The sequence below is a fragment of the Streptomyces sp. NBC_00029 genome, assembly GCF_045160505.1.
Taxonomy (GTDB): Bacteria; Actinomycetota; Actinomycetes; order Streptomycetales; family Streptomycetaceae; genus Streptomyces.
In genome coordinates, this window is record NZ_CP108292.1 from 7174219 (window position 1) to 7289561 (window position 115343).

Annotated in this window: 103 protein-coding genes, 1 tRNA gene and 1 pseudogene (2 of these 105 only partly in view); 60 read left to right on the forward strand and 45 right to left on the reverse strand. The window is 71.8% G+C overall.

Features of this window, described 5'->3' with window-relative positions; all coding sequences use genetic code 11:
- The 3 genes from OG753_RS33205 to OG753_RS33215 all read right to left on the reverse strand — a co-directional run.
- On the reverse strand, window positions 1–632 hold the 5' portion of the coding sequence (locus OG753_RS33205) for an ABC transporter substrate-binding protein (protein WP_327265295.1). 637 nt of this gene lie to the left of the window's left edge; 632 of the gene's 1269 nt are visible here — the first part of the coding sequence; its start codon is at window positions 630–632; the stop codon falls past the left edge of the window.
- A gap of 158 nt (window positions 633–790) precedes the next feature.
- Window positions 791–2614 (reverse strand): AMP-dependent synthetase/ligase, encoded by a 1824-nt coding sequence (locus OG753_RS33210; RefSeq protein WP_327265296.1) that lies wholly within the window; start codon window positions 2612–2614, stop codon window positions 791–793.
- A gap of 103 nt (window positions 2615–2717) precedes the next feature.
- On the reverse strand, window positions 2718–3575 hold the full coding sequence (locus OG753_RS33215) for a LysR substrate-binding domain-containing protein (protein ID WP_405791201.1): 858 nt from the start codon (window positions 3573–3575) through the stop codon (window positions 2718–2720).
- 129 nt (window positions 3576–3704) lie between these two features.
- Here OG753_RS33215 and OG753_RS33220 point away from each other — a divergent pair, with 129 nt between their 5' ends.
- Window positions 3705–4745 (forward strand): bile acid:sodium symporter family protein, encoded by a 1041-nt coding sequence (locus tag OG753_RS33220; protein WP_405792902.1) that lies wholly within the window; start codon window positions 3705–3707, stop codon window positions 4743–4745.
- A 9-nt stretch (window positions 4746–4754) separates the two neighbouring features.
- Window positions 4755–5186, forward strand: a complete 432-nt coding sequence (locus OG753_RS33225; protein WP_327265299.1) for a (2Fe-2S) ferredoxin domain-containing protein — start codon at window positions 4755–4757, stop codon at window positions 5184–5186.
- Between the two features lie 201 nt (window positions 5187–5387).
- Here the strand turns inward: OG753_RS33225 and fdhD are convergent, their stop codons facing one another.
- Entirely contained in the window at window positions 5388–6215 is an 828-nt protein-coding gene (gene fdhD / locus OG753_RS33230) for a formate dehydrogenase accessory sulfurtransferase FdhD (RefSeq protein ID WP_327265300.1), read from the reverse strand.
- 204 nt (window positions 6216–6419) lie between these two features.
- Here fdhD and OG753_RS33235 point away from each other — a divergent pair, with 204 nt between their 5' ends.
- On the forward strand, window positions 6420–7361 hold the full coding sequence (locus OG753_RS33235) for a beta-ketoacyl-ACP synthase III (protein WP_405791202.1): 942 nt from the start codon (window positions 6420–6422) through the stop codon (window positions 7359–7361).
- 247 nt (window positions 7362–7608) lie between these two features.
- Window positions 7609–7693 (forward strand) — tRNA-Leu (locus tag OG753_RS33240).
- 410 nt (window positions 7694–8103) lie between these two features.
- On the opposite strand, the pseudogene OG753_RS33245 reads toward OG753_RS33240, so the two are convergent.
- A pseudogene (locus tag OG753_RS33245) lies at window positions 8104–8823 on the reverse strand (IclR family transcriptional regulator C-terminal domain-containing protein); the annotation flags it as partial.
- An 833-nt stretch (window positions 8824–9656) separates the two neighbouring features.
- Window positions 9657–10205, reverse strand: a complete 549-nt coding sequence (locus tag OG753_RS33250; protein ID WP_327265302.1) for an RNA polymerase sigma factor — start codon at window positions 10203–10205, stop codon at window positions 9657–9659.
- Window positions 10206–10779: 574 nt separating this feature from the next.
- Between OG753_RS33250 and metG the strand changes: the two genes are divergently transcribed.
- Window positions 10780–12495 carry a methionine--tRNA ligase gene (gene metG, locus OG753_RS33255; protein ID WP_401276395.1) on the forward strand — a complete coding sequence of 572 codons (1716 nt, stop codon included), beginning with the start codon at window positions 10780–10782 and terminating at the stop codon, window positions 12493–12495.
- 171 nt (window positions 12496–12666) lie between these two features.
- The gene (locus OG753_RS33260) at window positions 12667–13872 is read left to right on the forward strand and encodes a glycosyltransferase 87 family protein (RefSeq protein ID WP_405791203.1); all 1206 of its coding nucleotides are present in this window, start codon (window positions 12667–12669) and stop codon (window positions 13870–13872) included.
- 18 nt (window positions 13873–13890) lie between these two features.
- On the opposite strand, the gene OG753_RS33265 is transcribed toward OG753_RS33260, so the two are convergent.
- The 4 genes from OG753_RS33265 to OG753_RS33280 all read right to left on the reverse strand — a co-directional run bounded on the left by OG753_RS33265 (window position 13891) and on the right by OG753_RS33280 (window position 19283).
- The gene (locus OG753_RS33265) at window positions 13891–14550 is read right to left on the reverse strand and encodes a response regulator (RefSeq protein WP_405791204.1); all 660 of its coding nucleotides are present in this window, start codon (window positions 14548–14550) and stop codon (window positions 13891–13893) included.
- A complete protein-coding gene (locus OG753_RS33270) occupies window positions 14538–15848 on the reverse strand; it encodes a sensor histidine kinase (protein WP_405791205.1) in 1311 nt (436 codons plus the stop codon). The genes OG753_RS33265 and OG753_RS33270 overlap by 13 nt, the downstream gene beginning before the upstream one ends.
- A gap of 59 nt (window positions 15849–15907) precedes the next feature.
- The gene (locus OG753_RS33275) at window positions 15908–17494 is read right to left on the reverse strand and encodes a YfcC family protein (protein WP_405791206.1); all 1587 of its coding nucleotides are present in this window, start codon (window positions 17492–17494) and stop codon (window positions 15908–15910) included.
- A gap of 118 nt (window positions 17495–17612) precedes the next feature.
- A complete protein-coding gene (locus tag OG753_RS33280) occupies window positions 17613–19283 on the reverse strand; it encodes a serine/threonine-protein kinase (protein ID WP_405791207.1) in 1671 nt (556 codons plus the stop codon).
- A gap of 115 nt (window positions 19284–19398) precedes the next feature.
- Here OG753_RS33280 and OG753_RS33285 point away from each other — a divergent pair, with 115 nt between their 5' ends.
- Together OG753_RS33285 and OG753_RS33290 are read left to right on the forward strand one after the other, a co-directional pair.
- A complete protein-coding gene (locus tag OG753_RS33285; RefSeq protein ID WP_327265309.1) occupies window positions 19399–19986 on the forward strand; it encodes a hypothetical protein in 588 nt (195 codons plus the stop codon).
- Between the two features lie 52 nt (window positions 19987–20038).
- On the forward strand, window positions 20039–20821 hold the full coding sequence (locus OG753_RS33290) for a hypothetical protein (protein WP_327265310.1): 783 nt from the start codon (window positions 20039–20041) through the stop codon (window positions 20819–20821).
- Between the two features lie 83 nt (window positions 20822–20904).
- On the opposite strand, the gene OG753_RS33295 is transcribed toward OG753_RS33290, so the two are convergent.
- The 3 genes from OG753_RS33295 to OG753_RS33305 form a co-directional block, all read right to left on the reverse strand.
- Complete coding sequence (locus OG753_RS33295) at window positions 20905–22074, reverse strand: MAB_1171c family putative transporter (RefSeq protein ID WP_327265311.1); 1170 nt, start codon at window positions 22072–22074, stop codon at window positions 20905–20907.
- On the reverse strand, window positions 22071–22628 hold the full coding sequence (locus tag OG753_RS33300) for a toxin-antitoxin system, toxin component (RefSeq protein ID WP_327265312.1): 558 nt from the start codon (window positions 22626–22628) through the stop codon (window positions 22071–22073). The genes OG753_RS33295 and OG753_RS33300 overlap by 4 nt, the downstream gene beginning before the upstream one ends.
- A gap of 65 nt (window positions 22629–22693) precedes the next feature.
- Window positions 22694–23362, reverse strand: a complete 669-nt coding sequence (locus OG753_RS33305) for a helix-turn-helix transcriptional regulator (RefSeq protein WP_327265313.1) — start codon at window positions 23360–23362, stop codon at window positions 22694–22696.
- Window positions 23363–23696: 334 nt separating this feature from the next.
- Here OG753_RS33305 and OG753_RS33310 point away from each other — a divergent pair, with 334 nt between their 5' ends.
- From OG753_RS33310 to OG753_RS33325, 4 genes are all read left to right on the forward strand, one after another.
- On the forward strand, window positions 23697–24569 hold the full coding sequence (locus OG753_RS33310; protein WP_327265314.1) for a helix-turn-helix domain-containing protein: 873 nt from the start codon (window positions 23697–23699) through the stop codon (window positions 24567–24569).
- 167 nt (window positions 24570–24736) lie between these two features.
- Window positions 24737–26101, forward strand: coding sequence for a 6-phospho-beta-glucosidase (locus OG753_RS33315; RefSeq protein ID WP_327265315.1), 1365 nt, complete (start codon window positions 24737–24739; stop codon window positions 26099–26101).
- 72 nt (window positions 26102–26173) lie between these two features.
- Window positions 26174–28234 (forward strand): MDR family MFS transporter, encoded by a 2061-nt coding sequence (locus tag OG753_RS33320; protein ID WP_405791208.1) that lies wholly within the window; start codon window positions 26174–26176, stop codon window positions 28232–28234.
- Between the two features lie 111 nt (window positions 28235–28345).
- Entirely contained in the window at window positions 28346–29008 is a 663-nt protein-coding gene (locus tag OG753_RS33325) for a GPP34 family phosphoprotein (protein ID WP_405791209.1), read from the forward strand.
- A gap of 45 nt (window positions 29009–29053) precedes the next feature.
- Here the strand turns inward: OG753_RS33325 and OG753_RS33330 are convergent, their stop codons facing one another.
- Window positions 29054–29545 carry an NUDIX domain-containing protein gene (locus tag OG753_RS33330; protein ID WP_405791210.1) on the reverse strand — a complete coding sequence of 164 codons (492 nt, stop codon included), beginning with the start codon at window positions 29543–29545 and terminating at the stop codon, window positions 29054–29056.
- Window positions 29542–30159 carry an XRE family transcriptional regulator gene (locus OG753_RS33335; RefSeq protein WP_327265318.1) on the reverse strand — a complete coding sequence of 206 codons (618 nt, stop codon included), beginning with the start codon at window positions 30157–30159 and terminating at the stop codon, window positions 29542–29544. The genes OG753_RS33330 and OG753_RS33335 overlap by 4 nt, the downstream gene beginning before the upstream one ends.
- Before the next feature lie 66 nt (window positions 30160–30225).
- Between OG753_RS33335 and OG753_RS33340 the strand changes: the two genes are divergently transcribed.
- Together OG753_RS33340 and OG753_RS33345 are read left to right on the forward strand one after the other, a co-directional pair.
- Window positions 30226–31197: an NAD(P)/FAD-dependent oxidoreductase gene (locus tag OG753_RS33340; RefSeq protein ID WP_405791211.1), complete on the forward strand. Its 972-nt coding sequence runs from the start codon at window positions 30226–30228 to the stop codon at window positions 31195–31197.
- Window positions 31198–31297: 100 nt separating this feature from the next.
- Window positions 31298–32752 carry an NAD(P)/FAD-dependent oxidoreductase gene (locus OG753_RS33345; protein WP_405791212.1) on the forward strand — a complete coding sequence of 485 codons (1455 nt, stop codon included), beginning with the start codon at window positions 31298–31300 and terminating at the stop codon, window positions 32750–32752.
- Between the two features lie 76 nt (window positions 32753–32828).
- On the opposite strand, the gene OG753_RS33350 is transcribed toward OG753_RS33345, so the two are convergent.
- Window positions 32829–33929 carry an ATP-dependent DNA ligase gene (locus tag OG753_RS33350; protein WP_405791213.1) on the reverse strand — a complete coding sequence of 367 codons (1101 nt, stop codon included), beginning with the start codon at window positions 33927–33929 and terminating at the stop codon, window positions 32829–32831.
- 75 nt (window positions 33930–34004) lie between these two features.
- Here OG753_RS33350 and ligD point away from each other — a divergent pair, with 75 nt between their 5' ends.
- A complete protein-coding gene (ligD, locus tag OG753_RS33355) occupies window positions 34005–35024 on the forward strand; it encodes a non-homologous end-joining DNA ligase (protein WP_405791214.1) in 1020 nt (339 codons plus the stop codon).
- A 63-nt stretch (window positions 35025–35087) separates the two neighbouring features.
- On the opposite strand, the gene OG753_RS33360 is transcribed toward ligD, so the two are convergent.
- Complete coding sequence (locus OG753_RS33360; protein WP_405791215.1) at window positions 35088–35582, reverse strand: NUDIX hydrolase; 495 nt, start codon at window positions 35580–35582, stop codon at window positions 35088–35090.
- Window positions 35583–35623: 41 nt separating this feature from the next.
- A complete protein-coding gene (locus OG753_RS33365) occupies window positions 35624–36184 on the reverse strand; it encodes a DUF3291 domain-containing protein (RefSeq protein WP_405791216.1) in 561 nt (186 codons plus the stop codon).
- 434 nt (window positions 36185–36618) lie between these two features.
- Here OG753_RS33365 and OG753_RS33370 point away from each other — a divergent pair, with 434 nt between their 5' ends.
- On the forward strand, window positions 36619–37026 hold the full coding sequence (locus tag OG753_RS33370; protein WP_405791217.1) for a hypothetical protein: 408 nt from the start codon (window positions 36619–36621) through the stop codon (window positions 37024–37026).
- 201 nt (window positions 37027–37227) lie between these two features.
- Window positions 37228–38124: an alpha/beta fold hydrolase gene (locus OG753_RS33375; RefSeq protein ID WP_405791218.1), complete on the forward strand. Its 897-nt coding sequence runs from the start codon at window positions 37228–37230 to the stop codon at window positions 38122–38124.
- Window positions 38125–38133: 9 nt separating this feature from the next.
- Here OG753_RS33375 and OG753_RS33380 read toward each other — a convergent pair whose 3' ends face one another.
- Window positions 38134–38796, reverse strand: coding sequence for a TetR/AcrR family transcriptional regulator (locus OG753_RS33380; RefSeq protein ID WP_405791219.1), 663 nt, complete (start codon window positions 38794–38796; stop codon window positions 38134–38136).
- A 214-nt stretch (window positions 38797–39010) separates the two neighbouring features.
- Between OG753_RS33380 and OG753_RS33385 the strand changes: the two genes are divergently transcribed.
- Window positions 39011–39259, forward strand: a complete 249-nt coding sequence (locus tag OG753_RS33385) for a WhiB family transcriptional regulator (protein ID WP_327265328.1) — start codon at window positions 39011–39013, stop codon at window positions 39257–39259.
- On the opposite strand, the gene OG753_RS33390 is transcribed toward OG753_RS33385, so the two are convergent.
- The 8 genes from OG753_RS33390 to OG753_RS33425 all read right to left on the reverse strand — a co-directional run bounded on the left by OG753_RS33390 (window position 39260) and on the right by OG753_RS33425 (window position 47247).
- Window positions 39260–39796 carry a hypothetical protein gene (locus OG753_RS33390; protein ID WP_405791220.1) on the reverse strand — a complete coding sequence of 179 codons (537 nt, stop codon included), beginning with the start codon at window positions 39794–39796 and terminating at the stop codon, window positions 39260–39262.
- Between the two features lie 41 nt (window positions 39797–39837).
- Window positions 39838–40458 (reverse strand): hypothetical protein, encoded by a 621-nt coding sequence (locus tag OG753_RS33395; RefSeq protein ID WP_405791221.1) that lies wholly within the window; start codon window positions 40456–40458, stop codon window positions 39838–39840.
- Window positions 40455–41588 carry a hypothetical protein gene (locus tag OG753_RS33400; protein WP_405791222.1) on the reverse strand — a complete coding sequence of 378 codons (1134 nt, stop codon included), beginning with the start codon at window positions 41586–41588 and terminating at the stop codon, window positions 40455–40457. Before OG753_RS33400 ends, OG753_RS33395 begins: the two co-directional genes overlap by 4 nt.
- Window positions 41581–41883: a hypothetical protein gene (locus tag OG753_RS33405; protein ID WP_327265332.1), complete on the reverse strand. Its 303-nt coding sequence runs from the start codon at window positions 41881–41883 to the stop codon at window positions 41581–41583. Before OG753_RS33405 ends, OG753_RS33400 begins: the two co-directional genes overlap by 8 nt.
- A 72-nt stretch (window positions 41884–41955) precedes the next feature.
- Window positions 41956–42927, reverse strand: coding sequence for an acyl-ACP desaturase (locus tag OG753_RS33410; RefSeq protein WP_327265333.1), 972 nt, complete (start codon window positions 42925–42927; stop codon window positions 41956–41958).
- Between the two features lie 377 nt (window positions 42928–43304).
- Complete coding sequence (locus OG753_RS33415; RefSeq protein ID WP_327265334.1) at window positions 43305–44948, reverse strand: ABC-F family ATP-binding cassette domain-containing protein; 1644 nt, start codon at window positions 44946–44948, stop codon at window positions 43305–43307.
- A 203-nt stretch (window positions 44949–45151) separates the two neighbouring features.
- Complete coding sequence (locus OG753_RS33420) at window positions 45152–45568, reverse strand: SsgA family sporulation/cell division regulator (RefSeq protein WP_327265335.1); 417 nt, start codon at window positions 45566–45568, stop codon at window positions 45152–45154.
- Window positions 45569–45798: 230 nt separating this feature from the next.
- Window positions 45799–47247 carry a purine-cytosine permease family protein gene (locus tag OG753_RS33425; protein ID WP_405791223.1) on the reverse strand — a complete coding sequence of 483 codons (1449 nt, stop codon included), beginning with the start codon at window positions 47245–47247 and terminating at the stop codon, window positions 45799–45801.
- A 71-nt stretch (window positions 47248–47318) separates the two neighbouring features.
- On the opposite strand from OG753_RS33425, the gene OG753_RS33430 reads away from it, so the two are divergent.
- The 3 genes from OG753_RS33430 to OG753_RS33440 all read left to right on the forward strand — a co-directional run bounded on the left by OG753_RS33430 (window position 47319) and on the right by OG753_RS33440 (window position 51000).
- Window positions 47319–48026 (forward strand): TetR/AcrR family transcriptional regulator, encoded by a 708-nt coding sequence (locus OG753_RS33430; protein WP_405791224.1) that lies wholly within the window; start codon window positions 47319–47321, stop codon window positions 48024–48026.
- Between the two features lie 69 nt (window positions 48027–48095).
- Window positions 48096–49781 carry an amidohydrolase gene (locus OG753_RS33435; protein ID WP_327265338.1) on the forward strand — a complete coding sequence of 562 codons (1686 nt, stop codon included), beginning with the start codon at window positions 48096–48098 and terminating at the stop codon, window positions 49779–49781.
- 109 nt (window positions 49782–49890) lie between these two features.
- Window positions 49891–51000 (forward strand): WD40/YVTN/BNR-like repeat-containing protein, encoded by a 1110-nt coding sequence (locus tag OG753_RS33440; RefSeq protein ID WP_405791225.1) that lies wholly within the window; start codon window positions 49891–49893, stop codon window positions 50998–51000.
- On the opposite strand, the gene OG753_RS33445 is transcribed toward OG753_RS33440, so the two are convergent.
- Both OG753_RS33445 and OG753_RS33450 read right to left on the reverse strand, forming a co-directional pair.
- Window positions 51001–51561 (reverse strand): GNAT family N-acetyltransferase, encoded by a 561-nt coding sequence (locus OG753_RS33445; protein WP_405791226.1) that lies wholly within the window; start codon window positions 51559–51561, stop codon window positions 51001–51003. It lies immediately after the preceding gene.
- A 104-nt stretch (window positions 51562–51665) separates the two neighbouring features.
- Entirely contained in the window at window positions 51666–51965 is a 300-nt protein-coding gene (locus OG753_RS33450; protein WP_327265340.1) for a YciI family protein, read from the reverse strand.
- Between the two features lie 26 nt (window positions 51966–51991).
- Here OG753_RS33450 and OG753_RS33455 point away from each other — a divergent pair, with 26 nt between their 5' ends.
- A complete protein-coding gene (locus OG753_RS33455; protein WP_405791227.1) occupies window positions 51992–52669 on the forward strand; it encodes an endonuclease V in 678 nt (225 codons plus the stop codon).
- A 49-nt stretch (window positions 52670–52718) separates the two neighbouring features.
- Here OG753_RS33455 and OG753_RS33460 read toward each other — a convergent pair whose 3' ends face one another.
- The gene (locus OG753_RS33460; protein WP_327265342.1) at window positions 52719–53918 is read right to left on the reverse strand and encodes a saccharopine dehydrogenase NADP-binding domain-containing protein; all 1200 of its coding nucleotides are present in this window, start codon (window positions 53916–53918) and stop codon (window positions 52719–52721) included.
- 211 nt (window positions 53919–54129) lie between these two features.
- Complete coding sequence (locus OG753_RS33465) at window positions 54130–55743, reverse strand: hypothetical protein (protein ID WP_327265343.1); 1614 nt, start codon at window positions 55741–55743, stop codon at window positions 54130–54132.
- 334 nt (window positions 55744–56077) lie between these two features.
- Here OG753_RS33465 and OG753_RS33470 point away from each other — a divergent pair, with 334 nt between their 5' ends.
- The 5 genes from OG753_RS33470 to OG753_RS33490 are packed head-to-tail and all read left to right on the forward strand — an operon-like array spanning window position 56078 to window position 62902.
- Window positions 56078–57235, forward strand: coding sequence for a CaiB/BaiF CoA transferase family protein (locus OG753_RS33470; RefSeq protein ID WP_405791228.1), 1158 nt, complete (start codon window positions 56078–56080; stop codon window positions 57233–57235).
- Window positions 57235–58260, forward strand: coding sequence for an LLM class F420-dependent oxidoreductase (locus tag OG753_RS33475; RefSeq protein ID WP_327265345.1), 1026 nt, complete (start codon window positions 57235–57237; stop codon window positions 58258–58260). The genes OG753_RS33470 and OG753_RS33475 overlap by 1 nt, the downstream gene beginning before the upstream one ends.
- 8 nt (window positions 58261–58268) lie before the next feature.
- Window positions 58269–59411, forward strand: coding sequence for an acyl-CoA dehydrogenase family protein (locus tag OG753_RS33480; RefSeq protein WP_327265346.1), 1143 nt, complete (start codon window positions 58269–58271; stop codon window positions 59409–59411).
- Between the two features lie 53 nt (window positions 59412–59464).
- Window positions 59465–60679: an acetyl-CoA C-acetyltransferase gene (locus tag OG753_RS33485; RefSeq protein ID WP_401276481.1), complete on the forward strand. Its 1215-nt coding sequence runs from the start codon at window positions 59465–59467 to the stop codon at window positions 60677–60679.
- Window positions 60680–60730: 51 nt separating this feature from the next.
- Entirely contained in the window at window positions 60731–62902 is a 2172-nt protein-coding gene (locus OG753_RS33490; protein ID WP_405791229.1) for a 3-hydroxyacyl-CoA dehydrogenase NAD-binding domain-containing protein, read from the forward strand.
- A 133-nt stretch (window positions 62903–63035) separates the two neighbouring features.
- On the opposite strand, the gene OG753_RS33495 is transcribed toward OG753_RS33490, so the two are convergent.
- A complete protein-coding gene (locus OG753_RS33495; protein WP_405791230.1) occupies window positions 63036–65948 on the reverse strand; it encodes a tetratricopeptide repeat protein in 2913 nt (970 codons plus the stop codon).
- An 8-nt stretch (window positions 65949–65956) separates the two neighbouring features.
- Window positions 65957–66406 (reverse strand): hypothetical protein, encoded by a 450-nt coding sequence (locus OG753_RS33500; protein ID WP_405791231.1) that lies wholly within the window; start codon window positions 66404–66406, stop codon window positions 65957–65959.
- Between the two features lie 125 nt (window positions 66407–66531).
- Here OG753_RS33500 and OG753_RS33505 point away from each other — a divergent pair, with 125 nt between their 5' ends.
- Complete coding sequence (locus OG753_RS33505; RefSeq protein WP_405791232.1) at window positions 66532–66924, forward strand: hypothetical protein; 393 nt, start codon at window positions 66532–66534, stop codon at window positions 66922–66924.
- Here OG753_RS33505 and OG753_RS33510 read toward each other — a convergent pair.
- Window positions 66921–67589 (reverse strand): maltokinase N-terminal cap-like domain-containing protein, encoded by a 669-nt coding sequence (locus OG753_RS33510; protein ID WP_405791233.1) that lies wholly within the window; start codon window positions 67587–67589, stop codon window positions 66921–66923. The genes OG753_RS33505 and OG753_RS33510 overlap by 4 nt on opposite strands.
- 143 nt (window positions 67590–67732) lie before the next feature.
- A complete protein-coding gene (locus OG753_RS33515) occupies window positions 67733–68743 on the reverse strand; it encodes a helix-turn-helix transcriptional regulator (RefSeq protein WP_405791234.1) in 1011 nt (336 codons plus the stop codon).
- 93 nt (window positions 68744–68836) lie between these two features.
- Here OG753_RS33515 and OG753_RS33520 point away from each other — a divergent pair, with 93 nt between their 5' ends.
- Complete coding sequence (locus OG753_RS33520; RefSeq protein WP_327265354.1) at window positions 68837–69235, forward strand: VOC family protein; 399 nt, start codon at window positions 68837–68839, stop codon at window positions 69233–69235.
- 49 nt (window positions 69236–69284) lie between these two features.
- Window positions 69285–70388, forward strand: coding sequence for an IS481 family transposase (locus OG753_RS33525; RefSeq protein ID WP_327265355.1), 1104 nt, complete (start codon window positions 69285–69287; stop codon window positions 70386–70388).
- Between the two features lie 21 nt (window positions 70389–70409).
- On the opposite strand, the gene OG753_RS33530 is transcribed toward OG753_RS33525, so the two are convergent.
- Window positions 70410–71141, reverse strand: coding sequence for a MerR family transcriptional regulator (locus OG753_RS33530; protein ID WP_327265356.1), 732 nt, complete (start codon window positions 71139–71141; stop codon window positions 70410–70412).
- 85 nt (window positions 71142–71226) lie between these two features.
- On the opposite strand from OG753_RS33530, the gene OG753_RS33535 reads away from it, so the two are divergent.
- Both OG753_RS33535 and OG753_RS33540 read left to right on the forward strand, forming a co-directional pair.
- Window positions 71227–73080 carry an AMP-dependent synthetase/ligase gene (locus tag OG753_RS33535; protein ID WP_327265357.1) on the forward strand — a complete coding sequence of 618 codons (1854 nt, stop codon included), beginning with the start codon at window positions 71227–71229 and terminating at the stop codon, window positions 73078–73080.
- Between the two features lie 212 nt (window positions 73081–73292).
- On the forward strand, window positions 73293–74972 hold the full coding sequence (locus OG753_RS33540; protein ID WP_327265358.1) for a BCCT family transporter: 1680 nt from the start codon (window positions 73293–73295) through the stop codon (window positions 74970–74972).
- A gap of 60 nt (window positions 74973–75032) precedes the next feature.
- Here OG753_RS33540 and sph read toward each other — a convergent pair whose 3' ends face one another.
- On the reverse strand, window positions 75033–76022 hold the full coding sequence (gene sph / locus OG753_RS33545; RefSeq protein WP_327265359.1) for a sphingomyelin phosphodiesterase: 990 nt from the start codon (window positions 76020–76022) through the stop codon (window positions 75033–75035).
- A gap of 130 nt (window positions 76023–76152) precedes the next feature.
- Here sph and OG753_RS33550 point away from each other — a divergent pair, with 130 nt between their 5' ends.
- On the forward strand, window positions 76153–77049 hold the full coding sequence (locus tag OG753_RS33550) for an oxygenase MpaB family protein (RefSeq protein WP_405791235.1): 897 nt from the start codon (window positions 76153–76155) through the stop codon (window positions 77047–77049).
- 62 nt (window positions 77050–77111) lie between these two features.
- Here the strand turns inward: OG753_RS33550 and OG753_RS33555 are convergent, their stop codons facing one another.
- On the reverse strand, window positions 77112–78659 hold the full coding sequence (locus tag OG753_RS33555) for a M1 family metallopeptidase (RefSeq protein WP_405791236.1): 1548 nt from the start codon (window positions 78657–78659) through the stop codon (window positions 77112–77114).
- 133 nt (window positions 78660–78792) lie between these two features.
- Complete coding sequence (locus OG753_RS33560) at window positions 78793–78960, reverse strand: hypothetical protein (protein WP_405791237.1); 168 nt, start codon at window positions 78958–78960, stop codon at window positions 78793–78795.
- A 147-nt stretch (window positions 78961–79107) separates the two neighbouring features.
- On the opposite strand from OG753_RS33560, the gene OG753_RS33565 reads away from it, so the two are divergent.
- The 5 genes from OG753_RS33565 (at window position 79108) to OG753_RS33585 (ending at window position 85318) form a co-directional block, all read left to right on the forward strand.
- On the forward strand, window positions 79108–79971 hold the full coding sequence (locus OG753_RS33565; RefSeq protein ID WP_405791238.1) for an SCO6745 family protein: 864 nt from the start codon (window positions 79108–79110) through the stop codon (window positions 79969–79971).
- A 106-nt stretch (window positions 79972–80077) separates the two neighbouring features.
- Window positions 80078–82549, forward strand: a complete 2472-nt coding sequence (locus OG753_RS33570; protein WP_405791239.1) for a Tex family protein — start codon at window positions 80078–80080, stop codon at window positions 82547–82549.
- Between the two features lie 313 nt (window positions 82550–82862).
- A complete protein-coding gene (locus OG753_RS33575; protein WP_327265365.1) occupies window positions 82863–83363 on the forward strand; it encodes a hypothetical protein in 501 nt (166 codons plus the stop codon).
- Window positions 83353–84528 (forward strand): MAB_1171c family putative transporter, encoded by a 1176-nt coding sequence (locus tag OG753_RS33580; protein WP_383196350.1) that lies wholly within the window; start codon window positions 83353–83355, stop codon window positions 84526–84528. Before OG753_RS33575 ends, OG753_RS33580 begins: the two co-directional genes overlap by 11 nt.
- Window positions 84529–84535: 7 nt before the next feature.
- Window positions 84536–85318 carry an SDR family NAD(P)-dependent oxidoreductase gene (locus tag OG753_RS33585; protein WP_405791240.1) on the forward strand — a complete coding sequence of 261 codons (783 nt, stop codon included), beginning with the start codon at window positions 84536–84538 and terminating at the stop codon, window positions 85316–85318.
- 169 nt (window positions 85319–85487) lie between these two features.
- Here OG753_RS33585 and OG753_RS33590 read toward each other — a convergent pair whose 3' ends face one another.
- Window positions 85488–86327 (reverse strand): LysR family transcriptional regulator, encoded by an 840-nt coding sequence (locus tag OG753_RS33590; RefSeq protein WP_405791241.1) that lies wholly within the window; start codon window positions 86325–86327, stop codon window positions 85488–85490.
- A 104-nt stretch (window positions 86328–86431) separates the two neighbouring features.
- Between OG753_RS33590 and OG753_RS33595 the strand changes: the two genes are divergently transcribed.
- The 6 genes from OG753_RS33595 to OG753_RS33620 all read left to right on the forward strand — a co-directional run bounded on the left by OG753_RS33595 (window position 86432) and on the right by OG753_RS33620 (window position 93263).
- On the forward strand, window positions 86432–87157 hold the full coding sequence (locus OG753_RS33595) for an SDR family NAD(P)-dependent oxidoreductase (protein WP_405791242.1): 726 nt from the start codon (window positions 86432–86434) through the stop codon (window positions 87155–87157).
- An 898-nt stretch (window positions 87158–88055) separates the two neighbouring features.
- Window positions 88056–88403 (forward strand): hypothetical protein, encoded by a 348-nt coding sequence (locus OG753_RS33600; protein WP_327265370.1) that lies wholly within the window; start codon window positions 88056–88058, stop codon window positions 88401–88403.
- 12 nt (window positions 88404–88415) lie between these two features.
- Complete coding sequence (locus tag OG753_RS33605) at window positions 88416–89216, forward strand: DUF5819 family protein (RefSeq protein WP_405791243.1); 801 nt, start codon at window positions 88416–88418, stop codon at window positions 89214–89216.
- The gene (locus tag OG753_RS33610; protein ID WP_327265372.1) at window positions 89213–90229 is read left to right on the forward strand and encodes an HTTM domain-containing protein; all 1017 of its coding nucleotides are present in this window, start codon (window positions 89213–89215) and stop codon (window positions 90227–90229) included. Before OG753_RS33605 ends, OG753_RS33610 begins: the two co-directional genes overlap by 4 nt.
- Window positions 90230–90359: 130 nt before the next feature.
- Window positions 90360–91787 (forward strand): serine hydrolase domain-containing protein, encoded by a 1428-nt coding sequence (locus tag OG753_RS33615; RefSeq protein ID WP_405791244.1) that lies wholly within the window; start codon window positions 90360–90362, stop codon window positions 91785–91787.
- An 18-nt stretch (window positions 91788–91805) separates the two neighbouring features.
- Entirely contained in the window at window positions 91806–93263 is a 1458-nt protein-coding gene (locus OG753_RS33620) for a phytoene desaturase family protein (protein ID WP_405791245.1), read from the forward strand.
- Between the two features lie 34 nt (window positions 93264–93297).
- Here OG753_RS33620 and OG753_RS33625 read toward each other — a convergent pair whose 3' ends face one another.
- The gene (locus OG753_RS33625) at window positions 93298–94935 is read right to left on the reverse strand and encodes an ABC-F family ATP-binding cassette domain-containing protein (RefSeq protein ID WP_405791246.1); all 1638 of its coding nucleotides are present in this window, start codon (window positions 94933–94935) and stop codon (window positions 93298–93300) included.
- A gap of 100 nt (window positions 94936–95035) precedes the next feature.
- Between OG753_RS33625 and OG753_RS33630 the strand changes: the two genes are divergently transcribed.
- Both OG753_RS33630 and OG753_RS33635 read left to right on the forward strand, forming a co-directional pair.
- Window positions 95036–96007, forward strand: coding sequence for a GlxA family transcriptional regulator (locus OG753_RS33630; protein WP_405791247.1), 972 nt, complete (start codon window positions 95036–95038; stop codon window positions 96005–96007).
- Between the two features lie 83 nt (window positions 96008–96090).
- Entirely contained in the window at window positions 96091–96720 is a 630-nt protein-coding gene (locus OG753_RS33635) for a DJ-1/PfpI family protein (protein ID WP_405791248.1), read from the forward strand.
- 10 nt (window positions 96721–96730) lie between these two features.
- Here OG753_RS33635 and OG753_RS33640 read toward each other — a convergent pair whose 3' ends face one another.
- Window positions 96731–97501 carry an enoyl-CoA hydratase-related protein gene (locus tag OG753_RS33640; protein WP_327265378.1) on the reverse strand — a complete coding sequence of 257 codons (771 nt, stop codon included), beginning with the start codon at window positions 97499–97501 and terminating at the stop codon, window positions 96731–96733.
- Window positions 97502–97576: 75 nt separating this feature from the next.
- Here OG753_RS33640 and OG753_RS33645 point away from each other — a divergent pair, with 75 nt between their 5' ends.
- Together OG753_RS33645 and OG753_RS33650 are read left to right on the forward strand one after the other, a co-directional pair.
- Window positions 97577–98269: an HdeD family acid-resistance protein gene (locus OG753_RS33645; RefSeq protein ID WP_327265379.1), complete on the forward strand. Its 693-nt coding sequence runs from the start codon at window positions 97577–97579 to the stop codon at window positions 98267–98269.
- A gap of 130 nt (window positions 98270–98399) precedes the next feature.
- Window positions 98400–98909, forward strand: a complete 510-nt coding sequence (locus OG753_RS33650; RefSeq protein WP_327266986.1) for an ATP-binding protein — start codon at window positions 98400–98402, stop codon at window positions 98907–98909.
- 110 nt (window positions 98910–99019) lie between these two features.
- Here the strand turns inward: OG753_RS33650 and idi are convergent, their stop codons facing one another.
- From idi to OG753_RS33665, 3 genes are all read right to left on the reverse strand, one after another.
- Window positions 99020–99619 carry an isopentenyl-diphosphate Delta-isomerase gene (gene idi, locus OG753_RS33655; protein ID WP_030649398.1) on the reverse strand — a complete coding sequence of 200 codons (600 nt, stop codon included), beginning with the start codon at window positions 99617–99619 and terminating at the stop codon, window positions 99020–99022.
- Between the two features lie 210 nt (window positions 99620–99829).
- Entirely contained in the window at window positions 99830–101191 is a 1362-nt protein-coding gene (locus OG753_RS33660; protein ID WP_405792904.1) for a GNAT family N-acetyltransferase, read from the reverse strand.
- A gap of 465 nt (window positions 101192–101656) precedes the next feature.
- Window positions 101657–101800 (reverse strand): hypothetical protein, encoded by a 144-nt coding sequence (locus tag OG753_RS33665; protein WP_405791249.1) that lies wholly within the window; start codon window positions 101798–101800, stop codon window positions 101657–101659.
- Between OG753_RS33665 and OG753_RS33670 the strand changes: the two genes are divergently transcribed.
- From OG753_RS33670 to shc, 12 genes are all read left to right on the forward strand, one after another.
- The gene (locus OG753_RS33670) at window positions 101786–103414 is read left to right on the forward strand and encodes a DUF5941 domain-containing protein (RefSeq protein ID WP_327265382.1); all 1629 of its coding nucleotides are present in this window, start codon (window positions 101786–101788) and stop codon (window positions 103412–103414) included. The genes OG753_RS33665 and OG753_RS33670 overlap by 15 nt on opposite strands.
- A complete protein-coding gene (locus tag OG753_RS33675) occupies window positions 103411–104175 on the forward strand; it encodes a phosphocholine cytidylyltransferase family protein (protein ID WP_327265383.1) in 765 nt (254 codons plus the stop codon). The genes OG753_RS33670 and OG753_RS33675 overlap by 4 nt, the downstream gene beginning before the upstream one ends.
- Complete coding sequence (locus tag OG753_RS33680) at window positions 104163–105224, forward strand: iron-containing alcohol dehydrogenase family protein (protein ID WP_405791250.1); 1062 nt, start codon at window positions 104163–104165, stop codon at window positions 105222–105224. The genes OG753_RS33675 and OG753_RS33680 overlap by 13 nt, the downstream gene beginning before the upstream one ends.
- The gene (locus tag OG753_RS33685; protein ID WP_327265385.1) at window positions 105202–105981 is read left to right on the forward strand and encodes a CDP-alcohol phosphatidyltransferase family protein; all 780 of its coding nucleotides are present in this window, start codon (window positions 105202–105204) and stop codon (window positions 105979–105981) included. The genes OG753_RS33680 and OG753_RS33685 overlap by 23 nt, the downstream gene beginning before the upstream one ends.
- A gap of 35 nt (window positions 105982–106016) precedes the next feature.
- Complete coding sequence (locus OG753_RS33690; RefSeq protein ID WP_383205177.1) at window positions 106017–106862, forward strand: glycosyltransferase family 2 protein; 846 nt, start codon at window positions 106017–106019, stop codon at window positions 106860–106862.
- Between the two features lie 94 nt (window positions 106863–106956).
- Window positions 106957–107886 (forward strand): ABC transporter permease, encoded by a 930-nt coding sequence (locus OG753_RS33695; protein WP_327265387.1) that lies wholly within the window; start codon window positions 106957–106959, stop codon window positions 107884–107886.
- Entirely contained in the window at window positions 107879–108661 is a 783-nt protein-coding gene (locus tag OG753_RS33700; protein WP_327265388.1) for an ABC transporter ATP-binding protein, read from the forward strand. The genes OG753_RS33695 and OG753_RS33700 overlap by 8 nt, the downstream gene beginning before the upstream one ends.
- Before the next feature lie 420 nt (window positions 108662–109081).
- Complete coding sequence (hpnC, locus tag OG753_RS33705; protein ID WP_327265389.1) at window positions 109082–109975, forward strand: squalene synthase HpnC; 894 nt, start codon at window positions 109082–109084, stop codon at window positions 109973–109975.
- Between the two features lie 44 nt (window positions 109976–110019).
- Window positions 110020–110952 carry a presqualene diphosphate synthase HpnD gene (gene hpnD, locus OG753_RS33710; RefSeq protein WP_383201890.1) on the forward strand — a complete coding sequence of 311 codons (933 nt, stop codon included), beginning with the start codon at window positions 110020–110022 and terminating at the stop codon, window positions 110950–110952.
- Between the two features lie 292 nt (window positions 110953–111244).
- Window positions 111245–112624 (forward strand): hydroxysqualene dehydroxylase HpnE, encoded by a 1380-nt coding sequence (gene hpnE, locus OG753_RS33715; RefSeq protein WP_327265390.1) that lies wholly within the window; start codon window positions 111245–111247, stop codon window positions 112622–112624.
- Window positions 112621–113796 carry a polyprenyl synthetase family protein gene (locus OG753_RS33720; protein WP_327265391.1) on the forward strand — a complete coding sequence of 392 codons (1176 nt, stop codon included), beginning with the start codon at window positions 112621–112623 and terminating at the stop codon, window positions 113794–113796. The genes hpnE and OG753_RS33720 overlap by 4 nt, the downstream gene beginning before the upstream one ends.
- Before the next feature lie 306 nt (window positions 113797–114102).
- Window positions 114103–115343, forward strand: partial view of a squalene--hopene cyclase gene (gene shc / locus OG753_RS33725; RefSeq protein ID WP_405792907.1) — the 5' portion only. Its footprint extends 790 nt past the window's final position; 1241 of the gene's 2031 nt are visible here — the first part of the coding sequence; its start codon is at window positions 114103–114105; its stop codon lies beyond the right edge, outside the window.

Consider the following 115343-nt stretch of genomic DNA (forward strand, 5'->3'; position numbering starts at 1 on the left):
TGCTGGAAGGTGCGGATGCCGAACTTGCCGGCGTCGCTGTCGTTGGCGATGATCGCGACCGACTTGCCCCGGGCTCCGCCCAGGATCTGGCCGATGCCCTCGGGCCAGGTCTGGTTGATGGTGCCGCCGGGGGTGGGGACCAGGCAGCCGTTGAAGCCGTAGATGTGCTGGGGTCCGCAGAAGGAGGGCAGGGTGCCCCATCCGAAGGTGGGGACCTTCTCCTGCTCCAGGAAGTCGGCGCCGGAGAAGGTCACCGAGCTCATGGGGGAGACGGCGAAGACCTTGTCCTGCTGGACGAGTTTGCGGGCGGCCGCCAGGTTCTTGGCGGGGTCCTGGCCGTCGTCCTCGGCGCCGAGGTAGTCGATCCTGCGTCCGTTGATCCCGCCCTCGGCGTTGGCCCGGAGGTAGCGGGCCCTGGCCCCGAGGTCCGTGTCCTTCTTGCTGTAGCCGCTGGCGCTGGTCATCGACACGATCCCGCCGACCTTGACCGATTCGGCGGTCACCCCGCGGGAAGTGCCGGGCGCGTCCCCGGGTTTGCCCGGGGAGGTGCCGTTGGTGGAGGCGGAGTTGCAGGCGGATACGAGCGCGAGGGCCGCCGCCGCGGCGGCCAGGGTGCGGATCGGTCGCAACATGTCGGGGATCCCCTCCGGTTGGAATCCCCGCATTCTGTGCGTGACCTGACGGATCGTCAATATTGCTGACGGGTGGAATTGACGATCCGTCAGTTATGTTGCCGCCCGGCCGGAGAACCGACCGGACCTGCCGCGATGGCCCGCGGTCTGCCCCCCGCTCAGGAGGAGTAGAGGGCGGCGACCTCCTTCTCGTACGCCTTTTCGATCGCCCGGCGCTTGAGCTTCAGCGAGGGGGTCAGCAGACCGCGCTCCTCGGTGAACTGCTCACCCAGCACCCGGAAGGTACGGATCGCCTCCGCCTGCGAGACCAGGGTGTTCGCCGCCACCACCGCCCGGCGGACCTCCGCCGTCAGCTCGGGATCGCCCACCAGCTGCGCCGCCGGCATCTGCGGCCGGCCGCGCATCGACAGCCAGTGCGCTATCCCGTCCATGTCCAGGGTGAGCAGCGCCGCGATGTACGGCCGGTCGTTGCCCACCAGTACGCACTGCGACACCAGTGGATGCGAACGCACCCGCTCCTCCAGCGCGGCGGGCGCGACGCTCTTGCCGTTGGAGGTCACCAGGATGTCCTTCTTGCGCCCGGTGATCGTGAGGTAGCCGTCCTCGTCCAGCCGGCCCAGGTCCCCGGTCGCCAGCCAGCCGCCGCGCAGCACCGCCTCCGTCGCGCGGGGGTCGTTCAGGTAACCGGAGAAGATGTGGCTGCCGTGCAGCCAGACCTCCCCGTCGTCCGCGATGTGCACCGCACTGCCCGGGATCGGCCGTCCCACCGTGCCGTACTTGGTCGCCCCGGGCGGGTTCGCGGTGGCCGCCGCGCACGACTCCGTCAGCCCGTACCCCTCGAAGACCGTGATCCCGGCCCCGTCGAGGAACAGCCCCAGACGGCGCGACATCGCCGACCCGCCCGACATGGCGTGCCGCACCCGGCCGCCCATCGCCTCGCGGACCTTCCCGTAGACCAGCCTGTCGAAGAGCTGGTGCTCCATCCGCAGCGCGGCCGAGGGTCCCGGCCCGGTGCCGAAGGCCTTGCGCTCGCGCGCCTCGGCGTACCGCACGGCCGTCTCCACCGCCCGGTCGAAGGGCCCCGTGCGGCCCTCCGCCTCCGCCTTGCGGCGGGCGGCGGCGTACACCTTCTCGAAGACGTACGGCACGCCCAGTACGAACGTCGGCCGGAAGGCGGTGAGATCCGGCAGCAGCTCGGCGGCCGCCAGTACCGGCTGGTGTCCCAGCTTGACCCGGGCCCGGACGGCGGCCACCTCCACCATCCGCCCGAAGACGTGCGCCAGCGGCAGGAAGAGCAGGGTGGACGGCTGCTCGCCCTGCCGGGCCTGGAACACCGACTCCCAACTGCTGACCAGGGTGTCGGTCTCGTACATGAAGTTCGCGTGGGTGAGCACGCACCCCTTGGGCCGGCCGGTGGTCCCGGAGGTGTAGATGACGGTGGCGGTCGCATCGGGCGTCACGGCGCCGCGATGGCGGTGCACGACGTCCTCGGAGACCCCGCGCCCGTCGGCGACGAGCGCCTCCACGGCCCCGGTGTCGAGCTGCCAGAGCCGTTTCAGATGGGGGAGCCGGTCGATGACCGATCCCACCGTCATGGCCTGGTTCTCGTCCTCGACGACGCAGGCCGTGCAGTCGGTATCGAAGAGGATCCAGTGCACCTGATCGGCGGAGGACGTCGGGTAGACCGGGACGGGCTGGGCGCCGATCGCCCACAGGGCGAAGTCGAAGAGGGTCCACTCGTACCGGGTACGGGACATGACGGCGACCCGGTCCCCGAAGCGCACGCCCTGCGCCAGCAGTCCCCGGGCGAGCGCGAGCACCTCGGCGGCCAGCTCCCGGGAGGTGACGTCCCGCCAGACCCCGTCCGTTTTCCGGCCGAGAACCACCCGGTCCGGTTCCTCGCGAGCGTGCTGGAAGACGATGTCGGCCAGGCCGCCGACGGGCGCGCCCGTGACGACGGGTGGGACGGTGATCTCGCGCAAGGCCCCGCTCCTCTCCGCGCGCCGCGGTGAACGTACCTCATGGTCAACAGGGGGCGATCGGCCTTTGGATACCTCCACAAGACCTCCCCAGTGATCACGGTGTTCACGCTGTTGACGTGCGGCTGAGCCGGTCGGCGCCGGAGAGTACGGCCGTGGCCAACGCTTCTGCGGCGGCCGACGGACGCGCCCCCCGCAGCAGCGCGAACTCCACCGGCCCCAGCTCCGGCAGCCCGCCGATCCGCACCAGGCCCGGCGGGATCAGCCCCCGGGTGTGCGCCATCACGCCGAGCCCCGCCCGGGCCGCCGCGATCAGGCCGCTCAGGCTGCCGCTCGTGCACGCGATCCGCCAGGACCGCCCCTCCCGCTCCAGCACCTCCAGCGCCCGCGCCCGGGTGATGCCCGGCGGCGGGAAGACGATCAGCGGAACAGGGCGCTCCGGGTCCGCCCGCAGCCCCTCCGCCCCGATCCACACCATCCGGTCCCGCCAGACGAGCCGGCCCCGCTCGTCCCCCGGCCCCCGCCGCTTGGCGAGCACCAGGTCCAGCCGCCCGGCGTCCAGCCGCTCGTGCAGCGTCCCCGAGAGCTCCACCGACAGCTCGAGGTCCACCTCGGGATGCTCGTGCCGGAACCCCTCCAGGATCTCCGGAAGCCGTGTCAGCACGAAGTCCTCCGACGCCCCGAACCGCAGCCGCCCGCGCAGCCGCGTCCCCGCGAAGAAGGCCGCCGCGCGCTCGTTGGCCTCCAGGATCGTCCGCGCGAAGCCGAGCAGCGCCTCGCCGTCCTCCGTCAGGTCCACGCTGTGCGTGTCCCGGACGAACAGCGGCCGCCCCGTCGCTTCCTCCAGCCGCCGCACGTGCTGGCTGACCGTGGACTGGCCCACCCCGAGCCGCCCCGCGGCCTGCGTGAAACTGAGCGTCTGGGCCACCGTGAGGAACGTCCGCAGCTGGACAGGGTCGTACATACCGCCCACGTTAGCCCGCTCATCACGGAATGCGATGGCAGTGAGTGCGGTATGCGGGTTTCCCGATGACCGCCCGCCATCGACCATGAAGGGGAGCCCCCGCCCCGACAGCAAGTGAGCACCTCCGACATGCGCCGCCCGCACCTCCCCGCCCGGCTGCCCCTGGACCCGTACGTCCTGGCCCTGCTCGCCACCGTCGGCATCGCCGCCCTCCTCCCCGCCCGCGGCCCGGCCGCCACCCTCGCCGACGGGGCCTCCACCGCGGCCGTGGCCCTGCTCTTCTTCCTCTACGGCGCCCGGCTCTCCACCCGCGAGGCCCTCGACGGCCTGCGCCACTGGCGCCTCCACCTCACCGTGCTCGCCTGCACCTTCATGCTCTTCCCGCTCCTCGGCCTGGCCGCCCGCGTCCTCGTTCCCGGCGTCCTGACCCAGTCGCTCTACGGCGGCCTGCTGTTCCTCTGCCTGGTCCCCTCGACCGTCCAGTCCTCCATCGCCTTCACCTCGATCGCCCGCGGCAACGTGCCCGCCGCGATCTGCGCCGGCTCCTTCTCCAGCCTGGCCGGCATCGTCCTCACCCCCCTCCTCGCCGCGGGCCTGCTCGGCGGCGACGCCGGCGGTTCCTCACCCGACTCCCTCCTGAAGATCACCCTCCAGCTCCTGCTGCCCTTCCTCCTCGGACAGCTCCTGCGCCGTTGGGTCGGCGGCTTCCTCGTCCGCCACAAGCAGGTCCTCGGCCGCGTCGACCGCGGCTCGATCCTGCTCGTCGTCTACGCCGCCTTCAGCGCGGGCGTGGTCGCGGGCATCTGGCACCGGGTGAGCCTCCCGCAACTCGCCGCCCTGATGCTGGTGGAGGCCGTACTGCTCGCCGTCATGCTGCTCGCCACCTGGTACGGAGCGGCCCGCCTCGGCTTCGGCCGCGCGGACCGCATCGCCATCCAGTTCGCCGGGTCGAAGAAGAGCCTGGCCGCCGGACTCCCCATGGCCAGCGTGCTGTTCGGGGCCCACGCCGCCCTCGCCGTGCTCCCGCTGATGCTCTTCCACCAGATGCAGTTGATGGTCTGCGCGGTCATCGCCCGGCGCCGCGCCGGGAATCCGGCGCCCGAACTCGCCGCCGACCGTGTGGCGGACGTCTCGCCCGCGGCCGGGCGGCCCGCGCCCCGGTCCCGGTAACGTTCGGTGGTGACCTGGATACGCCCGCTCGCCGCCCATGCCGAACGCCCCTGCACCCTGGTCGTCTGCCGCGGCTGCTGCTGCGGCGACCCCCGCAAGAACCCGGGCTCCGACCACGCCGGCCAACTCGCCCGGCTGCGCGAGGCCGCGGCCGCCTCCGGGGGCCGCCTGGCCGTCCGTACGAGCGACTGCCTCGGCCCCTGCGCCCAGGCCAACGTCATCGTGGTCCAGCCCACCACCGAGGCCCGCCGCCGCGGCGCCCGCGCGGCGTGGTTCGGCTGGGCGCTCGACGACACCGCGACCGACGAGATCATCGCCTGGGCCGAATCCGGCGGCCCGGGCACCACCCCGGTCCCGCCCACCCTGGACCTCCACCGCATCGACCCCCCGGCACCGAAGCCGGCCGCGAACTCCGCGCGCCGCTCCCGCCGGGGGCGATGACGTGCAGAACCTCGCCCGCGCGGTGCTCGTGCTGTTCGGCCTGCTGGTCGCCGCGGTCGCCGCCCCCGCCGAGGGAAGCTGGGTGCTCCGACTGGTTCGCCGTCCACGGCTCCGGCAAGGGGAACGCCACCGGCGACGGCGCGCACGTCTGGGCCCGGTTCCTGGCCCACGGCACCCACGGGGAGCGGTACAGGCGCACCGCTACAGGGTGATCCGCTCCTCGCCCGCGTAGATGTTCATGTCCGGGCCCCGCAGGAAGCCGACCAGCGTCATCCCCGACTCCAGGGCCAGGTCCACCGCCAGCGAGGACGGCGCCGAGACGGCCGCCAGTACCGGGATGCCCGCCATCACGGCCTTCTGCACCAGCTCGAAGGAGGCCCGGCCCGACACCAGCAGGACCGAGCCCGCCAGCGGAAGCCGCCCGGCCTGGTACGCCCGGCCCACGATCTTGTCCACCGCGTTGTGCCGGCCCACGTCCTCCCGCAGGTCCAGCAGCTCGCCCTGCGCCGTGAACAGCCCGGCCGCGTGCAGTCCGCCCGTCCGGTCGAAGACCTTCTGGGCCTCGCGCAGCCGGTCCGGCATCGCGCACAGGACCTCCGCGGGGACCCGTACCGGATCGGTGGCGAGCCCCGGGAAGCGGGTCGCCGTACGGACCGCGTCCAGGCTGGCCTTGCCGCACAGGCCGCAGGAGGAGGTCGTGTAGACGTTCCGCTCCAGCGTGATGTCCGGCACCGGGATCCCGGCGGCCAGTTGCACGTTCACCACGTTGTAGGTGTTCGACCCGTCCTCCGTGGCCCCCTCGCAGTAAGTGACGGCCTGCACGTCCGACGCGGCCGCGAGCACCCCCTCACTGACCAGGAAACCCACCGCCAGCGCGAAGTCGTCGCCCGGCGTACGCATCGTGATGGCCAGCGGTTTTCCGTTCAGGCGTATCTCCAGCGGCTCCTCGGCCACCAGTGTGTCCGGCCGTACGCCCGCTCCGCCGTTACGGATCCGGACGACGCGGCGGCGCTCGGTGACCCGTCCCATGGTGATCAGTCCATCCTTCTGTTCTCGCCGGCATCCGACGCGCTCATTGTCCCGGTTCCGCTTCCCCCGGTGCTCCCGGCAGGTGGATCCTCGGGAAGCTACAGAATCCTGGGCCGGAATCCTGTCGGGTCACACGCACACGTACCCATCAGTAGCAGGCAAAGCTGGGTGATCCTGACTTCCGTACAAGGGGGGACCCCGCCCATGACCGGTTCACGCGTGGTGGCGCTAGGGCACTACCAGCCCGCGAAAGTGCTCACCAACGAGGACCTCGCGGCCATGGTGGACACCACCGACGAGTGGATCCGGTCCCGCGTCGGCATCCGCACGCGCCACATGGCGGGCCCTGACGAACCCGTGGACGAGCTGGCCTACCAGGCGGCGGGCAAGGCGCTGGCCGGTGCCGGCCTGACCCCGGACGACATCGACCTGGTGCTGGTCGCCACCTCGACCGCGATCGACCGTTCGCCCAACATGGCCGCGCGCGTCGCCGCCAAGCTGGGCATGGGCGGCGGCCCCGCCGTGATGGACATCAACGTCGTCTGCTCGGGCTTCACGCACGCCCTGGCCACCGCCGACCACGCCATCCGGGCCGGCTCCGCCACCCGCGCGCTGGTCATCGGCGCCGACAAGATGACCGAGATCACCGACTGGAGCGACCGCACGACCTGCGTGCTCACCGGCGACGGTGCGGGCGCGGCCGTGGTCGAGGCCTGCGAGGAGCCGGGCATCGGCCCGGTGCTGTGGGGCTCGGTCCCGGAGATGGGCAACGCGGTCCGGATCGAGGGCTCGCCGCCGGTCTTCGCCCAGGAGGGCCAGTCCGTCTACCGCTGGACCACCAGCCAGCTCCCGCCGCTCGCCCGCAAGGTGTGCGAGAAGGCCGGGATTACCCCGGAGGACCTGGCCGCGGTCGTCCTCCACCAGGCCAACCTGCGGATCATCGAGCCGCTCGCAGCCAAGATCGGCGCCGTCAACGCCGTCGTCGCCCGCGATGTCATCGAGTCCGGCAACACCTCGGCCGCCAGCATCCCGATGGCCCTGTCGAAGCTGGTCCAGCGCGGCGAGATCCCCTCCGGCGCCTCGGTCCTCCTCTTCGGTTTCGGCGGCAACCTCTCCTACGCCGGCCAGGTCATCCACTGCCCGTGACGGCTTCCGCCGCCGTTCCCCGCGCCGTTCCGGCGGGGGAGCGGCGGCTTTCTGCTTTCATCGCGCCGCCCGGGAAGGCCGGGGCGGCGGGTGGCGAGACGGTACGTCCCGCCGACGGGCGTCGGTGTATGCATGCAGGTCAGCCCGGCGTGGCGGACGATCCCCGGCGCGGATATGTGGTCGGAACCCCGCCGATCCTTTGCTATTGTTGTCCATGTCGCCGCGGGAAACCGGGGCCGACCACCTGGTCCGGGTGGCGGAATGGCAGACGCGCTAGCTTGAGGTGCTAGTGCCCTTTATCGGGCGTGGGGGTTCAAGTCCCCCCTCGGACACAACAAGCAGGAGCCCCACACATCGTGTGGGGCTCCTGCTGTTTTTCCGGACCGGACCGGAGCGCCCGGAGCGGCCCGTCCAGGCGCCGGAGCGGTCACGGGCCCAGGACCACCAGGCCCGTCGGGGTGGTCAGGCTTCCCGGGGGGAGTGACGTGAAGGTGTGGGGCAGTGACAGGCGGGGCTGGTCGGTGTCCTCGGCCGCGTCGAAGAGGTACGCCGCGGCGGCCGTGGTGTCGCTGACCAGGTGCGGGCCGCCCGCCGTGGCAGTGCCTCCGGTGAGCGGGGTGCGGAAGAGCCGCCGCAGGTGGCGCAGGGTCTCCGGGGTGACCGGGGCCCGCATCGGCCGGGGCTGGGCCGCCGGGGGCGGGGCGTCCGGGGAACCCGGGGCGTCCGGCGGGATCGCGCCCGTGAGGAGCAGTGCCAGGAGTACCGGGACCGCCTTGCGGCGCAGGGCCTCGGTGGCCGCGCCCAGCCGGTGGGCGTGGGACGAGGGCAGCGACAGCGCGAGGCTCCCGGCGGCGTCCCCGGTGGCGATCGGGACGGCCGCGCAGACGACCCCGGGGGAGTATTCGCGCAGGTCGAACACGGGCGCCCCCGGAGCGACCGCGTCCAGGGCACTGAACAGCACCCGGCTGTCGGTGATGGTCCTCGGGGTGAGCCGCGCGGGCCGGTGCCGGGCCACGTGGTCGGCCCGGCGGTCGTGGTCGAGCTGGGTCAGCAGGCACTTGCCGACCGCGCTGGCGTGCGCGGCGGCCCGGAAGTCGACCCACTCCCGCACCGGCGGGGTCGCGGGCCCGTCCGCCATCTGCGTGATCCGGACCTCGCCCTCGGCGTACCGGCTGAGGTAGACCGCGGCGCGCGCACTGTCCCGGGCCAGTGCCAGCGTGCGCTGGAGCTGCCCGGCCAGGCCGTGCCCGCCGGGGGCGGCGAGCCGTTCCAGGGCGGGGCCGCGCCCGTACACCCCGAGGGCCGGGCGCACCGCGTACTCCTCCTCGCACAACATCGCCACCAGGGGCCGCAGTTCCGCTTCGCCGAGGCCGGACTCCCGGGCGAGCCGGTCGGCCCGCACCCCCAGCGGGTGCCGCTCCAGGACGCGTACGACGGCCAGGGCGCGGCGGGCCTCCGCCATGGCCTGCCCGGTCCCGGCCCGGCCGGGGGTCCCGCGGGCCGCCGCCGTCAGCGCGGGGTGGCGCAGCGGCCCCGCGGCCGGCCGCAGCGCGGCCACCGTCGGCGCCGGGACCGAGGCCGACACGGTGACGGGCGGCGGCAGGAAAGAGGCCAGCACCCCGGACAGCCCGGGCCTGGGCAGCGGCACCGGTCCCAGGTCGGGATCCTCGAATTGGTCGACGTGGCGCAGCACGGCCGCCTGCGCGCACAGCCGGACCTCCCGCAGATCCCGCCGCCCGCCCGGCCGGAAGCCGCGCCGGCCCAGCTCGCGCGCCCAGTGCCGGGCGTCGTGGTGCTCGCCGCGGCGGGAGTGGTCGAGGAAGAGGCAGTACGCCGCGGCCGAGGTCCGCGGGCTGCCGGACCCGGCGGCGAACTGCCACCAGAAGCGCGCCCCTTCGCGCAGCCCGGCCAGGTACAGCAGACAGCCGAAGACGACGGCCCCGGCCAGGTCGGTGCGGCCGTCGGAGAGGAAGGAGTCGAGGTGCGCCCCTGCCTTCGGTGCGCACGCGGAGGCCAGGCAGACGGCCTTGAGGTCGCGCCGGGCCCGTTCGGCGTCGAGCGGGCAGTCCCGGGCGGGGTCGCTCCAGCCGTGCACCGACCGCCGCCGGGTGCGGTGTCCGGGGGCGGAAGCCGAGACGGAGGCGGGGGCGTGCGGTGTGGCCCGCAGCAGCCGGGCCTCGGCCGCGCCGAGGTCGTAGTGCGGGTAGCGGTCGCGGACGCCCGCCCGGGCGAGGAGCTCGGCCAGGGAGCGGGGGATCGGGTCGCCCTCCTGCCGCTCCTGCCGTTCGTGGCGCCTCATGATCCGGCTGATTCGGGTGAAGCGGCGGACGTGTCGAGCAGGCGGGCGAGCCGCCGGTGGGCCTGCCCGAGGTAGGAGCGGACCGTGGCCTCGTCGACGCCCATCACGGCGGCGGCCTCACCGGGGGTGCACTGGAGCCCGTACCGCAGGAGGACGGCGTCCCGCTGGCGCTCGGCGAGCCGGGAGACGGCGGAGTAGAAGCGGATGGTGTCGGTCAGCACCTCGTACTGATCGGCGTGGGCCTCTGTGAGGGCGGCTTCGAAGGCGCTGATGTCCGTCGGCTCGGGCCGCTGCTGCCAGGGGTGGCGCCGGCGCTGCCGGTCGATCAGGCACTGCTTGAGGACGGCCCAGGCATAGGCGTCCAGGCGGTCCATGTGGAGCATCCGCAGCCACTCGCCCATGATCGAGTCGAAGGTGGCGTCCACCGCCTCCTCCGCCGCCGCGTCGGAGCCCAGCTGCAGATACGCGAAGCGCATGTACGCGGGCCGCCGGTTCGCGTGGAAGGCCCAGTACGACAGGCGCGCCGTCGGGTCCCACTGGCTCATGGGAGTCGGCCGCCGACGCCGGCTCGGTAGTCCCACGGCCCCACCGGACTCCTCCGGTCCGCCATCGTTCACCGCTCCACCTCATCCCCTGTGCGCTGAACAGGAAAGCAGCGAGGGCGCACTCGGAGGGCGCAGAGAAGAAACCTGGAAGCAATGCGTCGCGGATGATCGACCCGTGATCGATCTCGATCGCGCACGGCTCCAGCCAGCACGTATGCATATGCCCGCTGCCGGTGCCATCGCGGCGGCGCTGCCGATCGGACACCGGTCGGACGTCGGCCGGACGCCGCTCGGACGCCGCTCGGACGCCGGTCGGACGTCGGCCGGACGCCGCTCGGACGCCGGTCGGACGTCGGCCGGACGCCGCTCGGACGCCGGTCGGGTGCGCCGCCTTCCGGCTGTAACATGGCCCTGATTGCGAGGGCCGTGACGGAGAGGTCACTGCCCTCGCTTTTGCGTTACGTCCACCCATAACAAATGCGGCGCGTGGCCTTTCGGCGGTTCGATACGATGAACCGCGTTCACAATCCGTGACGTCACGTTGTACCGCACATAGGAAATGGAGCATCCGAGGATGGCTCGACACCTGATCACCAGCGCGCTTCCCTACATCAACGGGATCAAGCACCTGGGCAACATGGTCGGGTCGATGCTTCCGGCGGATGTGTACTCCCGGTACCTCCGCCAGCGCGGCCACGACGTCCTGTACATCTGCGCCACCGACGAGCACGGCACCCCCGCCGAACTCGCCGCCAAGGAGGCCGGCATCTCGGTCGCCGAGTTCTGTGCGCAGGCCCACGACGCCCAGAAGGCGGTCTACGACGGCTTCGAGCTGTCCTTCGACTACTTCGGCCGCAGCTCCTCCGCGCAGAACCGCGAGATCACCCAGCACTTCGCGCGCCGGCTCCAGGAGAACGGCTTCATCGAGGAGCGTGCGATCCGGCAGGTGTACTCGCCGGTCGACGGCCGCTTCCTCCCGGACCGCTACGTCGAGGGCACCTGCCCGCACTGCGGCTACGACAAGGCCCGCGGCGACCAGTGCGAGAACTGCACCCGCGTCCTGGACCCCACGGACCTGATCGAGCCCCGCTCGGCCATCTCCGGCTCCACCGAGCTGGAGGTCCGCGAGACCAAGCACCTCTTCCTCCTGCAGTCCAAGCTCCAGCACGAGGTCGAGGCCTGGGTCGCCGAGCACGAGGAGGAGTGGCCGCAGCTCGCCTCCTCCATCGCCCGCAAGTGGCTGACCGAGGGCCTGCACGACCGTGCCATCACGCGTGACCTCGAGTGGGGTGTCCCGGTCCCGGCCGACACCTGGCCCGAGCTGGCCGCCGAGGGCAAGGTCTTCTACGTCTGGTTCGACGCCCCGATCGAGTACATCGGCGCCACCAAGGAGTGGTCGGACCTGGACCCGGCGAACCGCGACTACAAGTCGTGGTGGTACGAGGCCGAGGACGTCCGCTACACCCAGTTCATGGCCAAGGACAACGTCCCGTTCCACACGGTGATGTTCCCCGCCACCGAGCTGGCCACCCGCGAGCCGTGGAAGAAGGTCGACTACGTCAAGGCCTTCAACTGGCTGACGTACTACGGCGGCAAGTTCTCCACCTCGCAGAAGCGCGGCGTCTTCACCGACCAGGCGCTGGAGACCCTCCCGGCCGACTTCTGGCGCTACTTCCTCATCGCCAACGCGCCCGAGTCCGACGACTCGTCCTTCACGTGGGAGCACTTCACCACCACGGTCAACAAGGACCTCGGCGGCACACTCGGCAACTTCGTCAACCGCGTACTGACCTTCTCCCGCAAGAAGTTCGGTGACGAGGTCCCCGCCGGCAGCCCCGCGGGCGAGGCCGAGGCCAAGCTCGGCGAGCAGATCGCCGTCCTGCTGGCCGAGTACGAGGGCCACATGGACTCCCTCCAGTACCGCAAGGCCGCAGCCGCGCTGCGCGCCCTGTGGTCGGCCGGAAACGCGTACCTGGACGAGAAGGCCCCCTGGCTGGAGGTCAAGACCGACCTGGACGGCGCGGCGCTCACCCTGCGCACCGCGATGAACCTCATCCACCTCTACTCGGTGGTCTCCGAGCCGTTCATCCCGGCCTCGGCGCGTGCCATGCGCTCGTCGTTCGCGCTCGCCGACGACACGGCCACGTGGATCACCCCGGAGCAGGCCCGGTCCCTGGACGCCGTTGCCGCGGGCACCCCGTTCACCGTGCCGCCGGTCCTGTTCGCCCGGGTCACCGAGGAGGACCTGGAGTCCTACCGCGAGCGCTTCGGCGGATCCCCGGAGGCCTGAGCCTTCGCGTGACCGCTCCGCGAGGGGCGCGGCCTTCCGGGGCCGCGCCCCTTTCGCATACCCGCAGGGTGGGGGTGGTGCGGGCAGGGCGGGGACGGTAGGGAAAACCCCACCGCGAAGTGTCCACCTGGGCGTGCAGACCCGGTGCGGCCGCGCGGCTGGAATGGGGCCATGACCCTTTCCCGTACCGCCCGGTGGACCACCGGCTGGCTGCTCGCCGCCGCGTGGGCGCTGTCCTTCCCGCTGTTCTCCTCGCTGGAACCCCACCGGCTCTGGGGCTGGTGCGCCGCCGCCGGATACCTCGTGGCCGCCGGGGCCACCCTGTCCGGCCACCGCCGCGCCGGGCTCGCCGCCGCGCTGCTGGGCGCCCTGGCCCTACCGCTCCTGTGGCTGGTGCTGACCGGACAGGGGCAGTCGGAGGTGACGGTCATCGAACGGTCCGGGCGGCTGCTGCTGGAGTCCGGACGGCTCTACGTCGACCGGCCCGCGGCCGTCCAGGAGTACACGCCGTACCTGCCGGGCATGGCCCTGCTCGGCGTCCCGCGGGCCCTGCTCGGCAGCGGCGACGGCTGGGTGGTGCGGCTGCTGGGGGACGCCCGCATCTGGTGCGCGGCCGCCCTGTTCGGCTGCCTGTGGGCGGCCCGGCGGCTGCTCGGCGGCGCACCGGGCCGGCTGCTCGGTAGCGGACCCGGCCGGCTGCTGCCCGTGCTGGTGGCCTCGCCGGTGGTGGCCCTCCCGCTCGCGGTGAGCGGGGTGGACCTGCCGCTGGCCGGGCTCTGCTGCCTGGCACTGGCCGCCGCGGCGGCCGGGCGGCCCGCCCTGGCCGGGGCGGCCCTCGCCGGGGCGTGCGCCCTGAAGTGGACGGCGCTGCCCGCGGTGGCGGTGGCCGTCGCTCTGCTCGCGGCCTGCCGGGGCGGGCGGCCGGCGGTGCGCTGCGGGCTGGTGGCGGCCGGGGGCACGGCCCTGCTGGTGCTGCCCGGCGCGCTGCTCCAGCCGGCGGAGCTGTGGCATCAGGTGTTCGCCTTCCCCACCGGGCGGGCCCGGGTGCCGACCCCGGCGAGCAGCCCGCTGCCCGGACATCTGCTGGCCGAACTGGTCCCCTGGGGGTGGTACCTGACGGTGGGCCTGCTGCTGGCGGGAGGCCTCGCGGTGGCCCTCTCCCTGTTCGCCCGGCCGCCGCGCACGGTGGTGGCCGCCGCGGACCGGCTGGCCCTCGGCCTCACCCTGGCCTTCCTGCTGGCCCCGGCCGGGCGATTCGGCTACCTGGCACTGCCGCTCCTGCTGGTGGTCTGGGCCCGCTCGGTGAGGCCCCCGGGCGTCTCCCGCGTCGTGGCCGGCTCCGGTGTGCCCCGCCCGAGGGCGGCCGCCCGGCGCTGACCGGGACGCCGGGAGCGGTCACGCCGGCTCCGCGCCCCGCAGGTGGGCGAGGACCGCCAGGACCCGGCGGTTGCCCTCGGTGGCGTCGAGGTCGAGCTTCATGAAGATGCTGGAGGCGTGTTTGACGACGGCGGCCTCGCTGATGAACAGCCGTGCCGCCAAGGCCTGGTTGTTGAGGCCCGAGGCCATCAGCGTGAGCACCTCCCGCTCCCGCGGCGTCAGCCGGGCCAGCGGCCGCTCCTCGGTCTGCCGGCTGAGCAGGACCCGTACCACCTCCGGGTCGATGACCGTCCGGCCGTCGGCGACCTGCTGCAGGGCGTCGAGGAATTCGGCCACCTCGCCCACACGGTCCTTGAGGAGGTAGCCCAGCCCGGCCGTGGAGGCGCCGGTGAGCAGCTGGGCGGCGTAGGCCGTGGCCACGTACTGCGAGAGCACGAGCACGGGCAACGAGGCGTCCCGGGATCGGAGTTCGAGTGCCGCCCGCAGGCCTTCGTCGCGAAAGCCGGGCGGCATCCGCACATCGGTGACGACGACGTCCGGCCGCTGCGCCTCCACCGCCCGAACGAGCTCCTCGGAGCTGCCGACGGCAGCGAGGACCTGATGGCCGCCGCGGGTGAGCAGTTCCGTCAGCCCCGCACGCAGCAGCACCGAGTCCTCGGCGAGGATCAGCCGGAGCACGGCACCTCCACCCGGAGCCGGGTGGGTCCGCCCACCGGACTGGACACCACGAGCCTGCCCTTCAGCATCGCGACCCTGTCCGCGAGTCCTGCAAGACCCGCCCCCGCGCCGGGGTCGGCGCCGCCGCGGCCGTCGTCGGTGACGGTGAGGGTGAGCCGGTCACCCTCGACCCTGCCGACGACGGCGACGCGCGAGGCACCACTGTGCTTGGCCGCGTTGGCCAGCGCCTCGGTGACGGTGAAGTACGCCGTGACCTCCACCGACTCGTCCAGCCGGGGCACGTCGAGGTCCACGGTCACCGGTACGGGATGGCGCAGCGCCACCTCGGCCACGGCTGCCGCGAGCCCGTGGTCGGTCAGGACCTGCGGGTGGATCCCCCTGACGAGATCGCGCAGTTGCTCCAGGGCGACCTTGGCCTCGCCGCGGCCCCGGGACACCAGCGCGGTGGCCGCGGCCGCCTGCGGGATCCCGCGCAGTTCCATCTCGGCGAGGCCCAGGGTCATGCTGAGCGCGACCAGCTGCTGCTGCGCGCCGTCGTGCAGATCCCGTTCGATGCGCCGCCGTTCGGCCTCGAAGGCGTCGACGAGACGGACCCGGGAGCGGGTCAGCTCCAGGATCCGGTCGGATTCCACACGTGGTCCGAGCAGCACGCGGGCGGTCCTCACCTGGGCCCCGGCCAGCAGGGCGCCCGCGTACGCCGCCACCAGCAGCCCGGCCAGGCCGACGGCCGTGCCGCCGAGGGCCTCCAGTGGTCCGGAGACCGGCCTGCCGGGGATCAGCATCACGTGTTCCGGGGCAAGGGCCAGGACGATGCCCGGGGCCGCGACCAGGATCAGGGAGAAGGCGAGCAGCGTGAGCACCGCGAACCCGGCCGCCCCGAAGGCAGGTCCGAGCAGGGCGGCGTACGCGAACTCCCGCCAGGTGGCCCGTTCCCGGAGCCGGGTACGCAGCCAGGCCGCGGGCCCGGCACCGGCCAGGGAAGTGTGCGGATCCGGTACGGGCACGGGCTCCACCCACCGCAGCCGCCACCGCTCCAGCGCCCCCAGCGGCACGCCTGCGACGACGGCGCCGACCAGGAGCAGCAGGCCGATCCCGACGACCGCCAGTGCCACCCCGAAGCCGACGAGCAGTACGAGGACGACGCATACGGGATAGCCGACGAGGAGCCCGCTGCCCAGGTACGCCCAGCACCGCCAGGGCCACCACGAGCCGATGAACCGCAGCGGCCGGCGTATCGCCGCGAGGACGGCCACCGGCGGTGCGGCGGGCGGATCGGCGAGGGGCAGGTCGTCGGACATGTCCGCCCAGCCTAGGCGAGGCGTCCGTTCGTGACCCCGGTGGGGTCGGTGACAGGTCCTCACATGGCTGCGCCCAGAGCCAGGAAGCCGCAGATCAGCACGAGCAGGACGGCCAGCAGGGGCCAGACGAAGCGCAGGTACTTGTCGTAGCCGACCTTGGCCAGGGCGACGCCGCCGATGGTCACGGCCGAGGTGGGCACCCACAGGTTCATCCAGCCGCTGGCCGACTGCCAGGCCGTGACCGCCAGCGCCCGGGAGACGCCCGCGAAGTCGGCGAGCGGGGCCAGGATGGGCATGACGAGGGTGGCGTGGCCCGAGGTGGAGGGGATCAGGAAGGCCAGTGGGAGGTTGACCAGGAAGACGATCACTGCGAAGAGCGAGGACGAGGTCCCCTTCACCACGTCCTCGATCGAATGCAGGACGGTGTCGGTGATCCTGGAGTTGTTCATGATGACCGTGACCCCGCGCGCCAGCATGATGACCAGCGCCGGCGCCATGAAATCGGCGGCGCCCCGGATGATCGTGGAGCTGATCTCCGCCTCTCCCATCCGTGCCACCAGACCCACGAGCACCGCCGCGCACAGGAACAGCGCGGAGAGTTCCGGGAAGGACCAGCCCAGCTCCCAGGAGTACGGAACCGCCTCCGCCTCGCCGGTGAGCGCGCCCGCCCAGGGGACCACCGAGAAGATCATGAAGCCGAAGACCAGGGCGAGCAGGACCAGCACCGTCCGGTGCAGGCGCGTCAGTTCCGGTGCGACCTCGTCGGATCCCGTCGCCCGGTGTTCCCGGTCGCCCGGGAGGAAGCCGCACAGGGACTTGGCCGGGTCCTTCTCGACGCGCTTCGCGTACCGGACGACGTAGAGGATGGTGACGGTCGTCAGGACCACCCACATCACGAAGCGCAGGGCGATGCCGTCGCCCAGCGAGATGTCGGCGGCCGCCGAGGCCACACCGGTCGCGAAGGGGTTCACGGTGGAGCACAGGACGCCGATCCCCGCGCCGAGGATGGCCGCTCCGACGGCGACCATCCGGTCGTAGCCGAGGGCCAGCATCATCGGCACCAGCAGGCCGTAGAAGCCGAGGGTCTCCTCCGCGAAGCCCTCGACGGTGCCGAGGACGGAGAACACCAGCATCACGGCGGCGATCAGCAGGGCGCCGCGCCGGCGCAGCCGGTGGGCGAGGCGGGCGATACCGCGGTCGAGGGCGCCGGTGGCGAAGACGACGGTGATGAAGGCGCCGATGGCGAGGACGAAGAGGAAGACGCCCGCGCTGCCGTACAGGTCGCCGCTGAAGGCGGGGCCGACCTCGCCGGTCTTCTCGTCCCGGATGCCGTAGAGCCCGTTGACGGGGGCGAGGAAGAGGTCGTTCAGGCGGTCGGTGAAGCTGCGGCCGTCCTCGACCTGGCGGTAGGTGCCGGAGACGGGGGCCCCGCGCTCGTCGCGCTCGTACTGGCCGGCCGGGACGAGGAAGGCCAGCAGCCAGACGGCCACCGTGACGATGGCCAGGACGGTCAGCGCGCTCGGAAAGGCGAACCCCTTGCCGACGGGCTCCTGCGGGGCCGCGGGCGGGGGCGGGGCCGGAGCGGCGGGAGGCGGCGGAGCGGTGCTCAACGCGTGCCCCGGCTGTCCGGTTCCATCCGCCACCATCCCTGTGAGGGTCCGCCCCTCCGATCATGGAGCGCGGGAGGGGCGGGCGCCGCCGTGGAATGCGCCCTACGGGTGAACCGGGCGCGCAGACGCGCGCCGTGGCGAGCGGTGACGTCGTTCAGCCGTCGGTGCGTACGAAGGTCCGCACCGCGGTGTCGAAGTGGCCGCGGGCCTCTTCGCTCCGGCGCACCGGCGAGGACACCCACACGTCGTACAGCCGGCCGCCCTCCTCCCAGCACAGGTCGCGGGTGTGGCGGGGGCCCTCGGCCGTGGAGAAGCCGTCCCAGGTGAACAGCCACAGGGCGGCCGGCCGGCCGCCCTGGGAGGTGGGCACGACCTCGGCGTCACGGTAACCGGGGTTGTTCGACGGGCCGTCGGCGTGGGCGCGCCGGTGGACGGCGACCGGCCCACCGGACTCGGGCTCCGCGACCTTGATGCCGATGCGGAAGGTCTCACCGGGCGACATGTAGAAGATCCGGGACCCCTCCACCTTGCGCGTGAAGCCGAGGGGGACGGCGAGCGAGAATCCCTCCGGGTCCTTGACGAGGCGGTAACCGGCGGGGGCGGCGCCCTTGCCGTCGGCCGAGGAGGAGGGGGAGGAGGCCGTACCGGCGGCCGGAGCGGGTGCGGGCGTGGACGCGGGGCCGGCCGCGTCGGCGGGGGTGGTCGGGCCGGCGGCCGCTCCGCTCGTGGACGTCTGCCCGCCGTGCTTGTCGTCGTTCATGAGCAGTGCGGCGGACACGCCCGCCCCGGCGAACGCGGCCACCAGGACGGCGGCGAACAGCGCCGCCCACGGCCGCCGCTTCCCGGGTGCGGGCACGGGCGGGGACGCGGGCGCCGATACGGGGGTCGGCGCGGACAGGGACGCCGGTGCGGGCCCGGGCCCGGGCCCGGTCGCGCCGCGCCGCGTCGGGGTGTGCTCGGCGGGGGTGTGCTGCGTCGGCGCGTCCGGGGCCGCCGCCTGAGCGGCGGCCCGCAGCAGCTGCTCCGCCCGCTCGGCGCCGAGCCGCTCGGCGGGATCGCGCTCCAGCAGTCCCCGCACCACCGGCAGAAGCGGGCCGCACGCCTCGGGCGGCCGGATCTCGTCGAAGACCACCGCGTGCAGGATCCCGCCGAGCGAGTCCCGCCGGAACGGCGAGGTGCCGCTGAGGGCCGCGCACAGCAGGGCACCCAGGGACCACAGATCGGCCTCGGGGCCCGACTTCGTCTGCCCCGACATCCTTTCGGGCGCGGTGTATTCGGGGGATCCGACGAAGGACCCGGTGGTGGTCAGCGTCGTCGCGCCCGACACCTGCGCGATGCCGAAGTCGGTCAGCACGGGCCGCCCGCCCGGCGCCTCCAGCAGGACGTTCGCCGGCTTGATGTCCCGGTGCAGCACCCCGGCCGCGTGCGCCGTGCGCAGGGCGCCGATCAGTGCGATCCCGATCCGGGCCGCCTCGGCGAGGTCCACCGGGCCGGTGCGGGAGAGCCGGTCGGCGAGGGAGCCGCCCTCGACCAGTTCCATGACGATGTACGGGAGTTCGCCGTCCTCCACGATGTCGTGCACCACGATGATGTGGGGGTGCTTGAGCTGCGCGGCCGCCCGTGCCTCGCGGAGCGTGCGCTCACGCTGCTGCCGGGCCTCGTCCGCGGACAGCGCGGGGTCGAGCGCGACCTCCTTGACGGCGACGCTGCGGCCGAGCAGCTGGTCCGTGGCGCGCCACACGATGCCCATGCCACCGCGGCCGAGCCGGGCGTCCAGGCGGTAACGCCCTGCGATCAGACGGGCGTCCGTCCCCTCGGTCCCCATGGCGACATCATGCCGCATCCGCGAGGGGCACCCGTTCGCGGCGTGTCGAACCCGCTCCTTGATCGTTTCTTCAGCGGTAGCCCTTACATCTGCTGCGGAATTCGGGAGGCGCGCGGTGACCGCTTGGCAGTACTTCGCCGGGGCGGGCCTGGTGGCGGCGCTCTGTCCGCTGCACGGCCACGTGGCGGTCGCGGGTGACGGCAACGGCCGCGGAGCCCGTGTCGAGCTGTGCGTGCCGGCCGGGCGGCCGGGCAGGCCGGTCTTCCGGCCGCCGGCCGGGCAGCCCTCGGTACGGGCGGCCGTGCCCGGCGCCGACCGGCCGACCGTGCGTCACCCGGGGCGGCCCGCGGCATCGGCCACGCCGCCCGCACGGCCCGCGCCGCCCGCGGAGCCGGAGCGGCCGCAGCAGCGGGCGGCGGTGGGGCCTTCCGCGGAGGCAGGGGCCGGGGAGCCGGAGCCGCCGGGGCCCGCGCCGGGTCCCGGGGGCGACAGCGTCCCGGCGTCGGCCGAAGCGCCCGCCCCGCCCGTGGCCGGGGCCGCCGTCGCACGGGTGAGCGCCTTCCACGTGCGTCCGTACCGCTCGGTGGCCCTGGAGCGGCGCGGCCCGGGCGGGATGTCCACCGTGATGCTCATGGTCGTCGTCACCACCCCGGCCGTACTCGCCGCCGCCGCCCTGCGCCCACGCTCCAAGAGCCGCGGCTGACCGCCGCCGCCCCCTCGTACCCCATCCACCGATCCACACCGGGAGAATCCACGTGTCCGAATGGCTGGTCCTGGCCGTCGCCATGGCGCTCGTCTGCGCCGTCGTCCTCGCCATCACCGCGATCCGGCACCGCCGGGCCGCCGACGACGAGGACACCAGCGAAACCCCCGATGTCATCGAGTACATGACGATGATGGTGGGTGTGGTCTACGCGATCGTCCTGGGTCTGGCCATCGCGGGCGTCTGGGAGGCGCGCGGCGCCGCCGAGGACAGCGTGCGCCGCGAGGCCCAGGCCCTGTACGAGGTCACCCAGCGCGCCGACGTCTACCCCGCGGCGGTCCGCGACCGGATCCGGGGCGAGGTGGACGCGTACGTCTCGCACACCGTCGCCGTGGACTGGCCGCTGCTGACCTCCGGCGACGGCGCCTCGGCCGAGGGCGGCGCCCTGCTCGGCAAGCTGCGCAGCGACGTCACGCACCAGAGCCCGGCCACCGAGCTGCAGGCGCAGGCCTATCAGCCGCTGCTGGACCACATCGCCGCCGCCGACGACGCGCGTCACTCGCGGATGCAGAGCTCCGAGTCCACGCTGCCGGGCGTGGTGTGGTTCGGTCTGCTGGTCGGCGGGGTGGTCACGGTCGGGCTGATCTTCACCCTGCAGATCCGGCGCTCCGGGCGGGAGTTGCTGCTCGCCGGACTGTTCAGCGCGTTGATCGTGTTCCTGCTCTTCATGGTGTGGAGCTTCGACGCGCCGTACGGGCGGGACGGGATCGACTCGGCCGCACCGTTCCAGGACCTGTTCCCGGCGTCCGCAACGGTGGCGGCCGGCCTCCGCTGAACCAAGCCCGGCCCGCACGCCGGGCCGCACGCCTTTCGCCGGTACACGCCGGCCGGTACACGCCGGCCGGTACGGGCTCGCCGCTACACCGTGACCTGTCGCCGGAGCGCCTGCACCACCGGTGAATGCCGCAGCGCGTGGGAGATCCGCAGGAGGTCGCGCGGACCGTCGGCTGTGTCGAGGAGGGTCTCCTCGTCCTCCCCGATGATCTTTCCGTCGGGGTCTGCGGACCGGGCCCGCACGGCGGCCGCGACCATGGCGGCGTCGGCGACCGCGCGGGCCGCGTCCTCGTCGGCGCCACCGGCGACGGCGCTCTCGTAGGCGTCGTCGCGCAGGCCCTTGTCGAAGTACGGGCCGAGGTGCAGGAAGCCGTCGTGGATGTCCGACTCGCGCTGGATCACCCGCAGCTCCGCCGCGGACCACCAGGCCATCTGCACGGAGGGCGTGCCGCTGGGCGCGGAGATCTGCACCTCCTGCCAGAGCGGGCCGAGCTGGCGGTACGTCGCCCAGGTCTGCCAGTGGTCCGACAGGCGCTGGCAGACGAGCGGGACCACGAAGCCCATCGCGCTGATCAGCGCCCCGAGGGCGGCGAGCGGCGGAGCGACGAAGGTGCTGAGGTCGTCGAGGTTGTGGTCGAACCAGCGGGCGACGACCGCGGAGATCTTGGTGGCGTCGTAGGCGAGGTTGAAGATGTATCCGGAGACGATGATCATGAGGCCGACCCGGAGCCAGCCGCGCACCTGCAGCGACCAGCGCCAGCACAGGACCACCATCACCACCGCGGCCACGTGGTGCGCCAGCAGGTAGAGGGCGATCATCTGGCCGATGTAGGGCGTGTTCGCGTAGTAGGTGTCGAAGTCGCGCAGCCGCTCCACCGGGGTCTCGCCGAGGATGAAGAGCACGACCAGGGCCACGATCACCACGCTGTAGCCCAGGATCCAGCGGCGCGATACGCGCCGGGTCTGCTCGGGCGGTCCGCCCCGCCAGTTGACCATCAGCACGAGGCAGGAGGCGCTGAACGCGGTGATCAGGCAGTACACCAGGGGGGCCGAGACGTTCACGATCCCGGTCCAGCGGTTGACCGCCGCGATGGTGGGCGGGGCGGCGAAGGCGAACACCGCTCCGGCCAGGGTCAGCAGGGCGACGACGGACCGCAGGAGCGGGTCGCGCCAGTTGTGCCGCAGGGCGGGCAGTTTGAAGGCGAGTGAGATCGCCATCGCGGCCGCCGGTATGTAGTAGTCCTCGCCGTTCAACGGTCTTTCCTGTGCCCCCGGTAGCCCAGCGAGGCCTCGATCCGGCCTGCCAATTGATCGCGCTGGACCGGAGCCCGGTGGCTCGCCGATCCGGCGAGCCAGTTCCGACAACGACTGCCCAGCAGTAAGCCGAAGGTTTCGGCCTCGGTCTCCTCCTGGACGTCGGCGCGCGTGCGCGCGGCGACGCGGCGGACCGTCTCGCCGATGTCGGCCTCGTCCGTCAGCAACCGCGCAGCGACGGCGGCGCCGTCGACGTGGTGACTGCAGTGGCCGGCCTTCATGTGCCACAGCTCGTGGCCCAGGATCACCAACTGGTGGTCCGGCGCGGTGCGTTCCTCGATGACCACGAGATCGCGGTCCGCCATGTCGAGCCACAGGCCGCTGGCCGTCCGCGGAGGGAACGAGGCCATTCTGAAGTCCACCCGGCGGCCGCGGTGTCTGCTCATGCCCTCGCAGAGGGCAGCGTAGAGGTCCACGGGTTCCACGGGGGCGGTCAGCCGGATGCCGGCCACCAGCTCCCCGCACAACCGCCGCTGCTCTCTGCCTATGCTCACCGTTCTCCCCGTCGGCGCGGATCCGGATCAGGACTCAAAGGATCAGACCCAGACTTTCGACTGGGTCAGGATTCGTTCGGTTTGACGCTTTCGAGGAGCATGTCCAGCCATTCGGTCACCTTGTCCCGGTGCTTGTCGCTGGGCAGTTGGGCGGCGCGCCACGCGATGCCCCGTACACCGTGGTTCTGGAGGAGTCTTGCCAGTGGATCGCCCGCCGATGCGCCCGAGGACGGTACGGTTTCCCGCGCCCGCCCCGCGAAGTCCTGGAGCAGCTGTTGCTCGGTCCGCTGGAGGGCGTCCGTGAGGGCGTCCGAGTCGTGCGCCGTGAGGAACCCGGCGTGCACTCCGAAGAACCGCTGGATCGCGTCGCAGTGTTCCATGGTGGGACGCCGGTCGCCGTTGATCAGTGCCCCGGCCTGCTGCCGCGACATGCCGGCGCCGTCCGCGATCTCCTGCTGCGTGTAGCGGCGACCGTTCGGCTTGACACGTGTCCGCCGGAGCAGGTCGAGACGCTGGAGGAACCGGGTCTGCAGATCGGGTTCGCCGGCCGGCCTGCCGTCGAGCAGGGTCCTGACCACGTCCGTGGGTACGCCGGAGGCCTCGGAGAGCCGCCGCAGGTCGAAGACCTGGTTCAGATCACGGCCCATCTTGCCCGCGAGTTCGGCGACACGCGTGATGGTGGCTGCCAGGGGTGCGTTGGCTACCGCGACGGGAGCCGGGAAGCCGTCTGTCACCAGTGGTTCTCCTAGATCGCGCGAAGTCGGTATGGGCACATGGTCGGCTTCTGGAATCTAGCCGCTCTCGCCCGGAAGGGCTAGAACGTGCCACAGCTGTGGCGGGAATGAGCTGTCAAGAGGCTGGAATTGCCACAATAGTTGACACTCGAATGAAGTCGGTAGCAGGATCGCCACACGGAAATGAAGATCCATACCGGAGGAGGGGGAGCTCTCAGTGCCACATCTCGCAGCGGTGGGCCCGTCCGATGGACTCGCCCGAGCCGGTGAAGAGCGTCTGGCGGGCGAGGAATCCACCCGCGGCGCCGTGCGGTCGGAGCGACGCAAGGAGATTTTGCGCCAGCGCCGCGAGGAGCTGGGACTGAGCCAGGAAGACCTCGCCGCCCGCCTGCGCATCAGTGTGCGCGCGTACGGGAACTGGGAAAGAGGTCTTGTCAAGGAGTGGACGGACCGCAAACTCCTCGCCCTGGCCGAGGCCTTGGAGATGAGCGAGCGGCAGTGCTTCTGGCTGTTCCGCGTCATGGTCGACCGTGACCCGCCGCCCACGTGGCGCGCCGCCGAGGAGAACCGGCTGCCCGAGGATCCGGCGCAGCGCGACTACCTGTGCGACTACGCGGCCCTCATGGAGTCCGTGCCCTACCCGAGCTTCCTGGTGGACCACCGCTGGGACGTGGCCCTGACCAACTCGGCCTTCGACCAGCTCTTCCAGTCCGTACGGCCGCACCCGACGGCCCTGCCGGACGACAACTTCCTGCGCTTCGTGCTGTTCCACCCGGACGCCGCGGCCGTGCTGGAGGACCACGAACCGGCCTGGTGCGTACCGCTGCTGGCCCAGTTCGCGACCGCGCTGGCCGGGGCCCCCGAGGACGAGGGACTGCGCAGCATCCGCCAGGAGGTGGCCCGTGACCCGTTCATGGAGGCCGCCTACCGGTACGGGGTGCCCCACTGGCTGAGCACGCACGGGACCGATGCCGCCGAACTGGACGGAGCGGTGCGCACGGTGCGCCACCCCGACCCGCGGTGGGGGCTGGTGCGCTGCCGGATGGTGGCCGAGACCAGTCGGATGCTGGGTGAGATGGGACTGACCCGGATCACGCTGGTCCTCTCGACGCCGGCGGGTGCGCCGAGGGGTCCCGTGCAGGGCGGCGGGGGCTTCGCGCACCAGCAGGGCGCCAGGCTGCGCGCCGTGCCGTCGCCGGTGGAGTGACCGACCGGGGCAGACTGGTGCCGGCGGACGTGTGCCGTGGCTCGCGTGCCCCCGATCGTGGCCGATCGTGTCACCGATCGTGGCGGCGTTCGTGGCACCGATCGTGCGCCTGCCACCACGGCGGTGGCACCGGCAACGGGATCTGCACTGGCGAAAGGCGGTAGGGCGTGCGGCTGACGATCCTCGGCGGAGGCGGATTCCGGGTACCTCTCGTCTACGGAGCCCTGCTCGGCGACCGTGCCGAGGGCCGGGTGTCCCATGTGACGCTGTACGACGAGGACCCGGCGCGGCTCACTGCCATGGCCCGGGTGCTCCGGGACCAGGCCGCCGCTGCCGACGACCCGGCAACGGGCGGCGCCCCGGCCGTCACCGCCACCGGGGACCTCGAAGAAGCCCTGCGCGGGGCCGATTTCGTCTTTTCCGCCATCCGCGTCGGTGGCCTGGAAGGGCGCGCCGCGGACGAGCGGATCGCCCTGGCGGAAGGAGTCCTCGGCCAGGAGACGGTGGGCGCGGGCGGGGTCGCGTACGGCCTGCGGACCGTGCCGGTGGCCCGTGAGCTCGCCCGCAGGATCGCCCGCAGCGCCCCCGGGGCGTGGGTCATCAACTTCACCAACCCGGCCGGGCTGGTCACCGAGGCGATGGCCGAGGAACTCGGCGGACGGGTGATCGGCATCTGCGATTCCCCCGTGGGCCTGGGCCGGCGCATCGCCCGGCTGCTGGGCGCCCGCCCGCAGGAGGCCTGGATCGACTACGTCGGCCTCAACCACCTGGGCTGGGTCCGCGGGCTGCGCATCGGCGGCCGGGACGAGCTGCCCCGGCTGCTGGCCGATTCCGAGGCGCTGGAGTCCTTCGAGGAGGGCCGGCTCTTCGGGGCCGACTGGTTGCGCTCGCTCGGCGCGATCCCCAACGAGTACCTGCACTACTACTACTTCAACCGTGACACCGTACGGGCATACCAGGAGGCCGAGCAGACCCGCGGTGCCTTCCTGCGCGACCAGCAGCGCGGCTTCTACGCCGAGGCGGGCCGGGCCGGTGCGCCGGCCGGGGCGGCGCTGGCCGCCTGGGACCGTACCCGGGCCGAGCGCGAGGCCACGTACATGGCCGAGAACCGCGAGGCGGCGGGCGTCGGCGAGCGCGACGAGAGCGACCTGGAATCCGGCGGCTACGAGAAGGTCGCGCTCGCACTGATGCGGGCCATCGCCCGGGACGAGCGGGCCACGCTGATCCTCAACGTCCGCAACGGCTCCACGCTGTCCGTCCTCGACGCCGAGGCCGTCATCGAGGTGCCCTGTCTGGTCGACGCGAACGGCGCCCACCCGGTCGGCGTCGAGCAGCTCCCGCTGCACGCCGTGGGTCTGGTGACGTCGGTCAAGGCGGTCGAACGGGAGGTCCTGGCGGCGGCCGCGAGCGGTTCGCGGGCCGACGCGGTCAAGGCCTTCGCCCTCCATCCGCTGGTCGACTCGGTGGGCGTGGCCCGGCGGCTGCTCGACGGGTATGCGGCGGAGCACCCGGGGCTGGCCTACCTGCGCTGATCCCGCAGGGCCGTTCCCCCGGACGGCGCAGCGCCGCATGCGCCGCGGCGGGCGCGCTGTGACAGTGCGAGGGTGACCACCGCCCCCGCCGAAGCCGCCGCGCCCCCCGTGATCGACCGGCGGCGGCGCAACGTCATCTTCGGCACGATCATGCTCGGCGTGCTGCTGGCTGCGCTCGACCAGACGATTGTCGGGACCGCGCTGCCCACGATCGTGGGGGACCTGGGCGGCGGCGACCACATGTCGTGGGTGGTGACCTCCTACCTGCTCGCCGAGACCGTGGCGACGGTCCTGGTCGGCAAGTTCGGCGACCTCTTCGGCCGGAAACTGATCTTCCAGATCTCCGCCATCGTCTTCATCAGCGGCTCCTTCCTGTGCGGCCTGTCCAGCAACATGACCTTCCTGATCGTGTGGCGCGGCGTCCAGGGCATCGGAGCCGGCGGCCTGATGGTCACCGCCATGGCGCTGATCGCCGATGTGGTGCCCCTGCGCGAACGCGGCAAGTACCAGGGCATGATCGGCGCCGTCTTCGGGGTCGCCACCGTCATCGGACCGCTGCTCGGCGGGTTCTTCACCGACCAGCTGACCTGGCGCTGGTGCTTCTACGTCAACGTCCCGATCGCGATCCTCGTCGTCGTCGCGGCCGCGAAGACGATCCCGGCGGTCCGGGCCTCGGGCAAGCCGGTCATCGACTACCTGGGCATCGCGCTGGTCGCCGTCGGCTCCAGCGCGCTGATCCTGGCCACCAGCTGGGGCGGGAACCAGTACGCCTGGACCTCGCCGGTAATCATCGCCCTCTTCGCGGGCGGCGCCGTGGCGCTGGCGTTGTTCTGCCTGGCCGAGACACGCGCCGCGGAACCGATGCTGCCGATGCGGCTCTTCCGCAATCCGGTCTTCTCCGTGTGCTCGGTCCTGAGCTTCGTCGTCGGATTCGCGATGCTCGGCGCGATGACCTTCCTGCCGACCTACCTCCAGTACGTCGACGGGGACTCGGCCACGATCTCGGGCGTGCGGACCCTGCCCATGGTCATCGGCCTGCTGATCGCCTCCGTGTTCAGCGGCAACGTGGTGAGCAGGACCGGCCGGTACCGGATCTTCCCGATCGTCGGAAACGCGGTCATGGGCGTCGGCCTGTACCTGCTGTCGCTGATGGGCCACGGGACCAGCACCCTGCTGGAATCGCTGTACATGTTCGTGCTCGGCACGGGCATCGGCCTGTCCATGCAGGTGCTGACCATCGCCGTGCAGAACACCGTCGACTACGCCGACCTCGGCACGGCCACCTCCGGGGTCACCTTTTTCCGTACGCTCGGCAGCGCCTTCGGGACGGCGGTCTTCGGGACGATCTACGCGAACCACCTCGGGCCCGGGCTGGAGGCGGCGTACGCGGAGGCGGCGCGGCTCGCCGGGGAGGATCCGGAGCAGCTGGCCAGGGCCGCGTCCACCCCGGAAGGGGTGCACCGGCTCGATCCGGAAGTTGCGGCCCCGGTGATCGACGCGTACGCGCAGGCCCTGCAGACCGTGTTCCTGTACACCGTGCCGGTCGCCGTGTTCGGCTTCGTCGTCGCGCTCTTCCTCAAGCAGGTCAAGCTGCGCGACAGCGCCCGGGCCGGGTCCACGGACATGGGCGACGGCTTCGGCTCACCGGCCACGGCCTCGGGGGATTCGGCCAAGCTGCTGGAGCTGGCCGTCGGCAAACTCGTGCGGAACATGGGTGCGGACACGGCGCGGGGGATCGTCGAGGCCTCCGACACCCGGCTGGACATCGCGGGAGCCTGGGCGGTGATGCAGGTGGACGTGATGACGCGGACCATCGGCCATGCCAGCCTCCCACTGATCGCAGGCCGCCGGTCCCTGCCGCCGGAGGTGCTGATCCCCGTCTACGAGCGGATGGCGGACGAGGGCTTCCTCAGCCGCGAGGGCAGCTTCTTCACCCTCACCGCGGCCGGGCAGCGGGAGGCCGACGTCATCTCGAAGGCGTGGGGCGAGTGGCTCAAGGACCAGTTGGAGAAGGACCGGGGACGGCCGCGGAGCGAGGAGCTGCGGGTCGCGGCGGACGCGATCGCCAAGCGGTTGCTCGCGGAGGACCTGGGGGACGGCAACTTCGCGCCAAAAGTGGTGGTGCGGCGGTAGACCCGGGCCCGGAACGGAACGCGGCGGGGTCCTTGCTCGTCCTTCCCCACGAGGCAGTAGGACAGCCGGACCGGCAGACGCCGGACGGCGGACGGACGACGGGGGCCGCTCGTGAGGATCACACTGGCCGAGGAGATCATGCTGCTGTCCCTGGACGACGAGTCCGGGGCGGCGCGCCAGCGGCAGTCAGCGGGCTGGGCGGTGGCGGGAGCGATCCTGCTCGAACTCGTCATGGCGGAGCGGGTGTCGGTTTCGGGCAAGTACCTGGAGCTCAGGAACACCGGGCCGACCGGGGAACAACTGCTGGACGGCCGGATCCGGCTGATGGAGGCCTGGCTGCGGGGCCGCAGCAAGCGCCGGGTGACTGACTGGCTGACGAAGGACCAGACGAAGGCCGTCGGAGCCGCCCTGGAGCGCCTGGGCGAGCGCGGGCTGGTCGTGGCGGAGGTGCACAAGGTGTTCGGCGTGTTCCCGCAACGCCGCTACCCGGAGGCCGACGGAACGGTCGAGCGCGCCCTGCGCGAGCGGCTCCAGGGCGTCGTCCTGGACGGCGCCGAGCCGGACGAGCGCACGGCCGGCCTGATCGCCCTGATCCACTCGGCCAAGCTGCACCGGCTCGCCTTCCCCGACCGCAAGCCCGCCGAGGTGAGCGTGAGGACGGCGGAGATAGCCGCCGGGCAGTGGGCGGCCGAGAGCGTCCGGACCGCCATCCGCGACATGCAGGCCGCGATGGTGGCGGTGACCGCGGTGACGGTCCTGACGGCCACCTCGTAGGGCACCGAGGTGCCGGGGTACTGAGGTACTCGGGCGCCGGGGCGCTCAGGCGCCCGGAGCCGGGCTCGAGACCGGGTAGTGGTACGAGTGGACGTGCTGCGGCGGTGCCAGGTCCGGGCGCCACGCGTGCAGCACGGCCGCCGACGGGACGTACAGGGCCGTCGGGATCTCGGAGGGAAGGAACCACTCCCAGCGGGCGATCTTGTGCGGCTCGGTGACGGTGGGCACGCCCTCCGCCGCGGTCGTGACGGCAGCCGCCGTCAGCCGGGTCAGGCCGGCCTGACCCTCGATCTGCACGGACAGGATGCGGATCGACGCGGGGTCCGCCCGCAGATCGGTCTCCTCGGCGAGCTCCCGGGCGGCGGCCAGCTCGAACCCCTCTCCGGGGTCGACCTTGCCGCCGGGCAGCTCCCAGCGGCCGTCGTGCGCCTGGCCGAGGAGCACCCGGCCGTCCGGGGCCACGACGACGACGCCGACGCCGACCACGGCATGGGGCTGCGGAGCCGCCCGTTCGGGGCGCTCGGCGGAGCTGGTCATGGGCGTCCTTCCGAGGGAGTGGTGGGCCGGGCCCTGACATGGATCCGCTCGCCCTGGGGGCCGAAGAGGCTGAGAAACTCCGCCGGCTGCGAACCCGCGTTGAAGAAGGCGTGCGGGGTGCGCGTGTCGAACTCGGCGGCCTCGCCGGGGCCGAGCACGAGATCGTGCTCGCCGAGCAGCAGCCGGATGCGTCCGGAGAGCACGTACAGCCACTCGTAGCCCTCGTGGACCTGCAGTTCCGGTTCCGGCGTCGGACCGTCGAGCGGCGGGAGGATCTGCTTGAAGGCGTGCACACCGCCGAAGTTCCGGGTCAGCGGCACGTAGGTGCTGCCGTGCCGGACGAAGGGGCGCGGGCGGATCCGGGGATCCCCGGTCTCCGGGGCGCCGACCAGCTCGTCGAGCGCCACCCGGTGCGCCCTGGCCAGCGGAAGCAGCAGCTCCAGAGTCGGCCTGCGCTGCCCGGACTCCAGCCGGGAGAGGGTCGAGAGCGAGATGCCGGTGGTCTCGCTGAGCTGGGCCAGCGTGGTGCCGCGTTGCTGCCGCATCGCGCGCAGCCGCGGGCCCACGGCGGTGAGCACCCCGGCGAGTTCCTCGTCCTGCTCCTCTGTGGCCATGACTCCATTTGCCGGTTCGGCAAGAACATTTGTCAAGTGGGCCGCCGTAGGCAGACCCTCACTTCCATGGACAACGCAATGGACAGCTCCTTCGACGTGGTGGTCGTGGGCGGCGGCGCCGCCGGGCTCGCCGGGGCACTGACCCTGGTCCGGTCCCGCCGTTCGGTACTGGTGATCGACTCCGGCAGCCCGCGCAACGCCCCGGCCGCTCACATGCACGGATACCTCGGCCAGGACGGCGAGAGCCCGGCGGACCTGCTGGCCAAGGGGCGTGCGGAGGTGACCGGCTACGGCGGGGAGGTCCGGGCGGGCAGGGCCGTCGCCGCGGACCGGCTGCCCGACGGGAGCTTCCTGGTCCGCTGCGGGGACGGCAGCACCGTGCGGGCGCGCCGGCTGCTGGTCGCCACCGGCCTGGTGGACGAGCTGCCCGACGTGCCCGGTCTCCGGGCGCGCTGGGGGCGGGACGTGCTGCACTGCCCGTACTGCCACGGCTGGGAGGTCGCGGACCGGCCGATCGCGGTTCTGGCCGACGGCCCCCTCGCCGTGCATCAGGCCCAGCTCTGGCGGCACTGGAGCGAGCGCACCACCCTGCTGGCGCACAGCTGGCGGCTCACCGCCGAGGACCGGGAACTGCTGGCCGCCCTCGGTGTCCCGGTCGTGGAGGGCGAGGTGACCGGTCTCGCGGTCCGGGACGACCGGCTGACCGCGGTGACCCTGGCGGGCGGCGCCGACGTGGAGTGCCGGGCCCTGGTGGTGGCCCCGCGGTTCACCGCCCGCTCGGGCGTCCTGACCGGCCTCGGCCTGCCGGCCACGGTCATGGAACGGGACGGCAGCACGATCGGCACCTGCGTCGCATCCGATCCGGCCACCGGGGCCACCGCGCTGCGCGGGGTCTGGGTCGCGGGCAACGTGACCTCCCCGCTGGAGAAGGTCGCGGGTGCGGCCGCCCAGGGGGCACAGGCGGCTGCGGCCATCAACAACGACCTCATCGAGGAGGAGACCAGACGGGCCGTGGAGGCCCACCGGGCGGGCATCTGAGCGATTACCGGACATCTGTGCGGGTTTCGGGCGGCCCTGGCGCGTGCAGGCTCTGAGCGGTGTGATCGTCGTACGGTCCAACAGCTCGGGGGGACGCTCCATGGCACATGTGCTGGTCATCGGCGGAGGTGTCGCGGGGCCCGCCACCGCCCTGCTCGCGGCGCGGCAGGGCCACACGGCCGAGGTTTTCGAGCGCGACGCGCGGGCCCCGGGCACCGAGCTCGACCGTGACTTCTTCGGCTGGCGGCGGCCGACCGTACCGCAGGCGGCCCAGCCGCACGTGCTGCTCGGGGCGGCGCGCAACGTCCTGCGCGGCGATCTTCCGGACGTCCACGAGGAGATGCTCCGGCTCGGCGCCCGCGAACGGCACGAACTGGACTGGTTCGACGCCCGCCCGCCCGCACTGCCCGGTGACGATGACCTCGTGATGCTGCAGGCCCGGCGCATCGTGCTGGAGAGCGCGCTGGCCACGGCGCTGCGCGCGGAACCGGGGGTCGTCGTCCGGTACGGGGAGCCGGTCACCGGACTGATCACGGCCCCGGGGCCGTCCGGGGGCAACGGGAGCGCGATGGGGGCCGGGAGCGGGAGCGGGCTCGGGCTCGGGCAGGGGTGCGGGATCCGTGTGACGGGAGTGACCACCGAGACCGGGAGTTACCCGGGGGACCTGGTCGTGGACGCCTGCGGGCGGCGCGGGGGCACCGAACGCAGGCTGGCCGAGGTGGGCTGCCGGCCGCCGCTCGTGGAACGGCACCGCACCGGGCTCGCGTACTTCTGCCGCTGGTACCGGCTGCCGGAGGGCATGGAGGAGGGGCCGCGCCGGCCGTGGGCGGTCACCGGCGGGGCCTTCGCCGGCTGCGCCGTCTTCCCGGCCGACAACCGGGCGTTCGCCGTGACGCTGTTCGTGCACACCGAGGACACCACCCGATCGGCGCTGCGCGACCCGGCCGTCTTCGAGGCGGCGGCGCGCGCCTTCCCGCCCGGCGCGGCCTGGCTGGCGCTGGGTGCCGAGCCGCTGTCGGGCGTCCTGGCCACGGCGAGCCTGGACAACCGGTGGAGTGCGCTGGTCGACGAACGGGGCCCGGTGGTGACGGGACTGGTGCCGGTCGGTGACTCGATCACCCACACCAACCCGACCCTCGGGCAGGGCACCTCGCTGGCCCTGTGGGCGGCGCGCAGGGTGGCCCGTACGGTGCACCGCGACCCGGGCTCGGCGAAGTACGCCGTCGATCACCACGCCTGGGCGCAACGCACCCTGAAGCCGTGGTTCGACTTTCAGGTGGTCGCCGACGCGGCCATCGGGGAGCGCTTCGCGACGCGGGCCGGGCGCGGCGGGACGGCGCGCGAGGTGTCCGCGCTGTTCGACTGCGCGCTGGAGGATCCCGAGGTGATGCGGGCGAGGGCGCGGGTCCGGCACCTGGTGGAGCCGCCGGAGCGGGCGTACGCGGATCCGGAGGTCCGCGCCCGGGTGGCGCGCTGGCTGGCGGCCCGGCCGGACTACGCGCCGAACGCGACGGGGCCGGACCGGGAGGAGTGGGAGAAGCTGACGGCGGGATGAGGCGGGGCGCCGTCGGTCGTGGCGGGGGCGGGGCGGGGGCGTGTCAGGACGGCGGGGCGGCCGGAGGGGCGGCCGCTCAGCCGGCGGTACCGTTCGTACCGCTCGTACCGCCGGCAGGGGGGCCGAGGACTTCGGCGAGGTCGTAGCCGACGACCTCCTCCAACTGGGCGTAGGTGCAGCTCTCGGGAGTCCGGTCGGCGCGCCAGCGGTGGAACTGCGCGGTGTGCCGGAAGCGGTCGCCCTCCATGTGGTCGTACCGCACCTCGACGACCCGCTCGGGGCGGAGCGGGACCCAGGACAGGTCCTTCTTGCCGGTCCAGCGGCTCTGGGCGCCGGGCAGCCGGGCGCTCTCGTGGGCGGACTCCTCTGCCCAGGCGGCCCAGGGGTGGCCGGCCGGATCGGCCATCCGCAGGGGTTCCAGTTCCTCCACCAGCTCGGCGCGGCGCTTCATGGGGAAGGCGGCGCACACGCCGACGTGCTGGAGAGCGCCCTGGGCGTCGTACAGGCCGAGCAGCAGCGATCCGACAATCGGACCGCTCTTGTGGAAACGGAAACCCGCGACGACGACGTCGGCCGTACGTTGGTGTTTGACCTTGAACATGAGGCGCGCATCGGGCCGGTAGGGGAGATCGAGCGGTTTGGCGATCACCCCGTCGAGCCCGGCGCCCTCGAATCGCTCGAACCACTCCTGCGCGAGCGCGGGATCGGTGGTCGCGGGCGCGAGATGCACGGGGGGCCGAGCAGTGGAGAGGGACCGGGCGAGGGCGGTACGGCGGTCGGCGAGCGGGGTGTCGAGCAGCGACTCGTCGCCGAGGGCGAGCAGGTCGAAGGCGACGAAGCCGGCGGGTGTGGTCTCGGCCAGCAGGGCGACACGGGACTGCGCGGGATGGATCCGCTCGGTCAGCCGGTCGAAGTCGAGGCGCCCGCCATGAACGATCACGATCTCGCCGTCCATCACGCAACGGCTCGGCAGATTGCTCTTCAGCGACTCCACCAGTTCGGGAAAATACCTGGTCAGGGACTTGCCCGTGCGGCTGCCGAGCTCGATCTCATCGCCGTCGCGGTACACGATGGCCCGGAAGCCGTCCCACTTGGCCTCGTACTGCATTCCGGGCGGGATCTTCGCCACGGACTTGGCGAGCATCGGCTTCACGGGCGGCATCACTGGCAGATCCATGCCACTGATTCTGCGGTGGTACGTCCGGACCCGCCCGGTATGCGCGTATGACCGGGCCCGCCTACCGTGGCGCACATGGGTGCTGCCGGTAGTGCGATCGAGCTGGACGCGGGCGGGCGGACGGTACGGCTGTCCAGCCCGGACAAGGTGTACTTCCCGGAGCGCGGCCTCACCAAGAGGGACGTGGCCGAGTACTACCTGGCGGTCGCGCCCGGCATCACGCGCGCCCTGCGCAACCGGCCCACGACCCTGGAGCGCTTCCCGGACGGGGTGGAGGGCGAGTCCTTCTTCCAGAAGCGGGCACCGAAGAACCTTCCCGACTGGATCCCCACCGCCCACATCGCCTTCCCGAGCGGCCGCACGGCCGACGAGATCTGCCCGACCGAGCCGGCCGCCGTCCTCTGGGCGGCCAACCTGGGCTGCCTCACCTTCCACCCCTGGCCGGTGCGGCGGGAGGACACCGACCGTCCCGACGAGCTCCGGATCGACCTGGACCCGCAGCCGGGCACCGACTACCACCACGCGGTGGCGGCCGCCCACGAACTGCGCGCCCTGCTGGAGGACCTGGGCCTGCGCGGCTGGCCCAAGACTTCGGGCGGCCGCGGGCTCCACGTCTTCGTGCCGATCGAGCCGCGCTGGACCTTCACCGAGGTCCGGCGGTGCGCCATCGCCCTCGGCCGGGAACTGGAACGCCGCATGCCGGGCAAGGTCACGACGGCATGGTGGAAGGAGGAGCGCGGCGAGCGGATCTTCGTCGACTACAACCAGACGGCACGCGACCGCACGATCGCCTCCGCCTACTCGGTCCGCCCCCGCCCGCACGCCCCGGTGTCGGCGCCCCTGCGCTGGGACGAGGTGGACGACGCGGAGCCCCGCGACTTCGACATCGTGACCATGCCGGCCCGCTTCGCCGAACTGGGCGATCTGCACGCGGACATGGACGACCATGCCTTCGCCCTGGACGCCGTACTGGACCTCGCGGCCCGCGACGAACACGAGCACGGCCTGGGCGACATGCCTTACCCCCCGGACTACCCGAAGATGCCCGGCGAACCCAAGCGCGTCCAGCCCAGCCGGGCGAAGCACGAGGACTGACAACCGCCGCCGCCCGACCAGCCCACCGACCGATCGACCGACCGACCGCGAAGACCCTGATCCCTAGGGTCCTGCCACGGCGCGCGCGATCAGGTCGTGGATCAGGAACTCTCCGGGCAGACGCTTCTCCTTGAGGAGGGCGAGGTCGTCGTCCGGACCGAACCAGCCGTAGGCGCAGTGCTTGGACCATTCCAGCGCGGGATGCTCCAAGTCGCCCTCGACGTCGACGAGAAAGTCGGCCTCGTGGCGGAGTCCGGCGCCGTCGTCCCCGGTCCAGCTGGTGGTGCCGAGGATTCGCCGTACGTGGCGGAGCCGCCAGCCGGTCTCTTCCTCGACCTCGCGGGCGAGAGCCTCCAAGAGGGTTTCCCCGGCCTCGACATGGCCACCGACGATGTCCCAGGTGCCCGGGAAGAGCCGTCGGCCCGGGCTGCGCTTCTGGGCGAAGGCTTCACCGGCGCCGTTGAGGACGACGGCACCGACGGTCCACACCTCGCCCGGTGCGGGAACGGGCAGTTCAACGCCTGGGTCCACGCTGAACGCCCCGTGCTGTGTCGGCATGGCCGACACAGTAGCCCGGGCGGTCGGTCGGGCTTCGCTTGTCAGCGAACCCGGTCGCTCTGGGGTCCGGCGCCTTTGATCCTGGTGGGAGTTCCGTCTGGATCGAAGGAGCGGCGGAAGGTGAAGGCGTGCGGCGCGGAGTCGTGGCCGTGGAGGTGTTCCAGCCTCGAAACCCCCTCCTGCCAGGTGGGTATCACGCCGTCGGCGACCCACCAGAGCACGTGGAGCGGGTGTTCCGTTGCCTGCTCGAACCAGTCGTAACGCCTGTTCAGCGCCTCACGGTGCAGACCGGTGTAGATGGCGTCGAAGGCGGAGCCCAGGTCGGTCCAGAGCGAGAGGGTGGCGGCCAGGGCAGTGGTTTCCACCGTACGGCCCTTGCCGTACCAGATCGGTACGGCGAACTCTCCCCATGGACCCCAGTCCAAGTCGAAGTGTGTGCCCCGGTCGCCGTCTGCCGCTTCGGCGCGAGCGAGGTATCCGGGGTGCTGGCTGATCTTCCGGTAGATGGCCTCGCCGCTGTCGTGGAGTTCGCGCGTGAGGGGTGCGGGATCGGCGAGAGGTGACTTCAGGACGCCGAATGTGTACAGCGCAAGATGGGGCATGCGTCTCTCCCTGGCGGGGATCCCTGGTGTGGACCCGGTCCGGTGGTTAATTCGTCCCGTCGCGGGCGGCTCGGCTTGAAAGAACTCCTGTGCGACCGTGGGCGATCGCCGAGGACCAGGTGAAGGTAGCTGCCTATGCGGACCCTGTCGAAGTTGCGTTTTTTCTGTTCAAGTGGCCTCCTGCGTCCGGTCATTGGCCCACGGCCACGAGGCCGGGCAGTGAATGTGGGCACTGAATGTGGATGCGGATGTCCTTCGTCAGCGTAGATAGTCGCCGGTCATGCTCTGACCTGGCCGGACTATGTTCGTTGACAGACGACTTGCGTCAGGTCTACTGCCAACCGCAGTTCGGGGAGAGAGAAGGATCGACAGTGTCCGGCGAGCACGATGAGGCAGGGTTTCGGTTCAGTTGGCGTGGCAGCCACGACGCTGGCATGCCCGTTGACGACCTGTGGTTGGCGATCAACAAGGACCCGGACGGTACCTGGTGCCTCGACGCGTACTTCATCGGACGCACGACACTGACGGGTGGCGCACCGCAGGCCGCCGCCTTCGCCGAGTGGCTGCTGGCCTGCCCACCCGAAGGCCGGTATGAGAAGGAGTTCGTGCTGGTTGACGGCGAACCGCAGAGCGGATCGCGCCGACTCGCGGACGGTGCTCGACTCACCGTCGAAATCCTGTTGGGCCGTGAAGAAGCGGGTGGGCCCGAGTACCTCCAAGTGGTCTTGTCGGGCGAGATCCGCACCTACGGCTTTGCGGTGTGCGCACCGCTGGAATGCCAGCAGGTGCTTCGCGCTGAGCTAGAAGCCGCCGCGGCCCGACTCCTCGCCTCACGCGCCTAGGTTCGCTGGCCAAGAAGCCGCAACAACTGTGCTCGCCGGCAAGACGCCTCGGCTGGATGACAGCCGACACCGGATGTGGGTGCGCGCGGCGTCGACAGGACATAAAACAACACGAACGCTCGTGCTAATATCTGCTCATCGGCTTGCCCTCGGCACCTGGCTGCCCTGAGGAGAATCCCGGAGAACCCGCGCATGCATCCCATGGCTTCACTCCTGAGCACCACCCTCAACGTCACCGCCCGGCTCGCCCCGGGACTGGCCGGGCCCCCGGCCTTCGCGCTGTTCGTCCGGCCCCTCGGGCGGGCGCGGCTGAAGCCCCGGGAGGCGGAGGTGATGGCGCGGGCCGAACGGGGGCGGATGGACGTGCGCGGCACGGCCGTGACCACGTACCGCTGGGGGGAGGGGGACAGGCCCGTTCTGATCGTGCACGGGTGGTCCTCGCGCGCCTCACGGTTCGCCGGCTTCGTCGAGGCCCTGCGGGCCCAGGGCCGCACCGTGATCGCCTTCGACGCCCCCGGGCACGGCGAGTCCGACGGCCGCGCCTCAACGATCCTCGACTACCGCACCATCATCGGCCGACTGCACGCCGAGCACGGAGACTTCTCGGCCGTCGTGGCCCACTCCTTCGGTGTGCTCGCCACCTTCTCCATGCTGTACGACGGCATGCGGGTCGACCGTGTCGTCGGTATCGGCGGCGTGGCCGACTTCGATCACCTCGTGGAACGCTTCCGCGCCGGCCTGAACCTGCGCGAACGCGTCGGGCGCGTACTGCGCACCCACGTCGAGCGCCGCCTCTTCCCCGGTGACCCCGGCATCTGGCAGCGGCTCGATGCCCGCCGCCGCTTCGAGGGCATGGGGGCGCCGATCCTCCTCGTCCACGACACCGAGGACGATGTGATCACCCCCGCCCAGTCCCGCGCGATCGCGGCCGCGTACGGCGCGCAGGCCCGCCTGATCGAGACCACGGGACTCGGTCACGGCCGCATCCTCACCGACCCCGATGTCATCGCGACGGCGGTCGAGTTCACACGCTCCGAGCGCGCGCCCGAGCCCGAGACGGAGGTCGATACTGCGCCCGCACCCGCGGGGCGCACATGAGGGGTGGCGTCAGGAAGGCGAGCTGAACGCAGGCGGTCGTTCCGGGAGTTCGTCCGGAGCGGCCGCCACCGCACGCAGTCGACGCAGGATGCCGCGTCCGGCCCGCTCGTACGCCAACGGGTCCTCGTGCAGGACGGAGTGCGAGTTGGCCAGTTCCATCAGGGCCGTCAACTCGAAGGCGAGCTGCGGCACCTCTTCCGTGTCGGAGGCGTCCCGGAATCCGCCCGCCAGCCGCGCCTCGTCCAGCAGCCGCTCGATATAACGCGTCCAGTCGGAGCGCACCTTGGCGATCTCGTCCCGGACGGGGCCCGGTCGGGCGTCGAACTCCGCGGAGACGGCGTAGAAGAAGCATCCGCCGGGGAAGACCCGGCGCCCGGAGTAGTCGAGCCAGCGCTCGCACAGCCGCCACACCTTGGCGAGCCCGTCGGGGTCCCGGCGCACGGGCCGCACAACATCGTCCACGAACACGTCCACGGCGGCGCGGACGGTGGCGAGCTGCAGATCCTCCTTGGAGCCGAAGAGCGCGAAGACCCCGCTCTTGCTCAGACCGAGGTCCGCCGCGATCTTCCCGAGGGAGAGGCCCTCCAGACCCTCCACGGAGGCGACGTTCACCGTCCGGTCGAGGACGGCCCGTCGCGTCTGGTTACCGCGTTCCACGCGTCCGTCAGCCATGGCGCCATTCTATCGAACGCACGGTCGTTCACTCAGTGCCCGAGCGGCGCCGCTGTCAGTGCCGGATGCGATGCTCGACGGGCATGGACGGTGGCCGGCGGACTCCTTCGGGGCACGGTTCGCGGGCGTCGGCAGCGTGTCGACACCGGGGTCATGACAGGGTGTTGATCAGTCGTTGATCGGACGTCCATCCGCGGCGGTAAGTATCACCGGCATGTCGATGAACACCACTGCCGCAACCACTGACACCGCCTGGTACGACCTCGCCCTCTGTGCCCAGATAGGCCCCGGGTTCTTCTTCCCGGAGCCCGGATCCTCTCTGCGCGACGCGAAGCGGCTGTGCGGGGAATGCGAGGGGCGGGCGGCGTGCCTGGAGTACGCCCTGGCCAACGACGAGCGCTTCGGAGTCTGGGGCGGTCTGTCGGAGTCCGAGCGCCTCGCCCTGCGCCCCGGCCGCCGCTGATCAGGTGCGCGTCCCCTTCCCGCTGCCACGGACCAGCCCCACTCGCCGCGCGAGGTCGAACCCCTCACCACCGCACTCCTCCCGTCGCGGTGTGTGGGGCACGACGCGCACGGGGTAATGGCCCCCGACGGGCGATACGACGCCACCGAACCGGGGGTCTCCCGCGAACCAGATCCGGTCGGGGTGATCGTCCTCCAGGATGGCGAGCGGGACGGGGAACGGGATGATCCGGAACATGGCCGTGAAGTCCTCCCGGAACGGGATGGCGACGGTTGCTGGGCTTCCGGGCGGCCGACGTGGGTGTCGGCACGGCCACTCGCGCCAGGGATAGGACTGGAGAACGGCCGCAACGCGTCGTCGGCGGAAGTAGGCGACGATCACCCAGGGCAGGTAGGGCGCTACGGCAATGATCATGAGAGCGAAGGCTGCTGCCGCATGCGGGACGCGGTCGATGCAGGCGAGGGCCGCCAGTGGGGGGCCGCCGAGGCTGAGCACCCACTTGAGGCGGCGGACGGCCAAGCGCTTGTAGCCGATCACGGTCGGAGGGTGGTCCCAGGCTGCCTTGATGAGAGTGACACTCATAGAAGTACATCCAGGATGCGCGAGGTCCCTGCCGCTGCTGGTGCACTCGGTTCGGGGTCGGAGAAGCGGAGTGTGTGCGCGACCGCTTCGAGGATGTCTGTATAGGCGTCGGCGTGTTGGGTGGAGGTGCTGGTGAGATCGAGAAAGAGCAGGTGAAATCCGTCGGGATGTACGGTCGCAACTCTGGCCTGAAACAGATGGTGCTTCACGTCAGGCACGGAAATGATCCCGGCGACCAGACAGCACGGGAGAGTTGACGGGAGGTCAATGAACCGTCGGTCGGCGTTGGTCCACAGCGGGGAGTTGGCGATGGACAGAGCCGTACGTGCCACGGCGAGGCGAGGGTTGGGCTGATCGACTCGTCGGACGGTCAGAGAGAACAGCGAGGTTGTGACGCCGACCGGCTGTTCGGGGTGGAAGCCGAGCGCAGTGTGTACGACGTCGTGTTCTGTCAGTCCCTCAAGTGCGTCCATGAGGTGGGACAGTTCCTGCTGGGCATCGGCACTGTCCAAGACCTCGGCGAATGCATTCAAGGACGCCCTGTCGCCGGGGCCGATATCGTGGAAACCCGGAGGCAGGCGGAACCAGTACGGAGGAATGCTGCTCTGTTGCGTCATGGCCTCAGCACCGACCAGACGTGCCCTGACTTCCTGATAGCCGAGGGAGCGTCGTCCAGTACCCCTCGAGTGCCGTCCACCGCCGTCGAGCCTTGCTCAATCGTTTCATTGTCCGAGGTGTAATCCCCTACGGCGGTCAGCGCACCTGTAGTTGCCACCGCCACCCCCACGCGGTCTCTGGCGTCCTGAGTCGACGACCGCATGGCCCAGCCGGTGAGAGGGCTGTCCAGCTGACGCAGGTCCTCCGAAGTACTCCATGCCGTTTGCCGGAACGCGGTGGCCCCCGGGGCTAGACCGGCCACGGCGCTGCCTTCCGGGGCGGCGGCCATCGCGGCCCGGGCTGCTGCTGTGCCGGCCTTGGCGCCGGAAGCGACCGCTGCCACACCCGGGACCACGCCGACGGTGTCTCCCAGAAGCGTCACCCCGCTCTTCCAGAAGTCCGCGTCGAACTGTCCCTTGGTGAAGCCGTCGGTCAGGGACTTGCGGAACTTCGGGTCCGAGGTGTGCATCGCCAGGGCTGCCAGGGACAGGCCGCTCCCGACGAGCATGATCGCTAGCCCCGCCGGCGGGCAGAGAAGGGCCACCCCCGCTCCGATCGCACCGAGGATCGCCGACGCGTTCGACATCGCGTCCGCCGGGTCTTCGACGATCTTGTTCCAGATGGAGGCCAGTAGGCCCGGTTCCTTCGGGGCCAGGTGGTCCGTCGCCGCGTTCAGGGTCTTCGCCACCCGGCGGGCCGCCGCCGCGTGTTCCGTGGCCAGTTCGTTCGCCAGGCGGCGGGCGTCCGTGAGGGCCTCCTCCGTCTTTGCCGCGGCGGCCCGGGACTCGTACCGGGTCGCCAGCGCTCGGTGGGAGACCAGGGTGTCGTGCCATCCCGTGAGGCGACGGGCCGCCTCCGCGAGGGAGGTGTGGGCCGAGCCGAGATAGCGCGGGAGGTCCTTCGAGAGGGAGGCGCGGAAGGCGGTGGCGGCCTCGCCCTGCCAGGCCGCGCTGTGGGAGACCAGATCCTTCACCACCCGGGAAGCCTCCCCGAGGGAGGCGGCCGAGGCGCTGAGCTTCTTGGCCAGGGCCAGGACCGTCGCGGGATTGCCCGGGGCCGGGTCGAATCCCAGCGCCGCGTACTCAGCCACGCGCGGCTGCCACGCGGAGGAAGGCCGCGCGGATGGCCTGGTCCAGCTCCGCGTACTCCGCGGCGCTGCGGTCCACGCCCTCCCGTACGTCCTTGACGCGTTTGGTCAGCTCCTGCGCGCCGTAGGCCCAGCGTTCCTGGAAGCCGTCACAGGCCGCGTCGAGGTCCGCCGTGCCCAGCTGGTCGGGCCGTACGTGGTCCAGGGCGCGCCGGGCCTCCCGCAGGGAGGCCAGAGAGGAGTCCAGGGCGCGTGTCAGACGGGTCAGCTGGTCGATGTCCACCTGGAGCGAGGTCATGACGCGAAACCCTGGCAGAGCGCGGCTCTACCAGGGCAATCGGCGTCACTCGCCCGAGCGAGCGGAAATCGGTCAGCCCTTGCGGGCGGCGAGGCGGGCCGCGCGGGCGGCCAGCTTCTCGTCGAACTTGCGGGCCTCGGCGTCCAGGCCGTTCATGAACATGCCGAGCTCCTCCTGGGCCTTCTGGCCGTCGGGGCCGAGACCGTCGATGTCCATGATCTTGAGGAAGCGGATCACGGGGCTCAGCACGTCGTCGTGGTGGATCCGCATGTTGTAGACCCCGCCGATGGCCATCTGCGCGGCCATGCGCTCGAAGCCGGGCATGCCGTGTCCGGGCATCCGGAAGTTGACGACGACGTCCCGGACGGCCTGCATGGTGAGGTCCGGGGCGATCTCGAAGGCCGCGCCCAGCAGGTTGCGGTAGAAGACCATGTGCAGGTTCTCGTCCTGCGCGATGCGGGCCAGCATCCGGTCGCAGACCGGGTCACCGGACTGGTGGCCGGTGTTGCGGTGCGAGATGCGGGTCGCGAGCTCCTGGAAGGCCACGTACGCCACCGAGTGCAGCATCGAGTGGCGGTTGTCGGACTCGAAGCCCTCCGACATGTGCTGCATGCGGAACGCTTCGAGCTTGTCCGGGTCCACGGCGCGCGAGGCCAGCAGGTAGTCGCGCATCACGATGCCGTGGCGGCCCTCCTCGGCGGTCCAGCGGTGCACCCACGTGCCCCAGGCGCCGTTGCGGCCGAAGAGCGTCGCGATCTCGTGGTGGTAGCTGGGGAGGTTGTCCTCGGTCAGCAGGTTCACGACCAGCGCGATCTTGCCGATGTCGGTGACCTTGGACTGCTGCGGGTCCCAGGCTTCGCCGTCCTCGAAGAAGCCGGGGAAGTTCCGGCCCTCGCTCCACGGAACGTACTCGTGGGGCATCCAGTCCTTGGTGACCTTCAGATGGCGGTTGAGCTCCTTTTCGACCACTTCTTCCAGCGCGAACAGCAGCTTGGCGTCCGTCCACGCCTCCGAGCTGCCGAGGTGGGGAGAGGTGATCGTCACGGGTACTCCTGGGTGTAAAGCGAACTACCTACGGTTCCGTAGCCTACGGAGTCGTAGGTTAAGCGTGACGTCAAGGTCAGCCAAGCCCCCGGTGGGTGTATGTCCAGTTACATCCAGTTATCTGGGCAGTTTATGGCGGGTGAGAGCGGGCATCCAGGGGCCAAAATCACGCCAGCAGGTGGTCGGTGGTCCGTCGTTTTGACGGCAGAAAATAGATTCCGCTTCGCCGGGATCCCCGGATGCGCCGGTCGCGGAACCGCAGCGGCACCGCATCCTGGGCCGGGCCGGGCCGCCCTCGGCCGTCGGCGCCGACGCCAGGGACGCGACCTGCGCGGGAGACGTCCGAGAGCGGCGGCGGCTGCGGCCGAGGGGCGGCCTCAGTCGTTGGACCAGAGCCGGTCCCGGACCTCCTCGGCCGTCGACGGGCGCAGTTCCCCGTCCAGCATGAGCCACCGCGTGATGCCGATCGACTCGAGGAACGGCACGTCGTGGCTCGCCACCACGAGCGCGCCCCGGTACGACTCCAGCGCGTTCGTCAGCTGCCGCACGCTGGCCAGGTCCAGGTTGTTCGTCGGCTCGTCCAGCATCAGCAGCTGCGGAGCGGGCTCCGCCAGCAGCAGCGCCGCCAGCGCTGCCCGGAAGCGTTCGCCGCCCGACAGGGTGCCGGCCGGGCGGTCCGCCCGGGCGCCGCGGAAGAGGAAGTGCGCGAGCCGCGCCCGGATCACGTTGTTCGTGGCCTGCGGGGCGAACCGTGCCACGTTCTCCACCACCGAACGGCTCTCGTCCAGGACGTCGAGGCGCTGCGGCAGGAACCGCGTCGTCACGTGCGCCACCGCCTCACCGGACACCGGCGGCAGCTGCCCCGCGATCGTGCGCAGCAGCGTGGTCTTGCCCGACCCGTTGCGGCCGACCAGCGCGATCCGTTCCGGACCCCGCAGTTCCCACTCGCCCGGTACGGCGGCTCCGTGGGCCAGGCGCAGATCGCTCAGGGTCAGGACCCGCCGGCCCGGCGGGACCTCGGTGGCGGGCAGTTCGATGCGGATCTCGTCGTCGTCGCGCACCGCTTCCACCGCCTGGTCCAGGCGGTCCTTCGCCTGTGCCAGTTTCTCGGTGTGCATGATCCGGTGCTTGCCCGCCGACTCCTGCGCTGCGCGCTTGCGGGCGCCCATCACGATCTTCGGCTCGCGCTTGTTGTCGTACATCTTCTGTCCGTACCGCTTGCGCCGCGCCAGTTTGACCTGGGCGTCGGCCAGTTCGCGCTTCTGGCGCTGTACGTCGGCCTCCGCGACCCGGACCATCCGCTCGGCCGATTCCTGCTCGGCGGCGAGCATGGCCTCGTAGTCCGTGAAGTTCCCTCCGTACCAGCGGACTTCGCCCTCCCGCAGATCGGCGATCTGATCGACCCGCTCCAGCAGTTCCCGGTCGTGGCTGACCAGGAGCATCACCCCGGACCAGGACTCGACCGCCTCGTACAGGCGGCCCCGGGCCCGCAGGTCCAGGTTGTTGGTGGGCTCGTCCAGCAGCAGGACGTCGGGGCGCGCGAGCAGCAGGGCGGCCAGCCGCAGCAGTACGGACTCGCCGCCCGACAGCTCGCCGACGGTGCGGTCCAGGCCGATCCGGGCGAGGCCCAGCTGGTCGAGCGTGGCCAGGGCCCGCTCCTCCACGTCCCAGTCGTCGCCGACGGCACCGAAGTTGGCCTCGGTTGCCTCGCCCGCCTCGATGGCGTGGAGTGCGGCGCGGGTGGTGTGGATGCCGAGCGCCTCGTCCACGCGCAGCGCGGTGTCGAGGGTGACGTTCTGCGGGAGGTGGCCGACCGAGCCGGCGACGGATGACTGGCCCCCGGCCGGGGTCAGTTCACCGGCGATCAGCTTCAGCAGGGTGGATTTCCCACAGCCGTTGAGGCCGATCAGGCCGGTGCGGCCGGGTCCCACGGAGAGCTGGAACCCGTCGAAGACGGGGGTGCCGTCGGGCCAGTCGAAGGACAGGTCGGAGCAGGTGATGAAAGCAGGGGCGTGACTCATGGAGGCCTCCAGGTTGCGTGAGTGGTGCGTGCAACGCGGGGAGACAGCCGACGCTCAGAGAATGACGGTGACGGTGACGGTGATGTCGAAGGTCACAGCGGTCGGTGTCTCGAACCTCAGACGAGCAATGTCCTGCTCCGTTTCGACGGTGATGGGCCGTCTTCGAAGCTACGGGCGGCCGGAGCCACCCGCAATCGAATTACTCAGCAGGTGTCGCGCATCAGCTCGGCCAGGCTGTGGTCCATGTCCAGGTAGAGGTGTTCGAGACCGGGCGGCACCACGGTCGCCGCCCGCTCCAGGAAGCGGTGCAGCTCGGCCGTCAGCATCAGCACGATCGCGACGCCTTCGGTCGCGTGGAACTCGATGGTGGTCCGGTCGCCGTCGTACGGGCGCACGCGTACGTCGCCACAGCCCGACGGGCGGTCCAGCCCGGACTCCAGCAGTTCGCGCGAGAAGGTCCACGAGACCTCGACGCCCTCCAGCGTGGCCGGGGCGGGGAAGGCCATGCGCACGGCGAAAGGATCCGCACGGTCGTAGCAGAGGGTGACGGGCACGGTCTCGACCTTCGGCGCGGTGGCGACCAGACGGGCCTGTGCGGCCTGCTCGATGACAGTGATCAAGGCTCACTCCCTTGCGGCGGATCTGCTGCCGGACGGCGGGGCGGGGCCCGGCAACCCGATAGACGCCGGAATCGGCAAATCCGTGCATGGGCCGTTGCGTGAGCTGTGTCACCGATTGGCCGGAACCGCTCTGTGTGATCGCACAGAGTGACCGGGTGGGAGGATGTGCGCGAAGGTGGCCCCCGAATCGCAGAGGGGCCGGGGGGCCTCCCAGAAGGGCTTGTTACCGATCACTCCACAGGCCTAAGGGGCCGCATCAGGAGCGCGTAGAGGGTGGCGGAGACGGTCATGCCGACGGGCAGGGAGAGGTCCATGCCGCCGAGCGCCGAGGCGACCGGCCCGGTGTAGAGCGTGTTGACGCAGAGGACGGCCGCGCCCACCCCGGCCGCGAGCGCGAGGGCGCCCGCCAGGTTGACGCCGCCCGTGTACCAGAAGGGGCTGCCGGGGGTCTCGTCCGTGAGGGCCCGGCCGTCGTAGCGGAACCGGCGCAGCAGGACGTCGGTGGCGTAGACGGCCATGACGGGACCGATCAGGACGACGATCAGCTGGAGGGAGTTGCTGACGGTGTCCAGCAGGTTGGAGACGAGCAGGCCGTAGAGGGTCAGGGCGACGGCAACGGCTCCGTCGAAGAGGACGCTGACCGAGCGGCGGATGCGGACGCCGACCGCCTGGAGGGCGAGACCTGCGCTGTAGGCGGTCAATGCGTTGACGGAGACGGTGCCGAGGATCAGGGCGAGCAGGAAGACCGGGTAGAACCACCCGGGCAGGATCTTCTCCAGCGCGGCCTGCGGATCGCTCATGTCGACCGCGGTCGCGGCGAACGCGCCCAGGGAGCAGACCACGACGCTCGGCAGGAAGGCTCCGAGGGCGGTCCAGCCGATGATCGCCTTCCGTGAGGAAGTGCGGGGCAGGTAGCGGGAGAAGTCGGCGCTGGTGGTGTACGACAGCGGGCCGGAGGCGATCAGGGTGGTGCCGGCGAGGAGCGCCGCCCAGAGTTCGAGCCCGGTCAGGGCCGGGGCGGGCCGGTAGGAGAAGTCGGTGTGCCCGAGCACGGCGAAGGCGACGACGGCGAAGGCGGCGGCCAGGGCCAGGGTCATCGGGAGGTAGAGCTTCATGATCATCGCGTGGCCGTAGACGCTGATCGTCAGGGTGAGTGCGGCGATGACCACGATGACGACGGCCTTGATCCCCGTGTCGGCCGTGATCCCGGCCTGTTCCACCAGGGCGAAGGCGGCGGCCGCCGCGGCGGCCAGATTGAGCGCGAAGTAGCAGACAGAGACCAGCCAGCCGCCGACCGCGTTCATCACGCGGTTGCCGATGACGCCGTACATCGCCCGGGTGATCACCTCGCTGGGTGCGCCGGCCGCCGGGCCCGAGGTGGCGATCAGGCCGGTGAGCAGCCAGAACAGGTTGCCGACCACGATCACCGCGACGGACTGCCACAGGCTCAGGCCCATCAGGACCAGTGCGCCGCCGATCACCAGGCTGAGGTAGTTGACGTTCGCCGCCGCCCAGACGGAGAAGAGGTCCCGGGGGCGGCCGTGGCGCTCCGCGTCGGGGATGTGGTCGATGCCGTGTGCCTCGATGCGCGTCGCCCGTTCGGGGGCCGGCTCGGCCTGTCCGAGCGCTCCGGGGGCCGGGTGCGAACCGGGAGACGGGTCGGGGATCGGGGACGCCATGGGGGACCTCCGGGTGTTGGGCGTGACCGCCTCGCTTGCTTATTGGTCGCACACTCAATAGCATCCCCGGTATGTCGTCAAGCGTCCAGCGCAAGCGAATCCGCAAGTCTCCGGAGGCCCGTCGGGCCGAGATCGTCGACACGGCCGCCGCCGTCGCCCTGTCCGAAGGGCTGGAGTGCCTCACCCTGCGCCGGATCGCCGACGAACTCGATGTCCGACCGGGGCTGATCAGCCACTACTTCCCCTCGGTCGAGGACCTGGTCGCCGAGGCGTTCGGGACGGCCGCCGGGGCCGAGCTGGAGGTACTCCTGCCGCTCGGCGCGGACGGACCGGCGGCGGACGGACCGGCCGGGGACGGACCGGCCGGGGACGAACAGGCCGGGGACGAACAGGCCGGGGACGGACCGGCCGCGGGCGCCCGGCTGACCCGGTTCTTCGCCCGCACCTCGGGCGAGGCCTACGACGCCGTCAGCCGGCTCTGGATCAACGCCCGTCACCTCAGCCGCTACCGGCCCGTCCTGCGCGACCGGGTCGCCGAGCAGGAGGGCGCGTGGCGCGGCCGCCTGGAAGGCGTGATCCGGGAGGGCGTCGAGCGGGGCGAGTTCCGTACGGAGGACCCGTACGTGACCGCCGTCCAGATCCTGGTCGTCCTCGACGGCCTCGGCGCCCATGCCAACACCGAGGTCCGCGGACGCCCCGAGGCCGTGACCCGGATGGCCGTCACCACCGCCGAACGCGAACTCGGCCTGCCCCGCGGGGCCCTGACCGGCGACGCCTGATCGCGTTCGCCGCCGGCCCCTCGCCCTCGCTCCTGCTGCCCCCCGCCACCCCGTCCCGCTGGAGGATCCGTGCGCACCCGTCTCGCCCTGCTCAACGCCCGCCTGCTCGACCCGGCCACGGGCGCGTTCCTGCCGGAGAGCGCCCTGGCCGCATCCGGCGGGCAGATCACCGCGCTGGGCGACGACAGCCGCATCCGCGCGCTCGCCGACGCCTCGACGACGGTGATCGACCTCAAGGGGGCCGTGGTGACCCCCGGCCTGGTCGACGGGCACATCCACCCCGTTTCGGGCGCCGAACTGACCCACGGGCTGGACCTGTCGGGCTGCACCGACCTGGAACAGCTGCGCGAGACGCTCGCCGCCGGCGTACGCGCGCTCGCGCCCGGCGGCTGGCTGACCGGCTGGGGCCTGGACCCCAATGCCTTCGGGGACCGCCCCGTCGGGACCGCCCCCCTCGACTCCGTGCTCGGCGCCGTACCGGCCCTCCTCCTGCTCTTCGACGCGCACTCCATGCTGGCCAGCCGACGCGCCCTCGAACTCGCCGGAGTGGACGGGCCGCGCACCTTCGACCAGGCCTCCGCCGAGATCGTCTGCGACGCGGACGGCCGGCCCACCGGCCTGCTCCTGGAGGACGCCGCCTGCGAACTCGTCGAGCGCATCGCCCCGCAGCCCACCCGCCGGGAGCGCCGCGACCGGCTGGCCGCCGCACTGCGCAGGATGGCCGCCACCGGGCTGACCGGCGGTCACGCCATGGACGCCAACGGGGACAGCCTCGCCTTCTACGCCGAACTCGACGCCGCCGGAGAACTGCCGCTGCGCCTGCGGGTCGCGCCCTGGTGCCAGCCCGGCATCGACGCCGACGGAGTGCGCGCGCTCATCGCGCAGCAGGGCGCCGGCGGCCGGCTCTGGCGCACCGACGGCGTCAAGATCTTCATGGACGGCACGATCGACAACGGCACCGCCTGGCTGGAACGCCCTGACCGCAACGGCGAGTCCACGCACGCCTTCTGGCCCGACCCCGATGTCTACACGCGGATCGTGGGCGAGTTCCACCGGGCCGGCGTGCCCACCGCCACCCACGCGATCGGCGACGCCGCCGTACGGCACGCCCTCGACGCCGTGGAGAAGGCGCAGGCGTCCTGCGCTCCCCGGCACGGTGCCGGTGCCGCGTCCCGGTCCGGGTCCGGGTTCGGTGCCGCATCCCGGTCCGTGGTGCGTCACCGGGTCGAGCACATCGAGACCGTCCCCGACGAGACCCTGCGCCGGTTCGCCGAGCTGGGCGTCATCGCCTCCGTACAGCCCACCCACTGCTGCGACTTCACCCGGGCCGACCACACCGACAACTGGTCGCGCCGCCTCGGCGAGGAGCGCGCCTCGCGCGCCTGGCGCTGCCGAGACCTGTGGGACTCGGGAGCCACCGTGGTCCTCGGTTCGGACTGGCCGATCGCCCCGTACCCGCCGCTGGGTGTCATGGGCGGCGCCCGCCACCGCCGCCCCAGCCGCGACCTCACCCAGGCCCCGCACGGCCCCGAGCAGGCCCTCACCGCCCTGCAGGCCCTCCAGGGCATGACCGTCAACGCCGCCCACGCGGCCGGAGAGGAGCACCTGGCGGGCCGGATCGCCCTCGGGCACCGCGCCGACCTGACGGTCCTCGCCGGTGACCCGCTCACCGTGGCGGCCACCGAACTGCCGGACCTGCCCGTGCTGCTCACCGTCGTCGACGGCCGGACCACCCACCGCGACGCGAGCCTGTGACCCCGGAGCACGGACCGGGGCGGGATCGGCGCCAGGGGCGCCAGGGGCGGGTTGTGCGGCCGGGAGGCGCTCTGGACGGCGAATCCGGGGTGCGTTAGCTTCCGGCGCCATGAGACTTCTGGAAGTTGGAATCGGCATGTGCGCGGCGGCCCTGCTCGTGGGAGCACTGGCCGCCCCTGCTCAGGCCGATGCGGCCGCGTCCCCTGAACCGGCCCCTCCGGCACAGGACTTACGAGGCGCCGGCTGGGCGCTGAAGGAGACCGGCAAGGACGTACGCTTCCGCGGGCTCGCGGCGGTCGGCCGGAACACGGCCTGGGTGGCCGGTTCCAAGGGGACCGTGCTGCGCACGGTGGACGGCGGCCGCACCTGGCGTGACGTTTCGCCTCCCGGGGCGGTCGCAGAGGGGCTGGAGCTCCGCGACATCGAGGCCTTCGACGCGCGGCGCGCCGTGGCCCTGTCGATCGGGGAGGGCGAGGCCTCCCGGGTGCTCCGCACCGAGGACGGCGGAGCCACTTGGGCCGAGACCTTCCGCAACCCCGACCCGCGTGCCTTCTACGACTGCCTCACCTTCTTCGACTCCCGGCACGGGCTGGCGATGAGCGATCCGGTGGACGGCAGGTTCCGCATCCTGGCCACGGACGACGGCGGGCGGAACTGGCGGGTCGTGCCGGATGCGGGCATGCCCGAGGCCCTGCCGGGCGAGGCGGGATTCGCCGCGAGCGGCCAGTGCCTGGTGAGCTCGGGCCCGCGCGACGTCTGGCTGGCCACCGGCGGCGGGGCGAGCGCCCGGGTCCTGCACTCCGCGGACCGCGGTCTGACCTGGCGGGTCGCCGAATCCACCGTCCCGGCGGGCGACCCGGCGCGCGGGGTCTTCGCCCTCGCCTTCCGGGACCGTACGCGGGGGCTCGCGGTCGGCGGTGACTACCGTACCGGGCAGGCCTCCCCGCAGGCCGCGGCCGTCTCCGCCGACGGGGGACGCACCTGGCGCCAGGCCGCGGCGCCGCCGCCGGCCTACCGCTCCGGCGCGGCCTGGTTCCCGTACAGCCGGGGGACGGCCCTCGCGGTGGGACCCACGGGCACGGACGTGACCACGGACGGGGGCCGCAGCTGGCGGCCCCTGGAGGAGGGTTCGTTCGACACGGTCGACTGCGCGCCGGACACCGGGTGCTGGGCGGCGGGGGAGAAGGGACGGGTGGCGCGGCTGGAGCGGCGGCGCTGATCAGCCGCCCGGGACGCCTGCAGGGTCCGCAGCGCCGACAGTGCCTGCAGTGTCCGCGGCGGACGGGCCGGGCGGAGCCGCCGGCGGCGTCGGGGCGGTGAAGAGGTCCATGCCCGGATAGCGCCCGGCGGTGAAGCCCGCGGCCCGGTAGACGGGCTCGCCGTCGGGGCTGGCGTGCAGCTGGACGTAGTGGATGCCGATTCCGTCGAGCCAGGCCACCAGACCGTCGACGATCCGCCGGCCGTGGCCCCGCCCGCGGGCGGGCGCGTCGGTAACGATCCCGTCCAGGTAGCCGCGTCGGCCGTCGGTCCACCGCGGGCCCGGCAGGTGGTGGGTGACCCAGGCCATGCCGGTGGCGAGCAGGGGTTCGCCGGGCGCTCCGCCGACGACCAGGCAGTGCACGTCGGGGCGTTCTCCGACACGCTCGAGGAACCAGGTGCGGGCGACCTGCCGCCAGGCGGCGTCGGCGGGCCCGGGGTCGATCCCGAGGGCGTCGAGGGCGACGGCGCGCAGGCGTATGAGCTCGGGGACATCGGCCGGTTCGGCCGGGCGGGGCTGCATGAACACTCCGGTGGGCAGCGGTGGGCAGCGGTGGGCAGCGGTGGGCAGCGGCTGGGCGGCGGTGGGGGGAGAGCGGGGAGAGGGGACGGGGTCGGCGCCCGTCCCTACACGACCGGGTTCTCCCGCACCGTCGACAGGTCCGCCGAGGTCTTCGTGGCGATGAACTCGGTGATGGTGTAGGCGCAGACGCCCGCCAAGGTGAACGGGTCCTCGGCCGCGATCCGCTCGATCTCGCCCCGGGACACCCCGCCGGCCAGGATCACGCCCCCGTCGCGCGGGACCTTGCGACCCGACGCGAGGAAGACCCCGGCGGCGTAGTAGCCGTCCAGCCAGGCGATGTGGGCGTCCATCTGCTCCTCGACGGATTCGACGGGGGCGGTGTAGGTGAGCTCCATGACGAACATGATCGCCAGGCTACTCTCGCTCCATCATGACGAGCGCGAAGATCCCCGCCGACAAGGCCGAGGCCCGGGCGATACAGGACGAACTACGCCATCAGGTCGTGCTCACCGAGCCCGGCCCCCCACCCGGCCGCGGCCTGGTCGCGGGAGTGGACGTCGCCTACGACGACGCCCGCGACCTGGTCGCCGCCGCGGCCGTGGTGCTCGACGCGGCCACCCTCGAGGTCGTGGAGGAGGCCACCGCCGTCGGGCACGTGAGCTTCCCCTACGTGCCCGGGCTGCTCGCCTTCCGCGAGCTGCCGACCGTACTGGCCGCCCTCGACTCCCTGAACACCCAGCCGGACCTCGTCGTCTGCGACGGCTACGGCCTCGCCCACCCCCGCGGCTTCGGCCTCGCCTGCCACCTCGGCGTGGTCACCGGGCTCCCGGCCATCGGCGTCGCGAAGAACCCGTTCACCTTCACCTACGAGGAACCGGGCGCCCGGCGCGGTGACGCCGCCGCGCTGCTCGCGGCCGACGGGGCCGAGGTCGGGCGGGCGCTGCGCACCCAGGACGGGATCAAGCCCGTGTACGTCTCCGTCGGGCACCGGGTCTCGCTGGACAACGCCTGCGCGCACACCCTGGCCCTGAGCCCTCGCTTCCGGATCCCCGAGACCACCCGCCGCGCCGACTCCCTGTGCCGGAAGGCGCTGCGGGAGGCCTCCTGACACCGGCCTCGCAACAGCGGGCGCGCCCGGCCCCCGACAGCGCGGTCGGTCAGCGGACGTCCGCCACCCGGAAGGTGATCCCGGCCTTCTGGAGGCGGGCGATGAGGGCGTCGCCCATCGCCGAGGCCGTCGTCAGCTGCCCGGCCGCCTCCGGCAGGGCGTCATGGGCCAGGCACAGCGCCGACTCGGCCAGCATCTTCGCCGTCTCGCCGTAGCCGGGGTCGCCGCCCGCCACCTCGGTGAGCACGCGCCGGCCGCCGCCCTCGCCCACGAACCGCACGGTGAACCAACTGCGCGCGCGGCGCTCCGCGTCCGGCCCCCGCCCCGGCTCCCAGCGGTCCATCAGCCACCGCCGGGCCGGCGGCACCTGGGCCAGGGCCACCGTCGCTCCCAGCGCCGCCGTACCGCCCACCGCGACGGGCAGGTGCTTCACGGAGGCGTAGTGCCGGTAGCGGAAGTCCGGGCCGTAGCGCTCCAGCGCGGCCGCCGACCGGGCCACGATCCGCGGGTCCAGCGAGGGCAGCGGCAGCGCCCAGGTGCCGGTCTCCCGGCTGAACCGCGGCGCCCCCACCGGGCCGCGCGCCCGCCGGCCCAGCAGGCGGGGCTCGTGCAGCCGGCGGGCCCGGGCGGCAGCCAGGGTCTGAGGGCCACGGCTCAGCGCGGTCAGCGCGGAGGCCAGGGTGCCGCCGGAGAAGAGGGCGTTGGACCGCATGAACCCGTCGACGGTCAGCGGGACGCCCTGCGGCAGCCGCCGGACGGTGAAGTACGCGCCGAGGTCGGCCGGGATCGAGTCGAAGCCGCAGGCGTGCACGATCCGCGCCCCGGTCTCCCGGGCCCGCGCGTCGTGCTCGACGTACATGCGGTCCACGAACTCCGGCTCACCGGTGAGGTCCACGTAGTCGGTGCCCGCCTCGGCGCAGGCGGCCACGAGCTCCTCCCCGTACCAGACGTACGGCCCCACCGTCGTGGCCAGGACCCGGGTGGACGCGGCCAGTTCGCGCACGGCCGCCGCGTCCAGGGCGTCCGCCCGCAGCAGGGGAAGCTGCGCGCAGGCCGGATCGATCGAGGCGAGGCGCTCGCGCAGCCGCTCCAGCTTCGCCGTGTCCCGGCCGGCGAGGGCCCACCGGCAGCCGGCGGGTGCGTGCGCGGCGAGGTATTCGGCGGTGAGGGCGCCCACGAACCCGGTGGCGCCGAAGAGTACGACGTCGTAGGCACGTTCCGGCCGGTCGTGCGGGACAGTGGCGTTCATGAGCGCTCCTCCCAGGGGGGTTTCGGTGGCCGAGGCTAGCGCGATGCCCGGCCGTCGGCGCGAGCGGGTGGGGCCGGCGGGGTGACGCGGACCGGGCGGTACGAGAACAGCGCCCCGGGCACGGCGTGGAAGCCGTGCCCGGGGCGCTGTGAGGGGCACTGTGGGACCACCTGCCCCCGGCCGCCCGTCGGGCGGGCCGGGGCGGGGGCCGCTAGCCCTTCTGGTACAGACCGAAGAGGTCGACGACGAGGTCGATGTCGTCCCAGCCACGGTTCCAGAAGTCGATGATGCCGTTGCTGCCGGTGCTCGCCTGGACCAGGTTCGGGACGGTGTCGCCCTTCGTCCAGTTCAGGTTGGAGGAGTTCGGCGGCGTCGGCCAGATCGCCGTCTCGTTGACGTAGTCGTCCGCCGAGTTCGGGTCCGGGGTGACCGTGAGGTACCCGTTGCCGTTCGTGTTCGTGACCGTGGAGTTCAGCACGAAGCCCGTGACGCTGGGGTCGTCGTGCGAGATCGGCAGGTAGATGTAGCTGTCGCCCCACAGCGGCCCGTAGACCGCGTCGTTGGGGTCACGGGTGTCGAAGACGCGCTCCGGCACCAGCGGCAGGAAGGCGCTCTGGCTGTCCTTGCTGTAGTAGCCGACGACGTCGACGACCACGTCGGCCGGGGCCCAGGCACCGTTGAAGACGCTGATCTTTCCGTCGGCGGAGACGGGCACGATCACCGAGTTGGCGATCGTCTGGCCGGCGAGGAAGTTCAGGTTGGACGTCGTCGGGATCGCGCCGCCGCTCGGGTACACGGTCAGGTGACCGCCGCCCTGCGGGGCGGTGACCGTCACGTTCAGCGCCACGGCGGTGATGCCCTGGGGCACGCCGCGCAGGCCGCTGATCTGGGTGCCGAAGGTCGACTGACCGCCGAGCTTGCGCTTGGCGGTGCCCAGACCCTCACGGGTGTCGACGAAGCGGGTGGGGTCGACCGGGGTGTAGCCGCTGGAAGCCGTGCGGCTGAAGTAGCCGGTGACGTCGGCGATCAGGTCGACCGACTGCCAGCCGCGGTTGGACAGCTCCACGTAGCCGTTCTTGCCGACCGGCACGATGACCAGGTTCGGGACCGTCTGGCCGGCCTTGTGGTTGACGTTCGAGGTCTCGGGCCGCTCGGTGCCCTCGGGGAAGGCCGTGATGAAGCCGCTGTCGGTCGTGTTGGTGACCGTGACGTTCAGGGCCACCGCGGTGACGCCGGCGGGTATCTTGCCGTTGCCGCCGACCTTGACGCGGGTCGACTTGCCCGGGCCGACCTTGCCCTGCGCCACGCCGGTCCCGAAGCGGGTGTCCAGCAGACGGGTCGGGGTGTGCGGGGTGAAGTCGGAGCCCGGCGTGACGGCCTGGATCTCGTTGACGGCGGAGACGCCGTTCGCGGTGTCCTTCACGGTGACCTTGACCGTGTAGGCGCCGACCTCGGCGTAGGTGTGCCCGTTCGTCAGGACCTGGGAGCCGGACGCGCTGACCACGTCGGTCTTCTGGTCGCCCCAGTCGATGGTGACCTCGAGCGGGGTGCTGACGCTCGTGAGGGTGGACTTGAGCTCGATGCCGTGCGCCGACGTGCCGTAGCCGGTCAGACCGACCGTGAGGTTCGGGTTGTCCTCGGCCGACTGCACCGCCGCGGCGCCCGCCGCGCCCGTCTTGGCGGACGGCAGTGCCTTGCGCACCGTACGGTCGGCAGGGCTGGTGAAGGTGTGGCCCTTGGACTTGGAGGCAGCGGCCTTGCCCAGGTCCAGGTCGGGAGTGGACGCGCCACGGGCGTCGGGCTTGGCCGGATCGGCCTGGGCCACGCCCGGAATGAGACCAACGCCTGCCGCGATGGCGGCGACGGAGACTACGAGTCGGCGGTTGCGCACCGGCCCCCCATTTTCTGCTTGAACGTTTGATCAGCTTCGAAAGCGTGTTCAGAGTACATAGCCGCGCAACCGCTGGTCAGGGGGGTGCCCTTTGATCTTGGGCCCGATTCCCGCGGAGTCGGACATCCCGGGACAGGTCACCTGCGGGGAGCCCGCACGGGGGCTTGTGTTCGGTGGAACACGTTCCTAGCATCACTGGTGTTACATCAGTTGTGTCACACAGCCGCACATCATGCACACCATGCACACCAGAGCCGCTGGGGGCCCGATGGCAGTGACAGGGAACGGGAACCGGAACACGGGCGGGCACGGCCCGCTCGCCGGCGTGCGCGTCGTCGAACTGGCGGGCATCGGCCCCGGACCGTTCGCCGCCATGCTCCTCGCCGACCTGGGCGCGGACGTCGTACGGGTGGACCGGCCCGGCGGCGGCGGGCTCGCGGTCAACCCCGCCTATGACATCACCAACCGCAACAAGCGGTCCGTGCTCATCGACCTCAAGGCCGCCGACGGGTCCGCCCGCGTCCTGGACCTGGTCGAGAAGGCCGACGTACTCGTCGAAGGGTTCCGGCCGGGGGTCGCCGAGCGGCTCGGCGTCGGCCCGGCCGAGTGCCACGCCCGCAATCCGAGGCTCGTCTACGGCCGGATGACCGGCTGGGGCCAGGACGGCCCGCTCGCCGAGACCGCGGGGCACGACATCGCGTACATCGCCGTCACCGGCGCCCTCGGCATGATCGGCAGGCCGGAAGAACCGCCGGCCGTACCCGCCAACCTGGTCGGGGACTACGCGGGCGGCTCGCTCTACCTGGTCGTCGGGGTGCTCGCCGCCCTGCACCACGCCCGCGCCACCGGCACCGGCCAGGTCGTCGACGCGGCCATCGTCGACGGCACCGCCCACCTGACCGCCATGATCCACGGAATGATGGCGGCGGGCGGCTGGCAGGACCGCCGCGGGGCCAACCTCCTCGACGGCGGCTGCCCCTTCTACGGCACCTACGAGACCTCCGACGGCCAGTACATGGCGGTCGGCGCGCTGGAGCAGCAGTTCTACGACACCTTCGTGGAGCTCCTCGGCATCACGGACCGGGCCCCGGCCCGCAAGGACCTCGCCCGCTGGGGCGAGCTGCGCGACGTTGTCGCCGCACGCTTCAGAACCCGTACCCGGGCGCAGTGGACGGCCGTCTTCGAGGGGAGCGACGCCTGCGTGGCACCCGTGCTCTCGCTGCGCGAAGCACCTGACCACCCGCACCTCGCCGCCCGCGGGACCTTCACCGACTTCGGCGGGATCGTCCAGCCCGCACCCGCGCCGCGGTTCTCGGTGACCCCGGGCGCCGTCACCGCGGGCCCGGCGCAGCCGGGTGCGCACGCCGAGTCGGTCGCGGCCGACTGGGACGTACCGGCCCTGCTCGGGAAGGAGGAGGAGAACTGATGGAACTGTCCATGATGCTCGACTACGCCGGGGATCCGCGCCGGGCGGCCGACGAGGCCGCCGCGCTGGAGGCGGCCGGGCTCGACGCCGTGTGGGTGGCCGAGGCCTGGGGCTTCGACTCCCCGACGATCATGGGCTATCTCGCCGCCCGCACCGAGCGGCTGAAGATCGGCTCGGCCATCCTCAACGTCTACTCGCGCACTCCCGGCCTCATCGCCCAGACCGCCGCCGGCCTGGACGCGCTCTCCGGCGGCCGGGCCATGCTCGGCCTCGGCGCCTCCGGCCCGCAGGTCGTCGAGGGCTGGCACGGCATGGCGTACGACAAGCCGCTCGGCCGGACCCGCGAGACGGTCGAGCTGTGCCGGCGCATCTGGCGCCGCGAGACGATCGACCACCACGGCATCACCGACATGCCGCTGCCGCCCGAGAAGGGCGGCCGGCACGGCAAACCGCTGAAGATCCTCACCCGGCCGGTCCGCCCCGCCATTCCCGTCCACATCGCCTCCCTCGGCCCGGCCAACGTGCGGATGACCGCCGAGATCGCGGACGGCTGGCTGCCCACGCTCTTCATCCCGGAGAAGGCCGCCGCCGTGTGGGGCGGCCCGCTCGCGGAGGGCACCGCCAAGCGGTCGCCGGAACTGGGCCCGCTGCAGACCGTCGCCGGCGGCCTGCTCGCCATCGGCCCGGACGCGGCCGCCGCACGGGACCTCGCGCGTCCGCAGATCGCGCTCTACGTCGGCGGCATGGGCGCGGTCGGCAAGAACTTCTACAACGACCTCGCCGTGGCCTACGGCTACGAGGAGGAGGCCCGGAAGATCCAGGACCTCTACCTCTCCGGACGCAAGCGCGACGCCGCGGCCGCCGTCCCGGACGAGTTCTGCGAGCTGATGACGCTGTGCGGCCCCGAGGGCTACGTACGCGAACGCGTCGAGGCCTTCCGCGAGGCGGGCGTCACCATGCTCAACGTCACCCCGGTCGGCCCCGATCCGGCCCGGCTGATCGAAACCGTCAAGAGCTGGCTCTAGGGGGCCCCATGCAACGCCGCATCTTCGACGCCGACCACGAGGCGTTCAGGGAAACCGTGCGCACCTTCCTCAGCAAGGAGGTGCTGCCGCACTACGAGCAGTGGGAGAAGGACGGCATCGTCAGCCGTGAGGCCTGGCGGGCCGCGGGCCGCCAGGGGCTGCTGGGGCTCGCCGTACCGGAGGAGTACGGAGGCGGCGGGAACACCGACTTCCGCTACGCCGCCGTGATCGCCGAGGAGTTCACCCGCGCGGGCGCCCCCGGGCTGGCCATCGGTCTGCACAACGACATCATCGGGCCGTATCTGACCTCGCTCGCCACCGAGGAGCAGAAGCGCCGCTGGCTGCCCGGCTTCTGCTCCGGCGAGACCATCACCGCCATCGCGATGACCGAACCGGGCGCGGGCTCCGACCTCCAGGGGATCCGGACCACCGCCGAGGACCGCGGCGACCACTGGGTGCTGAACGGCTCCAAGACCTTCATATCCAACGGCATCCTCGCCGACCTGGTGATCGTGGTCGCGAAGACCACCCCCGAGGGCGGTGCGCACGGCCTGTCGCTCCTGGTCGTCGAGCGCGGCACCGAGGGCTTCGAGCGCGGCCGCAACCTCGACAAGATCGGCCAGAAGTCCCAGGACACCGCCGAGCTGTTCTTCAACGACGTACGCGTCCCGAAGGAGAACCTGCTCGGCGAGTTGAACGGCGCCTTCGTCCACCTGATGACCAATCTCGCGCAGGAGCGGATGGGCATCGCGATGGCCGGCATCGCCGCCGCCGAGCACCTGCTGGAGATCACCACCCAGTACGTGAAGGAGCGGGAGGCCTTCGGCCGTCCGCTGGCCAAGCTGCAGCACATCCGGTTCGAGATCGCGGAGATGGCCACCGAGGTCGCCGTCACCCGGACCTTCCTCGACCGGTGCATCACCGACCACTCCAACGGCGAACTGGACCACGTGCACGCCTCGATGGCCAAGTGGTGGGCCACCGAACTGCAGAAGCGCGTCGCCGACCGCTGCCTCCAGCTCCACGGCGGCTACGGCTACATGACCGAATACCGGGTCGCACGGGCCTTCACCGACGGCCGGATCCAGACCATCTACGGCGGCACGACCGAGATCATGAAAGAGATCATCGGGCGTTCGCTGCTCGGCTGAACCCCTCTGCCTCCCTCTTCCTCCCCCTTGGAAACCTCCGAAAGGCTTGACCAGTGAGCACCGAAGCTTACGTATACGACGCGATCCGCACCCCGCGCGGTCGCGGCAAGGCCAACGGCGCCCTGCACGGCACCAAGCCGATCGACCTGGTCGTCGGACTCATCCACGCCCTGCGCGAGCGCAACCCGGGCCTCGACCCCGCCACCATCGACGACATCGTGCTCGGCGTCGTCGGCCCGGTCGGTGACCAGGGCTCCGACATCGCCCGTATCGCGGCGATCGCCGCCGGGCTCCCGGACACCGTGGCCGGCGTCCAGGAGAACCGCTTCTGCGCCTCGGGCCTGGAGGCCGTCAACCTGGCCGCCGCCAAGGTCCGTTCCGGCTGGGAGGACCTCGTCCTCGCGGGCGGCGTGGAGTCCATGTCCCGCGTCCCGATGGCCTCCGACGGCGGAGCCTGGTTCGCCGACCCGATGACCAACTGGGACACCGGCTTCGTCCCGCAGGGCATCGGCGCCGACCTGATCGCCACCATCGAGGGCTTCTCCCGGCGCGACGTGGACGAGTACGCGGCCCTGTCGCAGGAGCGCGCCGCCGCGGCCATCAAGGACGGCCGCTTCGCGAAGTCCGTGGTCCCGGTCACCGACCGCAACGGCCTGATCGTCCTGGACCACGACGAGTTCGTCCGCCCCGGCACCACCGCCGACACCCTCGCCAAGCTGAAGCCCTCCTTCGCCGACATCGGCGAGCTCGGCGGCTTCGACGCGGTCGCGCTGCAGAAGTACCACTGGGTCGAGAAGATCGACCACGTCCACCACGCGGGCAATTCCTCCGGCATCGTCGACGGCGCCTCGCTCGTCGCGATCGGCTCCCGCGAGGCGGGCGAGCGGGGCGGTCTGACCCCGCGCGCCCGGATCGTCTCGGCGGCCGTCTCCGGCTCCGAGCCCACCATCATGCTCACCGGCCCCGCCCCCGCCACCCGCAAGGCCCTCGCCAAGGCCGGACTGACCATCGACGACATCGACCTGGTCGAGATCAACGAGGCCTTCGCGGGCGTCGTCCTGCGCTTCGTCAAGGACATGGGCCTGTCCCTCGACAAGGTCAACGTCAACGGCGGCGCCATCGCGCTCGGCCACCCGCTCGGCGCCACCGGCGCGATGATCCTCGGCACGATCGTCGACGAGCTGGAGCGCCAGGACAAGCGCTACGGGCTCGTCACCCTCTGCGTCGGCGGCGGCATGGGCGTCGCCACCATCGTCGAACGCCTCTGATCCGTCCTGTTCCCCCTGCCCACCGGACCTTCCGAAACGAAAGCAGTGACCATGAGCGAGTCCACCACGATCCGCTGGGAACAGGACGAGACCGGCGTCGTCACCCTGATCCTCGACGACCCCAACCAGTCCGCCAACACGATGAACCAGGCCTTCAAGGACTCCATCGCAGGCGTAGCCGACCGCGCCGAGGCCGAGAAGGACTCCATCCGGGGCATCATCTTCACCTCCGCCAAGAAGACCTTCTTCGCGGGCGGCGACCTCAAGGACATGATCCAGCTGCGCCCCGAGCACGCGCAGATCGCCTTCGACACCGGCACCGAGATCAAGCGCTCCCTGCGCCGCATCGAGACCCTCGGCAAGCCCGTCGTCGCCGCCATCAACGGCGCCGCGCTCGGCGGCGGTTACGAGATCGCGCTGGCCTCCCACCACCGCGTCGCCCTCGACGCCCCCGGCTCGAAGATCGGCCTGCCCGAGGTCACCCTGGGCCTCCTCCCCGCCGGTGGCGGAGTCACCCGTACCGTGCGCCTGATGGGCATCGCCGACGCGCTGCTCAAGGTGCTGCTCCAGGGCACCCAGTACACCCCGCAGCGCGCCCTGGACAACGGCCTCGTGCACGAACTGGCCGCCACCCCCGAGGAGATGCTGGCCAAGGCCCGCGCCTTCATCGACGCGAACCCCGAGTCGAAGCAGCCCTGGGACGTACCCGGCTACAAGATTCCGGGCGGTACGCCGTCCAACCCGCGGTTCGCCGCCAACCTCCCGGCCTTCCCGGCCAGCCTGAAGAAGCAGCTGAACGGGGCCCCCTACCCGGCGCCGCGCAACATCCTGGCCTGCGCCGTCGAGGGCTCCCAGGTGGACTTCGAGACCGCGCTCACCATCGAGGCCCGCTACTTCACCGAGCTGGTCACCGGCCAGACCGCCAAGAACATGATCCAGGCGTTCTTCTTCGACCTCCAGGCCGTCAACGCCGGCCGCAGCCGCCCGCAGGACGTCGCGCCCCGCAAGGTCCGCAAGGTCGCCGTCCTCGGCGCGGGGATGATGGGCGCGGGCATCGCGTACTCCTGCGCCCGCGCGGGCATCGAGGTCGTCCTCAAGGACGTCACGGCCGAGGCTGCCGCCAAGGGCAAGGCGTACTCCGAGAAGCTGCTCGACAAGGCGCTCTCCCGGGGCCGCACCACCGAGGCGGGGCGCGCCGAGCTGCTCGCCCGCATCACCACGACCGCCGACGCGGCCGACCTCGCCGGCTGCGACGCCGTCATCGAGGCCGTCTTCGAGGACACCTCCCTCAAGCACAAGGTGTTCCAGGAGATCCAGGACGTCATCGAGCCGGACGCGCTGCTCTGCTCCAACACCTCCACGCTGCCCATCACGGGCCTCGCGGAAGGGGTTTCGCGGCCGGTCGACTTCATCGGGCTGCACTTCTTCTCCCCCGTCGACAAGATGCCGCTGGTGGAGATCATCAAGGGTGAGCAGACCGGCGACGAGGCCATCGCCCGCGCCTTCGACCTGGTCCGCCAGATCAACAAGACGCCGATCGTGGTCAACGACTCGCGCGGCTTCTTCACCTCGCGCGTCATCGGACAGTTCATCAACGAGGGCGTGGCGATGGTCGGCGAGGGCGTGGAGCCCGCCTCCATCGAGCAGGCCGCCGCCCAGGCCGGATACCCGGCCAAGGTGCTCTCCCTGATGGACGAGCTCACCCTCACCCTGCCGCGCAAGATCCGCAACGAGAGCCGCAAGGCCTTCGAGGCCGAGGGCCGGACCTGGACCGAGCACCCCGCCGACACGGTCATCGACCGCATGGTCGACGAGTTCGGCCGCCCCGGCCGCAGCGGTGGCGCCGGCTTCTACGAGTACGACGAGTCCGGCAAGCGCTCCCGCATCTGGCCGGGCCTGCGCGAACACTTCGGCAGCCCGGGCGTCGACGTCCCGTTCCGGGACATGAAGGAGCGGATGCTCTTCTCCGAGGCCCTGGACACCGTCCGCTGCCTCGACGAGGGCGTCCTCACCTCGATCGCCGACGCCAACATCGGCTCCATCATGGGCATCGGCTTCCCGGCCTGGACGGGCGGCGTGATCCAGTACATCAACGGCTACGAGGGCGGCCTGCCCGGCTTCGTGGCCCGCGCCCGCGAGCTCGCCGAGACGTACGGCGAGCGCTTCACCCCGCCGGCCTCGCTGATCGCGAAGGCCGAGCGGGGCGAGACCTACGCGGACTGAGCACGCCCGCCCCGGGCCCGCCCGCGAGCGGGCCCGGGGCACCGCCGCCTCCGCATCCCCGGCCGGCCGATCCGGTGGCCGGGGCAGGACGCCGTACGGCACTTCGTGAGTCCGGCAGTGGCCGGATGGCGGCTCAGCCCGGTCCCGGCCGCCGCCGGGGACGCAGGGCCGCCCACTGCTCCAGGAAGCGGGCGGCCTCCGGGTCTCCCGCTTCGGCCGCCCGCCGGTACCACAGCTCGGCCTCGCTCCGGCCCCGGCGGGTGCGGATGAGCACGTGCCCGAGGTCCATCATCGAGTCGACCGAACCGGTCGCCGCGGCGCGCCGGAGCCAGGGCTGGGCCTCCTTGAACCGTCCCGCCTCGGCCAGCAGGCCCCCGAGGGGTCCGGCCGCGCCTTCCTCACCGGCCTCGACCGCGCGCAGCAGCCAGAACTCGGCTCCGGCGGGGCGGCCGGTCCGGGCCAGCACCATCCCCAGATTGGCCATCGCCGAGGTGTTCCCGCCGTCGCACGCGACCCGCAGGTGCCCTTCCGCCCCGCGCAGTTCGCCCTCCCCGCACAGCCGCAGCCCCTCGGCCGCCGCCGCGCGGACCCGCTCGGGGTCGATGCCGGGACGCATCCACCCCCGGTCGCCGGCGGCCGGGCCCGCCCCGTCCGGCCGGCCGCGACGGCGCATCCGTTTCAGCAGGCGCCGCACCGCCCGAACCCCGGGGACGCGGTCGGCGAGGGAGGACATGGCCATGAACACGAGGGTGGCCCGGACGTTCTCGGTCTCCCACTGGCCGGGGCCCAGCACCCTTTCGCAGTCGGCCAGGGCCTCGCGCACCATCTCGGCCCCCAGCGCTTCCCGGCCGGCCGCGAAGTAGGCGTCGCCGAGCTGGTGACCGATGTGCAGGGTGGCCGGATGGTCCGGTCCCAGCACCCACAGGGAGTACCCCAGTGCGGTCTCCAGGACCTCGGTGGCCGACCGGACGTCTCCGGCCCGCAGGTACGCACTCCCGAGCACGGCGCGGGCGGACACGGTGCTCCGGTGCTCCGGGCCGTGCTCCCGTTCGCGTCCGAGGACATCCGCCCGCAGCTGCTCGATGTCGTCGCGCGGCTGCTGGGTGAGCTCCGATGCGACGGCGGCGACGTCGGAGCGGACGTCCGCGGTCAGGGGGTGACTCGCCCCCAGGACCCGCTCGCAGTCGGTGAGGAGTGCCGTGAGCTGCCGGGCGGCCTCCGTCGCGTTCCCCGCGGCGTGCCGGGCACTGGCGAGGTGGTGGCGGGAGCGCAGGGTGTCGAAGTGGTCCGGGCCCAGCACCCTGAGGCAGTCGGCGAGCTGGGTCTCGAACAGGTCGGTGGCCCGGACCGTGTTGCCGCGTTCGTGGTGGGCGACGGCGAGGTTCCCGCGGGAGACCAGGGTGTCGGGATGATCCGCCCCCAGCACCCGTTCCCGGTGGCCGAGGCTGGCCTCCAGCAGCTCGATGCCGAGGTCCGGGTCGCCGCCGGCGTAGGTGATGGCGGCCAGGTAGGCCTGGGAGGCCAGGGTCAGGCGGTGGTCGGGGCCCAGGATCCGCTGCTGGTCGGACAGGTTCGCCTCGAGCAGTTCACGGGCCCGGACCCGGTCCCCCGTCTCCAGTTGCGCGGCCGCCAGGTTGGCGCGGGCGTGCAGGGTGGCCGGAGCGTGCGCCCCCTGCGTCCGCCCGTGGAAGTCGGCGATCCGGGAGCAGTACCGGACCGCCCGGTGCTGCAGGTTCTGGCTCCCGAGGAAGCGCGCGGCCGCCTCGAAGACGCCGGTCGCCGCGGCGTCGTCCTGCGCCGCGGTCGTGTGCGCGACCAGGGCGTCGGCGTGCGGCAGGAAGCACTGCCAGGCCTCGAGCCCGGCGTCGGGCGCGGGACGGGCCAGGGTGAGGAGGTCCACCGAGCGGGCGCGCGCCCGGGCGACGGCCTCGTCCTCGCGGTGCCGGATCGCCGCGTCGGGCGTGCGGAAGACCTCCTGCACGAGCCGGTGCACCGACAGCGAGCGGTCGAGGAAGTCGACCATGCGGTACGCGCGGAGCAGGCCCAGCGCATGGACGAGCGGTCCCTGATCGGCCATCGGCGTCAGGAGGCTGCGGGGAATCCCGTCGGGGGCGAACCAGGCCAGGGTCCTGAACACTTCGAGGGCGAGCGCGTCCTCCTCGGCGATCCGGTCCAGGGTCACGGTCCAGACAGCGGCGATCGTCCGGTCCCCGGGTGTCCCGGCAGCCGCTCCGCGAAAGGTTTCGGCGCTCCGGTGGTCCAGGAGGTCCAGATACTCACCCACGCCGATGCCGGTCTGGGAGAGGTACGCACCCGCCTGTGCGACGGCGAGGGGCAGGTGGCCCAGCCGTGCACTCAACCGGGCCGCGTCGGGAAGGTCGGCGCGGCCCGAGGAACGCCGCAGCAGTTCCGTGGCGTCCTCGACCGGCATGGCCCCCAGCGTCACGGGCCGGTCGACCAGGTCCTGCCAGCCCTCGGCGAGGCGGCTGGTGATCAGGAAACGCCCGGTGCCCAGTGAACCGATCAGCTCCTGCACATCGGCCGGTGCGGCCACGTCGTCCAGGATCAGCAGCCACCCGTCGTGGCAGGCCAGCCAGCTCCGGGCCCACGCCGCGGCGTCGGGCAGGGGTGCGCTGTTCAGCTCGGGCACCATCCGCACGGCCAGCGCGGCCAGTCCGGCCTCGATCCGGTCGGGGCTGTCGGCGGTGATCCACCAGACGGGGCTGTACGCATCCTGTCGCATCTGGGCGTAGCGGCAGGCCAGCGCCGATTTGCCGACTCCGCCGAGGCCCGCGACGGTCTGGGCGATCAGTCCCGTTCCGGACTGCAGGACGGTGTGCAGATCGCTCAGTTCCCGCTCCCGGCCCACGAACCGGCCGACGGCCAGGGCCGTGGGGGAGAGCCTGCCCGGACCGCCCGGCCAGCTCAGCGACGCCGCCGAGGGCAGGGGGTGGTGGTAGTTGTTGACCGTGTTGCTCGCCCCGTCGCCCAGGGAGATGATCCCGTGGTTGACCGAGACCTCGGCCCGTCGGCTCAAGGGATCCACGCCGACGCTCAGCGATCCCCGACGGTGTTGCTGGCGTGGTCGCCCAGCGAGACGATGCCGGTGTTCTCCCGCACCGCGACCGTGCGGTCGCCGCTGACCGTGACCACCGGCCGGCCGGCCGCCGCGAGGAGTGCGGCCAGTTCCCCGGCCAGGGCCCCGTCGCCCTCGACCACTCTGACGATCTTCGCGCGGAGCAGTCCGAGGTAGTCGTCGTCCCCGGGGTGGGCGGCCACGTCCTCGACCGCCTCGACGATCTGGCCCTCGGACTGCGGGTCGCGGCGCAGGCGCGCGAGCAGGCGCTGCCCGAGACGCACCGTGGCGTCCGCCGCGGCGTCCTCCCCCCGGGTGAGCACCGCCGTGCCGTAGGCGCCGACCGCAGCGCCCACCGAGGCGACCACCGCGTCCACCATGGAACCGTCCACCGTGCGCCCTCGCTTCTCCCGGAATCGATGCAGCACCCATGCTAACGAACCGTCCGGCGAGGGGTTTGACAGCGCCAAATCCCGCCGCTCATGGCCGATTTGGGCCGTTGATCACGCCGCTGCGCCCATCGGCCCGGGGGGCCGCCGGATACGCTGAAGGCATGAGTTTCGACGTCTTCGTGTGCCGGTTCGAGCACGGTGAGCCCGCGACGCTGGACATGCGCGCCGCGCACGAGATCCTCGGCCCCCATGTGGTGGCGAGGGACCCGGGGACGAACTTCCTGCTGGTGAGTACGGCGGAGGGGGAGGAGGCGGGCGTCTACATGAACGGCCCGACCGGCATCACCTTCAACCGCTTCGGAGGCGACGGGATCATGGACCTCCTGGCCGTCCTGCTGCGACGGCTGGACGCCGTGCTCGTCGTCCCCGGAGGGCCGACCGTGGTCCGGCGGGACGAGGACCGCGAGCTCCTGCCCGCCGCCCTCAGGGACGAGTGGCCCGTCGTCGTGGCCCGTACCGGCGCGGAGATCGACCAGGCGATCAGAGCGGCCTAAGCCGTCGCCAGGTGGGCGAACAGGCCGTGCTGCCGGGCGTCGTCCGGGGCGGACCAGCCGGCCAGCACCTGCCCCCGTACGCCGTCGCCGGCAGGCGCGTCGCCGGGGAGCAGCACCCGGACGACGGCCAGGGTCCACACCGGGCGTTTCCGCCCCGCCGGCCCCACGGTGACCAGGGTCGCGTCCGCGGTGTCCGTCACCGTCCCCGGGCCGGTGAGGCCCTCCGGCACGCCGGGCGCCCCGGTACGGACCTCGACCGTCGGGTCGGGGGCGTCGCTCGTGTTCTGGTCCTGGGCCGTCGCGCGGCCCGCCAGCAGGGCCAGCAGCTGCTCGACCAGAACCATGTCGCGGGTCCCGTCGTAGATCCAGCGCTGGCCCAGCGCACCGTGTTCGGACGTGCCGATCAGGGCGTCCCCGGCACCCTCCAGCGGCGCCCCGCGGTAGGTGAGCGGGACCAGGTAGTTCACCGGCGCGGCCCCGCAGGTGTCGGTGACCACCATGAACTCGATGCCCACCTCGCCCTCGGGGTCGTCGAGCCGGAAACCGCCGGCCCTGGCGAGCTGCGGGCCACCCGTGCCTCCCCGGTACCAGGGGCGCAGGGGCAGCCAGCCGGCGAGGAGTTCGAGCTTGCCGGGCGACATGGTGGTGCGGTGAATGACGGCCATGATCCACAACCTACCCCGCACGCCCGGGTGTTGACCGGCCGACCGGTGCGCCGTCCGTACGGGCGTCCGCCCCGTCCTCGGCGTCCGCCCCGCCGCCCCGAGCACTGCCCCGGCCGTCGTCCGGGCTCCCTGGGTGTGCCATCTCATGACATGGGTTCCTCGCGGCAAGGCTCGGCGGCGTAGGACGTGAGGCGAGCGGCGAGCGCGATGACGAGGTCGCGGAGTTCATCGGGGCGCTCGATGACGAACGGCCGGTCGAGTGAGGCGAGTACCGAGGGCAACCAGTCGAGCCGCTCCGCCCGCAGCTCGACGCGCAGCCAGCGCTCGGTCGCGCGGTCCTCGCCGGCCGCGGACTCGTGCTCCTCCAGGCTCGCGACGCTGGCCGGAAGGTGGGCGCGGATCTGCTCGACCGTCCCGTGGATCCGCAAGGTCACCTCATGCTGGTACTCGGCCGTGGCGAACCCTGACAACACGCGCTGTTCCGGACCGGGACCCACTGGCGCTTCGAACGAGCCGGGCAGGGTCCGCGCGTCTGCGATGCGATCGAGCCGGAAGGTTCGGTCCTCGCCGATCTGGGCGTCCTTGCCCGTGACGTACCACCGGCCCGCATGGGCGACGATCCCGTACGCGTGCAGCGTGCGTTCGCTGCGTCGTCCGTCACGGTCGGTGTAGCGGATGGAGACCGGTCGGTGGTGGCGCACCGCATCGGCGATCGTGAGCAGGACCCCAGCGTCCGGGGTGTCGAACTCGCCGGGCTGCTCCGTGAAGGCGAGAGCTTCCAGGAGGGTGTCGAGCCGACGGGCGATGTGCTTGGGCAGCACCCGCCGGATCTTCGCCGACGCCGTCTCGCTTGCCGTGCGCTCCGTCGTCGTCAACCCTGCTCGGCGGCCCGCGACCAGGCCGAGCACCACGGCCAGCGCCTCGTCGTCGCTGAGCATGAGCGGAGGCAGGCGGTACCCGGGAGCCAGCCGGTACCCGCCGTAGCGGCCGCGCACCGATTCCACGGGCACGTCGAGGTCGATCAGTTGGTCCACATACCGGCGCACGGTGCGCCCTTCGACGCCGAGACGGTCGGCGAGTTCGGCCACCGTCCGGGTGCCGCCCGACTGCAGCAGCTCCAGGAGTGTCAGCACGCGGCCGGTCGGTCGAGGCATGTTGGCACCCTAACGCGAATACAGGACCGATTCTGTCCACTATTTCTCCTAGCCTGCGACGAGCACGCCTCCAGCACAGCCAAGGAGATTCCCATGGACTTCGTCTCGATCCGCATCATCACCGGCGACGTCGCACGCCTCGTCGACTTCTACGAGCGAGCCACAGGGGCGCGGGCGACGTGGGCCACCGAGGACTTCGCCGAACTCCAGACCGCGGGCGCCACCCTCGCGATCGCCGGCACCCGCACCGTCCCGCTGTTCGCCCCGGGCTCTGCCCGCCCGGCGGACAATCACAGCGTGATCACCGAGTTCCTCGTCGATGACGTGGACCGCGTTCACCAGAACCTGACCGGCTTCGTCACCGACTTCGTCAACGAGCCCACCACGATGCCCTGGGGCAACCGGTCGCTGCTGTTCCGCGACCCCGACGGCAACCTCGTCAACTTCTTCACCCCCGTCACACCGGCGGCCATCGAAAAGTTCGCACGCTGACGCCACGCACAGCCGCTCACGCGGGAGCCCTGAGATCCCACGGCTCCCGGTGAACGCGGCCGCCGAGTCCAGGAGCGCCACCAGCAGGGGACATCGGAACGCACCGCTGACCCTCGAAGGACGTCTGCGCTTGTGTCTGCGGGTCGACGCCGGACGTCCGATCGCGCACGTCGCTGCTGGAGCCGGGATCACCAGCCGCTGCCCGGCGAAGTGGTACGCCCGCCGGCGCGCGCACGGCGAGGACGGACTGCTCGACCACTCCTCCAGTCCCGCCACCAGTCCCGCCCGCACCCCCGAGGACATCGCCGACCTGGTGGAGGCGCTGCGGCGGCAGACCAAGCACGGACCAGCCCGGCTCGCCGCCGACCTACAGCGGCTGCACGGCGTCACACTCGCGCCGGCGACCGTACACCGCATCCTGGTGAGGCGAGGACTGGGCCGGCTCCGGGACCTGGATCCACCGACCGGCGAGCAGCTGCGCGAGGTCATCCGCTACGAGCACGACAGGGTCGGCGACCTGGTACACGTCGACATCAAGAAGCTCGGACGCATCCCGACCGGCGGCGGCTGGCGGATGCACGGCGTCGCCACCGAGTCCGCCCGCGCCTCCAAACGCACCGGTCCCGGCACCGGCAAGGTCGGATACACGTACCTGCATTCGGCGCTCGACGACCACTCCCGGCTCGCCTGCACCGAGGCCCTGGACGATGAGAAGGCCGTCACTGCGGTCGCCTTCTGGAACCGGGCCGTTTCCTTCTTCGCCGCCCACGGCATCACGCGGATCCGCCGCTGCCTCACCGGCAACGGCGCGTGCTACCGGTCTACGACCTGGGCTGACGCCCTCGCCGCGACCGGTACGAAGCACAAGCGGACCAGCCCGTACACGCCGCGCACGAACGGGAAGGTGGAGAGGTGTAACGGGACGCTCACCCGCGAGTGGGCGTACGTCCGCGACTACACAACCGAGCATGAACGTCGCGTCGCACTCGTGGAGTTCGTGAACTACTACAACGACGAGCGGCCGCACGCAGCGCTCGGCGGCCGACCGCCCATCAGCCGGACCGCCGGGAGCGACTACCAGATCGTCTTCGACCAGCCGCCCGAACCACTCGCGGACATCCCGCAGCAGCTCACCTTCGAGGACTTCGCGTAACCAAGATCCGAATGAGACGACCTAGGCCTCCGGTTCCGAGACGAACGCCGCCCGGAGTTCCTCCCGCAGTGACCGCTGGAAGGCCGTCACCAGCGCCTGGACCACCATCGGCTGCATGTGCGCCGACAGCGCCTTCATCGACTCCACCCGCTCCGGATCGCTCTCGCCCTCCGTGAACGGCCCCCACACCTCGTCCCGGAACAGCGCCGTCAGCTCGTGCGCCGCCGCCCGGGCGTGCGCCACCAGTACCGTGCGCGCCGCCAGGATCGTCTCGTGCGCGATCGGCACGTCGAGCAGTGCGACCCCCAGCCGCAGCAGGCCCACGTCCACCCGGAACCCGTCCCGGGAGGCGCCGAGCACGTTCATCGCCGTCAGCCGCCCGACATCGGTGTCCGACAGGCTCCGCCCCGCCCGCTTCTCCAGCTCCTCCCGGGACACCTCCTGGGCCGCGTCCGGAGCCCAACTGGCCACCATCGCCCGGTGGATCGCCAGGTCGTGGGCGCTCAGGTCGTCCGGCAGCGCGTCCAGGTAGCGCTCGATGGCGGACAGGGTCATGCCCTGGTGCTGCAACTCCTCGATCAGGGCCAGCCGGGACAGGTGTTCCGGTCCGTAGTGCCCCACCCGACGAGGGCCGATCACGGGAGGGGGCAAAAGCCCGCGGGTGCTGTAGAAACGAACGGTGCGCACGGTGACGCCCGCCCTGGCCGCCAGCTCGTCGACGGTGAGCATCGGCTCGGGTGCCTGGTCGGCCATCGTCTGCGCCTCGCTCTCTGCTCCACAGCTTGGGTTCAACAGTATTGCTGTCGCACCAACGATGTGAAACGGCCAGGAGCTGCCCATGACCACGAACCTGCGACTGCCCGGACGACCCGAAGAGATCACCGTGCCGGCCCTGCTGGCCCGCAACGCCGCCGAGTACGGGGAGCTCCCCGCCCTCTCGTGGCGGTCCGGCCCCGACGCCGCCGAGTGGACGACCCTCACCTGGAGCGAGGTGCGCCGCAAGGTCGCCGTCCTCGCCTCCGGGTACGCCGCCCTCGGCGTCGAGCGCGGCGAACACGTGCTGATGATGATGGGCAACCGCCCCGAGCACTGGCTCAGCGACCTCGCCCTCGTCCACCTCGGCGCCGTGCCCGTCACCGTGTACGGAACCTCCGCGCCCGAGCAGATCGCCCACATCGCCCGCCACAGCCGGGCCCGGCTCGCGGTCGTCGAGGGCGCCCGCGAACTCCTGCGGTGGGAGCCGCTGCTGGCCGACGGCGCCGTGCCCCTGGAGCGTCTCGTCGTGGCCGAAGCGGCCGAGGCCGGCGCCCACTCCACCTACGGCTCCCTGCACGCGGGCGGCGCCCGCCTCCACCGCGCCGACGCCTTCGAGAAGGCCTGGCAGGAGACCCGCCCCGAAGACCCGCTGACCGTCGTCTACACCTCCGGCACCACCGGCGACCCGAAGGGCGTGCGGCTGACCCACCGCAACCTCATGCTCCAGGCGATCCGACTGGACCGGCACGTGGACCTGCCCGAGCACGCCGAGCACATCTGCTACCTGCCGTTCGCGCACATCGCCGAGCGCGTCCTCGGCATCTACCTGCCCCTGCTGCGGGCCTCGCACGTACGGCTGTGCGCCGACCCCGCCGCCGTGTCGGGGGCCGTCCGCGAGCTGCACCCGGTGCAGTTCTTCGGCGTGCCCCGGGTGTGGGAGAAGCTCGCCGCCTCGGTCCGCGCGGTCCTCGCGCAGCTCCCCGAGGAGCAGCGCTCGGCCATCGAGGCCGCGAACGACCTGGCCCGCGCCCGGGCCGCGCACCTGGAGCGCGGCGAGGAGGTACCGGCCGAGCTCGAAGCCTCGTACGCGGGGGCCAAACAGCAGGTGCTGGACCCGCTGCTGGGGCTGGCGGGCATGGACCGGCTGATGTGGACGGCCAGCGCCACCGCGCCGATGCCGATCGACGTGGTCCGCTTCTGGGCCGGCTGGGGCATCACCATCATGGACGCCTGGGGACTGACCGAGACCTCGGGCGTGTGCACGGTCAACAGCCCGGACGGCTTCCGGCTCGGCTCGGTGGGCCGCGCGATCGAGGGGCTGGAGCTGAGACTGGCCGAGGACGGGGAGATCCTCACCCGGGGGGCGACCGTCTTCGGCGGCTACCTGCGGCCGGACGGCTCGGTGGAGAGCGCCTGCGACGACGAGGAGTGGTTCCCGACGGGGGACATCGGCCGGCTCGACGAGGACGGGTACCTCTGGCTGACCGACCGCAAGAAGGAGCTGATCATCACCTCGAACGGAAAGAACGTCTCGCCGGCCCTGGTGGAGAACACGGTCAAGGAGCACCCGCTCATCGGGCAGGCCCTGGTCCACGGCGACGGCCGTTCCTACCTCGTCGCCCTCCTGGTCCTGGACCCGGAGCTGGCCCCGGTCTGGGCCGCGGCCCGGGGCATCGAGGCCGCTTCCGCGGCGGAGCTCGCCGCGCACCCCGCCGTACGCGAGGAGATCGCCCGCGCGGTGGAGGCGGCCAACGCCCGGCTGAACCGGACCGAGCAGATCAAGCGGTACCGGCTGCTGACCGAGGAATGGGGTCCCGAGACCGGGGAGCTCACGCCCTCGCTCAAGCTCCGCCGCCGGGTGGTCCGCGACAAGTACGGCGCACTGATAGACGGCCTGTACGAGGAGCCGTACGAGGAGCCGTACGAGTCCGCGTAACCGGACGCACCGGTGCGGTGAGCGGGACTGAGCCCACCGCACCGGTGCTCCGACCACCCAGACCCCCGCTCTCTCCCCCCGCCCCCGCCCCGCCCCGGTGAACCGCCGCGCAGGTGACCTGCGGCCTTCGTGGGCCGATATGGGCTTAAATCTGGAGTGCATGACGTTTTGTCACGCTCTTCAGGTCCAGTCCTCCGGGGAAGGGGGCTTCGTTGCCGGCCGATCAAGGTTCCCGCACGGACAAGGTGGTCTTCGGGGTCACCGCGGGCCTGACCCTCGCCTTCGTGCTGTGGGGCGCCGTGGCCACCGATTCGCTGGAGAGCGTGTCGAGCCACCTGCTCGAAGGGCTCATCCACAACGGCGGCTGGGCCTTCGTGCTCGCCGCCAGCGCCTTCGTCGTCTTCGCCCTCTGGCTGGCGATCAGCCGCTACGGCAGGATCCGCCTCGGCCACGAGGACGAGGTCCCGGAGTTCCGTACCGTCTCCTGGGTCGCCATGATGTTCAGCGCCGGCATGGGCATCGGGCTCATGTTCTACGGCGTGAGTGAACCCCTGACGCACTACGAGGTGCCCCCGCCCGGCACGCATCCGGCCGACTCCGCCGAGCGGATCCAGACGGCGATGGCCACCACCCTGTTCCACTGGACGCTCCATCCCTGGGCCATCTACGCCGTCGTCGGGCTCGCCATCGCCTACAGCACGTTCCGCCGCGACCGCCGCCAGACGATCAGTGCCGTGTTCGAGCCGCTGATCGGGGCCCGGCACGCCCACGGCGGGGCCGGCCGGGTCATCGACATCGTGGCGATCTTCGCCACCCTCTTCGGATCCGCCGCCTCACTGGGCCTCGGGGCGCTCCAGATCGGCAGCGGGATCCAGGAGCTGGGGTGGATGGAGACGGTCGGCACCGCGCTCCTCGTGGGCGTCATCGCCGTCCTGACCGTCGCCTTCGTCGCCTCCGCGGTCTCCGGCGTGGAGCGGGGCATCCAATGGCTGTCGAACATCAACATGGTGCTCGCCCTCGTGCTCGTCGTCTTCGTGTTCATCGCCGGGCCGACCATCTTCGTGCTCGACCTCCTGCCGACGTCCCTGGGCGCCTACCTCGGAGACCTCCCCCAGCTCATCGGCCGCACCGAGGCCACCGGCGCCGGCGAGGTCGCCGACTGGCTGGGCAGCTGGACGGTCTTCTACTGGGCCTGGTGGATCTCCTGGACCCCGTTCGTCGGCATGTTCATCGCCCGGATCAGCCGCGGCCGCACCATCCGGCAGTTCATCGGCGGCGTCATCCTCGTACCGAGCACGGTCAGCCTGCTGTGGTTCTGCGTCTTCGGCGGCACGGCCATGAAGCTCCGGGAGAGCGGCGACCTCCCCCGGGAGAGCACCCCCGAGGGGCAGCTCTTCGGGCTGCTCCAGCAGTTCCCCGCCGCCACGGTCATGAGCCTGCTGGTCATGGTCCTCGTCGCGATCTTCTTCGTCTCCGGCGCGGACGCCGCCTCCATCGTGATGGGCACGCTCTCGCAGAAGGGCGTCCTCGAACCGTCCAGGCCGGTGATCGTCTTCTGGGGCGTGGTCACCGGCGCCGTCGCGGCGATCATGCTGCTCATCGGCAACGGCGAGGGCGACGCGCTCGCCGGACTGCAGAACCTGACGATCCTGGTCGCGGCACCGTTCACCCTGGTCATGATCGGTATGTGCGTGGCGCTCATGCGCGACCTGCGCCGGGACCCGCTCATCATCCAGGACGAACAGGGCGAGGAGGCCGTGGCCGTGGCCGTGGCCGCGGGCCAGGAGGAGTACGACGGCGAATTCGAGATCCGCATCGGCCCGTCCGGCGGTCCGGACGCGGACGCGGCGCAGTCGTCCTCCGCGTCCCCGCCGCCCGACGGCCGGTCATGACGGCGCGCCTTCGGACCGGGCCGCGCCGGCCCGGCCCGGCCCGAAGGCGAGGCCGGCGGCCTAGCGTCCGATCAGCGGGTAGTGGTCGGAGAGGTTGTCGTAGGTGTAGGACGTGCCCCAGCTGGAGACCGTCCAGGGCGCCGACTGCTCCTTCACCACGTTGTTCTCCCAGCCCGCCGGGCGGGCGTTGCCCTTGCGGTAGAGGACGTAGTCCAGGTCCTCGCGCGGGTCCGTCGGGTAGCGGTATTTCGCTATGGAGTTCAGCGCGGTGTCGAAGGAGTACGGGTGACCCGTGCGCGTGTCGGAGTCGGCCAGGTCGGCGTTGGCGAGCAGGCTCGCGTACTCGGGCGTGCGCGAGTCGACGTTGAGGTCGCCCGCCACGATGACCTGCTCGTTCGCGGGGATGTTCTTCCCGTCGAGGAAGGCGTCCACGGCCCGGAACTGACGGGCGCGCATCTCGGCGGCCTGGCCCGCGCCGCAGCCGGGGTCGGTGGACTGGGCGTGCGTACCGACCACGTGCACCCTGGTGCCGTTCACGTTCAGCACGACGTAGGCGAAGCCCTTGTTGGACCACCAGTCGGCGCCGCAGGCGTCCTTGTAGACGACCTGCTCCTTGCGGAGGATCGGCCACTTGCTCAGGACCGTGACGCCGCCGTCCTCCGGGGTGGTGGAGGAGTACGCGCCGCCCGTGGCGTCCCAGCCGCTCTTGCTGCGGCCGACGACCGGGGTCTGGTACGGGTACTGCGCGGCGGAGTTCGCCTTCAGCGCGTCCGAGGAGCTGTTGTCGAAGGCCTCCTGGAGGACGACCACGTCGTGGCCCTTGTAGAAGGACGCCTTGGGGATCTCCGCGGCCCGGTGGTCCTGGCCCCAGTTGGGGTACAGGTTCTTGCTCATCAGGAACACGTTGTACGACAGGACGCTGAGCCGCGGGGGCGCGGCGCTCTCCGCCGCTGTGGCGGACGGGGCGGTGGTGACGGCCAGCGCGCCTGCGGCGACCGCGGCGACGGCCGTGGCGGCGGCGCGGCGCGAGCGGGGCGAGGAAAGCAGCATGAAGGTCTCCATCATTCCTGCGGGGGAAGATCGACGCCGTCATACAAGCAGCACCAGTTACCTCTGGGTAACACCCGTGCAGAGACTTTCTGTCCGTAAGACGGCCGTCCGGTGCTCGCATACTTGTCCCATGACGAAGACGGACCCCGCACACCCCGCCGGACCTGCGGCCTCGCGCCGCAACGACCCCGAGCCGCCGCCGCCCGGCGGGGTCCTGTGGACGATCGCCGGAGACGTCCGGGCCCTGCTGATGCTGCCCGCCGCCTTCACCATGCAGGTCGCCCACCCCGCGATCGCGGCCGGTGTCGACGAGTACTCCGTCTTCCGCACCGACCCCTGGGGCCGCGGCGAGCGCTCCCTGCGGTCGGTCCAGCTGTGGGTGTACGGCGGCGAGGAGGCCGCCGAGGAGGGCCGCCGGGTGCGCCGCCTGCACAAGGACATCCAGGGCACCGACACCCGCGGCCGCCGCTACCACTCCCTCGACCCCGCCTGCTACGCCTGGGTGCACGCCACCGGCTTCCCGGTCTACCTGTACGCCGGGCGGTACCTGCTGCGCCGCTTCACCCCCGCCCAGGAACGACAGCTCTACCGGGAGTGGCTCCAGGTCGGCCGGATCCTGGGCCTGCGCGACCGGGACATGCCGCAGAGCATCGAGGAGTACTGGACGTACTGGGGCCGGATGCTGGCCGAGGAGATCGAGCCCACCGCGGTCGCCCGCGAGCTGATCTCCACCGAGGTGAAGCTGCCCCGGCCGGAGGCCGGCTCGCCCGCCGTGCGTTTGCTGCTGCGGCTCACCTGGCCGGTGCTGCGGGCCGCCTTCCTGCGCCTGCGGGCCTTCGTCACCGTCGGCTACATGCCGCCCGAGGCCCGCGCCGCGATCGGGCTGGAGTGGAGCCCCGCCCAGGAGCGCACGCTCCGGCGGTTCAGCGCGGCCGTACGGATCCTCGTACCGCTGCTGCCGGAGCGGCTGCGGTACCTGCCGATCGCCTACCGGGCGCGGGCCGCGTGGCATGCGGGCCGCCGCTGATACGACGCACGCGGCCCCCGCGGGGAGCGGGAGCCGCGTACGGGGGTCCGGACGGCGCGGACTCAGTGCCGGTGGCCGGGCCCGGAGCCGTGCTCGGTGTCGTGGATCGTGTTCGTCTCCGCGATCTTCTTCCAGGACTTGGGCTCCGCCGCGGGCTTCGCCGGGGCGGCCTGCTGCGGCGAGCGGGCCGCAGGCCCCGCCGCCGACGGGTTGAGGGCCGAGGCCGCCGGCTTCCCCGGGGTGTAGAGCCAGGTCTCGAAGAGCTGCGCGAGGGGCTTCTTCGAGACCTTCTCGGCGTACCGGACGAAGTCCCCGACCTTGGCATTGCCGTAGGCCCGCTCGGCCGGCCAGCCCTTCAGGATCTCGAAGAACTTCTCGTCGCCGATCTCGTTGCGCAGCGCCTGCAGGGCGATGGCGCCACGGTCGTAGACGGCTCCGTGGAACTGGTTCTCCGGGCCCGGGTCGCCCGGCTTGACCTGCCAGAACGCGTCCTCGGCCGGGCGCACGGAGTAGGCCCAGTCGGCGAGCTCCTGCGCCGTGCCCTCGCCCTCCTTCTCGGACCACAGCCACTGGCTGTAGCGGGCGAAGCCCTCGTTGATCCAGATGTCCTTCCAGCCCTCGACGGACACGCTGTCGCCGTACCACTGGTGGGCCAGCTCGTGCACGACCACCGAGACGTTGGCCCCGTTGCGGAACTGCCCCGGGCCGTAGAACGGCCGCGTCTGGGTCTCCAGGGCGAAACCGGCGGTCACGTTCGGCACGTAGCCGCCCAGCGCGTTGAAGGGGTACGGACCGAAGACGCCCTCCAGCCATTCGGCGACCTCACCGGTCCGCTCCACGCTCGCGCGCGCCGCGCCCGCGTTGTCGCCGAGGTCCTTGCTGTACGCGTTGAGGATCGGCAGCCCGCTCGCCGTCCTGTCGGTGGTGATGTCGAACTTGCCGACGGCGAGGGTGGCCAGATAGGTCGCCTGCGGCTTGTTGGAGCGCCAGTTGTACCGGGTCCAGCCGAGCCGCGAAGTCTGGGACTGGAGCACGCCATTGCTGATCGCCTGGGTGCCGTCGGGCACGTTGACCGAGATGTCGAAGGTGGCCTTGTCCAGCGGGTGGTCGTTGCTGGGGAACCACCAGACCGCGGAGTCGGGCTCCTGGGCCGCCACCCCGCCGTCGGGCGTGCGCTGCCAGGCCGTCCAGCCGTCCACCTTCAGCTCGGAGGGCTTGCCGGCGTACTTGACGACGACGGACAGCGGGGTGTTGCGCGCCAGCGGCTTCGCCGGGGTGACCTCCAGCTCGTGGGAACCGGACGTGGCGAACTTCGCCTTGACCCCGTTGACCCTGATCTCGCTGACCTGCAGGCCGAAGTCGAGGTTGAAGCGGGAGAGGTCCTGCTTGGCGGTGGCCAGCAGGGTGGCCGTGCCTTCGAGCAGGTCCGTCTTCGGCTGGTACTGCAGGCGCAGGTCGTAGTGCGACACGTCGTATCCGCCGTTGCCGCTGGCCGGGTAGTAGGGATCGCCGATACCCGGGGCGCCCGGACCGGAACTCGCCGCCGACGCCGGGATCACCAGCAGGAGGGAAGCGGCGAGCACGCTCGGGGCGATGACTTTGCGGTGCACGAATGGCTCCAAGTGGTAGGGGAGACAGATCGGTTCACAGACTGGTTCAAGGCCTTGTCGCTCGACCGTATTCACCCTTGGCCGCTCAGGTCATGTCCATGGCCCCTCCTGTCACACGATCGCCATTCGGCCGTCACGGGCCGACCGGCAGCGCCGCGGCGGCGCCGAGGACGCCGAGCGTCGGGTACACCCCGCCGACGACCCGGTGCCGCCGGGCCACGGCCCGTGGCCTGCGGCGCAGCCACCGGCTCGGGGCCCCGCCGACGAAGGCGCAGCCGACGCCGAGGAGGGCGCCGGGCACGAGGGACACCGTGCCCGGCAGTCACAACCGGGCGTGCGGATCGGCCGAATCGGGCCGCACGGACCGCGGGAGGGAGGCCAGGGAGAAGAGGGTCACCTTCGAGCCCCGCCCTACCCGGCATACCAAGCAGTCGGTAGCCTGCCGGGCATGACGCTTCCCCTGCTCGCCGCCCGTCGCTGTTGGCATGCTGCGATCAACCCGCTGCACGCGACGATCTACTTCTCACCGGATCTCGCCAAGGAGCTCGCAGCTCTCGGTGTCACGGACCCGGTCGCGGTCAACCTCGCCGGCCGCGCCGCCGCCATGGGCGCCGTCGGCCCCGGCGCGGTGACCGCCGCCTTCTACAACTACCGCCACGACCTGCTCGCCCGGCACCTGCCCGCCGTGTGGGACACCGCCACGCCCGAGCAGGTCCTCGCCGCCCGGCTGCGGGCCGCCGACAGCACCCTGCGCCGGCTGCTCGGCCCCGAGACCGTCGACTCGCCGGAGATGGCCGAGGCCGCCGACCTGGCCGTGCGCGCGACCGAGGGCTGCACCCGGCACGCCCGCGCGCTCTACGCGGCCCACGCAGACCTGCCCGTACCCGACGCCCCGCACCTGCGCCTGTGGCACGCCACCACCCTGCTGCGCGAGCACCGCGGCGACGGCCACCTCGCCGCCCTGCTGTTCGCCGGCCTGGACCCGGTGGAGGCCCTGGTCAGCCACACCGCCACCGGCCGCGGCATGACCACGAAGTGGATCAAGGCCACCCGAGGCTGGGAGGAGTCCGACCTGGACGCCGCGACCGGCCGGCTGCGCGAGCGCGGCATCCTCGACGCGGACGGCGGGCTCACCGACGAGGGCAAGGCCGTGCGCGAGCGCCTGGAGGCGGACACCGACCGCCTCGACGCGGCCCCGTACGAGCACCTGGGCGAGCAGGGACTGGCCCGTCTCGCCGAACTCGGCGGCGGCTTCGTCACGAAGGCGGTCGGCGCCGGGGCCTTCCCGCGCGACCTCTTCGGCCGGGCCTGACGGCCGGGTCCGACCGCCGGGGCGGACGGGGCTCCCGCCGTCCGTCACCGCCACCTGCCACAATTGGCAGCCTTCCAGTGCAAACGAAGGCAGGCGGGACCCGATCGTGACGATGTCCATCGAAGGCAGGATCGCCGAGGAGCTCGGCGTACGGGAGCGGCAGGTCAGGGCCGCCGTGGAGCTGCTCGACGGCGGCTCCACCGTGCCGTTCATCGCGCGCTACCGCAAGGAAGCGACCGAGATGCTCGACGACGCCCAGCTGCGCACCCTCGAGGAGCGGCTGCGGTATCTGCGCGAGCTGGAGGACCGCCGTGCGGCGGTCCTGGACTCCGTACGGGAGCAGGGCAAGCTCACCGACGAACTGGCGGCGCGCATCGGCGCGGCCGACACCAAGGCCCGGCTGGAGGACATCTACCTGCCCTTCAAGCCCAAGCGGCGCACCAAGGCGCAGATCGCCCGCGAGGCCGGTCTGGAGCCGCTCGCCGAGGGCCTGCTGGCCGACCCGTCGGTGGAACCGGCCGCCGCCGCGGCCGCCTTCGTCGACGCCGACAAGGGCGTCGCCGACCCGGCGGCCGCCCTGGAGGGTGCCCGGGCCATCCTCACCGAGCGGTTCGGCGAGGACGCGGACCTGATCGGTGAGCTCCGCGAGCGCATGTGGGGCCGGGGCCGGCTCGCGGCGAAGGTCCGGGAGGGCAAGGAGGAGGCGGGCGCCAAGTTCGCCGACTACTTCGACTTCGCCGAGCCGTTCACCGCGCTGCCCTCGCACCGCGTCCTGGCCATGCTGCGCGGCGAGAAGGAGGACGTCCTCGACCTCACGCTGGAGCCGGAGGAGCCGAGCGAGACGCCCGGACCGTCCACGTACGAGGGCATGATCGCCCGCCGCTTCGGGGTGAACGACCGAGGCCGCCCCGGCGACAAGTGGCTGGGCGACACGGTCCGCTGGGCCTGGCGCACGAAGATCCAGGTGCACCTCGGCATCGACCTGCGGATGCGGCTGCGGCAGGCCGCCGAGGACGAGGCCGTACGCGTCTTCGCGTCCAACCTGCGCGACCTGCTGCTCGCGGCCCCCGCCGGCACCCGGGCGACGCTCGGCCTGGACCCCGGTTTCCGTACCGGCGTGAAGGTCGCCGTGGTGGACGCGACCGGCAAGGCCGTGGCCACGGACGTGATCTACCCGCACGTGCCCGCCAACAAGTGGGACGAGTCGCTCGCCAAGCTCGCCCGCCTCGCGAAGGAGCATGCCGTCGAGCTCGTCGCCATCGGCAACGGCACGGCCTCCCGCGAGACCGACAAGCTGGCCGGGGACCTCATCACGCGCCACCCGGAGCTGAACCTCACCAAGGTGATGGTCTCGGAGGCGGGCGCCTCCGTGTACTCGGCCTCCGCCTTCGCCTCGCAGGAACTCCCCGGCATGGACGTGTCGCTGCGCGGCGCGGTCTCCATCGCCCGCCGCCTGCAGGACCCGCTCGCCGAGCTGGTGAAGATCGACCCCAAGTCGATCGGCGTGGGCCAGTACCAGCACGACCTGTCAGAGGTGAAGCTCTCGCGCTCGCTCGACGCGGTCGTCGAGGACTGTGTGAACGGTGTCGGTGTGGACGTCAACACCGCCTCCGCGCCGCTTCTTTCGCGGGTGTCGGGCATCAGCGGCGGCCTCGCCGAGAACATCGTGTCCCACCGTGACGCCAACGGCCCCTTCCGCAGCCGCAAGGGGCTCAAGGACGTGGCCCGGCTCGGCCCGAAGGCGTACGAGCAGTGCGCGGGCTTCCTGCGGATCCGCGGCGGGGACGACCCGCTGGACGCCTCGTCCGTGCACCCCGAGGCCTATCCGGTCGTCCGGGCCATGGGCAGGACGGCGGGCGGCGAGGTGGCGGCCCTGATCGGCAACTCCGGCGTCCTGCGGTCCCTGCGGCCGGAGCAGTTCGTCACGGAGGCCTTCGGTCTGCCCACCGTCACGGACATCCTGCGCGAGCTGGAGAAGCCGGGCCGCGACCCGCGTCCCGCCTTCAAGACGGCCACCTTCAAGGAGGGTGTGGAGAAGATCGGCGACCTGGCCCCCGGGATGATCCTGGAGGGAGTCGTCACCAACGTGGCCGCCTTCGGCGCCTTCATCGACATCGGCGTCCACCAGGACGGGCTGGCGCACGTCTCGGCGCTGTCGAAGAACTTCGTCAAGGACCCCCGGGACGTGGTCAAGCCGGGCGACATCGTCCGGGTGAAGGTCATGGACGTGGACATCCCGCGCAAGCGGATCTCACTGACCCTGCGGCTGGAGGACGAGGCCGGGGCGGAGCGCGGGGCGGGCGCCCCCAGGCAGCGCGACGACCGGCGGGGCGGCGGTGGCGGCGGTGGCCGTCCTCCGCAGCAGCGCGGCGGGGCCGGTGCCCGCGAGGGCGGCCGGAACCAGGGCCAGGGCGGCCAGGGCGGCCAGGGCGGTGGCCAGGGCCGGAACCAGGGCCAGGGCGGCGGCCAGGGCCGGAGGCAGGGCGGCTCCGCCGCTCCCGCCCCCGCCAACAGCGCGATGGCCGACGCCCTGCGCCGCGCGGGACTCACCACCCCCGACGAGCGCCGCAAGCGCTAGGTCCTGGCCTCCTGGGGGCGATCAGGCCGGACCGTCTCGGAGCAGCACCAGGGGGCGTCTTGCAGCCACCCGGCGCGGGAAGTTCTTCGCACCGGGTGGCTGAATAGCTTCCCCACCTGGGGACTTGCCTTGCCAATTCGCGTACAAGATCTGTAGGCATGGTGGAACGCCCGTTCGTCACTCGGCGGACGGGCTTCCGTGTTTTCCCCTCAGGACCGTATTCCCCGAGGCCGCCTCGAAGGCACAGGACGTCATGCCCATGCCCACACACGCCTACCGCCGTTGCCCCGGAAAGGGTCCGAAGAGGGATCACATGCCCCACCGGCAACTCAGCATCCGCAAAAGGTGCGAGCAGATTCTCGGCCATCTGGATCTGACCCACCCGTTCTCCCTCGACGCCCTCTGCCGGCGCATCGCCGAGCGGCGCGGACGCCCCATCGAGCTCCATCCCCTGCCCAAGGAGGCGGCGGAGTCCGGGGTCTGCGGGTTGTGGGTGGGCACGGCCAGCGTCGACTACGTCTTCTACGAGGCGCAGACCACCCCGCTGCACCGGGAGCACATCGTCCTCCACGAGCTCGGCCACATCCTCTTCGGCCACCACTCCCTGGAGGGCGAGGAGACAGACGGGGCCGCCCCCGTCGTGCTCGGGCGCACCAACTACACCACCCGGCAGGAACAGGAGGCGGAGATGCTCGCCAGCATGATCCGCATCCGCACGGCGAACTCCGGCCCGCGGTCCGCGTCCAGCGAGCGCGGCACCCTGGCCCGGCTGGAGTCCGCCATGGGGTACGTACGGGGCAACGATGTCGGCTGACCTCACCGCCTTCGGCAACTGGCTCGCCGTCCCCGGCGTGGTCTGCCTGTGGGCCGCCGTCCTGCTCCGCGCCCCCGGAGCCCTGCGCTCCCCCCAGCAGCGCGGCCTGTGGCTGGCCGTCGCCACCGCCGCGGCCGCGATGACCCTCAACCTCCCGGACGTCGTCTCGTACGCGATGGAACGCGGCCCGGGCTACGCCCACACCATCGGTCTCGTCCGCAACCTCATCGGGGTGCTGTCGGCGGGCGCCGTCCTCTACTTCGTGGCCGCCACCACCCGCGGCCGCCGGCTCCAGCTCACCGCCTGCACGGCCACCGTGGCCTGGCTCACCGCGCTCCTGGTCCTGGACGCGGCCGCGCCCGCCCACGGCACGCACACCATGCCGCCGGCCGGCGAACCGGTTCCCTCCCTCGCCTACTGGCTGGTGCTGATCTCCGCGCACGTGGTCGCCAACACCGTCTGCGTGGCGCTGTGCTGGCGCTACAGCCGCCGTACCGAGAGCCGGGGCCTGGCCGCCGGACTGCGGCTGTTCGGCCTCGGCACCGCGCTCGCCGGGCTGTTCTGGCTGGCGTACCTGCTCAAGGCCCTGTTCGGCAGCACCTGGGCGATGCCCGCCCTGCCGCTCCTGATGAACCTGCACGGCCTGCTGCGCGCCGCCGCGATCCTCGTGCCCACCCTGTTCACCCTCCGCCGCACCTTCGCCGACATCGTCACCGCCTGGCGGCTGTGGCCGCTGTGGCGCGACCTGGTCGAGGCGGTCCCGCACGTCGCCCTCAACAAGCCGCGGGCCGGCCGGCTGGTGGAACTGCTGTGGCCGCCGGTCCCGCGCAACCTGCTTGTCTACCGCAAGGTCATCGAGACGCGCGACGCGATCCTGATCCTGGGGGAGTACGTCACCCCGGGCGCCCTGGAACACGCCCGCGGCCGGGCCGCCGGGCACGGCATCCCCGAGCAGCGGGCCACCGCCGCCGCGCTGGCCCGCGTACTGCGCGAGGCGCGGCAGGCGAAGCTCGACGGAGCGCCCGGGCAGCCGGGCGAGGCGGCCGCGCTGGAACTGCCCGCCGCGATCCACACCTCGCAGGAGGGCGGGGACCTGGCGGACGAGGCCCGGTTCCTCGTCGACGTCGCCCAGGCGTACGCCGCTCCCGCCACCACAAGGAAGTGAACCCGTCTTGACGACCGCAGCGACCACCGTACTGATCACCGGGGCCAGCGCCGGACTGGGCGCGGCCTTCGCCCGGGGCTTCGCGGCCAAGGGCTGCGACCTGGTCCTCGTCGCCCGCGACAAGGACCGGCTCGACGCCGTCGCCGCCGGACTGGCCCGGGAGTACGGCACCGTGTCCGAAGTGCTGCCCGCCGACCTGCTGGACGCGGCGGACTGCGCCACCGTCGCCGAACGGCTCGCCGACCCGGCCCGGCCCGTGGACATCCTGGTCAACAACGCGGGCTTCGGACTGCCCGCCCCCTTCCCGTACAACCCGGTCGAGGACGAGGAGCGGATGCTCAACCTCCTGGTCAAGGTCCCGCTCCGGCTCACCCACGCGGTGCTGCCGGGTCTGCGCGCACGCCGCCGGGGCGCCGTCCTCAACGTCTCCTCGGTGGCGGGCCTCCTGCCGACCGGGACCTACGGCGCCGCCAAGGCCTGGATCACCGCCTTCAGCGAGTCGCTCCGGGTGGACATGGCCCCGTACGGGGTCCGCGTGCTGGCCGTGGTCCCCGGCTTCACCCGCACCGAGTTCCAGCAGCGCGCCGGCATGGACGTCAGCGCGCTGCGCGACGCGGTCTGGCTGGAACCGGAGGCCGTGGTCGATCAGGCCCTGAAGGACCTGGCCCTGCGCCGCCCGGTCAGCATCACGGGCCACCGCTACCGCGCCTACGCCCTGGCCGCCCGGCACCTGCCGCGCACGTTCGTGGCCGCAAGGATGGCCCGCAAGCGCCGGGCGCCGGCCGAGTAGCCACGGCCCCGTCCGCCCGGCCCCGGGCGGTCATCCGGAGGCAGCTGGGGGAGCGAGATCCGAAAGCGACGGCCCAGCAGCCGACTGAGGTCGGAAAGGACCCCACATCGATCACGGTAGGGGATCTTCGGTCTTCGGCACCCATGCTCGACACCGATCCTCCGGCTACCTAGAGGCGTGTCGCGGTGCGGACGAGGTCGGCGACGGCTCTGGACCTGCTGTGCGGTGGCCAGGCGATGACGGTCGTGACAGCCGGTGCGTCCGGCACCGGCACCGTCGCATGATCGTCACGCAGGTGGGCTCGGAGGGACTCGGGCACGACCGCGCAGGCCCGTCCGAGCGCGATCAGCTGGAACAGCTGGGTGTGGTCGCGCACCTGCGGGCCGGGTCCGTCCGGATAGCCCCCGCCCCGTCGGGGCCAGCGTGGCAGGGGCAGGTCCGTCAGGGTGGTGACCTCGGCCATCGACATACGGGGTCGGTTCGCCAAGGGGTGCCCCGCGGGCAGGACCACGACCTGCTGTTCGGTGTGCAGGTCCTCGGCGTCGAGTCCGGCCGTCGTGTCGAAGGGCCGCTGGAGCAGGGCAACGTCGGCACGCCCGTCGCGCAGCATCCTTTCCTGCTCGCCGGGCCCGCACAGCATCACCTCGACGGGGACCGCGCCGGGCTCGGCGGCGTAGGCGTCCAGCAGCTTCGACAAGAGTTCGCTGGACGCTCCGGCTTTCGTGGCCAGCACCACACCGGGCAGCTCGGCAGCTGCGCGACGGGTGCGGCGTTCGGCGGCCTCGATCGCGTCGAGCGCGGCCCGGGCCTCCCGCAGAAGCACCGACCCGGCCTCGGTCAGGGCGACCGCGCGAGCAGTGCGGTGCAGCAGAACCACTCCGAGCCGCCGCTCGAGCTGCTGGATCGCCCGCGACAGCGGTGGCTGCGCCATGGCGAGCCGCTGCGCCGCCCGCCCGAAGTGCAACTCCTGCGCGACGGCGACGAAGTATCGCAACTCCCGCGTCTCCACCGCGTCATCGTACCGGCGCTCACCACGACCGATATCCGTGCGGTATCGCCGCCCACCCAGTCGGTCTTGGACGTCCCACCCGGGTCCGCACCACGCTTGACGACATGAGTGAACAGACGATCGCGCTGGTGACCGGTGCGAACAAAGGAATCGGATACGAGATCGCGGCCGGCCTGGGCGCCCTCGGCTGGCGGATCGGCGTGGGCGCGCGGGATCAACAGCGCCGCGACGCCGCGGTGGAGAAGCTGCGCGCAGCCGGGGCCGATGCGTTCGGCGTGCCGCTCGACGTGGCGGACGACGCAAGTGCGGCCGCCGCGGCCGAGCTGATCGCCGACCGCGCCGGAGGGCTCGACGTCCTGGTCAACAACGCCGCGATCACCGGCGGCATGCCGCAGACGCCCACCACGGTCGATCCCGCGACCGTACGGGTCGTCGTGGAAACCAACGTGATCGGGGTCATCCGCGTCACCAACGCGATGCTGCCCATGCTGCGCGGCTCGGCATCGCCGCGGATCGTGAACATGTCCAGCAGCGTCGGCTCGCTCGCCCTGCAGACCACGCCCGGCATCGACATGGGCCCGGTTCACACTGCGTACTTGGCGTCCAAGACCTTCCTCAACGCCGTCACCGTCCAATACGCCAAGGAACTGAGCGACACCGGCATCCTGATTAACTCCGGCTGCCCCGGCTTCACCGCCACCGACCTCAACGGCTTCCAGGGCGTCCGCACTCCCCACCAGGGCGCGGCGATCGCGATTCGCCTCGCGACCCTGCCCGACGACGGACCGACCGGCGGATTCTTCGACGACGGCGGAACAGTGCCCTGGTGACGGTGTGCGCGGCCGGGGCCACGCCGGCCGGCCGCCTGATCGGCGCCCTTCCGCATGATCCGGCCGGTGTGGGAAGGGAAAACAAAGCGACCGGAATTGTTGATTCCGAACCTAAATTCCGTTACGGATTCTACTATTCCGATTGGTTTGGAGTGGACATTACTTGTGGGTATGATCTTGGTCGACGCTCCGATGAGGGTGTCGATATGCAAGTTCACCGCAAAATCAACCTTGGTGGCCCACAGGGCAAGAGGCATTGATCTTTGCTGGTTGTAGCGTTAGCGGGGGCGTTTCGTGTCAGGTCCAGGCTCAGAGTTGACCACTCTGGGTGCAGTTCGTCTTTTCGTCACGGCAATGACCGCCCTGCTTTCCCTGCCGTCCCACGAGGGCTCGGCCGACGCCTTATCGATGTCCAGCCCCTCCTGTCACGGCCTTCTGTAGTCGCCCACGGCGGGCGTCGCTCCCGGTCTGGCCATGTCAGAGGACTGAGCAGTCCCGAGTTGGTGCGGTCGGCCGTCTTCGCAGGATTCCGCGATACTCGGCTCCACTGCCCGGCCGAGCCCTTTTCCGTTCCGTGGCCGGCCTGCTGAGGCATTTACCCGGCTGCCGTCTCCCAGGCATGCCCATCGGATCCCGCGGCATCCCGAAAGCGGACCCTTTCGTTGAGCGCACATAATCGACCCCGGCCCAGTCGGGGAGTGTCGTGCTGCCCGCAGATCGACGGAAATCAAGACGCATGACACACCCTCGCCTTCTTGAATTCGCAATCAAATGGACGGCGATTTCGGGAACTTGCCAAGATCGTTTTTCCCAGTAAAGTGATGATCAACTTCTGGTTACGGGCCGGGAATTCCTGGCCCATTCTCTGCCATAAGTGCATCCCGAACAAAGGAATGAAATGAACCGAGTCAAGATTGTGGTCACGGGACTCGCGGTGGCTGTTTGCGCCACGGCCGTCGCGACGACCAGCGCGTCTGCGGCACCCAAGAACGAAACCACCGCGGCCGCCTTCCAGGAAGCGTCCACTCAGCCCGACAACGTTGTCGGCGATGGCCGCATCGAGGCCCGCAGCTGGGCCGCCATCGGCCGTGCGGTCGGGGCGGGCGTTGTGGGCAACCTGGCCTACGACGGCGCCAAGAAGGTGTTCGGACACGCTCCGAGGGCTCAGGAGAAGATGTTCCGCCGGGGCGGTGTGCCGACTCAGGCCGACACCGGCGCGGCCAGCATGTCGCGCGCTTTCGACTAATCCCACGACCGCTTGATCACCTCTGTGCGGCGGGCCCTGTCCGGGCCCGCCGCACAGGCCCGCTTGGAGGCGACCGAAACGGTGGAACAGTCAACTCTCGAAAGTGCGCCGCTCGCACACTGGAGCAGACCCAGGAGGGTCGGGCTGCTGGCGGCCGGCGCTGTCATCCCGCTCGTGCTGGCCTTTCATTTCGGCATGACGGCCCTGCATGAAATGCCGTTCAATCCGCTGAAAGAGAAGTACGGCGAAGAAGTCAACGCCTACATGCTGCCGCACTTCGGTCAGGACTGGCATCTGTTTGCGCCGGACCCCGTGGACAGGGACAAGGGCGTGTTGGTGCGGGCCCAGAAGCGTCAGCCGGACGGATCGACCGTCACCACGGAATGGGTGGATGTGACGTCCCCGGGTCTGCTGAAACTCTACGGCGAGCGCTTCTGGCCATCCAGAGAGTTCCGTGTGGGCTCGGGCCTGCCGCAGCTGCTCGAATCCTGGCCCAACCCTGAACTCGAAAAGATGAGAAGCAAGAATCAGGGTCCCCGCGAGCCGGGCAATGAGGAGCAGGAAAAGAACAGAAAGGAAGATCCTCCTCTCACTCCGGACGAGAAGGACGCCCGTGACCAGGCGGCCCTGTTCGCCCAGTCATTCGCGAGCGCCGAGGCCGGCAAGCTGTGGGGTCCCGATCTCGAATATGTGCAGGTCCGGATCGCGACCAACGAGTTTCCCAGATTCTCGCAGCGCTACTCACGTGACGCAAAGGGAAAGATTTCCTACTACGACCTGGATTGGGCGAGGCCGGTTAAGGTGGAGCAGTGACGAAAAAGGAATTCCGAGCCGACGCCCGGTCGAACACTGCGCTTGCCGGCATCAAGGGAATGGTGTACTCCCGGCTCGAGAGCTTCAGCGGCAGCCGGAGCGCGCTCACCGGAGCGGCTCTCACCAGAATCGCGCTGGGGGCCATCGGGTTCTGGTTCTATCTTCGGGACTATTTCCGGCGAAGCTACCTCTGGGGACCGGAAGGAGTGTGGCCCTGGCAGAACTTCACGGCGCCGGAGAGCGATGTCTTCTCCATCTATGAATTCAGCAAGTCCCAGGCGTGGTTCGAGCTGTGCTTCCACGTCGGTGCAGTGATTGCCCTGCTGTTCATGCTGGGATGGAAGACCCGGGCCATGACGTTGTTGCACTATGTATTCCTGTGGTCGCTTCAGCAGAGAAACCCGATGCTGCTCGACGGGGGCGACAACGCGACCGTCATCGTCCTCCTCTTTCTCGTGTTCGCCGACTGTGGTGCCCGATTCTCGCTCGATGCCTCAGTGCGCCGCGGGAAGCAGGTGATGCCCGATACGGAATCGATGCGGTACCGGATCGGATCGCTGCTGCATCACACCGCGCTGCTCGCAGTCGTCCTCCAGGTGTGCACGATCTACCTTGTTTCCGGAATGTACAAGGTTCAGGGAGAGCGCTGGCAGAACGGGACCGCGCTCTATTACATCCTCCGTGTGGGGGAGTTCGGTTGGCCCGGTGTCAATCACATCTTCTACGAGCACGCCACTCTGGTAGTGGCGATGACATACGCGACCGTATTCTTCCAGATCGCCTTCTCGTTCCTTCTTCTGAAGCGCTCCCTGCGGCCCCTCGCTGTCACCGGCGGCATTCTTATGCACCTGGGGATCGCCGTATTCATGAGCGGTCTGCTCACCTTCTCCGCCACCATGATCGCGCTGGAACTGCTCATCATGGGAGACGACCACTACCGCCACCTCGCCCAGAGGATGCGGCAGCTGTTCGGCAGGCGCGAAAGCCTTGAACCTGCGGCCAATGCCGCCTGAGACGAACAAGGTGCCGGGGCCGGCGCCGGGGTCGAGTGCGGCTCGGGAGAAGTGGGCGCGGAGGCCTCGGCATGGGTTCCGCGGCCTGCTCCTGCTGACCGCCATGGTCTTGGTGGCACTGAGCTCCGGGATGTTCCTCATGCCCCGCCCACCGGCGCTCAGCAGCGCAACGACGGGTGATGCCGCGCTCGCCGCTCAGGTGCGCGCGGCGGCCGGCGACGTACGCGGATACCGTGGGATCGCCGTAGCCCTCATCGAAGGGGATCGGGTTCGCTTCGCGGGCCTCGGTGGATCGGGCAACCCCGAGCATCCCGGCGTCGACCAGTCCACCGTCTTCGAAGCCGGCTCACTCGGCAAACCGATGACGGGCATGCTTCTCGCCGAACTCGCCTCCCGGAAGAGCCTGGACCTCGATGTACCCCTGCAGGAGCTCCTGCCCGATATGAGCTTCCGTGACAGGGCCTTGGGATCCGCCCCCCTCCGTGACCTGGCGAGCCACCGGGCCGGGCTCGACCTGATGCCCGCGAATCTCGACACGTTCCTTCGAGGGGCAGGACTCAGAACCCTGGGCAGGGACCCCTATCGCGGTATGACCCAAGAGGACGTGTTCACAGCCGGACGGAATGCCGTTGCCTCAGGAGCCGGAAGATTTCGGTACTCGAACCTCGGTATGGCGCTCGCCGGCCAGACGGCCGCTCGCGTGCTGGACAAGCCGTACGAACAGCTCCTGCAGGAGCACGTGCTCACGCCGCTGGACATGCGGGGCACGCGCATGGTGCACTCCGACGCCACCGCACCGCCCAACAGTGCAACGGGATACAAATCCAACGGTGTTGTCATGGAGCACTGGCTGGCCTCGGGCTACACACCGGCAGGCGACGTCTGGTCGACGAGCGAAGACCTCGCGCGCCTGCTGCAGGCCCAGCTGAGCGGCGCCGCGCCCGGTGCCGATGCAGCCGTGCCGCGGTTCGACGCCGGGAGGGCCGGGGAGATCGGACTGGGCTGGTACACCACCCGGACGCAGGGCCGGGAGATCACCTGGCACGACGGAGTATCCGGCGGATTCACCTCTTACATGGGTTTCGACCGGTCGGGCCACAAAGGCGTTGTCGTTCTCTCCAATACGAACCGCCCCGTCCAGGCCATCGGGACGCGCCTCCTGGGTCTCACCGCAGACGCGGGCCACCCCGCACCCGACGCCACTCGGACCGCACTGACCGTGCTGTGCAGCGCAGGAGCGGCAGGCCCTGTTCTCTACGTGGCCCGGCGCAGATTCCCGAAGCGGATCCACTGGGCCCATCTCGGCATCAGTGCCGTCTTCGGACTCGCCCTGCTGATCCTCGTACGGCGCACCGGTGACTGGCTGTCGGTTCCGCCCATCGCATGGGCGCTCGGAATGGCCGGCCTCTCCGCCGGCATCGTGCTGGGCATCCGCCGAGGTCCGTCACCGGACGACGACCGGGACCAGCAGGCAGGGGAAGGAGCCGTTCTCCCGACGGCCCGGTACGCAGGGGCTCTGCTGTTGCTGCTTCTGCTCGTCATAGCCGCCGAGCTCTGAGAAAAGGATGAGGTATCCATGAGCCGTACCCACGCCGCAGTGGTGGGAACGGGGCCCAACGGCCTGGCGGCCGCGGTGACCCTGGCCCGCGCCGGACTGCGTGTCGAGCTGTACGAGGCCGCAGACGAAATCGGCGGAGGGCTGCGATCCAAACCCCTCTTCGACAGCGACGTACTCCATGACATCTGCGCGGCCGTCCACCCGATGGCTGCGGCGTCACGGTTCTTTCGCGAGTTCGACCTCGCCGCCCGCGGCGTAGAGCTCCTGCACCCCGAGATCAGTTACGCCCACCCCATGGACGGCACCCGTGCAGGCCTCGCGTTTCGTGATCTGGACGCCACGTGCCGGCATCTCGGACCCGACGGTGCCCGTTGGAGGGCGACGATGGAGCCTCTGCTCGATCGCAGCACGGGCGTCGTCGACATGCTCCTCTCCGGCCAGCGCCGCATCCCCCACGACCTCCGTGCCCCCTTCGTGCTGGCGCCCAGAGTCCTTGCACACGGCAGTCCGTTCGCCGGCGGAGTGTTCCGAACCGAGCGGGCACGGTCGTTGCTCACAGGAGTCGCCGCTCATGCCGTCGGCAGACTGCCCAGCCTCGCCGCCGGTGCGGTGGCCCTGCTCCTGGGACACCTTGCACACGGCACGGGATGGCCGATTCCACGGGGCGGCAGCGTCCGCATCGCCCAGGCCATGGCGGACGACATCACGGCGCACGGCGGAACGATCCACACAGGGCGTCGCATCACCGATCTCCGGGAACTCGACCACGCCGGCGCGGTACTGCTCGACACCAGCCCGAAGGGCTTGCTGCAGATCGCCGGCAGCAGACTGCCCGCCCGCTACACCCGCCGCCTCGAGCGCTTCCGCTACGGCCCCGGCGCCGCCAAGGTGGATTTCCTCGTATCCGACCCGATCCCATGGGCCGACCCCGAGGTCGGCAGGGCCGGGACGGTCCACCTCGGGGGAACCCAGCGTGAGATGTTCCACCAGGAGACCCTCACATCAAAGGGCATCGCCACCGACGAGCCCTTCGTCCTTGTGGTCGACCCCATGACGGCAGACCCCACGAGAGGCCTGCCCGGCAAGCGCCCGGTATGGGCTTACGCGCACGTACCGAACGGCGACACCCGGGACCCGGTCGAGATCGTGCGCGCGCGCATCGAGCGCTACGCCCCGGGTTTCACCGACACCATCGTCGCCCAACAGGGCATCTCCGCCTCCGGATACGAGGCCTACAACCCCAACTACGTGGGCGGTGACATCGCATCCGGCGCCATGACGCTCACCCAGAGCGTTCTGCGCCCGGTTGCCCAGGCCGACCCTTACCGCACCCCCGTGCCAGGTCTGTATCTGGGCTCCGCCTCCACCCCGCCGGGGCCGAGCGTTCACGGCATGTCGGGCCATCTCGCCGCGCTTTCGCTGCTGCGCCGCGAATACGGAGTCCGGACGGCGCCATCCCTCGCCCCCCGCTCCTGAAGCCAAGTGGGTCTCGGCGTGGGGGACTTCGGCTCTAGATCTCGGTGACCTTGCCGCCGGAGACCTCCAGGCGACGGGTCACGTGCACCGCGTCCAGCATGCGGCGGTCGTGGGTGACCAGGAGGAGGGTGCCCTCGTAGGCGTCGAGGGCGGCCTCCAGCTGCTCGATCGCCGGGAGGTCGAGGTGGTTGGTCGGCTCGTCCAGGACCAGCAGGTTCACCCCGCGGCCCTGGAGCAGGGCCAGCGCCGCACGGGTGCGCTCGCCCGGGGAGAGGGTGGCCGCCGGGCGCAGGACATGGGCCGCCTTGAGGCCGAACTTGGCCAGCAGAGTGCGGACTTCGGCCGGCTCGGTCTCGGGGACCGCCGCGCAGAAGGCCTCGAGAAGCGGTTCGTCGCCGAGGAACAGACCGCGCGCCTGGTCGACCTCGCCGACCAGGACGCCGGAGCCGAGGGTGGCGGAGCCGGAATCCGGGGTCACCCGGCCCAGCAGGACGGCGAGGAGCGTGGACTTGCCGGCGCCGTTGGCCCCGGTGATCGCCACCCGGTCCGCCCAGTCGATCTGCAGGCTCGCCGGGCCGAAGGAGAAGTCCCCGCGCCGGACGGCCGCCTCGCGCAGGGTGGCCACCACCGCGCCGGAGCGCGGGGCGGTCGCGATCTCCATGCGCAGCTCCCACTCCTTGCGGGGCTCGTCGACGACGTCCAGCCGCTCGATCGCCCGCTGCGTCTGACGGGCCTTGGCGGCCTGCTTCTCGCTCGACTCGCCGCGCAGGTTCTTGCCGATCTTGTCGTTGTCGGAGGCCTTGCGGCGGGCGTTGCGCACGCCCTTGTCCATCCAGTTGCGCTGCATCTGGGCCCGGCCCTCGAGCGCCGACTTCTTCCCCGCGTACTCCTCGAACTCCTCGCGGGCGTGGTTGCGGGCGCGCTCGCGCTCCTCCAGGTAGGAGTCGTATCCGCCGCCGTAGAGGTTGATCTGCTGCTGGGCCAGGTCGAGTTCGAGGACCTTGGTGACCGTCCGGGTAAGGAACTCGCGGTCGTGGCTGATCACGACGGTGCCGGCGCGCAGTCCCTTGACGAACCGCTCCAGCCGCTCCAGACCGTCGAGGTCGAGGTCGTTGGTGGGCTCGTCGAGCAGGAAGACGTCGTACCGGGAGAGGAGGAGCGAGGCCAGGCCCGCGCGGGCGGCCTGGCCGCCGGAGAGCGCCGTCATGGGCAGGTCGAGACCGACCGCGAGGCCGAGGTCGTCGGCGATCTCCTGGGCCCGCTCGTCGAGGTCGGCCCCGCCGAGGTTCAGCCACTGGTCCAGCGCGGTCGCGTACGCGTCGTCCGCACCCGGCGTCCCGTCCACCAGGCCCTGCGTCGCCTCGTCGAGCGCCGCCTGCGCTGCGGCCACGCCCGTACGGCGGGCCAGGAACTCGCGGACCGTCTCCTCGGGCCGGCGCTCCGGCTCCTGCGGGAGGTGACCGACGGCGGCGCCGGGCGGGGAGAGCCGCAGCTCACCGGTCTCGGGGGTGTCCAGGCCGGCGAGCAGCCGCAGCAGGGTCGACTTCCCGGCGCCGTTCACGCCGACGAGGCCGATGACGTCGCCGGGGGCGACGACGAGGTCGAGATCGGCGAAGAGGGTGCGCTCACCGTGCGCGGCGGTGAGCTTCTTGGCGACGAGGGTTGCAGTCATGATGTGCCGATCCTATCCGCGCGCGGACGGGGCCCGGCATGGCCGGATAGGTGGGAAGCACGTCATTGCGGCCATCACGGCGGCGCAACACCATGGAGTCATGTCCTCGCCGCCGCGCACCGTCCTCGTCCTCCTCTACGAAGGGGTCCAGAGCCTGGACGTGACCGGGCCGGTGGAGGTGTTCGCCGCGCTCGCCCGCTTTCCGGGGCGGGCAGGGTACGCGATCCGGACGGCGTCGCCGGGAGGCGGGCCCGTCCGCACCGGCAGCGGGCTGACCCTGGTGCCGGACGGGGAGCTGGAGAGCGCCCGCCCGGGGCCCGGGACCACGGTGCTGGTCCCCGGAGGGCGGTTCACCGCGGACTTCGAGCCCAGGCTCACCGACTGGCTCCGTACCCACGGGGGTGGAGCGGAGCGGCTGGTCTCCGTGTGCACGGGAGGACTGCTGCTGGCCGAGGCGGGGCTCCTGGACGGACGGCGGGCGACGACCCACTGGTACGCCTGCGAGCGGATGGCGCGGGACTACCCGGCCGTCGCCGTCGACCCGGACCCGATCTACGTACGGGACGGACCGGTGGCCACCTCGGCCGGGGTCACGGCGGGGATCGACCTCGCCCTGGCGCTGGTGGAGGAGGACCACGGGCAGGACGTCGCCCTGACGATCGCCCGGCACCTGGTGGTGTTCCTGCGCCGGCCCGGCAACCAGGCACAGTTCAGCGCCCAGCTGTCGGCCCAGACCGCCCGCCGGGACCCGCTGCGGGACGTGCAGCAGTGGATCAGCGAGCACCCGGGGGAGGACCTGGGCGTCGAGCACCTCGCCGCCCGTGCCCGGCTGTCGCCGCGGCACTTCGCCCGGGCCTTCCGCGCCGAGACCGGGGTCACGCCCGGCCGGTACGTCGAACGGGTGCGGGTGGACCACGCGCGTCGGCTGCTGGAGGAGAGCGGGGAAGGGATCGCGCAGATCGCCCGGGCCTGCGGCTACGGGACCCCGGAGGCGATGCGACGGGCGTTCCTGAGGACGCTCGGCCAGCCCCCCGCCGAGTACAGGCGCCGTTTCGGCACGGTCCGCCCCTGAGGGCCGGCCCCGGCGTGCCCAGAAGAAGGAGCCGCCCCGCCCAGGGGACGGCGTCGTGTTCCGACCACCGCTCCGGAGGAGCCATGCAGATCGCCGTACTGCTCTACGACCACTTCACCGCCCTCGACGCCATCGGGCCCTTCGACACCCTCGGGCGGCTGACCGACGCCGAGGTCGTCTTCGTCTCCGAACGGCCGGGGCCCGTGCGGACCGACAACGGATCGCTCGCGCTCGTCGCCGACAAGGGGCTCGACGAGGTCACCCGGCCCGACATCGTCATCGTGCCCGGCGGGCCCCATCCCGAGCGGGAGATGGCCAATCCCGTGGTCATGGACTGGCTGCGCACGGTCGACGCCACCACCACCTGGACCACCTCGGTGTGCACCGGTTCCCTGCTGCTGGCCGCCGCCGGGCTGCTCGACGGGCGGCGGGCCACCAGCCACTGGCTCTACCTGGACCAGCTGCCCGGGCACGGGGCCCGGCCCACGGGCGAGCGCGTGGTGTTCGACGGAAAGTACGTCACCGCCGCCGGGGTGTCCTCCGGGATCGACATGGGGCTCACCCTGCTCGGCCGGATCGCCGGCGACGACTTCGCCCGGGCCGTCCAGCTGATGACCGAGTACGACCCCCAGCCGCCCTACGACGCGGGCTCGCCCGACAAGGCCCCGGCCGCCCTCGTCGAGATGCTGCGGGGCAACCACACGCCGGGCTGAGGGGTCGCCGTCACGGGGTCCAGGTGAAGAGCGGAGCGCGGCGCTCCAGGAACGCGGTGACCCCTTCCGCCGTGTCCTGACCCGCGGCCGCCCGGTCCTCCCAGTACGCGTCCCGGTCGGTCCGGCCGTCCGCGAACTCCTTGGCCGCCGCTTGGGTCAGCTGCGAGCGGGAGGCCAGGATCCGGGTGAACTCCGCCACGCGTCCGTCGAGTCGACCGGCCGGCAGCAGCTCGTTCAGGAACCCCGCGCGCAGCGCCGCCTCCGCGCCGATCAGCTCCGCGGAGAAGAGGAGGTACTTGGCCCACGCGGGGCCGACCAGGGACGCCAGCCTGCGGGTGGAGGAGGCCGGGTAGACGATGCCCAGCCTGGCCGGGGTCACGCCGAACGAGGACCCCTCCTCGGCGAAGCGCAGGTCGCAGGCGGCCGCCAGCTGGCTGCCGCCGCCCACGCAGAAGCCGCGGATCGCCGCCAGCGTGGGCTTGGGGAAGGCGGCCAGGGCCTCCTCGGCCGCCACGGCCAGGGCCCGCGGGTCGTCCTCCCCGGCGGCCCCGGCCTCCCCGGTCAGGGAGGAGATGTCGGCGCCCGCGCAGAAGGTCGCTCCAGCCCCGGTCAGCACGAGCGTCCGTACCGCCGGGTCCTTCGCCAGGTCCGTCAGCAGCTCCGGGAGCGCCCGCCACATGGCGGCGGTCATGGCGTTGCGCTTGGCGGGGTGGGAGATGACGACGGTGGCCACCCCGTCGGCGACCGTGTGGAGGAGGGCTGCGTCCTGGGCTGCGTCCATGCGCCGGATGCTATCCCGGGCGGTCGTACCTATGATCAAGGGAGTCCGTCGGGGGTGCGAGGAGGTGGCGCGTCCATGGGCACAGACCGTGCAGACCGCACCGGGGCGAGGGTCGGGGGCCCCGAACCGCAGCGGGAGAAGAAGAAGCTCAGCCGCAGCTTCGCGATGATGACCGGGCTCGGAGTGGTTCTGGTGCTGGCCGGTCTGGTCGGACTGGTCTACACGGGCCTGGCCACGCTCACCACGATGTTCCTCTTCGGCTGGCTGCTGCTGATCGGCGGTGTGGTGGGCCTGCTGCAGGCCGTGCAGTCCCGCAGGAGCAATTACTTCTGGCTCGCCGTCGTCGTCGCCGCGATCAACCTTGCCGCGGGTTTCGTGATCCTTCGCCGCCCCGAGGCGAGCGCCGAGGCGCTGACGATGTTCGCCGCGCTCCTCTTCCTCATCGGTGGACTGTTCCGGCTGGTCGGAGCGCTGGTGGTGCGTGGATCCCATTTCGGGCTCGCGGTCGTCCAGGGCGCCTTCGGCATCCTGCTGGGGTTCCTGATCCTCTCCAACTGGCCCGGCAACAGTCTGTACGTGATCGGAACCTTCTTCTCCCTCGCCCTGCTGTTCGACGGGCTGAGCCTGGTGGCCATGGGCATGGGGTCCCGGCGCATCCTGGGGTTGGTCAGGGAGGACGAGGTCACGGAGGAGGCCGGCGCCGCGGACGGGGCGGGCGAGGCGGCCGAGAAGCGTCCGACAGAAGATCAGGAACAGTCGAACAACTGACTCTGTCATACGCCAGTGGTCAGAAAGTGTCCTATAGGCGCTGACTTCTGGTCAGCAGTCGGGTCCGGACCAGCCCGTTCACCACTCTTGTCGCGTGGAGACGATCGAGCGTGAAGACGGGGGACGGAAGATGGATGTCAGCGGGAGCGTCCCGCCAGCCAAGGAGGGTGAGGCGGAGGCTCCGGCCGACCCCCTCGCCTACGAGGGAGTGTGGAGGTTCACCGCGCCCGCGGTTGAAGAATCCGTTCCGCAGGCCCGCCGCGCGGTCAGGGACCTGCTCGGGCGCCAGGGGGTGCCGGCCCATCAGGACCTGGTGTACTCCCTGCTCCTGATCGTCTCCGAACTGGTGACGAACTCGGTCCGGCACGCAGCCCTGCTCTCGCCGGAGGTCGCGGTCGAGGTCGCGATCGGCCGCGCGTGGGTACGGGTGGCGGTCGAGGACAACCACCCCTACCGCCCCAAGGCACTGGAGGCCGACTTCGGCCAGACCGGCGGCCGGGGTCTGCTCCTGGTACGGGAGGTCACCCTGGAGGCCGGCGGTGTCTGCGACGTCGAGCACACCTCGACCGGCGGCAAGGTGATCTGGGCCGCCCTGCCCCTCACCGCCCCGCCGCTCACCGCCCCGCCGGCCGCCCGCTGAGCGGCGGCCGGCGCGGCGGCAGGGCCGCGCAGCGGCGGACGGCGGAACAGCGGGAGGGCTCAGGAGCGGGACGAACAGCGGGACGGCGGAACAGCGGGACGGCGTACGGGCTACCAGCCCGCCGCGTCGCCGGTCAGTTCGCGGATCGCGGGCCGTGCCGCGTCGAGCACGGTCATGAACCAGGCCGAGAACGGAACTTCCGCGTGCCGCTTCGCCAGTTCCTCGGCGGTGACGAAGGCGGTGTCCTCGACCTCCTCCGGATCCGGCCGTACGGCGGCCTGCGCAAGTCCCACGAACAGGTGATTGAACTCCTGCTCCACCAGACCCGATGCGGGGTCCGGATGGTTGTAGCGCACGGTTCCCGCCTGCGCGAGCAGCGAGGGCGACAGCCCCAGCTCCTCGTGGGTCCGCCGCGCCGCGGCCGCGAACGGCGACTCCCCGGGGTAGGGGTGACCGCAACAGGTGTTCGACCAGACGCCGGGGGAGTGGTACTTCCCGAGGGCCCGCTGCTGGAGCAGCAGACGGCCCTGCTCGTCGAAGAGGAACACGGAGAACGCCCGGTGCAACTGCCCGGGCGCCTGATGGGCGGAGAGCTTCTCCGCCGTGCCGATGGTGTTGCCGGACTCGTCGACCAGTTCGAGCATGATCGGTTCTTGAGTACCGGTGCCGTTGGACGCGCTGTTCGCGGCGGTGGCTGGTGTGGTCGGCATACCCATCCTTCGCTTCGGACTTCGGCCCTCAGTCTGCCGTACAAAAGCGGCTTGTCCCCACTTCGGAGATCCGCGCATGTCCGCCCCCCGCCGCGTGCTAGGGGGTGCCTTGTCGATCACGCCGGGCTCGCAGGCCTGATCGGCAAGACACCCCTCGGGCGACAGGGGGCGGATCACTCACGCGTCACGTCGCATGACGTCGCGCAGCCGTCAGACGCCGAACGGGGCCGGATACCTGATCGTCCCCGACGGCACCGGAACGCGATCGTCCAGCACCAGCGCCATCATCGCCTCGTCCGGCACCTCGAACGGTGCCCGGATCCCGAAGTGCGACGCCGGTACGAAACCGAAGCGCGGATAGTACGCCGGGTGTCCGAGGACGAGGACCAGTGACTCCCCGCGCTCCCGGGCGGCCGCGAGCAGCGCCCGTACGACCGAGCTGCCCGCGCCCGAGCGCTGCAGCGCGGGATCGGCCGCCACCGGTGCGAGGGCGAGCGCCGGGGCGCCGTCGACCTCGCACCGGGTCAGCAGGGCGTGCGCCGCCACCGACCCGTCCGGGGCCTCGGCCACGTACGACAGTCCGGGCAGCCAGGAGCCGTCCGCGCGCAGCGCGTCCACGAGGTCGGCCTCCAGCGGCGTCTCGAACGCCGCCAGGTTGACCTCCCGTACGGCGGCCGCGTCGGCCGCGGTCTCCGGGCGGGCGGGCCAGGCGTCGCCGTCCCCGGCGGTCACCGGGCGCAGGACGTAGCCCGTGTACCCGTACTCGTGGCCGTGGCGGGCCCGTACGTCGAGCTCCTCGCGCGTCGCGGCCAGTGCCCTCGCCATGGCGGGGCCGGCCGCGACGGTCCGGTCGCGGACCCGCTCGGCGAGCGGGCCGTAGTACTCGGCCCAGTCCGAGTCGGGCAGGTCGTGCACGCCGAGCACCCGGTACCCGGCGGCCTGGGCGGCCGCGAGGTTGCCGGCGGTGGTGCGCAGCGCGCAGTGCGGGTCCCAGAAGGCGCGGGCGCCGGCGGACGGTTCGGGGACCGACCACTGGCACTCGGTCAGCACGAGGGTGCCGCCCGGGGCGAGCAGCCGCTTCCACCGCGCGAGCGCGGCGTCGAAGCCGAGGATGTAGGCGGAGCCCTCCGCCCAGACGAGGTCGAAGGAACCGTCCTCGAAGCCCCCCTGCGGGAGGGCGCCCATGTCGGCCTCTACCGTGCGGACCCGGTCGGCGAGCCCGCGGGCCGCGGCGGCTGTACGGAGCTCGCCGAGGAAGGGGGCGTGCAGGTCGACGGCGGTCACCTCGGCGCCGCCGCTCCCCGGTCCGCCCGTGCCCGGTCCGCCCGCCTCGGCGCCGCCGCTCCCCGGTCCGCCCGTGCCCGGTCCGCCCGCCTCGGCGGCGAGCAGCAGGGCGCTGCGGCCCGGACCGCAGCCCAGGTCGAGGACGCGCGGCCGCTCGGGCAGCGGTCCGCACAGGGACAGCAGGTGGCGGGTGGTCGCGTCGGAGCCCGGAGCCTGCCGGGGCAGGCCGTGGTGAAGGGCGAAGAAGGCGCGCGTGAAATCGTCGGCATCATCGAACTCGTCGTTGATGTCGCCGTTGGTGTCGTCGATGAAGTCTTCGTCGAAGGTATTGCTGTCGGTCAACGTGAACCCTTGAAACGGGGGCTCCGGCCGACGAGGGCCCAGCTGTGTGATCAGGCCCGGCCGGATGCCCGGAAGGAATGGGGGATGCACCGGAGTTCGCTGCGCATGGCCGCGACCACTACGACGGTCATCAACCCACCTCTTTCCACTCGACACGTTCAGGGGCGTGTCCACCGTAACATCCGGGCCGTTTGTGGTACCGCGCCGTGATCGTCAATGATGATCCGAACCCGGCCCGTGGGCCCGAATATTCGGCTTATCGGGGCGTAAACGGGTGATGAACCCCTGCTTCCATTCATCCGATAGCCTCTGCCGACGTGCCGCCTCCCCATCAGGCGCGCGTTCGGAATCCGTTACAAGGAGTGAGTTCGTCTGCCGACCGTCATCCTCACCGGCCTGCCGGTCCCCGGATCACCGCTCGCGGACGAGCTGCGCTCCCTCGGCTTCGACGTCCGCCCGGCCGCCGGCCCGCAGGACGCCGCCGCCGCACTGGCCGGCGTACCCGCCGACCAGCGGGTGGCCGTCGTGGACAGCGCCTTCGTGGGGCACGTGCACGCGCTGCGCCTCGCCCTGACCGACCCGCGCTTCGACGCCTGCGCCGTCACCGGTGCGCTGGCCGTCCAGGCCGGCGCCCGCGAGGCCCTCGACAAGGCCGCCGCCGGTGCCGCCGCCGCGGAGACCGACGGGGCGGGCCCGTACGCGGACCGCCTCGCCGCCGCGGTCGAGGCCGCCGGGACCACCGTCCAGCGCCCCGAACTGGGCACGCTCGTCGCCGCCGTCCCCGCCGGCCCGGCGGAGCGCGACGCGGCCGTCGCCGCCGTCGACGCCGTCGACGACGAGGCCGTGCGCCTGCGCACCGCCGTGAAGTCCCGCGACGGCTTCTTCACCACCTTCTGCATCAGCCCGTACTCGCGCTACATCGCCCGCTGGTGCGCGCGCCGCGGCCTGACCCCGAACCAGGTGACCACCGCCTCGCTGATCACCGCGCTGATCGCGGCCGGCTGCGCGGCCACCGGTGACCGCTGGGGCTACGTCGCGGCCGGTGTGCTGCTCCTCGTCTCCTTCGTACTGGACTGCACCGACGGGCAGCTCGCCCGTTACTCGCTCCAGTACTCGACGATGGGTGCCTGGCTCGACGCCACCTTCGACCGCGCGAAGGAGTACTCCTTCTACGCGGGTCTCGCGCTCGGCGCGGCCAGCAACGGCGACGACGTCTGGGCCCTGGCCGTCGGCTCCATGATCCTCATGACCTGCCGGCACGTCGTGGACTTCTCCTTCAACGAGGCCAACCACGACGCCACCGCCAACACGTCCCCGACGGCGGCCCTCTCCGACCGCCTCGACAGCGTCGGCTGGACCGTGTGGATCCGCCGGATGATCATCCTTCCGATCGGTGAGCGCTGGGCGATGATCGCGGTGCTGACCGCCTTCACCACCCCGCGGATCGTCTTCTACGCCCTGCTGATCGGCTGCGCCTTCGGCGCCCTCTACACCACCGCCGGGCGGGTCCTGCGCTCCCTGACGCGCAAGGCCACCCGCACCGACCGCGCGGCCCGGGCCCTGGCCGACCTGGCCGACTCCGGCCCGCTCGCCGAGCTCCAGGGCCGGCTGCTGCGCGGCCGCGCCGGATCCTTCGGCTCCGTGTACGTGGCCGCCCTGGGCACGGTGGTGATGGTCGCGGGCGCCGTGTTCCTGCCGTTCGGCGACCCGCGGCTGATCGCCGTCGCGGTGATCTATGTCATGGCCTCGGGCCTCGCTGTCGCCGCGCCGCTGAAGGGCGCACTGGACTGGCTGATCCCGCCGCTGTTCAGGGCGGCCGAGTACGTCACGGTGCTCGCGCTCGCCGTCAAGGCGGACGTCCCCGGGGCCCTTCCGGCGGCATTCGGCCTGATCGCGGCGGTCGCCTACCATCACTACGACACGGTGTACCGCATCCGCGGTGGCACCGGCGCGCCCCCGCACTGGCTGGTGCGGACGATCGGCGGCCACGAAGGCCGGGTCCTGCTGATCACGGTCCTGGCGGCCGTCCTCGCGTCGCGCGAAGCGGACTTCCCCGTCGCGCTCACGGTCCTGGCCGTGTTCGTGGCACTCGTGGTGCTCGTGGAGAGCATCCGATTCTGGGTCTCCTCCGGAGCACCCGCCGTACATGACGAAGGAGAACCAGCATGATCGGCCTTGTACTCGCTGCCGGGGCCGGACGCCGCCTGCGTCCCTACACCGACACCCTGCCCAAGGCCCTCGTGCCCGTCGGCCCCGAGGGCGACGAGGAGAGCATCACGGTTCTCGACCTGACGCTGGGCAACTTCGCCGAGGTCGGTCTCACCGAGGTCGCCATCGTCGTCGGCTACCGCAAGGAAGCCGTGTACGCGCGCCGGGAGGCCCTGGAGGCCAAGTACGGCGTCAAGATCACGCTAATCGACAACGACAAGGCCGAGGAGTGGAACAACGCCTACTCCCTGTGGTGCGCGCGTGACGTCCTCAAGCAGGGTGTGATCCTCGCCAACGGCGACACCGTCCACCCGGTCTCCGTCGAGAAGACGCTCCTCGCCGCCCGCGGCAACGGCCAGAAGATCATCCTCGCCCTCGACACGGTCAAGAACCTGGCCGACGAGGAGATGAAGGTCGTCACCGCCGACGGCAGTGCTTCCCGGACTGGCGTCCAGAAGATCACCAAGCTGATGGAGCCCTCCGACGCCACCGGCGAGTACATCGGTGTCACCCTCATCGAGCCCGAGGCCGCCGAGCAGCTCGCCGAGGCCCTGAAGACCACCTTCGAGCGCGACCCCGACCTCTACTACGAGGACGGCTACCAGCAGCTCGTCAACGACGGCTTCACCATCGACGTGGCCCCCATCGGTGACGTCAAGTGGGTCGAGATCGACAACCACGACGACCTCGCCAAGGGCCGGACGATCGCATGCCAGTACTGACGAGGCTCATCCCCTCGCCCGTCGTCGTCGACATCAGTCGCGGGGCGATGGACGATCTGGCAGGCCTCCTGGTCGACCAGCGGATCTCCGCCTCCGGCAAGCTGGCCATCGCGATCAGCGGAGGCTCCGGCGTGGCGCTGCGCGCCAAGCTGGAGCCCGTCCTGCCGCACGCCGACTGGTACGCGGTCGTCGACGGCACCATCGACTCCGCGGTCAAGCTGGCCGACGACATAAAGGGCCGCCGCTACGACGCCGTCGTGGGCCTGGGCGGCGGCAAGATCATCGACGTCGCGAAGTACGCCGCGGCGCGGGTCGGGCTGCCCATGGTGGCCGTCGCCACCAACCTCTCGCACGACGGCATCTGCTCGCCGGTGTCCATCCTGGACAACGACAACGGCCGCGGTTCCTACGGCGTGCCCACCCCGATCGCCATGGTGATCGACCTCGACGTGATCAAGGACGCCCCGGTGCGGTTCATCCGTGCCGGTATCGGCGACGCGATCTCCAACATCTCGGCGATCGCCGACTGGGAGCTCTCGCACAAGATCACCGGCGAGCCCATCGACGGCCTGGCCGCCGCCATGGCGCGTACCGCCGGCGAGTCCGTGCTGCGCCACCCCGGCGGATGCGGCGACGACGAGTTCCTCACCGTGCTCTCCGAGGCGCTGGTCCTCTCCGGCATCGCCATGTCGATCAGCGGGGACTCCCGGCCGTCGTCCGGCGCCTGCCACGAGATCAGCCACGCCTTCGACCTGCTGTACCCGGGCCGCTCCGCGCTCCACGGCGAGCAGGTCGGCATCGGCGCCGCCTTCGCGATGCACCTGCGCGGCGCCACCGCGCAGGCGGGCCTCTTCGTCGAGGTACTGCGCCGGCACGGTCTGCCGGTCGGGCCCGAGGAGATCGGCTTCAGCGTCGACGAGTTCGTCGCGGCCGTCGAGTACGCCCCCCAGACCCGCCCGGGACGCTTCACGATCCTGGAGCACCTCAACCTGTCCGCAGCCGAGATCAGGGACGCTTACGCCGACTATGTCAAGACCATCCGTAGCTGAACTGAGGCCCGTCGTCCACCCCGCGGGCGTGAAGGACCGGGTCAGCGGCGAGCACTGGGGCGGGCGCCTCTACATGCGCGAGATCTCCCTGCGCATCACCCGCGTCCTGGTCACCACCAAGGTCACGCCGAACCAGCTGACCTACCTGATGACCCTCGCCGGCGTCCTCGCCCTCCCGGCGCTGCTGGTGCCGGGCATCCTGGGCGCCGTCCTCGGCGTGGTCGCGGTCCAGATGTACCTGCTGCTCGACTGCGTCGACGGTGAGGTCGCCCGCTGGAAGAAGCAGTACTCGCTCTCCGGGGTCTACCTGGACCGGGTCGGCGCGTACCTCTGCGACGCGGCGGTCCTGGTCGGCTTCGGCCTGCGCGCCGCCGACCTGTGGGGCCCCGGCGGCGCCGACTGGCTGTGGGCCTTCCTGGGCACCCTGGCCGCGCTCGGCGCGATCCTGATCAAGGCCGAGACCGACCTGGTCGGCGTCGCCCGCCACCAGGCCGGCAAGCCCGTGGTCAAGGACGCGGCCGCCGAGCCGCGCGCCAAGGGCATGGCGCTGGCCCGCCGGGCCGCGGCCGCGCTCAAGTTCCACCGCCTGATCCTCGGCATCGAGGCCTCGCTGCTCATCCTGGTGCTGGCCGTCGTGGACCAGATCCAGGGCGACCTCTACTGGTCCCGCGTCGGGGTCGCCGTACTGGCCGGCATCGCGATGCTCCAGACCGTGCTCCACCTGGTGTCCATCCTCGCCTCCAGCAGGCTCAAGTGAGCGCCCCGCTGCGGCTGGGCGCCGTGATCATCACCATGGGCAACCGGCCCGACGAGCTCAAGGCGCTCCTCGACTCGGTGGCCCGCCAGGACGGCGCCCCCGTCGAGGTGGTCGTCGTCGGCCAGGGCGTGCAGGTCACCGGCCTGCCCGAGGGCGTACGCAGCATCGACCTCCCCGAGAACCTGGGCATCCCGGGCGGCCGCAACGTCGGCATCGAGGCCTTCGGCCCCGGCGGCCGCGACGTGGACGTGCTGCTCTTCCTGGACGACGACGGTCTGCTGGAGCGCACCGACACCGCCGAGCTGTGCCGGCAGGCCTTCACCGAGGACCCCGGGCTCGGGATCATCAGCTTCCGGATCGCCGACCCCGAGACCGGTGTCACCCAGCGCCGCCACGTGCCGCGGCTGCGCGCCTCCGACCCGATGCGCTCCTCCCGCGTGACCACCTTCCTGGGTGGCGCCAACGCCGTCCGCACGCGGGTGTTCGAGCAGGTCGGAGCCCTGCCGGGGGAGTTCTTCTACGCTCACGAGGAGACCGACCTGGCCTGGCGGGCGCTCGACGCGGGGTGGCTGATCGACTACCGGTCGGACATGGTGCTGCTGCACCCGACAACTGCCCCCTCCCGGCACGCCGTCTACCACCGTATGGTGGCTCGTAACCGGGTGTGGCTCGCCCGCCGCAACCTGCCCGCCCCGCTGGTCCCGGTCTACCTGGGCGTCTGGCTCCTGCTGACGCTCCTGCGCAGACCGTCGGCACCGGCGCTCAAGGCCTGGTTCGGCGGTTTCCGGGAGGGATGGACCAGTCCCTGCGGACCCCGCCGCCCGATGAGATGGCGGACGGTCTGGCGGTTGACCCGCCTGGGCCGACCTCCTGTCATCTGACCAGCCCGCGTCTGGGAACATGACGCGATCACGGGCCTCGAGCCACCAGCCTGATGCCCACCTGGCCGCATCTTGAAGACGAAAGTTTCAACTTGTGAGTGACACAACCCACGACGGCGCCCTCGCCACGAGCAGGCCGCCGTCCGACGACGCGGGGCTGAGCCCCGCGGAGCTCGCCAGGAAGTACGGCCTCTCGGTCAGCGGCGCCCGGCCCCGCCTGGGCGAGTACGTGCGGCAGCTCTGGGGCCGGCGCCACTTCATCATGGCCTTCTCCAGGGCCAAGCTGGTCGCGCAGTACAGCCAGGCGAAGCTCGGCCAGGTCTGGCAGGTGGCCACCCCGCTGCTGAACGCGGCCGTCTACTGGCTGATCTTCGGCCTGATCCTCGGCGCGGGCCGCGAGATGCCCAAGGGCGTCTACGTCCCGTTCCTGATGATGGGCATCTTCGTCTTCACCTTCACCCAGAGCTCGGTGATGGCGGGTGTCCGGGCGATCTCAGGGAACCTCGGTCTGGTGCGGGCGCTGCACTTCCCGCGCGCCTCCCTGCCGGTGTCCTTCTCGCTCCAGCAGCTCCAGCAGCTGATGTACTCGATGATCGTCGTCTTCGTGATCGCCGTTGCCTTCGGCAACTACCCCCGGCTCGCCTGGCTGCTGGTCATCCCGACCCTGGCGCTCCAGTTCGTCTTCAACACCGGCCTCGCCATGATCTTCGCGCGGATGGGCTCCAAGACCCCCGACCTCGCGCAGCTGATGCCCTTCGTGATGCGTACGTGGATGTACGCCTCCGGCGTCATGTTCCCGATCGGGATCTACCTCGAGGACCAGCCCCAGTGGATCAGCGACGTGCTGCTGTGGAACCCGGTCGCGATCTACATGGACCTCATCCGGTTCGCGCTGATCGACGACTACGGCAGCAGCAACCTGCCTCCGCACGTGTGGCTCTTCGCCGTGGGCTGGGCCGTGGTGATCGGCATCGGTGGCTTCGTGTACTTCTGGAAGTCTGAGGAGCGTTACGGCCGTGGCTGACAACACTCAGGGGCGCATCCCCACCGTGATCGCGGACGGCGTCCACATCGTCTACCGGGTCAACACCGGCAGCGCCGGCAAGGGCGCGGCCACCGCAGCGCTCAGCAAGATAATCCGCCGGCGGAAGGGCGACGCCCCGGGTGTCCGGCGCGTCCACGCCGTGCGCGGGGTCTCCTTCACCGCGTACCGCGGCGAGGCCATCGGCCTCATCGGGTCCAACGGCTCCGGCAAGTCGACCCTGCTGCGCGCCATCGCCGGTCTGCTCCCCTGCGAGGAGGGCAAGGTCTACACCGACGGCCAGCCCTCGCTGCTGGGCGTCAACGCGGCCCTGATGAACGACCTCACCGGCGAGCGGAACATCGTCCTCGGCGGTCTCGCCATGGGTATGAGCCGCGAGCAGATCAAGCAGCGTTACCAGAGCATCGTCGACTTCTCGGGCATCAACGAGAAGGGCGACTTCATCTCGCTGCCGATGCGTACCTATTCCTCCGGTATGGCGGCGCGCCTGCGCTTCTCCATCGCGGCGGCCAAGGACCACGACGTTCTGATGATCGACGAGGCCCTGGCCACCGGTGACCGCAGCTTCCAGGTGCGTTCGGAGAACCGCATCCGCGAACTGCGGGAGAAGGCCGGCACGGTCTTCCTGGTGAGCCACAACAACAAGTCCATCCGCGACACCTGCGACCGGGTGCTGTGGCTGGAGAAGGGCGAGCTCCTCATGGACGGGCCCACCGAGGAAGTCGTCTCGGCGTACGAGAAGGCCACCAACGGCTGACCTCCGGGTCGCGCGGCGCCCCTTCCGGCGCCTTTACGCTTCACCGAAGGCCCCCGCCGCTCAGCGCGGCGGGGGCCTTAAGTCTGTTCCCGAAGTCGGTTCTCGCATTCGGCGGCGACATTCGGTGGCGGAGCGAATACCCGAGCGGGCTCCGCGGCGTTCTACAGCGTAAGCTGAGGCGGTCCTCAATCGCGGCAAGAGGGGACGATTCCCCGCAGGTGAAGGGCCCTGGGGCAGTCGGGGGAATCCCCCGGCGGCGTGTCCGAAATAGGATGTAATGGGTCGGCAGTGTAGAACGGGAGATGTGACGGCAATGGCTACGGGAATTCTCCGGCCCCCAGGCACGACGGCCGTCCCCGCCCCGGGCGGCGGGCGGTGACCCCGGGGCTCGGCATCCGACCCCTGTCCGACACGGTCCACGTGAGCGCCACCCTCGACAAGGCGACGGCGGAGAACTTCCCCGTCGCCCCCGCCTTCCTGCCCCGCGCCTGGCGCGACGGGCTGACGGCCGTCTACGGCTACGCCCGCCTCGTCGACGACATCGGCGACGGCGACCTCGCCCCCGGCGGACGCGACGCCGTACTCCTCGGACTCGACCCCGCCGCGGTCGACGACCGGCTCGCCATGCTGGACGCCCTCGAGGCCGACCTGCACCGGGTCTTCAACGCCTCCGCCGGCCCGGCCGGCCCCCCGCGCCACCCGCTGCTGCAGGCCCTGCAGCCCGTCGTGCGCGCCCACGGCCTGACCCCGGAGCCGTTCCTCGGGCTCATCGAGGCCAACCGCCAGGACCAGCGCGTCGCGCGCTACGGGACGTACGCGGACCTGGCCGGCTACTGCGAGCTGTCCGCGAACCCGGTCGGCCGCCTCGTGCTCTCCCTCACCGGCACCAGCACCCCCGAACGGATCCGCCGCTCCGACGCCGTCTGCACCGCCCTGCAGATCGTCGAACACATCCAGGACGTCGCCGAGGACCTCGGCCGCGACCGGATCTACCTGCCCGCCGAGGACATGCGCCGCTTCCACGTGACCGAGGCGGAGCTCGCGGCCCCGTCCGCCGGAGCGGCCGTACGCTCCCTGGTCGCATTCGAAAGCGAGCGCGCACGCGAGCTGCTGAATGAAGGCACCCCGCTCGTGGGTAGCGTGCACGGCAGACTCCGGCTGCTGCTCGCGGGCTTCGTGGGAGGGGGGCGTGCAGCCCTGCGAGCCGTCACCGCCGCCGGCTTCGACGTGCTCCCGGGCCCGCCCAAGCCCACCAAGGCCGGCCTGCTCCGCGAGGTGGCCGCCGTCCTGCGCACAGCGCCGAGAAAGAGGTGAGCCCGAACGTGGAGGGCCCCACACACCCGTCCGCACCGACCGCGATGTCCGCACCGGTTTCGGCGGCCTACAGCTACTGCGAGGCCGTCACCGGTTCACAGGCGCGCAATTTCGCCTACGGCATCCGGCTGCTGCCGACCGACAAGCGGCAGGCGATGTCCGCGCTGTACGCCTTCTCGCGGCGGGTCGACGACATCGGCGACGGCACGCTGGCGCCCGAGGCCAAGTTCGCCCGGCTGGAGGAGACCCGCGCCCTGCTCGGGCGGATCCTGGCCGAGGAGATCGACGAGGACGACACCGACCCGGTCGCCGTCGCCCTCGCGCACGCCGCGCGCCGCTTCCCCATCCCGCTCGGCGGCCTCGACGAGCTCATCGACGGGGTCCTGATGGACGTCCGCGGCGAGACCTACGAGACCTGGGACGACCTCAAGACCTACTGCCGCTGCGTGGCCGGGGCCATCGGGCGGCTCTCGCTGGGCGTGTTCGGCACGGTGAACGGCTCGGGCCTGGCGGCCTCCGAGACCGCGCGCGCCGGCGAGTACGCCGACACCCTCGGCCTCGCCCTGCAACTCACCAACATCCTCAGGGACGTTCGCGAGGACGCCGCCAACGGGCGCACCTACCTGCCCGCCGAGGACCTCGCCAAGTTCGGCTGCTCGGACGGCTTCCACAGCGACCGGATGCCCGCCGGCTCCGACTTCGCCGGGCTGGTCCACCACGAAGTCCGGCGTGCCCGCGCACTGTTCGCCGAGGGCTACCGGCTGCTGCCGATGCTCGACCGGCGCAGCGGCGCCTGCGTGGCCGCCATGGCCGGCATCTACCGGCGCCTGCTGGACCGCATCGAGCGGGAGCCGGAGGCGGTGCTGCGCGGCAGGGTGTCGCTGCCGCCGCACGAGAAGGCGTACGTCGCCGTGCGCGGCCTGTCCGGCCTCGACGCGCGGACCGTCTCCCGCCAGAACACGCGGAGGCGAGGCTGATGACCGCGATGGCCCCCGCCGTCCCGCCCCTCACCGTCTCCACCACCGTCTCCACCACCGGCCCCGCCGTCGGCGCGGCGCCGGGCTCCGGATGCCGGGCGACCGCGTCCGCACACCCGCGGCAGCACCGCGGCCCCCGTGGCGACCGGGCCAGGGATCGGGCCGACGTCCGGGCAACCGCCGCGCGGACGGCCGCGTCTTCCCCCGGGGACCTCGCCCCGGGAAGGGCCGCGGGGCCCGCTCAAAGCCGTCCGGCCGGCCCGCAGGGCCACCGCACCCCGGGGGAGGGCGCATGACCGGCTACGAACAGCACGCCGTGGTCGTGGGCGGCGGACTCGCCGGGGTCACCACCGCCCTCGAACTCGCCGACGCCGGGCTCCGGGTCACCCTGCTGGAGGGCCGCCCGCGGCTCGGCGGGCTCGCCTTCTCCTTCAAGCGCGGCGACCTCGAGGTCGACAACGGCCAGCACGTCTACCTGCGGTGCTGCACCGCCTACCGGTGGTTCCTCGACCGTGTCGACGGCGCCGCCCTCGCGCCCTTGCAGGACCGGCTCGACGTACCCGTCCTGGACGTCGCCCGCCCCGGCGGCCCGCGCCTGGGCCGGCTGCGCCGCAGCGCCCTGCCCGTGCCCCTGCATCTGGCCGGATCGCTCGCCCGCTACCCGCACCTCTCCCTCGCCGAGCGACTGAGCGTCGGCCGCGCCGCCCTCGCGCTGCGCCGCCTGGACCCCGCCGACCCGGCGCTGGACGGCCTGGACTTCGCGACCTGGCTCGGCCGCTACGGACAGTCGGCCCGCACCATCGAGGCCCTGTGGGACCTCGTCGGCGTCGCGACCCTCAACGCCACCGCCGAGCAGTCCTCGCTCGGCCTGGCCGCCATGGTCTTCAAGACCGGCCTGCTCTCCGAGAACGGCGCCGCCGACATCGGCTGGGCCCGGGTGCCGCTGGGCGAACTGCACGACACCCTCGCGCGCAAGGCGCTCGACGCGGCCGGCGTACGGACCGAACTGCGCAGCCGGGTCACCGACATCTCCCGCATGTCCGAGGGGGCGTGGCGGATCGACACCGAGGAAGAGTCCCTGGAGGCGGGCACCGTCGTCCTCGCCGTCCCGCAGCGCGAGGCGCACGGACTGCTGCCCGCCGGAGCCCTGCCCGACCCCGACAAGCTCCTGGACATCGGCACCGCGCCCATCCTCAACGTCCACGTGGTCTACGACCGCAAGGTCCTCAAGGCGCCCTTCTTCGCGGCCCTCGGCTCCCCGGTGCAGTGGGTCTTCGACCGCACCGACTCCTCCGGACTCCCCGACGGCGGCCAGTACCTGGCCCTGTCCCAGTCCGTCGCCCAGGACGACATCGACGAGCCCGTCTCGGTCCTGCGCGCCAAGTACCTGCCGGAGCTGGAGCGGCTGCTGCCCGCCGCTCGCGGCGCCAAGGTACGGGACTTCTTCGTCACCCGGGAGCGGACGGCCACCTTCGCCCCCACCCCCGGCGTCGGCCGGCTGCGCCCCGGGGCGCGCACCGACACGCCGGGGCTCTACCTCGCCGGTGCGTGGACTGCCACGGGCTGGCCCGCGACCATGGAGAGCGCCGTCCGGAGCGGACTGAGCGCGGCGCACGCCGCACTCGCCGCGCTCGGCCGCCACCGCGAACACCCTCTGCAGGAGGCGGCATGACGAGCACCATCAGCAGCACCGGCACCACCAGCACGACGAGTACAGCACGTACAGGAACAAGAGGAGAGCCAGTGAACCCGGGGAATCCGGCTGTCGAGAACACGGATGCCAGTGTGGGCACAGCCGGAGGGGGCGTGGAGAAGGCGGACACGGTCGCTCTCCTGGAGCGCGGCCGTACGATGTCGACCCCCGCGCTCCGCGCCGCCGTCGACCGGCTCGTGGCGCCCATGGACACCGTCGCCGCCTACCACTTCGGCTGGATCGACGCCCAGGGCAACGTGGCGGACGGCGACGGCGGCAAGGCCGTGCGCCCCGCACTTGCGCTGCTCTCCGCCGAGGCCGCGGGCGCCGCGGCCGAGGTCGGCATCCCCGGCGCCGTCGCGGTCGAGCTCGTGCACAACTTCTCGCTGCTGCACGACGACCTGATGGACGGCGACGAGCAGCGCCGCCACCGCGACACGGTGTGGAAGGTGCACGGACCGGCCCTCGCGATCCTGGTCGGCGACGCCCTGTTCGCCCTCGCCAACGAGGTCCTGCTGGAGCTCGGCACCGTGGAGGCGGGCCGCGCGACCCGCAGGCTGACCACCGCCAGCCGCAAGCTCATCGACGGCCAGGCGCAGGACATCTCCTACGAGCACCGCGAGCGCGTCAGCGTCGAGGAATGCCTGGAGATGGAGGGCAACAAGACCGGCGCGCTGCTCGCCTGCGCGGTCTCCATCGGCGCGGTGCTCGGCGGCGCGGACGACCGTACTGCCGACAAGCTGGAGGAGTACGGCTACCACCTGGGCCTCGCGTTCCAGGCCGTCGACGACCTGCTCGGCATCTGGGGCGACCCGGAGGCGACCGGCAAGCAGACCTGGAGCGACCTGCGCCAGCGCAAGAAGTCCCTGCCGGTGGTCGCGGCCCTCGCGGCCGGCGGCGAAGCCTCCGAGCAGCTCGCCGAACTGCTCGCCGCCGACGCCAAGAGCAGCGACTTCGAGAACTTCTCGGAGGAGGAGTTCGCGGCCCGAGCGGCCCTCATCGAGGCGGCCGGCGGCCGCCAGTGGACCGCCGACGAGGCACGCCGCCAGCACGCCGTCGCGATCCGGGCCCTGGACGACGTCGACATGCCGCAGCGCGTGCGCGACCAGCTCGTGGCCCTCGCGGACTTCGTCGTCGTGCGCAAGAGGTGATCGCCACCCGACAGCGGATATGAATCGCGAGTCGCCGGCCGGCGCCGCCACCTGAGCGTGGCGCGCACCGGCCGACGGCAGACCCCAGCACAGCAGAGGACACTGTTCTAAGGGGAAGCCATGACAGCGACGACCGACGGCAGCGCCGAGGGCGCTGGCGCTGGCAGCGAATCCACCCCGGGCGCTCTGCCGCCCGGACCCGCGGGCCGCACCGCCGGCCTGGCCGCCGAACCGGGGCCCCCGGCCCCGCCCGTGCCGGCCCGGCCCGGCCGGAGCGGCCCGCGCGCCGAGCACGGCCCGCCGGGCATGCCCGCGCTCATCGGCCGGCCGCCCCGCCCCGGGCCGGGGCGGGACACGGCGCGCGACACCGTACGGGGCACGGTGCGGCCCACCGACGACCTGCCCCGCCGCCCGGACGGCGCCCGGCCGGCCGTGTACGAGGCCGCCGCGCGCGCCACCCGGAACCTGCTGGAACGCCAGGACCCCGAGGGCTGGTGGAAGGGCGACCTGGAGACCAACGTCACCATGGACGCGGAGGACCTGCTGCTGCGGCAGTTCCTCGGCATCCGGGACGAGGCCACCACCCGCGCCTCCGCTCTCTTCATCCGCGGCGAGCAGCGGGAGGACGGCACCTGGGCCACCTTCCACGGCGGCCCGTCCGACCTGTCCGCCACGATCGAGGCCTACGTCGCGCTGCGCCTCGCCGGGGACGCGCCGGACGCCCCGCACATGACCCGCGCCTCGGCCTGGATCCGGGCCCACGGCGGGATCGCCGCCGCCCGCGTCTTCACCCGCATCTGGCTGGCCCTCTTCGGCTGGTGGAACTGGGAACACCTGCCCGAACTCCCGCCCGAGCTGGTCTTCCTGCCGCCCTGGGTGCCCCTGAACATCTACGACTTCGGCTGCTGGGCCCGCCAGACCATCGTCCCGCTCACGGTGGTCTCCGCGCTGCGCCCGGTCCGCCCGGCCCCCTTCGCCCTGGACGAGCTCCACGCCGACGCGCGGGTGCCCAACCCCGCCAGAAGACTCGCCCCGCTGACCAGCTGGGACGGCGCCTTCCAGCGCATGGACAAGGCCCTGCACGTCTACCGGCGGTTCGCCCCGCGCAGGCTGCGCAGGGCCGCGATGGCCACCGCCGGCCGCTGGATCATCGAACGCCAGGAGAACGACGGCTGCTGGGGCGGGATCCAGCCGCCCGCCGTGTACTCGATCATCGCCCTGCACCTGCTCGGCTACGACCTGCGGCATCCGGTGATGCGCGCCGGGCTGGAGTCCCTGGACCGGTTCGCGGTGTGGCGCGAGGACGGCGCCCGGATGATCGAGGCCTGCCAGTCCCCGGTGTGGGACACCTGCCTCGCCGCGATCGCCCTGGCGGACGCGGGCCTGCGCCCCGACCACCCCGCCCTGGTCAAGGCCGCCGACTGGATGCTCGGCGAGGAGATCGTCCGCAGCGGTGACTGGGCGGTGCGCCGCCCCGGACTCGCCCCCGGCGGCTGGGCGTTCGAGTTCCACAACGACACCTACCCCGACATCGACGACACCGCCGA

Coding starts and splice junctions, on each gene's coding strand:
- OG753_RS33680 (WP_405791250.1), top strand. CDS start 104,163: ATGCCAGTACTGACGAGGCTCATCCCCTCGCCCGTCGTCGTCGACATC.
- idi (WP_030649398.1), bottom strand. CDS start 99,619: ATGCCGACCACACCAGCCACCGCCGCGAACAGCGCGTCCAACGGCACC.
- OG753_RS33385 (WP_327265328.1), top strand. CDS start 39,011: ATGTCGATGAACACCACTGCCGCAACCACTGACACCGCCTGGTACGAC.
- OG753_RS33220 (WP_405792902.1), top strand. CDS start 3,705: ATGCGCCGCCCGCACCTCCCCGCCCGGCTGCCCCTGGACCCGTACGTC.
- OG753_RS33380 (WP_405791219.1), bottom strand. CDS start 38,796: ATGGCTGACGGACGCGTGGAACGCGGTAACCAGACGCGACGGGCCGTC.
- hpnD (WP_383201890.1), top strand. CDS start 110,020: ATGTCCGCACCGGTTTCGGCGGCCTACAGCTACTGCGAGGCCGTCACC.
- OG753_RS33635 (WP_405791248.1), top strand. CDS start 96,091: ATGCAGATCGCCGTACTGCTCTACGACCACTTCACCGCCCTCGACGCC.
- OG753_RS33625 (WP_405791246.1), bottom strand. CDS start 94,935: ATGACTGCAACCCTCGTCGCCAAGAAGCTCACCGCCGCGCACGGTGAG.
- OG753_RS33510 (WP_405791233.1), bottom strand. CDS start 67,589: ATGGCCGTCATTCACCGCACCACCATGTCGCCCGGCAAGCTCGAACTC.
- OG753_RS33280 (WP_405791207.1), bottom strand. CDS start 19,283: ATGGGGACCGAGGGGACGGACGCCCGTCTGATCGCAGGGCGTTACCGC.
- OG753_RS33640 (WP_327265378.1), bottom strand. CDS start 97,501: ATGGACGCAGCCCAGGACGCAGCCCTCCTCCACACGGTCGCCGACGGG.
- OG753_RS33675 (WP_327265383.1), top strand. CDS start 103,411: ATGATCGGCCTTGTACTCGCTGCCGGGGCCGGACGCCGCCTGCGTCCC.
- OG753_RS33395 (WP_405791221.1), bottom strand. CDS start 40,458: ATGACGCAACAGAGCAGCATTCCTCCGTACTGGTTCCGCCTGCCTCCG.
- OG753_RS33450 (WP_327265340.1), bottom strand. CDS start 51,965: ATGTTCGTCATGGAGCTCACCTACACCGCCCCCGTCGAATCCGTCGAG.
- OG753_RS33340 (WP_405791211.1), top strand. CDS start 30,226: ATGGACAACGCAATGGACAGCTCCTTCGACGTGGTGGTCGTGGGCGGC.
- OG753_RS33215 (WP_405791201.1), bottom strand. CDS start 3,575: ATGTACGACCCTGTCCAGCTGCGGACGTTCCTCACGGTGGCCCAGACG.
- OG753_RS33365 (WP_405791216.1), bottom strand. CDS start 36,184: ATGCCCCATCTTGCGCTGTACACATTCGGCGTCCTGAAGTCACCTCTC.
- OG753_RS33690 (WP_383205177.1), top strand. CDS start 106,017: ATGGGCAACCGGCCCGACGAGCTCAAGGCGCTCCTCGACTCGGTGGCC.
- OG753_RS33350 (WP_405791213.1), bottom strand. CDS start 33,929: ATGGATCTGCCAGTGATGCCGCCCGTGAAGCCGATGCTCGCCAAGTCC.
- OG753_RS33615 (WP_405791244.1), top strand. CDS start 90,360: ATGTTCCTCATGCCCCGCCCACCGGCGCTCAGCAGCGCAACGACGGGT.
- OG753_RS33515 (WP_405791234.1), bottom strand. CDS start 68,743: ATGCCTCGACCGACCGGCCGCGTGCTGACACTCCTGGAGCTGCTGCAG.
- OG753_RS33575 (WP_327265365.1), top strand. CDS start 82,863: ATGCCCCACCGGCAACTCAGCATCCGCAAAAGGTGCGAGCAGATTCTC.
- OG753_RS33445 (WP_405791226.1), bottom strand. CDS start 51,561: ATGCAGCCCCGCCCGGCCGAACCGGCCGATGTCCCCGAGCTCATACGC.
- OG753_RS33470 (WP_405791228.1), top strand. CDS start 56,078: ATGGCAGTGACAGGGAACGGGAACCGGAACACGGGCGGGCACGGCCCG.
- OG753_RS33520 (WP_327265354.1), top strand. CDS start 68,837: ATGGACTTCGTCTCGATCCGCATCATCACCGGCGACGTCGCACGCCTC.
- OG753_RS33460 (WP_327265342.1), bottom strand. CDS start 53,918: ATGAACGCCACTGTCCCGCACGACCGGCCGGAACGTGCCTACGACGTC.
- OG753_RS33440 (WP_405791225.1), top strand. CDS start 49,891: ATGAGACTTCTGGAAGTTGGAATCGGCATGTGCGCGGCGGCCCTGCTC.
- OG753_RS33595 (WP_405791242.1), top strand. CDS start 86,432: ATGAGTGAACAGACGATCGCGCTGGTGACCGGTGCGAACAAAGGAATC.
- OG753_RS33505 (WP_405791232.1), top strand. CDS start 66,532: ATGAGTTTCGACGTCTTCGTGTGCCGGTTCGAGCACGGTGAGCCCGCG.
- OG753_RS33360 (WP_405791215.1), bottom strand. CDS start 35,582: ATGCCGACACAGCACGGGGCGTTCAGCGTGGACCCAGGCGTTGAACTG.
- OG753_RS33490 (WP_405791229.1), top strand. CDS start 60,731: ATGAGCGAGTCCACCACGATCCGCTGGGAACAGGACGAGACCGGCGTC.
- OG753_RS33550 (WP_405791235.1), top strand. CDS start 76,153: ATGACGAAGACGGACCCCGCACACCCCGCCGGACCTGCGGCCTCGCGC.
- hpnE (WP_327265390.1), top strand. CDS start 111,245: ATGACCGGCTACGAACAGCACGCCGTGGTCGTGGGCGGCGGACTCGCC.
- OG753_RS33630 (WP_405791247.1), top strand. CDS start 95,036: ATGTCCTCGCCGCCGCGCACCGTCCTCGTCCTCCTCTACGAAGGGGTC.
- OG753_RS33685 (WP_327265385.1), top strand. CDS start 105,202: ATGTCAAGACCATCCGTAGCTGAACTGAGGCCCGTCGTCCACCCCGCG.
- OG753_RS33405 (WP_327265332.1), bottom strand. CDS start 41,883: ATGACCTCGCTCCAGGTGGACATCGACCAGCTGACCCGTCTGACACGC.
- OG753_RS33720 (WP_327265391.1), top strand. CDS start 112,621: ATGACGAGCACCATCAGCAGCACCGGCACCACCAGCACGACGAGTACA.
- OG753_RS33330 (WP_405791210.1), bottom strand. CDS start 29,545: ATGACCAGCTCCGCCGAGCGCCCCGAACGGGCGGCTCCGCAGCCCCAT.
- OG753_RS33480 (WP_327265346.1), top strand. CDS start 58,269: ATGCAACGCCGCATCTTCGACGCCGACCACGAGGCGTTCAGGGAAACC.
- OG753_RS33235 (WP_405791202.1), top strand. CDS start 6,420: ATGACCGGTTCACGCGTGGTGGCGCTAGGGCACTACCAGCCCGCGAAA.
- OG753_RS33370 (WP_405791217.1), top strand. CDS start 36,619: ATGCCCGTTGACGACCTGTGGTTGGCGATCAACAAGGACCCGGACGGT.
- OG753_RS33425 (WP_405791223.1), bottom strand. CDS start 47,247: ATGGCGTCCCCGATCCCCGACCCGTCTCCCGGTTCGCACCCGGCCCCC.
- OG753_RS33345 (WP_405791212.1), top strand. CDS start 31,298: ATGGCACATGTGCTGGTCATCGGCGGAGGTGTCGCGGGGCCCGCCACC.
- OG753_RS33260 (WP_405791203.1), top strand. CDS start 12,667: ATGACCCTTTCCCGTACCGCCCGGTGGACCACCGGCTGGCTGCTCGCC.
- OG753_RS33270 (WP_405791205.1), bottom strand. CDS start 15,848: ATGTCCGACGACCTGCCCCTCGCCGATCCGCCCGCCGCACCGCCGGTG.
- metG (WP_401276395.1), top strand. CDS start 10,780: ATGGCTCGACACCTGATCACCAGCGCGCTTCCCTACATCAACGGGATC.
- OG753_RS33535 (WP_327265357.1), top strand. CDS start 71,227: ATGACCACGAACCTGCGACTGCCCGGACGACCCGAAGAGATCACCGTG.
- ligD (WP_405791214.1), top strand. CDS start 34,005: ATGGGTGCTGCCGGTAGTGCGATCGAGCTGGACGCGGGCGGGCGGACG.
- OG753_RS33620 (WP_405791245.1), top strand. CDS start 91,806: ATGAGCCGTACCCACGCCGCAGTGGTGGGAACGGGGCCCAACGGCCTG.
- fdhD (WP_327265300.1), bottom strand. CDS start 6,215: ATGGGACGGGTCACCGAGCGCCGCCGCGTCGTCCGGATCCGTAACGGC.
- OG753_RS33475 (WP_327265345.1), top strand. CDS start 57,235: ATGGAACTGTCCATGATGCTCGACTACGCCGGGGATCCGCGCCGGGCG.
- OG753_RS33415 (WP_327265334.1), bottom strand. CDS start 44,948: ATGAGTCACGCCCCTGCTTTCATCACCTGCTCCGACCTGTCCTTCGAC.
- OG753_RS33645 (WP_327265379.1), top strand. CDS start 97,577: ATGGGCACAGACCGTGCAGACCGCACCGGGGCGAGGGTCGGGGGCCCC.
- sph (WP_327265359.1), bottom strand. CDS start 76,022: ATGCTGCTTTCCTCGCCCCGCTCGCGCCGCGCCGCCGCCACGGCCGTC.
- OG753_RS33580 (WP_383196350.1), top strand. CDS start 83,353: ATGTCGGCTGACCTCACCGCCTTCGGCAACTGGCTCGCCGTCCCCGGC.
- OG753_RS33530 (WP_327265356.1), bottom strand. CDS start 71,141: ATGGCCGACCAGGCACCCGAGCCGATGCTCACCGTCGACGAGCTGGCG.
- OG753_RS33250 (WP_327265302.1), bottom strand. CDS start 10,205: ATGAGCCAGTGGGACCCGACGGCGCGCCTGTCGTACTGGGCCTTCCAC.
- OG753_RS33375 (WP_405791218.1), top strand. CDS start 37,228: ATGGCTTCACTCCTGAGCACCACCCTCAACGTCACCGCCCGGCTCGCC.
- OG753_RS33455 (WP_405791227.1), top strand. CDS start 51,992: ATGACGAGCGCGAAGATCCCCGCCGACAAGGCCGAGGCCCGGGCGATA.
- OG753_RS33430 (WP_405791224.1), top strand. CDS start 47,319: ATGTCGTCAAGCGTCCAGCGCAAGCGAATCCGCAAGTCTCCGGAGGCC.
- OG753_RS33565 (WP_405791238.1), top strand. CDS start 79,108: ATGACGCTTCCCCTGCTCGCCGCCCGTCGCTGTTGGCATGCTGCGATC.
- OG753_RS33650 (WP_327266986.1), top strand. CDS start 98,400: ATGGATGTCAGCGGGAGCGTCCCGCCAGCCAAGGAGGGTGAGGCGGAG.
- OG753_RS33600 (WP_327265370.1), top strand. CDS start 88,056: ATGAACCGAGTCAAGATTGTGGTCACGGGACTCGCGGTGGCTGTTTGC.
- OG753_RS33275 (WP_405791206.1), bottom strand. CDS start 17,494: ATGGTGGCGGATGGAACCGGACAGCCGGGGCACGCGTTGAGCACCGCT.
- OG753_RS33335 (WP_327265318.1), bottom strand. CDS start 30,159: ATGGCCACAGAGGAGCAGGACGAGGAACTCGCCGGGGTGCTCACCGCC.